Source organism: Cutibacterium sp. KBN10P07758 (assembly GCF_050286205.1).
In the GTDB taxonomy this organism is placed as follows: domain Bacteria; phylum Actinomycetota; class Actinomycetes; order Propionibacteriales; family Propionibacteriaceae; genus Cutibacterium; species Cutibacterium acnes.
The window spans coordinates 2,404,279-2,495,333 of sequence record NZ_JBNNQV010000001.1 but is presented as its reverse complement, the minus strand read 5'-3'; the positions used below and the strand labels follow the sequence as shown (position 1 = coordinate 2,495,333).

The following is a 91,055-nucleotide window of genomic DNA, read 5'->3' as shown; positions in this document are numbered from 1 at the left end:
CAGCTGCGCCCGATGGGGCGTGCGACTTCGGGCGTTACCGGCATGAAGTTCCGTGGTGATGACGAGTTGCTGTCAATGTCGATCATCCACTCCGACATGCCTGAGGATGATCGGTTCGTTTTCACAGCAACCGGTGGCGGCTACGCCAAGCGCACTGCTGTGTCGGAGTACCGTCAGCAGGGGCGTGGGGGAGTCGGCATCAAAGCGATGGCCCTCAGTGAGGAGCGCGGCTCCCTGGTTGGTGGCCTGGTGGTCAGCGAGGCTGACGAAATCATCGCGATTAAGACGTCAGGTCAGATCACCCGATCGGCCGTGTCTGAGGTGCCCGCCAAGGGACGCTCCACGATGGGGGTCAAGTTCGTCTCCGTACGAGGTGGCGACGCTGTCTCAATCATCGCTGTCAACCCCGAACATACCGTCGAGGAGGAAGTCGCTGACGAATCAGTGGAAACTGTTGAAGGCGATGCCACGCAGGCCCAATCGGGAGGTGTGGTTCGGCGAAGCGATACTGTGGACGACGACCGTGCCGTCGATACGGCGGGAAACGACATGAAGCCGGAGGACAACGGTGAGTGACGAGAAGAAGGTGACGCATCCCGGTCCCGACGACCCGGAGGCAATCCACTGGACCGCCGGTGATGCCCGCCGTACCTTCCACGAGAAGGGCGAGGAGCGCCCTGATCCGCGTCAGGAGTCTGATCGCAAACGGACGACGGCGTCTACCCCGTTGAGGCGTACTGATTCGCGTGGCGCCCAGGGGGAGAAAGCCCCGAACCAGCAGGAGCCGCATCGTTCGCCTCAGGCGCATCAGCCGGCACGCGCTCCGAGGCGCACACGTAAGGCTCGGTTGCGCTTGACTCGCGTCGATCCGTGGTCGGTCATGAAGACCTCTCTATTATTCGGTGTGGCTGGCGCGGTGATTTTCTTTATCGCGACCTGGATCATTTGGGGCATCATCGGTGCTTCGGGTGCCTTTGATTCCATGAATAAGGTCGTCAACGACCTCATCAGTTCACCGAGTTCGACGTCGAAGTTTGAGCTGTCTGACTACGTCAATACTGGGCGTGTATTGGGTTTGACTGCCCTTATCGGCGCCATTAATGCGGTGTTGTTTACGGCGATCTCGACCTTGTTTAGCTTCCTCTACAACTTGGCTGCCCAGATTATGGGTGGCTTGGAGGTCACTCTCGCCGAAGACTGAGTTCGGTGCCCGGAACTGCGCACCGAACTCGTCATCGAGGCCGACGTCACCCTGCTGTATGGGTGGGATGTAACGGGAAATGCCAGGAGTCGCGGCGCTCAGGCTGGACGCACCGACTCATAGACCTCTCGTACCGCCTTGGCCGAGACCAACAGTTTCTCTTGCTCCCACTCGTCCAAGACGATGTTGAGGTGATGTTCGACCCCGTGGCCACTGACCACCGTTGGCAGCGACAGGGATACCTCACTGTGGAATCCCAGCACCCCGTCGGCTAGCGTGCATACCGGATGGATGGACCGTTGGTCGAGCAGCATGGCCCGTGCCAAGCTCACCGCCGCCTTCGAGATACCCGAGGACGTCCAGCCCTTGCCCTCAAGGATATCGAAGGCCGACTGTACGACGCTGTTGCCCACCTGGTCGGGGGACAACGGTTGCAGCCCCAGGGCGGTCGTCGCCTCGGCGAGGGTCAGACCACCGATAGAGGCATGCGAGAGGTAGGGAAATGCTGTCGCCCCGTGCTCTCCCAACATGAAGGCTTGCACCGAGTCGGGACTGACGCCGGCCCAGTCGGCTAGGTGACGGCGCAGTCGGGCTGAGTCGAGGGCGGTTCCGGTGCCAACGACGAGGTTCGTCGGATAGTCGAACTCGGTTGCCGCGATATGGACGTTAACGTCTAGTGGGTTAGTAATGAGGATGATGGGTGCGCTGTGGGTGTATTGGCAGATGTTGCCCATCACCTCGCGGATGACCTTCGAGTTGACTTGGGCCAGCGAGTTACGTGAGTCATGGCCGCCGCCGTAGCTGTCAGGCAGGACGGAGGGACCAGCGGAGACGATGATGACGTCGGCGCTGCGACATGCGTCATAGTTGGCTGCCGTGATGGTGGTCGTCATGGCGGGGGCGACGGCGGTGGCCTGGTGGTTGTCGAGAGCTTGGCCGTCACGGACCTTTTTGTCGACATCAATGAGCGATATACGCGAGAAGAGTCCCAAGGCTGCGGCATTGGTGACGACGTCCGAGCCGACGTGGCCGATCCCGATAACGACGAGGTGCGGTGCAATTGACATGGGTGTGATCCTTCCGTTGACGTTCATCGTCTCACGTGGTACACCACCGTCTCTGACAGTGAGACGTGGTGGCGAGCTTGTCTGCTCCTGCTTAGCACGTACTGCAACGAACTGGAACAGAGTTGCAGTAGCTGGTAATGCGGCGAGTTTAGTGCTTCACGACAGTGTCTGACACGAAGCCGTGACAGTACGTTCCAGTGTGTTTGAGTGCGCATGACGTTGAGGCGGCCGAGAGCTGCGGTCTCGGTGTGGCAAATGTGTTCGTCGTTGGGTTAGTTGCCACTCCTCATGGCACGACCCTGTGTTGTGTGCAGGATTGCCACAGCTTTGATGAGGACATAGTTGATGAGGGACTGGCAGGGATAGCCGGGGACGTGGGGCGGATTCTGTAGTACCCCCTTGACACTCAATGCTGAATGTGGTTCCGTGTAAATCACACACTCATGGAAACGTTTCCATAAGGTGGACATGGGAAAACTCTTCGACACCTCACACTCGACGACGAGAGGAGGGAAAGATGACTCACAAACCGACGATCAAGGATGTCGCTCGGTTGGCAGGAGTGTCGCTGGGGACGGCATCGCGAGTTCTTAACGGCAGCTCCGCGACCTCCGAGGCGTCCCGCAGCGCGGTGCACAACGCAGCCCATGAGTTGGGATATCTGTCGAATGCTCACGCTAGGTCCTTGCGTTCATCCCACAGTGGCGTCATCGGGTTGGTCGTCCCAGATATCCGTAACCCGTATTTTGCTGAGTTGGCGTCGGTCGTTGAAAATGCGTGCCTCGCTTATGGTTGGGCAACTTTGCTGTGCAATGCCGACGAGTCTCCCGACCAGTTCAACCGGTACGTCAACACTCTGCGTCGTCAGAGAGTTGACGGGGCGATCGTGACGCCCACTGGCAGCGGCGGGCAGGCCGTCAAAGACTTAGTTGACGACGGCGTTCAGGTGGTGTGCGTGGACCGTGAAATCACGGGGTCGCCTCTGCCAGCCGTCACCTCTGATCCCTGGAATGGAATGAGACAGGCCGTCCACCACCTGGTGGATCACGGGCATCGCAGGATCGGTTTCATTACCGGACCACAACAAACTTCAACCGGTCTGGAGCGTTATCAGGCCTATCGTCAACTGTTGGCTGAACATGGACTGGAGGTTGACGAGGACCTCGTTGTCGAAGGCGACTTTCAGGAGGAGTCAGGACGCATGGGTGCCCGACGACTACTTGACGGTGGTGCAACTGCCATTTTTGCGTCCGACTCCCTCATGTCGATGGGGGCGCTGCGGACATGCATTGACCAGGGGGTTCGCATCGGTGACGAGATCGACCTGGTCGGTTTCGACGACCTGCCGGTATTCAGCCTCACCAATCCCGCCCTCACCGTCGTCGCCCAGGATATTGACGCCATGGGGAAGGTCGCCGTCGATCTACTTAACCGTGCCATGTCTGGGGAGCCCACCAGCTCCGCCCGCTTGGACACCCACCTCATCGTCAGGGCATCAACTCGAATGGTCAAGGAGAACCAGTGACAACAGTACTTCGACTCGACCACGTCACTAAGGCTTTCGGACCCGTCAAGGTCATCCAAGACGTATCGGTGGACGTCATTCCTGGCAGGGTGCGCGTCCTGCTCGGTGAAAACGGAGCCGGAAAGACCACCCTCATCAAGATGATGAGCGGCATTTATCACCCCGACTCTGGTTCGGTTGTCATTGACGACACACCCGTTGAACTGCCTACTGTTAAGGCTGCCGAAGCTCGGGGTATCGCGACGATCCACCAGGAACTTAATCTCGTTCCGCAGATGTCGGTGGCTGAGAACATCATGCTTGGACGCACCCCCAGCCGGGGCGGGCTGGTGAATTGGGGCTTGATGCGGGCTCAGGCCCGTGCTGCGCTGGAGCGGATTGGTTTAGACGTCTCCCCGGACCGCCTCGTCGGTTCGCTGAGTACTGCCCACCAACAGCTCGTGGAGATCGCGCGAGCTCTGTCGATGGATGCCAGGGTGCTCATCCTTGACGAGCCCACCGCTGCTCTGACGCGCAAGGAGTCTGGCCAGCTCTTCGAGGTGATGGATGACCTCAAGACTAAGGGCGTGGCGATGGTGTTCATCTCCCATCACCTCGACGAGATTCCCCGCGTCGGTGACGACGTTTCGGTGTTGCGCGACGGCACTCTCGTAGGGGAGGTACCGGCCCGTACCTCGGAACGTGAGCTGGTCACGATGATGGTCGGCCGCGACATTGACGACCAGTTCCCGCGCCATCGCGGTGAGGTCGGAGAGGTGTTGCTATCGGTTACGGGACTCAGCCGCGAAAGGGCATTTCAAGATGTCGGGTTCGACTTGCACGCCGGCGAAGTGTTGGGTCTGGCGGGTCTGGTGGGAGCCGGACGCACCGAGGTGCTGCGCGCCATCGCCGGAGCCGATAAATACGACTCAGGCACCGTGCGTGTGCGTGGTAAGGAGCTCCCGAAAGGAAAGATTTCGCGCGCAATCGTCGACGGTATCGGCCATGTGCCGGAGGAACGCAAATCGCAGGGATTAGTTCTCGATGCTTCGGTTAACGAGAATCTCGGTTACGCGACCATGAAATCGACCTCGCACGCGGGATTAGTTGATCGCTCTGGGCAACGTCGACGCGCTCAGAATGTTGCTGAGAAGCTGAGGGTCAGAATGGCTAGCTTGGATCAGCCGGTGCGCAATTTGTCTGGTGGTAATCAGCAGAAGGTTGTTATTGGACGCTGGATTCTCGCGGACTCGTCAATTCTGTTGCTTGATGAGCTAACCAGGGGTGTCGACGTCGGCGCCAAGGTCGAGATCTACCAGCTTATTAATGCTGTTACCGATGCCGGGGGCGCCGTCCTCATGGTTTCCAGCGAGCTTCCCGAGGTCATCGGGATGAGTGACCGGATCCTCGTCATGTCCCATGGCCGAGCGATGGGGATCCTCGACGCCAAGGCGGCCACTGAAGACGCTGTCATGGAGCTAGCGGTGGCTTCCGTCGATCCTGTTGATGAAAAAACAGGATGAATCCCGTATTCATTCTTAATGCCGAAAAGTACTGAATGTCGTCTTCTCTCGATCGGTGATGATCTGGAAAGGAAAAATCATCGTGACTACTACATCAACCGCTACTACGCAAAGACCGTCAGTTGGCAGGAAAGTTGGTTCCTGGTCCCTTAATCATGGTGCTCTCGTAGGCCTTATTATTCTCTGTATTGCTCTGTTTATTGCGACTCCAGTATTCCTCACTGTGCCGAATATCATTAATATCGGAATCCAAGCCGCGGTGGTGGCGATTATGGCCTTCGGTATGACCTTCGTCATCGTTACCTCCGGCATTGATTTGTCTGTGGGTTCGGTCGCAGCTCTTTCAGCCATGGTCTCAGCATGGATGTTCTCTAACGCTGGTCTGCCAGGCTGGCTCACCCTTATCATCGGCCTGCTAATCGGACTGCTTGCTGGAGCTGTTTCCGGTCTGGCCATCGCCTATGGCAAGTTGCCTGCCTTTATCGCCACGCTGGCCATGATGAGCGTCGCACGCGGACTAACTCTTGTTATCTCTGGCGGCACCCCCGTCGCCACCTCTGACGCAGTGAACCAGCTGGGTGCTGATGTTGGGCCAATTCCGGTGCCTGTCATCATGCTCGCCCTAGCCGGTGTGGTGTGCTGGTTCATGCTGTCGCGTACGGTGCTGGGGCGTTCTCTCTATGCCATTGGTGGTAACGAAGAGGCTGCTCGTCTCTCCGGTATTCCGGTGCGTCGCATCCTCGTCACTGTCTACGCTCTGGCCGGTGTTTTTGCTGGCCTAGCTGGTCTGGTGTTGGCTGGTCGGCTCTCCTCAGCCCAGCCTCAGGCGGGGTTCGGGTATGAGCTTGATGCCATTGCAGCTGTCGTTATTGGTGGAGCCTCATTGTCAGGAGGTTCTGGAAAGGCAAGCGGCACTTTTATTGGTGCTGTTTTACTAGCCGTTATTCGTAACGGTCTTAATATTCTTAACGTTACCTCGTTCTGGCAGCAGGTTGTTATCGGCTGCGTTATCGCGCTGGCTGTCGGATTCGATGTCTTCAGGTCTAAGAAAGAATCCTGAATAAGCGCTCATGCACGAACTATTGTGTAACAAGAGAAAGGTAGAACAATGAAGTTCAAGTCTACTAAGGTGCTCGCGACGGCAGTTGCCGTGACGATAATAGCGACTGGTGTGGCCGGTTGTAACCGTGACGGTGGAGCTGGTTCATCTGCATCGGGCACGGTGGTGTTTGCCGTCTCCACGCAAACTAACCCGTTCTTCGTTCAGCTTGTGGATGGGGCAAAGAAGGAGGCTAAGGCCAAGGGAGTTAACCTTCAGGTGCAGGACGCGTCAGACGACGCCGCCACCCAGGCCAACCAGCTTGCTAACGCGGTATCTACCTCAGCCAAAGTAGTTATCGTCAATCCGACTGATTCTGACGCCGTTGCGCCGTCTGTGAAGGCCCTCAATAAGGCGAAAATCCCGGTGATTACGGTCGACCGCAGCTCCAGCAGCGGTGATGTTGCTTCCTTCATTGCATCTGACAACATTGCTGGTGGTATCGATGCCGCCAAGAAACTCGCTGAGATCATGGGAGACAAGGGTGAAGTCATCCACCTACAGGGAACCCCGGGTGCCTCGGCTTCCCGTGACCGTGGTAAGGGATTCAGCGAGGAAATCGCCAAACATCCAGGCATCAAAGTGGTCGCCAAGCAGACTGCCAATTTTGATCGCTCTAAGGCTCTCGACGTGACGACTAATCTCATGCAGGCTCACTCCAAAGCCACGGGTATTTTCGCCGAAAACGACGAGATGGCTATTGGTGCTATTTCCGCCCTGGGCTCGAAGGCTGGCCAAAGCGCCAAGGTTGTAGGTTTCGACGGTACTGCTGACGGTATCAAGGCCGTTAAGGCTGGAACCATGGGAGCGACGATTGCTCAGCAGCCTGCCTTGCTGGGCAAGACCGCGGTGGACCAGGCGGCCGACATATTGGCTGGCAAGCAGGTTTCTAAGACCACCCCAATCAAGGTTGTGCTGGTGACCAAGGACAACGCGAAGGACTACGAATGAGCGGCGCGACAGCGAAAGTCACCGTCGTCGGATCGATCAATGCCGACATGAGGGTCGGCGTGGAGAGATTTCCGGGCCCAGGGGAGACCCTGGCCGGAGGTGAGGCGACACTGACCCCCGGCGGTAAGGGAGCTAACCAGGCTCTTGCGGCGGCGCGATGTGGCGTTCAGGTGGCGATGGTCGGAGCTGTGGGGAAGGACCCGACGGCTGAAACCGCCCTATCCCTACTATCGGAAGGCGTTGGCCTTGATGGCGTGGTCCGTCGTGACGTATTGACGGGGACGGCCGTCGTCATGGTCGCGGATTCCGGAGAGAACTCAATTATCGTCATCGCGGCCGCTAATGGGACCGTTGATGCACAGACCGTCCGGGCTCAGGCCGAGCGCATCCAGGACGCTGACGTGGTGGTGTGTCAAGGTGAGATTCCGCCTGACGGGATTGCCGAAGCTGCTCGCGGCGCCAAACGATTCGTGTTCAATCTGGCACCGGTTGTTGACGTTGATCCAGAGGTCATTCGCATGGCCGACCCGCTGGTAGTTAACGAACATGAGGCGGCCTTGGTGGCTCTTGCTTTGGGATCGACGACTTCTCGTCTTGAGGATGATCCTGACGCAGCTTTGCGCGAGCTGTTGAACCTTGGGTGCCGCAGTGTTGTCATCACCTTGGGATCGGCAGGATGCATCGTCGGCGGGCCGGAAGGGTTCGACGCCGTGGCTGCGGCGACCGTGAAGGCTGTCGATACCGTCGGTGCGGGAGATGCTTTCGTTGGTGCGTTGGCTGCAGAACTGGCTCGTGGCCGTACTCTTGTCGAGGGTTGCCGTTTTGCTACCGCGGTGGCGACTTTGACGGTGACCAAGCCGGGGGCACAAGCCTCCTACCCCAGTGCTGACGAGGTGGAGAGCATTCGTCGAGGAGAACACGCATGAAGAAGAGCGGACTGCTTAATCCCCAATTGTGTGCGGCGGTGGCCAGGTTGGGGCACACCCAGACCTTCGTCGTTGCTGATGCTGGGTTGCCGATTCCTCATGAGGTCCCGGTGATTGACCTCGCTGTGGTGCTGGGAACCCCGAGGTTCCAGGAGGTTTTCGACGCCATCCTCGACGAAGTGGTCGTGGACGGAGCCACGATTGCTCACGAGGCTCTCGGGCATGAACCGGAATCTTGGGTGAGAGAACGGATTGAAGAGGTTCGCACGGTCAGTCATGAGGACCTCAAAAAGGCGCTGCCCAACGTCTCTTTCGTCGTGCGGACGGGAGAGACGACGCCGTATTCCAACGTCATCGTGCGTTGTGGAGTACCGTTTTGATGGACGTGCGACACCTCGATCAGATCCCGATTTGGTTCTTCGGAGCGTGATCCAGTAGAGTTTTTACTCGCGGTCGGGAAGCCGGTCGAGGTTTGGGCCTATAGCTCAGTCGGTTAGAGCGCCGCCCTGATAAGGCGGAGGTCACTGGTTCAAGTCCAGTTAGGCCCACAGTGCGAACCCTCTTGGTGACAAGGGGGATTGTTACATTTAGGGGCGTCGCATCGGCAATGTGCTCCCGTTTGTGTGCCATGTCTGTCTGGGGGCCTTTGGAGTTCGGGCGTGGTTGGCAAAGGATTCGTACCGCGGTAGAGGCCGCGATGAAGGCGGACTACACCGACCAAGTGGTACGACCGGCTTTGGGAGAGTGGGTCGACGAATCGATGGCGACGACGAGGGGTTCGTCAGTGCTCTTGTTGTTCATTTTTCAGCCTTTCCAAAAACAACTTCTATGACGAAGCCGTCTTTGTAATCACCCTTGTATCTTGAAAAATCAAGACCAAGTGTTATTTATACAGCGCGACATCATAACCGGCACAAGCGCATTCTTTGCCGTAGTATGATGTCGCGCTGAGCAATCTTGAATTCAATTCAGTTCCGCTGTAGTCAGGAATCCTCTGTATCAGCGGGTATCAGCGGCCTGACGATAGAAACGACCTCTTCAGGTTTGGTAGCGCTTCTGATCGTTTGCATAAGATTGTCATCCTGAATGGATTTCACAATGTTTTGGAGCATATTCAGATGATCGTCCGCGTTCGATAAAGCCATGAGAATGACGACGGACACTGGAACCTCATCTTCTTCCGATCCTCCCATCTGACCGAAGAGGACCGGTGTATGCAGGGTTGTGACAGCCAAGGCATCCCTCGTGACATACTGCGGATCGGTATGAGGGATGGCGACACCGCAACTGATTGGCAGGCCGGTCGGATAGATCTCCTCCCGTTTCAACAAAGCATCCAGAAATCCCTCCTTGGCCACTCTGACTCCATTAAGTTTGTCAGCCATGACCGTCAGGACCTGATTGCGGTCGGGGGCCTCGATATTCACACTTATCAGATCGGTGTTCAGAAGTACGCTCATGTTGTTACTGCTTTCACGGGATCAGAAATGGCCATAAAATACTGCGCTGTTCCGGATCAGAACATCCGATGGATCGCCGAGATGATGATGTTGGGAAGGTTGTACCCGAAGAACGCATCAGTCACAGACCCGGAGACATGAACGCCGGTGGCATGCATCATCGCAGTAGCCTCCGGTGCGAAGAAGCTGGCACCCCACTCGACGAAGAACATGTAGATCGCCCCAATGATGAGAGAGCGAAACATGTTTCCGTTACAAGCCAGGCAGATCATCGGCATCATGTAGACGATCACGGTAAGCATGCCGACTGGGAAGTAGTTCATTCCGGGGATAATGAATGCGAAGGCAATGCACAGCGGGATCATGAGAACGGTGATGGTGATGGCCGCCGGGTCACCGAGTGCCAGAGCGACATCCATGCCGATGCTGAGCTCGCGTTCGCTGCCGTCCTTGTTCTTTCCGAGGTGACGCTTCATGAAGGTCTTCGCACCTTCACCGACCGTCGACAGGCCCTCCATCATGACCGAGACCATTCGAGGTAGGAGTACCAGAACGGTGGCGATTCCCATACCCATGACGAGGACACCCTGCCAAGGTTGACGGGTCATGAGTCCCAGGAAGATACCAACGATGAGGCCGATGAAGGCGGTGTCGCCGAAGAATCCGAGCCTGTCGCCGAATTTCTCCATGGAGATGTCGATCTTACGAACTCCGGGGATTTTGTCGATGACCCAGTTCAATCCGATCGCAATGGGCCATGCTGACGTGATGTAGGAAAGAGTCGAACATGTTGTCCCTGTGAGGCCGTAGTATTCTTGCCATTTTGGTGCGATATGCTGAGCGACGATGAGGTCAATGACCGAAAGCACCAAGACGACACCTAATCCGATCCATGCGTTGTTCGTTAGTGCATAGGCCAGCGTTCCTGGGACCAAGAAATGGATGAAGTTCCAGATGTCGACGTTGAGTACGTTCGTCATTTTCGCGAGGATCATGACAACATTTATGAGGACGACAAGGAGGATGGCAGGAGCGGCAAAGGGTACTCCGAATGAAGCCGCGCCGACTGCTGCCCAGCCGACATCAACAGTCGTGAATCCTCCGCCCATGTGCCGGTAGTAATCCACTGCCGACTGCACAGACGTCATCAGGAATCCGATGACGAGGGAAAGTCCGGAGAATCCGATACCGATCATCAGACCGGCCTTGAGGGACTTACCGAAAGGTATCCTGAAGATCAGGCAAAGAATCAGCATCACGATCGGCAGGATAACCACGGCGCCGACGTCAAGAATGCCTTTGATAATTGACATTATTGAGTGTTCCTAGAATATCATGACTGGTTCAAGATATCTCGACACGTGGAGATGATTTCTTCTGCCACCGCGTCTTCGTTGATGCCCGAAATGAGACCGAACACCTGGATGACGGGCTTGTTCAACGGCTTGCCGTAGCGGGTCGTCAGCATGATGACATCGACACCGTTCTGGAGAACTGGCAGCTGTCCCACAGTCCCTTTGGTGATCTTTGCGGGAATTTTGGCATCCCGCAGGATCTCCTTGACCTTTTCCTGAGCGACCGTGGATGTTGCGATTCCTGAGCCACATGCGACGAGAACCTTGACTTCACTTGCCATGGTGTTCACTTTCCTTTCCATCGGGTACGAGGACCACCCTCAGTGCCTCGCCGGTACGGGTGAATTCGATAGCGTCGTTGATCCGACTCAGTGGCAAAACTTTGCTGATGACCTGCTCGGCGGGGAACTTGTCGTTAATGACTAGTTCGAATGCCTTTTGGACCTGAACACTTGTTGCGCCATAGTGGCCGTAGATGAAGGGGTAGTCGCCCTTCCGGGAGTCCGTCGTGAGATTGCGAATGTCTGAACCACACAGTCCCACGGCATCGACCCTCAGAACGAACCTTCCGGGAGGGCACGTGGGCTTCGGCATCTGCTCGACGCGAATGTCGCCAGGTCCATACATCAGTGCAGCGTTCATCATCTCGGCCATTAAGTAGCCTCCTGTCTTCGCCGCGGTGCGATGTGTTGGTGCCGGTTTCATCGTCGGTACGGGCCAACGAGGACCCTTCGTGGAAGACAATGATGGTTGAGGTCGATGAGCATTTCATGCCCCATCGGTTCCAGGGGTGCGGATCAGATTAGTTGCCGTCCAGCGGGAAACACGCCATTGCCAGTGTCGCGGCAAAACTCGAATTTCGCCGCACAAGAATCTGTGACATGATGTGTCGCTCCAGTGATGGTACGTCGATGTCAGGTGTTCTCTATTGATTCGTTTTTCACAGCGGCAGGCCCTGTTGCTACAGCTGCTCAGCGAGGTCGATCACCCTATCAAAGGGACCGACCTCGCAAAACTCCTTGGTGTCAGCACGAGGACGCTCAGATACGATATTGCGCGGATCAATGGGATTAGCCGAGATAATATTATTGAGTCAACGACGAACGGATACTCGGTGGAGCAGTCCGTGTACACCGGGGTCGTTGCAAGGAATTCAGAATTTTCAACTCAGCTCGAGCACCACGAACGGATACTTCTGTATCTGCTCGACACTCCCGACACCACGATCTATGACGTCATGCGTGATTGCTATCTCAGCGAGTCCGTCATAAAAGCGTCACTGAAACGTTTGAAGCCGCAGTTCGAAGACCATTCGTTGCACCTGTCGTTGAAGGGGTCATCGATTCATCTTGATGGAAACGAGATTTACTTCCGCAATTTCTTGAGAAGCCTCGTAAATACGGCCATGGATGCCGTTGTTGGCCAGAATGATAAAATAAATAGGTACCTGCCAGATGTCAGACTGAGTGATATCGAGAACTTGGTCGTCGAAACGCTACGTGATTACTACCTGGAAATTGACGACATACGACTCAGCAATATGGTCGTGAACATCGCAATATGCGTACAGCGGTACAGCTTTCCGATCGAGGACAACGCGGCGACAGATCTGATGATGGGCAACCAATCTGAGATGTTGTGCGATCAGTTGCTGGTTGGATTGCGGAAGTTGTACCCCGAACGCCCACTGTCATCTGCTGATGACGTCTACTTGAGGTCCATCGTTGGTGCGACCCTCGGATTTGGGCATGGCGAATTTGATCATCACTCTGATTCCTGTGACATTTACTCGACGGTGAGCAGGTGTCTGGATGACACGGTTGAACACTTCGGTTTGGTCATCGCGAAGGAAGAGCTGTACGGCAGTGTTTCGAAACACGTTGGGCGACTCATGGCCCACGCTCCTTCAATGCTCTATTTTCGCAATACTCTGCGTGAGTCATTGAGATCACGGTCACCATTCCTCTATGACGCCGCTGTATATTTGGCTGACAAGCTTTCAAGGCTGTTGGGAATTTTCTTCACGGATGACGAGATTGGGCTGTTGGCCATCTATATTGGCCTGTATTCCGAGCCTGCGCCGAATCCGAATTTGGTCACGGCAGTGGTTGTCTGTCCTCGTTACCAGGCACTCCGTGATGTTCTGCTAGCCGGACTGGTCGACCATTTCGCGGATCGAATGAGGATTGTGGACATCGTTTCATCTGTCGCGGAAGCGGATACGTGCGATGGCGACATCGTGATATCGACGACAGAAGAACCGTCGCACCGTCATACCTGTGTTCCCATCAGCGCGTTGATGTTGGATCTCGATCTGTCGGCGATCGATTCTGCGCTCCTGAGGGCCAGTGAGAAGAAGTCGCGGATTGCCACTGCCAGCGCGATGAAACGTTTTCTCGATCCCACACTGTTCTTCACCGGAAGATCCTTCGACTCGTGGCGTGAAACTCTCGACTTCATGTGTGGATCGATGGAGAGGAATGGCATTGTTCCCGACGCCTTTAGAGAAAGTGTTTTTCTGAGGGAAGGGTACTCATCCACGGTCTTCTTCCGAACGTTCGCAGTGCCACACGCAATGAATTTTTTGGCGTATGAAACAAAAATTGCTGTCCTCATACCTTCAACTCCAATCAACTGGGAAACGTCGGATGTGAGCTTGGTTCTCCTGCTTGCCATCAATGAGGGGGACTACGATGATTTCGTGAGGTTCTATCAGCCGCTTATCAGCGTTCTTTACGATCGGGAATTGTTCACAGAACTGCGGTCAATGTCATCGTATCATGAATTCATGAAATTTCTCGATAAGCAAATATCCATGTGATGCTGTCGAGTGGGTAGACAATGGTTAAGGGCGTGCCACTGAGGAAGAGCCAGCATCCGGAGTCTTGCCAGAAGGGTTGAGGAAAGGGCGTCCTGGTTATGTAACCGCTCTCATTGCCCTGGTGGCTGCTGGTCTGGCTACATTCTACAGGAACGGCGCTTCGTCCCGAAAGCGGTTCACCTTCGCACCGAGACGCAAGCCGTCCTCGATCATTGGTGCGATTCACGTAAGGCACCATTGTTTTGGTGGCCTTTTTAGTTATGGGGACGTTCGTTTCCGTTTATGACTTCCTTGGCTACCGTCTAACTACTGCTCCGTTCCATTGTTCCCAATCGGGAGTCGGTGGCATCTTCCTTCTGTACTTTTTGGGACGGTTGCTTCGGCTTGTACGGGCACGGTCGTCACGCGTTAGGGCCGCTCTCGGACGATCCTCAGCGGCGCGGTGTTCATCTCGGACTCTTTATCGCTTACTCCGTTGTCTCCGGGTGGGTGCCTCGGTGAACGCTGATCGTGCTGAAGCTTCAGGCACGTATCTGGCCTGTTATTACTTGAGATCGTCCATTGTCGGCTATCTAATAGGCTTTGTCTTCCACTATTTGTGATAGTTTATCGTGACATTGTAGATAGAGCGAAGTTCTCCTGGCGATGACTTGATCGCTATAATCGCTACACTGCTGGACCCATAGCATTTTGGCATCATGTGAGTTGTCCACTACGACCATTGACCTCTCGTCAAAAATTCGTAGAGATAGCGGCACTTTGTCTCTGCGTGTCCAATAAGTGAACACGCATTCACCCTGCGGTCATGTTTAGGCAAGGTGAGAGACCTAACAGGGGGTGAGGAGGTGTGAGCCACATAGTCTTAGACCACCTTGGGAGATAGCCTTGTCGCATTGCGGCATGAGCTCCATGGCATGTCGGAGCCTGGTCTCAAGTGCCAGCTGCAGCTGAGTTTGTGCTGGCTCCCCAAACGATGGTCGCTCGACGGTTCGATGTCTTCGACCCCGTTGTCGTCGCCTCTGGACATGCCACTGTTGCGTCGACTCTGCGTGCTTGCCCTTCACAGGGCCGTTACCGACTTCTCAAACTCCTCTCGGAGGTCGCTGTGGGAGTAGCTTGCGCCCACGGCGTCACTGCCGAGTACATCTAGGTCACGGACTGCTTTCTGTGGGGCATCATGCGTGACCTGGAACAGGGCGACTTGATCTATCGCTCCCGGGTGCTGCACCAGAGACCAGCGAGTTCTAGCTGTTTGAACGAGGAACCACCTTCTATTGCTGACAGCACAACCCCTCAGGTGATCGCTAGAGTTCTCTCCCAGAAGAAGGGAGGTCCTCTTTCCCGTCACCTTGACGGACCCGCTTTTATCAGGACACGACGGCCTCTCGTGAGCAATGCGGTCGGGGCTACTGACTCTGCTTGTCACCCACCCCACTGGTTGCATCAAAGTAGTGCGGTCAGATCGCCCGCCCGAACGCGGCCGTGTGGCGGATGCGGGGGCGCATCGCCGTGGTAGTGGTTTCGTAGGTACACAGCGCTGCATCGGGGAAGGTCCATGTGGTCGGAGCGAGTTGTTGGTGGCTCCAGGCCACGAGATCTTTGGGGTGCTCGATGGGGCCGCGGAAGTGGAGCAGGGACACGTACCAGAGATCTCGGGGGCTGAGGATGCCTTCTCGGTAGGCGTTGGGTCCGAGCTCGTGGCCGAGCGTGTAGGTGCGGAACTCATCGGCGTCCGGGCTGGTGGGATGCAGGAGCGCAAGAACGCCGCCGGGGGTTATTAGGAGGCGCTCAAGTTTCATGAACAAGGGCGCGTGGTGAGCACAAGCTCGGTCAAGCGCGCTCGCGCAACTGACCGCGAATGGATCTTGTGGTGGTACTGGTCGCCGGTTCTCTAGCGCCCGGACGGTGACATGTGCACAGCCCACAGCCCCACTGTGCAAGTGGTCTGTCCCGGCGAGGTAGATAGCTTCCTGTGTTAGGCGGCCAGAACGCTCTCTGCAGGTGGTGGAGGCATCAGGACGATACTCAGCGGCCAGCGTCCCGCCCCGTCATGGACTGGCGGTTCGATGGTGTGGGCGCTGGTGGCTACCGCTCGCTCGCCCTGAGTTTGCAAAGTTGTGACGTCCACGGTCTTCTGCTCTCTCGATCAGGCTACTTGGAACGTATCTGGACGAGTAGGCGGTGCAGGTCGACAAGGTCGTGACATACGACGTCGGCATCCCTGCGTCCTCCGACAGCCACGACTACGGTGCCGGCGCTGCGTGCTGCCGCGAGGCCGGACGCAGAGTCCTCCACGACCAACGCTCGGGTTGGCGCGACACCGCAGGAGCGGGCTCCATGGAGGTAACCGTCGGGTGCCGGCTTGCCATGCTCGACGTCCTCGAGGGTGACCAGGAGTGGTGGGTCGATGGTGGCTGCGCCGAGTCGGGCGAGCGCGAGTCGCCGCGGCGCGTTGGTGACGACGCCCCACGGGATGCGGTGGGCGTCGAGCCAGATGAGGAGTTCCCAGCCGCCGACCGCAGGCTTTACGCTGTCGAGCTGTGTGCACTCCTGGTCTAGCTGGGCACTCACCATGCTCTGGAGGGTTTCCGGGGTGATATGGGGCAGGAAATGGGTGATGGTCGCGGCCACGTTCCGGCCATGGCACCAGGCCAGGACATCAGCGGTGGGGATGCTGTTCCGTTCAGCCCAGGCCGACCAGACGGATTCGACGGCTACGGTGGAGTCCACCAGCGTCCCGTCCATGTCGAAGAGGACCGCCTGGAAGTCGGCCAGTCGTGGATCAGTGCGTGTCATTGTTATCTCCGTCCTGCCCGGCTAACTGGCGGCACACGCTTGCGGTGATGGCCAGGCCCTTGGTGCTGAGGACGGCCCAGATTCGCTGCCATATATGAGCCACGCCACTAGCGTGCATGATTAAATTATTTCGCCAGAAAATGATCATCAACTCTCTCGGGACCTCACCGACCTCGGTGGATACACTCGTGGAGCTCACCGGCGCCTCGCCGGCGACGATCCGCCGCGACCTCACCGACCTTGAAGGCCACGGACAGTTGCGCAAGGTACATGGCGGGGCAGTGGCGGTGAACCTGCGCGGCACGCCGATGCCTTACTCCCTGCGGTCGGCCGAGAATGCTGAAAGCAAGACTGCCATAGCTCAGCTGGTCTCCCGCCTCGTGACTGACGACATGTCCGTGATCATCGACAACGGCTCGACCATGGTTGCCGTGGCGCAGGCCCTTCAGGAACGCCCCATCACGGCTTTGTGTCTCTCGTTGCGCGCCGCGCTGCCCCTGGGCGGAGGCGGCGTGGCTACCGTGAGCACGCCGGATGGAACGCTTATGCCCGAGAGCCTGCGCTACGAGGCTGCTTCATGTTTGCGTGCACTGGGTGAGTTCCGGGCTGATGTCGCCATCGTCGGCACATGTTCTGCCTCTCCTGCCATGGGTCTGACGGTCACGACGCATCAAGATGCCCAGGTGAAACGCGCCATCCTCGCGTCCTCGGCCCGGGTCGTTTTGGCTGCCACGGGTGTCAAGCTCTCACGAACCTCAAGTTTTCGCTTCGGCGACATCGAGGACATCGACGATTTGGTCACCACGCGAGATGCGCCTCAGGTAACGCTTGACGCTTTCCGGGTTGCGGGAAGCAGGGTTTACGTCGCTGACTGACTAGCTCCGAGGAACGCACGACTCTCGGCTACCTAGAGAATCTCTTGCAGGATCCGGCGGCCATGTTGAGTCTTAGGTGCCCAAGACCGTCGCCTCCTATTCGGCTGCCCACTTCGGGGGGGTGAGGCTTTCATTTTGTTTGCGCGATCCTGGGCACTTCCGGATCGGTAGAGGCTCAAGAGAGGAATGTGCCACCCGAAGTAGCTATGCCTTCCTATGCTCACCATCAACGCCGAACGCAGGAGGGCAAGGATCAGTACCACTCTAGGTCCGGTCATGATCGGGATGGATCCCCACACACGCAGCATCACGATCGATGTCATGGATGGTCAGGAGACCGCAATCGCGGGCGGCCGGGTTACTACCGTCGCGCCCAGACCACCTTCGTGATTGAGGGGGTATCGATTGTTCAATCGTGTCCTGTTGGGGCGGGGAAACTTTTGTGGAGGCCGGGGGCACCTTTTCGTTCTCGAGTAGGTCATGCTGCTAGAAGGTTAATAGAGAGTATGACTCTCAAAGAGAGTGTTCCTATTCACCGTGTGAGGAGATGTGAGGTACTTGTGATCGTGCAGGTGATATTCGAGTTCCCTGATTTATATCTGTGTTTGTGATGGGTTCACCAGGGTCGGATTTTTTGTTCGTTTGGGGTGGCGTGGATGTGTTGTGGTGGTTGGCCTTGGAGGAGGGTGATGAGGTCGAATAGCCAGCCTAGCGCTGTGATGTCGTCGGGCATGTGCCAGGTGAGGGTTTCTTGGTGGGCTTGGGGTGTGTGTCCTAGCCAGGGGTATTCGAAGTCTGGTGGGAACCAGCGGTTGATGGTGTTTTGTGCTAGGTGAGGGTCGAGGTCGGGGTTGGTGGTGGCGGTGGTGTGCCAGGTGTGGGTGAGGTGAGGAGACATCCATCGGCAGACCTCGCGGCTGAGAGTACCGATCATATGTATGTGGTCCTCGGGGTCTGGGTTGAGGAGATCCCAGTCGCGGGGGTCGAAATAGACGCATTCGACGTCGATGCTTTGGGGGGTGGATAACCCTATGAGTCGGAGGGCGTCGGCGAGGACGAGCATGATTTTCATGCCGGGTCGTCCGAGGATGTGGCGTTCAGGATTGCAGTCTAGGCGTAGGGTGAGGTATTCGGGTTGGCTGGTGTCGGATACGACTACTCCGATGGGTCTTTCTATGAGGTATTCCCGGTTTTCTAGTGGGGGTGGGTCGAAGTAGCCGTGGGATTCGGCTGATTCCATGAGGATGCGTAGTTCATCGGTGTCGGTGAATGCTCCGATGTCGTTGGGTGCGAGGTGGAGCGTTGTGCTGATGGCTACGGTGCCGATGATGCATGGGCGTTGTTCTTTTACCATGGTTGACAGTTTAACTTTCTGTCTTGCGAGTTGGGTCGATTGGATGTGTCGATGGCGTCAATGATGTCTACATCAACTTGTCCGTGATACCAAGTAGGTTTGTGGCTACGACAGGATACTGATCCTGAGGCTCGTTTGCCGCCGCCTCCCCCGGCATAGACAGTCACCGGATTCTTCTTGGTAGGAATCTTGTTCACTTGGACCCACTGCGACCCTTTTTTGGCCCACAGATAAACCGTAACTCGGGCCTTCATTCCGCTGAAGTTGTTATAATTATCTAGCCACCATCCATGGACATTGACACTTCCAGCATGACTGGATGAATAGTGAGGATCGTCTATTTTAGATATGAAGGGAGCGGCTTTGGATGCGACTTTGGCGGAACCCTGTTCGGGTCTTAAGTCGCTATTGCCGCTAGCAGTGGGGGATGGAGATGTGGTTGGGGAGGCGGATGCGGTAGCAGGCACTGCTAAGGCAAGTGTCAGGGCCAGCAGGGCTACAGCGGGTTTTTGATACATAAATAACTCGTATCACCCGAGGGGGTCAGCCGAAGGATCGGAGTCAAGTACAGCGTGGCTGGTCCGTGCCAGATGTAGTAGAGCATCGCGACGACGACTGTCGGGGGAGTGTGAAAGAGTTCTAGCGAACGTTGAATGGGAGGATGACGTGAGTCAGGACCGACGCGATGTTGTTCGAGGACTACCGCTCTACAAGCAAGGGGCAAGTCACGGCGAGAACGCTGTGAAGCTGTCATCCAACGAGAACCCTTTCGAACCACTGCCGAGTGTGATTGAAGCCGTCACGCGCACCCTGCCGAGGTTCAACCGTTACCCGTCGATGAGTGCCGAGGAAGTACGCTCCAGTATCGCCGGTCACTTCGGCGTCGACGTGAGCCAGGTGGCGGTGGGGGCTGGATCGACGGAGGTAGCCAGCCAGCTCATGCATGCCTTCGCCGGCGCTGGTGACGAGATTATCTTTCCGTGGCGGTCCTTCGAGGCCTACCCAATCCTGACCCAGGTCGCCGGGGCCACCCCTGTCCCGGCGCCGTTGACGAAGGATCTGCGTCACGACCTCGACGCGATGTCCGCCGCGATCACCGACCGCACCCGACTTATCTTCCTGTGTACCCCCAACAACCCGACCGGAACAGTCCTGCACACCGACGAGGTGGTGGAGTTCTTAGCGAGGGTGCCGCAGAACGTGGTCGTCGTCATGGACGAGGCTTACTACCACTTCAACCGGGACGATGCCGCTGTGGACGGTCTCACTCTTCTCAATGATCACCCCAACGTCGTCGTGCTGCGCACCTTCTCCAAGGCCTACGGGCTGGCCGGGCTGCGTATCGGTTTCGCTATCTCCGCCCCCGAGATCAGCGACGACCTGCGACGTGTCGCCACCCCGTTCACGGTGACCACCCTGGCCCAGCAGGCCGCGATCGCCTCCTTGGCAGCCGAGGACGAGCTCAACGAGAGGGTTAACCGGATCGTCGCCGAGCGCACCCGGGTCTTTGACGAACTGACCCGCCAAGGCTGGAAGATCGTGCCGTCCCAGGCGAACTTCCTCTGGCTGGTCACGGGCGACGACACCGATCGGATCGACGAAGTGATGGTTTCCCACGGCGTTTTCGCACGCTGCTGGAGCGGGGAAGGGATTCGGCTGTCGATCGGGTTGGACGCAGAGAACGACCGAGCAATCGAGGCACTATCCCAGGCCGTCAAGGGCTGAGGCTCAGACTCCCAGGAAGTCCCGCCACTGCGGCAGCTCGGCGTTGACTTGGGCCATCCCAAGAGCGTAGGCCTGACGCAACTTTGTGACGTTCTTTTCCTTATTGGTCACGGGCATCACGCGTGGATAGAAGACGTAGGCCTTCCCGTCTGCCTCAAGGTCGCGCAGCATCTCACGGGTAGCGTTGTACTTGGCCGGTCGGGCAATGGCTGCTTCGGCGACGCTAGGGCGGCGTCGGAACAACTGTCGAAGCACCTGAGGACGTTTGATCTCATTCTTGACGTAGTCGCGGGGCTGTGTACAGACGACGAAGAACCGGTCGTAGCCGTCGAGTTGGGCGCCGTCGATGGGAATGCCACCCGAGTCGCCTAAGGCTCCGTCGACGTACTCGACACCCTCGATCGTTACCGGTGGCATGAATCCCGGCATAGTTGATGAGGCCCGTACCCGCACCATGAGGTCATTCATTGTTTTCATGTCCTCGCGAGTGAACCACTCCTGCCCGCCGTCGCTGGTACGGGTCGCGCCGATGCGGAAAGCCTGACTTGACGCGCAGAAGGTGAGGAAATCAAAGGGGAGGGCTTGATGGGGCTCGGCGGTTCGCTGGTAGATGTACTCGCCGTCAAAATATCCGCGCCCTGCCAGCCAGGTACCGAGGTTGCCGAATCGGGGGTCCGCAACGAAGTCAGTGAAGCTGAGACGGGTACGTTCGGGATCGCGGGAGATGTAGTTTGCGGTGAGGCTGGACCCAGCGGAGATACCGGAAACGTGCGGGAACTTCCAGCCTAGCCCGAGCATCTTGACGATGACGGCGCTGGTGTAGGCGGCACGCATGCCACCTCCCTCGAGGACCAGAGCTGTACCGTCTATAGAAGTCGTCATAGGTCCAGCCTGCCACGTGGTGAGTTGTCTTGGGCAGGCAATAATAGGGGCATGACTCGACCGCGCGACGTTCCCCCTTGTGACGGCCCTGCACAGGTCGGGAAGGTTGAGGTCTGTCCCCTCGTCGAGGAAGACCTGGAATGGTTGTGGCACTGGAACGTCGAGGTCGTCGACCCGCAGTGGAAACAGTGGGATGGTCCCTATTTTGGGCCCGACGACGATCGTAGTTTTGCGGAGTTTGCCGAGGAGTGGCGTTCGGGGCTGATGAGCGGTCACCGTGCCGTCGTCACTGTGGACGGGCGCCGGGCTGGGTTCGTCTCCCGGTTCGAGGAGCCGCCAGCTGGAGGAGGTTGGTGGGAGGTCGGGATTGTCGTGTTTCGGCCGACCTTATGGGGACGCGGTGTAGGGTGTCGAGCGCTGCGGCTGTGGACCGAAGCGACCTTTGCTACCACCGACGCTCAGGTGGTGACTCTGACTACGTGGAGCGGCAATGGCAGAATGATCCATTGTGCTGGTGCTGTGGGATACCGAGAATGTGGCAGAATTCCGCAGGCACGATCGTGGCAGGGGCGTCGCTGGGATTTGGTGACAATGGCTCTGCTGCGTGACGACTTGTGACGGAGGTGAGGATATGCGCCGCGGCGTGGTCACGAGTGTCTTACTGGCCTGCACCCTGGTATCGGGGTGCAGCACTCTCAAACCTCTGACTGAGCCACAGCCAACACCGACGGTTTCGGCAAGTAAAGTCCCGCAGGGCATTGACGCGCACCCGGCCTGGGCTGTTCCAGTGGCGCGATCCGGAAAGAAGCTGGGGCACTTTGGTGATGACCGTATTCGCATTGAAGTGGACCAAGCGGCAATAGCGAAGGCTCCCGAAGATTCCATCATGGTGAATCCGCAAGATGGCACTCCGGTGGTGAGCAAGGGCTCGTCAATTGTGTTGGTGCGCTACATCGTCACAAATGTGTCACAGGAACCAATCAATCTGGGTTTGGGGACGGTGACGATCACCGCACGCTACCCGGACTGGACTTGGCGTCAACCGTTGGTGTCAGTGCTGGCCCCCCGGGCTGATGCGGCTCACAAAATCGTGACGACCCCATTCGCCCCCGGGACCGCGCGGCCGCCGTACGTGCTGGGGCTGGGGGAATCCTTCATGGTCGGGGCGAACTATCCCTACGAGACCGCTGAGCAGCTCGATGTGACGGCCACCGTTGTGGTGTGTGACACTGCCGGGGCGGTGGATCCCGGGTTGGGGTGGACGATTACTGGCAAGGTTCATCTGGCGTAGCGGGGTCGAGATTCGGGCGGCCATATCGTGCGAGGAGCGATGGCCCCGAATATCATCCGCCTGATGCCTATCACGGGCGGGTCCTGAGCATGTCGAGATACCGCCATTATCCCCAGCGTTGTCCACAGGATTTGCGGGTAGCTGTGGACAGCATGCTGTGTGCGCGTGGCACCTGACACCCCGATTTCGGTGTCCACAGATCTTCTGTGCGTCTCTTGCCGCTGATTTCAGCTGACGCATAGTTTCGCGGCCATGTCCGTGACGACTACTCCGATATCTGCTCGCGCAACGACGCCATCTCCCCGGCTTCGACGCTCGCCGCGCCTCATCGTCATAGGGGTGCTATGTGCATGCCTAGGCGGCCTGGGGGGAGCTGTTGCCTGGCACCGCGCCTCTCATGCCGACCAAGTTCTTGTCATGACGCGAGCTGTAGGGCAGGGAGATATCGTCCGCAATGCCGATATTGGGCTGACTTCAGTGGCCGTCGATCGGGCCGTCGCAACGATCCCAGCTTCCCAACTCGACAAAATCGTTGGTCGTCATGCTCTGGTCGACCTATCACCAGGACAACTTCTCGGGTCTCACTCGGTGGGAGAACTACGGGTGGCACCAGGGCGCGCACGGATAGGTCTCAAACTTGCTGCTGGACGCCTACCCACCGTCTCCCTACCCGCTGGCGCCCGCGTCACCGTGATAGAAACCAGCCCCGACAAGGACACGGGGACTGTTTCTAATCTGTCAACGGCCGACGCTGTGGTCGTCGCGGCACCCAAGGCGACGAATGATCATGGAAGCTGGTTGGTCGATGTCGAGGTCGATTCCGGCAATGCTGCCCGACTAGCCGACCTCGCTTCCCTGGACCGCATCGCTCTGGTCGAAAGGGGTCAGTGATGTCGATCATCCTGTTGACCAGCCCTGGGGGAGCCCCGGGCCTGACAACTACCGCTCTCGGCCTGGCTCTTACCTGGCCGCGAGACGTCGTTCTTGTCGACGCCGACCCGTGCCCGGGACACGTGATCGAATCGGGATACCTGACGGGACGCATCCCACCGCGCCCCGGACTCATTGGCTTGGCTACAGCATTCCGTGACGGTGCTGACCCAGTTCAGACGATGTGGGAGGAGACTATCCCGCTTCCCCACGACTCCGGAGACCGGATGGTGAGGTTACTCAGCGGGTACGGGCACCTCGGACAGGCCTCTCTCATGGGAGCAGCGTGGTCGAGCCTCGCCAGCGCCATGATCGATCTTGGTCAGGCAGGGGTTGACGTCATTGTTGACGCAGGCCGGTTGGGGCCGGAAACCCTGCCTGGCAGTCTCGTCTCCCGCGCATCCCTCATCGGAATCGTGACGGGATCTCGGCTGCGTCAGCTGGCCGGACTGTCTATGAGAGCTGAGGAAGTGGAGGCAATGTCCTCGGCGACCACCGGGACCGTGGGGCTCGTCATTGTTGGTCCCGGTCGCCCTTATAACTCGCGTGAGATCGGTCATCAGTTTGGTCTCCCAGTGTTCGGTGACGTCGTTTTTAACGCCCATGCCGCTGCAGTGCTGTCTGACGGGGAACCAGCGGGAAAGCGTTGGTCGCGAGGACGTTATGTCACGAGTATGCAAAGTATGGCGGAGTCGATGCGAGAGCGGATCCGTCGAGCAGATCAAGCCATCACCGGACCTGAAATTCTCAGCACGTCGGCAATGGGAGTGGCGTCATGACGATCGACCATGCAGTAAGCCGATATGCACAGGACGCTCCGGTAGTCCCGCTCGATGATGGGAAGGACCTTGCCGGTGTGCTTTCCCGCATCTCCCCATCGCCACACGTATCGCCGGCAGCTGTGTCTCCTCGTCCCAACCCACGACGATTCGAGGCGAAGGACATTGATTGGCGTACCGTCGTTTCATTGCGTCGGAAGGCATCTGAACGTATCTCGTCGGAACGGGCGTCCCATCGGGAACGTACCGGCGTCGACCTGAGCGGCGATGATGTGCGAATGCTTGGCCGGTCGATCGTGCGGCAGGCTGTCGAGTCCCACGCGGAGAAATTGACGGCTGAGGGGCAAGCCCTGTGGAGCGCGCAGACTAAAGACGCGTACGTCCGCGCGGTCATGGATGCCATCTTTGGGTACGGGCGGCTACAGCCTCTTTTCGAAATCCAAGACGCGGAGAATATTGAAATCAATGGCTGCGACCGGGTCTTTGTGCAGTACGGGGATGGACGACGCGAACCTGGCCCCGTAGTGGCCGACGATGACGCTGAGCTCGTCGAGGCGATTCGGTTCCTCGGGGAGTCGGCTAACCCGCCTCGGCCTTTTGACGACGCTCACCCTACTATGACAGTGGCGTTGGGATCCCAATATCGACTGCACGCTATCGGGTTTGGGCTGTCCTACCGGCCCTCGGTCGTCATTCGCCACCACACCCTGACGAGGGTGACGATCGACGACCTCGTCAATACCGCGATGATGCCCCACCACGTCGGGGTGTTGCTACGTGCGGCCGTCCTGGCGCGTCGGTCCATCGTCATCGCCGGAGACCAGGGTGCGGGCAAGACGACGCTGCTACGGGCTTTGGTTGACGCTATCCCACCTACCGAGCGGTTCGGAACCCTTGAAACTGACTATGAACTGCTCACTCACCTCAATCCAGATCGCGACAATATGGTCGCCTTCCAGGCCACCGTGGGGCTAGGAGAGAAAGTGAACGGGCATTGCGTGGGCGAGCTCACCGTCGCTGACCTTGTCCCGGAGGCACTGCGTCAAAACCTCTCGCGCTTAGTGGTGGGCGAGGTTCGTGGCGCCGAGGCGGCTGCCATGTTCGAGGCGATGCAGGCCGGTGCCGGAACGATGAGCACCACCCACTCCCACTCGGCCACCTCGACCATGGATCGGTTGGCTGGACGAGTCGCCATGGGAGGGGTCATGACGATTGAGGAGGCCTATCGGCAGATCGCGCACAACATCACGTTCCTCGTGCACGTCACCCTCGTCGATGACACCTGGCGAGGAGGTACCCGAACTCGTTACATCACCGAGGTCCGCCAACTCACCGGGGCGTTAGAGAATGGACGACCGGTCACCCACCTCACCTATGCTGCGCCAACGCCAACCAGTCCAGGCGTGTTTCACCCGGATTCCGCTCTCGTCGCTGAGTTGTCCCGCTACGAGCCGGAAGTGACGAGATGGGTATGAACACCGCGATTGCCGCACTGCTCGGCGGACTTCTCGTCGGGGGAGTGGTCATGGTAGGCATCGGCATCGCCCCGATTCACCAGTTATCCACAGGGCAATCCACAAGCTTGTGGACAAGAGTGGACAATTGGTTCTCGCGGCTACCCCGCCGTAGTCGCGTTCATGGCCTCACTGGTCTGGGAATCGGTGTCGTGGGTTATGTGGTGACGGGGTGGGCGGTCTTACTGGTCATCGTGCCAGTCTTGGCGGTCGTCGTCCCCGCTTTGCTAGCTGATCCACCACGTCATGACCTCGACGTCATGCGTGCCCTGGAACGATGGGTGCGTCTCGTCAGCGGATCAGCATCGACAGGTAAGTCCGTCATCGATGCCATCCGGGCGACCCGTCGTCAAGCCCCCGAACCCCTTATAGAACCACTCACCCGGGTGGTAGCCCGCCTGGATTCGCGGTGGGACACCCGATCTGCCCTGCAAGGCCTTGCCGATGACCTTGACAGCGCCGACACTGACCAGGTCATTGCCGCGATCATGATGGCTACCGAACGCGGCGGGACGGGGGCCACCGGTACCCTTGACGCTCTCGCGGCGTCCCTCCAGGAACGCATCCGGGCAGCTCGAGAAATACGAGTTGAGCGTGCTAAGCCGCGGGTCGTTGTGCGTCAGGTCAGCATCATCATCGGCGTCGTGTTGGCAGGTGCCCTCATTCTTGGCCGGGAATACCTGGTTCCCTATCGCACCGGCGTCGGCCAGCTGCTGTTGTGCTGCTACGCAGGTCTTTACCTCGCCGGCTTGATCGCTCTATCCCGGCGTAGCAAACCGCGACGTCGTGCCCGGATCCTCCTTCGGCGTGCAGGGGAGGCCAACTATGGCTGAGTCCACCGTCATCCTCGCTGCTATCTGTGGGTCTTTGCTGGCATGCGCTCCAGTCTTTGTCGTTTCCGGACGACGCAATGCGCCTTTGAGATTGTCCGACGCCTTGGCGGGACTGTCCGATTATGGACGTCAGGACGCCGTCGTCGGTCCCGTCGCGGAGGGCGGACGGTTGGAGCGGTGGGGAACGCGAGCAGCAATCCGCTGGCCGCGGATGGTGAGCGAGCGATCTCGTCGCACCCTCATATTGCAGGGGAGAACTCCTGGTGATCTGGTGATCGAGAAGGCCGTCATGGCTATGGGAGGGATGCTCGTCCCAGCCTTGGCACGGGCTGTGGCTGCTGCCTGCGGGGACACCCTGCCGGTGACCCCAGTTGGTTTGGCGGTGGTTCTTGCTGTCGTCGGATGGTTTATTCCCGACACCCGGATCAGGTCACGGTCTAAAGCAGTGCGTCAGGATGCCGCCGAGGTCGTCTTGGTCTATGTCGATCTTGTCACCCTTGCTCGATTGGCTAACCAGTCAGCTCCGCGGGCCCTCGTCGAGGCGGCGCAGATGAGTGATCACCCTGTCTTGACACGCATTCGCATGACGCTGGAGCGCTCCCGGTTGGAGCAGCAGTCCCCATGGGCTGGTCTCGACGGGTTGTCAGATGAACTTGATCTGCCAGAACTTGCCGAACTCGTTGAGGTATTGCGACTCGACGACCAGGGAGCATCCCTCGCCGGAGCACTGCGCGCCCGAGTCCATGAGATGAGGGACGCTCACCTCAATCAGGAGAAAGCCGAGGCCCAGACGGCCTCGGAATCCTTGACGATATGGATGGTCATCCCCGTCCTTGTTTTGGGCTTGGTGCTTATCACCCCACCGCTATTGATCATGGCGGGGGTCGCCTCATGACTACGTTTCGCACCCTCGAATCCCCGACCCGTTGCGGGGTACACGACGTCACCGGAAAGGCCGGTGCGAATGACCAAGGAGGTCGCCATGAAACACGTCAATACCGTTGCTTCGGTCGTTCTGCCGATGATCGCGGGGATACCCCCTCTCGTCGAGAAACGCGACGAGAGAGGACTCAGCCAGTCAACCGAAAACGCCATCTTGTTAGTGGGGGCGGTCTCGATAGCGACGGTGGTTGTCACCGTGATCAAGGGCTATGTGTCGTCAAACTTGCCGAAATGAGTCGGGGTCGATCGGAGCATCGACGGTGCCGGGAGCGTGGAGTTTCCGAATCCCTTCAGTGGTCGCTGGTGTGGCCCGTCGTCCTGCTGGTAGTTGTTGCGGTCATTCAGACCGCGGTCGTCCTTCAGGCACGGGCTACCGTCACCGAAGCGGCTCGAGCAGCAGTTCGCGTCCAAGCTTTACGAGGTTCGCACGCTGGTGAAGCCGAGGCTACCGCGCGCGATGTCGCCCAGACCTCGAAGGTGACCGACGTCACCGTCACGGTGAGTACGACTGATTCTCTCGTCAGAGTCGATGTTGAAGGACGAGCCGCAGCGCTCTTTGGTGCTGTTGTCGCGGTGAGAGGGCATGCTGTCGCCGTCGAGGAGGGGACATGATCCGGCCTGTCCATGGGCGAGCGCTGTTGCCTCAAGACCGCATCGATCAGATACGGTGTCGACGCTGCAACGCCTGCCAGAACAGACGCCATTGGTGCTGCCGGGGAGCGGTCGCGGTCGAAGCCGCACTGATCTTGCCCGCTCTGCTCATGATTGCCGCGGTGGCCACGGGAAGCTGGCGAATTTCTGAAGTAAAGGCCGACGCTCAATCGGCTGCCCAAGTCGCTGCACGGGCTGGGTCAGTAGCCTCGTCGGTTGGCGAGGGCATTGCGGTTGGGCAGCGCGTTGGTCTGGCTGAGTTGGCTGGCACCAGGTGCAGTAACCCCGCAATTGCTGTGGATTCATCTGACCTTACGCTTCCTGTCGGGTCCGCTGGCACCACATCAGCACGAGTAAGTTGCACCATCAAGCTGTCTGACCTTCTCGTCCCGGGAATGCCGGGGTCCTTCCACATCGAGTCGGTGGCCCACTCCACCCTCGACAGCCATCGGGAGCGATACTCATGAAGATCTCACCTGTCCGTGCCCGAATACACGGCGCCCTGGCCGTGGTCGCCCTCCTCCTTCTGGTGGTGGGCTCCCCAGCCGCTCTCGTAGCATGGGGACACCTCGATGCCACCACCGTGTTGCGCCCAGCAGGATGGCTAGCCCCTGATGACGGGTCGATTTTCCTCACCGTTGTGACTGTGATCGGCTGGGCGGCTTGGACCGTATTCTGTGTCTGCGTCGTTGCCGAGGCCGTCGGAATGGCCACCAGCCAGCGTCATCACGTGAAGCTTCCTGGTCTGGGCGCGATCCAGGAGATTGCGGCAGGACTGCTGGTGGCAAGTCTGACCGTCCTGTCCCCGTTGACGCGATCAGCTGTCCCACCCGCTCCGGTGTCGCTAGTGGCTACTGCGGCGGCTGCCCCGCAGCCTGCGCCTGAGGCTCAGATGGACAGCGACTCCGGGCACGACGAGGACGTCATGACTGTCACAGTTGGCCCGCATGACGACCTGTGGACACTCGCCGAGACCTGGTATGGGGATGGCACTTCGTGGCGACGCATCGTCGCTGCCAACCCCGATGTCGACGTTGATCATCTCGTCGTCGGTCAGCGACTCGCTCTTCCGGGAGCCACAGTGACCGTGCCCGCTGGGCACACTGGCGCCGGTCGCCCGATCGATACTGAGCAACTCAACCAGATCGCTCCCCCGTCGGAGATGTCGAAAGTTCGGACCATCACGGTCGAGCAAGGAGACACCCTTAGCGGGATTGCTCAAACACAGTTGGGGGATGCATCGTCCTGGCCAGCAATCTGGCATCTCAACGAGGGGATCATCGCGGACCCCGACCACATCGAGCCAGGTTGGGAACTGGTCTTGCCGGACTCCCCAACTGTGGACAAGCGGGCATCTGACCAGCACACCGATGAGCAAGGCGGCAAGCGGGAAAAATCGACCCCTGCCGAGACTCCGACCACCGAGAGCACTCCGCCCGTGCTACCTGAAGGGGGTGGCGACAGCACGGCTACCGTCAATGAGACGAAAGTTGAACCTCACACGGCTGCCGGGGCGGACCAGGCAGTGAGTATGGCTGAGGTCGGGCAAAGCCCGGCCGAGATACTTCGGACCGCATTAGCTGGCCTGAGCTTGTTCCTGGCAGGTGGGGTCGCTGGAACAGTCACAACTCGACGCCGACAGCAGCTTTTCACCCGGCCTCTCGGCAGACGCATACCGCCAGTATCTGGAGAGCCCCGGCGGGCCAAGCGTGTTCTTGACGCCGCCGCAGATCAGCTCGACGAGTCCGCGTCATCGCGGGACACCGCTGCTCTTGCCATGACGCCGACCACCGTCGTGTTGGGAACATGTGACCCTCAGACGCCGGTCGTGGTGGACCTAGCCGATGTTGGCGGGGTACTAGCGGTTAATGCCGCCAGAGACCTGGCTACGGCGATGGTTGCCTCGATCAGCCTGTCCCTTGTTGCGGCGCCGTGGAGCGGCGGAATTGACATCGTAGCGGTGGGTGAGGATCTTGCCTGGCTGGCACATACCGGCAGTGACGATGTCCAACTCGCTGATGAGGACGAGGTTGTCGAGGGGTTAGCTGGTCTTTCCAACGAAGCCAGCGAGTATCCCGCGACGATTACCAGGGTTGTCCTCTCCTTAAGCCCCCTCAACCTTCCGAGCCCGGCCTCCCTTGCTGCAGCGGGCATCGTCATCGTCATGCCCGGGGTAGGCGGCCAAAAGATTACCGTCACCGACTGCGATCATGCGGAGTTCCACGGCCAGTCGTTTACCCCACAGATCGTCACCTCTCCGATGCGTCGTGCTGTTGTGGAATTGCTTGAGACTACCGCTCGGTCTGATACGGAGCCCGCTCCGTGGTGGGAGCCGCGGCGAGGCGATGAGGAGGGATCCGATCCTCCGCCGGTGATGGACAAGCCCTGCGCTGTGCTGCCACCCAGTGATGCCCATCTGACCGTCGAGGAGGAAACCGTGCTGACGTCGACTATGACGAGTGATGTTGCCCACCTGCCTGCCACCGGTGGACAGGTGCCGTCGCCCATATTGCGGCTTCTCGGCCCGGTTGACCTGTTGGGGGCTCGGGGAAATCCGCCGACGAAGGCTCGACGTCAATGCTTGGAGTACTGCGCCTGGCTGCTGTGCCATCCAGGAGCTCGCTCGGTGCAGATGGCTGACGCACTCATGGTTGCCGAGCCGACCCGGCGCTCCAATGTCTCCCGGCTACGCCGTTGGCTCGGCACCGATGACGCCGGTCGCGCCTATCTTCCGGAGGGATACGACGGTTCATTGCGCCTCGCAGACGCAGTGACAAGTGACTGGGAAAGGCTCGAGCTGTTGGTTTCTGGGGGAGTATCGACGGCTCCGCTAGCCAATCTTGTGAGCGCCCTTGACTTCGTTCGTGGGGCTCCTTTGGCCGATGCCGCTCCCGGCCAATGGCACTGGGCCGAGGAATGGCGGATCGACATGATCCAGATGGTTCGCGACATCGGGGTCGAGGTAGCCCGACGAGCTATGGAGATAAGAGACGTTGAGCTGGCATCTCGGGCCCTTGCCAGAGCCACCGTCGCCTGTCCCGAGGACGAGGTGTTGTTAGTGGCCCGCATCAAACTGGCTGACGAGCTCGACGACCGTGGCGAAGTCGAGAGGCTGGTCTACGTGCTGTCTCGTCAGGCCCGACGGCTTGGCGTGGATTTGTCAGAGGAAACCATCACCGTTTTGCAGGAGGTGATGGAAGGTCACGCTCGAGCCAGGGTGGTCTGAGGGCATCTACTAACCACTAGTCGAGGAGCGACGCCCGTACATGAATTGAGGCGTCATTCTTCGGGGTTAGCGGCGGGCAACCCACCGAGGGCACTGCCCTTGTCAAAGACATCGTTACCATGAGCCCGGGTCGCTAGCGCGAAGACCACAGCCACCACGGCGTAGGCGATGGCCAGACCGACTATGTGTGGGCCGGACAGTCCCTGGATGGGCAGCACCAATGCAGCCAAAGCTGAACCTGCCACGAACATCGCGTTGTACACCATGTCGTAAGCGATGAACACACGGCCCTTGTAACCGTCAGTGATGTGTGCCTGGCAAATGGTGTCGACACCGGCCTTGAGAGACTGGGCGAATAGCCCGACGAAAAAGCCAGCCACGAGCAGACCCCAACGGTTCGGGGTGGCGCCTGGGAAAGCCTGGATGACTGCGGTCGCGGTGAGGAGGGCCATAAGGGCACGACGCATTCCTAGCCGATGCACCAACACGGGCATGAAGCCTGCCGAGAGCACGAAGCCGGCCCCCATAGCTACGGCCCATACGGTCATGTCTGCCATGGCTCCGTTGATGTCAGACTGCACGTGGAATCGGTTACGGTACCCCAAGATCATCGCCACCGAATACACCCCGAACAGCACCCGCTGGGCGCCAATCAGCGTGAGGGAGTGCCCCACCAGTGGCACTTTCCCTAGGTAGCGGAACCCATCCACCACATCCCCAGCCACCGCTCTCATCGTCCGAGAACGATCCACCGGTGGCGGCCCAAGCTCCCGACGTGAAAACTGCAGCCCCAAGGCGACCGAAACTGCGAAGAGGGCTGCGGAAATACAGAAAATGATCGTATCGGCGTGGTGTACAGGGATATGGCGTCCGGCAATCATGCGCACTGCTGCTGCAACAACGGCACCAATCATGAGCCCGAGCGGGCCAATCGTCGGCATGATCGACGACGCCGTCAGGTAGTCGCGCTTGTCGATGGTGTACTCCAACCCAGCGACCAAGGCGGTGAGCAAGAACCGGTTCAGGCTCATCGCGATGAGTAACCCGATGAGCAAGGCCAGGTGGGAGGGTTTATCGCGCGCACCATTCCAGACCAAGATCCCCAGCCCGACCGCAATGAGGCAGCGCAGACCATCGGTATAGACGAGGATGCGCTGACGCGACCAACGGTCGAGTACAACGGAGACGAAGGGGCCAATGATGCTGAAGGGCAGCAAGGTGATAGCCAGCACCATGGCGATCGACCACGCGTCAGGCTGCTGCTCGGGGGAGAGCAAAACGTAGGAAGCCATCCCGACCTGAAGGGTGCCGTCAGCCGCCTGGGTAGCTACACGAACCCCGAGAATCTTCCGGAAGTCGCGGCGTCGCCACAGGTGGCGCAGGTTCTGCCAGAACACATGGTCTCCTTCGGGCTGGCCTCTATCGATCCTAAAGGGTGAACCGAAGAACACTCGCGGGGGATCCACCTTAGCGGCCCTGCAAGGTTGGCCTCATCAATGAGGCTGCAAGGACGACGCAGCAGGACCGGAAATACCCCTACCTGCGGGCGAAGTACCACGTGGACGGTTGCCATAGCTCGGGGCTCTCGGCGCTTTTGTTACGGAAGTTTGCTCGGCTCCTATGTCCGCGACCTCGAGGAGAAATCAGAATCTCGGTGACATGTGATGGCAGCGGAACGCTACGCTGCTGTGGCGTCAGGTGAGCGTTGGTAACGGTCCGGGCCGGCCATGATGCGCACAGGTATGCAAAGAGGTGTCCAACACGTCATGATTGGAGCTATGACAATGAAGTCGGATCTTGAAATTGCCCGCGAGGCCCACCTTGACCCCATCGAGAAGGTTGCAGCCCGGGCAGGCATTGATGAGAAATACCTGGAGCCCTATGGGCGCGGCGTCGCGAAGGTGGACCTCGATGTCGTCACACACAACAGGGATCATTCTTGCGGTAAATACGTCGTCGTCACGGCCATGACTCCCACGCCTCTTGGTGAGGGCAAAACGACCACCGCTGTTGGTCTAGCCCAGGGCCTAGAGAAGATCGGCAAACATAGCGTGCTGGCCCTACGCCAGCCGTCGATGGGCCCAACTTTCGGAATCAAGGGCGGTGCCGCTGGCGCTGGATACTCCCAGGTGCTGCCGATGGAGAAGCTCAATTTGCACCTGACTGGTGACTTCCATGCCATTGGAGCGGCCCACAACCTGCTTGCCGCCATGATCGACAACCATCTGCACCAGGGCAACGAGCTCGACATTGAACCTCACTCGATCTCGTGGCGTCGCGTCGTCGATATCAATGACCGTGCCCTGCGCAACACCATTGTTGGTCTTGGATCGAGGGTCGACGGCGTCCCCCGCGAGACCGGATTCGATATCACCGCGGCTAGCGAGGTTGGCGTCATCCTGTCCTTGGCCACCTCCTTGTCCGACCTGCGTGCTCGCCTGGGGCGTATCGTCATCGGCTATAACCGCTCCAAAGAGCCAGTCAGCGCCGAGGATCTGCACGCCGCCGGATCGATGGCCGTCATTCTTAAAGACGCCCTCAAGCCAAACCTATTACAAACTACCGAGAACAGCCCGGTGCTCGTTCACGCCGGCCCCTTTGGCAATATCGCCACCGGTAACTCCTCGGTCATCGCAGACCGCGTCGGTATCGGTTGCGGCGATTACTTGCTCACCGAGGCCGGATTCGGTGCTGACATGGGAGCTGAGCGGTTCTTCAACATCAAATGCCGCATCGGTGGGATGCGCCCCGACGCTGCCGTCCTCGTCGCCACCGTGCGTGCCCTCAAAACCCACGCCGGTCGCTACAAAGTCATCCCCGGAAAGCCCCTGCCCCCGGCAATGCTGGAGGACAACCCTGACGACGTGCTCGCTGGTGCTGCCAATCTGCGCAAACACATCGAGATTGTGCGTGAGTTCGGCGTCTCCCCGATTGTGGCTCTCAACGTTTTCCCGACCGATCACCCCGATGAGATCGATGCCGTCCGTAAAGTCGCTGAGGCCGCCGGAGCCCATTTCGCCTCTTCGACCCATGTCGTCGATGGCGGTGACGGTGCCGTCGACCTGGCTCACGCGGTCGTGGCAGCCTGTGACCACAAGGCCGACTTCCGCTACACCTACGACCTTGAGGACTCTCTAGTCGAGAAACTGACCAAGGTTGCTACCAAGGTTTATGGGGCTGACGGAATCGACATCGCCCCAGCGGCAGCCAAGGAGCTGGCCCACTTCGAGGATCTCGGCTACGGCACATTCCCGGTTGTCATCGCGAAGACCCACCTATCCCTGTCCCATGACCCATCCCTCAAGGGCGCCCCGACCGGATGGCGGTTGCCTGTGCGCGAGGTGAGGGCCGCCGTCGGAGCTGGATACATCTACGCGATCTGCGGCGACATGCGCACCATGCCGGGCTTGGGCCGTCACCCGGCCGCCGAGAGGATAGATATCGACGATAACGGCGAAACCATCGGACTGTTCTGACGTCAACGGTTCGGGGGCGCGCAGTGGTGCCGCGTCCCCAAGCTGGTTCCAACCATCGGCGTTGTGTAACGCCTCCGGACAACACAGTTCAGGCTTGTTGCGGGGATGCCGTACCCTCAACTCGTGACCAGCAAACGTGCCGAGGATGCCCGCCTCCGTATCGAGTTTGAGGAGAGAGCGCGCCGTCAGGAGGCTGTTCAGGCCCAGCGACTCATCGATGACTTCCTCGTCATGGCTCGCGCTCAGGGGATGACACCAGTGCCGCTGCGCGCTCAACTTATGGACGGCCACGAGGCGCGCACTGACAAACGAGGCTGGTACCTTAACGCCAAGCATTCCCTCGCCATCGGAGAAAACGGGGAGTACTACCACCTCGTCGTCACCGGTGGCTTCGCTGAGCGACTGCGCGGGGTCAAGCTTCACCCTTCCCTGCCCCCGATGCATATTGGCAGAGGCGGTCGCGACGGTGAGACTGGAGAACTTAAAGAGTTCCTGACGTGGCTGATTGACTCTCGTTAGGCTTCGACGGCGGCCGGGGCGTGACGCTGACCACCTAGTCGACGGCGTCTCTTGGACCTCAAGTAGTCACGTCCGAACCATGCCGTCATAATGACGGCGCTGGCGAGGAATCCCCAAGGAATGAGACGCAAGCCCAGGATGGTGTGGTCACGCACCGTCACGATGGCGTCATCCGGATGGTTCGGTGTGGCTCGGATCACTAGATCGACCTTCTGACCCACGTGGTATTTCTTGATGTCACGGTAGGGGTTCGACCAGACCGTATCCGTCGCCCCGTCGTAGGTGTACGAAATGAGCGCAACATTGCCGCCCTCGGCATGCATGAGGTACTTGGTAGCACCGGTACTGACGGAGCGGTGCGAGTAGACAGCTGTCACGGTTCCCTGGATGATCTGGCCATCATGGATGAAATTGTCGCTGCGGTCAGCTAGCACGAAGTACAAGCCTCCCACAGTCACGAGATAGATCACCCCGAGCAGAGCCATGACACGCTTGAACTTCGTCACAGCGAACAGCATACGTCGCACGCATCGCAACCTCATTCACGACGCGGCGAGCAACTCGTCACGATGCTGCCTCATGGCCCGGCTCGCCCGAGAGCATCGAGCTCGCACCGCTGTAGGGCTGGTGTTATGACGTTGTGCGGCGGTAGTGCAATCCAATGCCTCCACCCACACACTACGCAATACTGGCGCGCTTGTCGGAGTGATGATTCCGAGCTCCTCAGCTGCACTGAGCAAGTCCGACGCCACCTGCCCTGGTTCTTGCATCTCTGGTGCGCTGATGTCGATTGATTCGGCAGGGGTTTCTGGGCTGCTGTGCTGGCGTCGAGATGAAATGGCATGTAGACAGTCCAAGGCCACATTTGTGCACACCTTGTTAGTACGGGACAACGGGAAAGTGACGATAACTACCCAGGCCTCGCCGATGTAGTCATCGAGACAGGCCTGATGATCACGATTGGCGATCGTGACCAGGGTAGGAAGAATCGCCTGAATCAGCGCCATCCCGGCGAATTCGGATGTCTGACCGGCCCCGCTGCGGGCGGCGATAAGGGCGCGAAGTGCGGCAGCGTCGTCTTGACGCAGCCGTTGGGGAAGATCCTCTGGGTAGCACCCGCGGCAGATTAAGTCGGTGCGCCACGGGGCGCGGGGGTGGGAGCACAACTCTTGCCAGAGGGAACGGAGGCGGCGGGGTGTAGTGGACGTGAAGGTCATGGCAGCACCTTTCGGATGGGCGATGCCCTAAGCCCATCGAAGTGGTGTTGTCTGCGGTGTTGTCCGCATCCGTGTAGGTGTTGCCCTTTCCTACACCGGTGTTGCCTCTATCTCGTCTGGTGTTGTCCGATGAATCGCTGCGAAAACCGGCCGTGCCCCGAAGGACACGGCCGGTTCACGGCTTCCCGCACAAGGTCTCACTCGTTGGCGAGCGCCTCGGTTGGAATCGCTTTGGCGGCTCGTCTGCCCGGCAACACCGAGGCCAGGCATGCCGCCACCAGGCAGATCGCGATGAGACTGAGGGTCCATGGCCAATCGATCGAGAAGTGCACAGGGATGGTGTCCGAGGCGACGCGGAACACCGACCGAATGCCCAGCCAGGCGAAGTAGAACCCAGCAACTATTCCCACGATGACGCCGGCCATTCCGACCTGGATCGATTCGTACAGCAGCATCAACCTCAATCCACGCCGCTGCATGCCCATAGCCCGCAACAGCGCAGATTCCCGACGCCGCTCCAGCACGGACAGGCTCAAGGTATTGGCCACGCCGATGAGGGCGATGAGCACCGCCACACCGAGCAGGGCCGTCATCACCATCAGCAGGACCTTGAGGATCAGCTCGACGATTCCGCCGATGAGGGCGCCTCCACCGATGTCCATATGCTGCGAACTACTGCTCGACATGGACATCATCACCGTCAGAGTGGAGGCCAAATTGCTGCGGTCGTCCAGGTGGACCCAGATGGACTGGTCAGTCACGGAAGGCACGATCCTCTTCAAGTCCTCTTGATTGACCACGACGTCGCCTTCAGAAAGCCCGTGGACCTTCGTGACCTTGAGAGTCACTTTGCCTTTGGAAGAGGTGAAGGTCATAGTCTGCGGCGGGTTGTCTATGGAAGTTATCAGTGCGACCCCCGGCTTCATCTCCTTGGCGATGGAGGGTGCCACCTTGGCGATCTCGTCAGGGTTTCCGGACAACATATGGGCGTGAGGGGACAGATCACTCTCGGCGAACCCACCTTTGAGGACGATGGAGTCCTTGACGTTCGGCAGGTCCTGCACCGTCTTTAGGGCTGACGTGTCGAGCGTGCTCGCCGTCTCCTGGCCGGTATTTGGGTCGTAAGAGGGGCGGTTCGTGAGGGTGAGGTCGATCGGGAAGTGCTCGTTGATTTGGTCCATGACCGTCGTGCGCGTCGTCGAGATGCCCACCTGTAAGGTCACCGACAAACCGATAGCCAACATAAGGGCCACCGCAGTCAGAGAAGTGCGAGTCGGGTTGCGGTTGGCGTTTGAGGTTGATAGCCGTGCTGTGGGCCCGAGAGGTCGCAGCAGGAATCCCATGGCACGGATCAACCACGGCACGTACAGCGGGGTCGCGATGAGCAAAGTTAGAGACAGACACATTGCTGACAGAATTGCCATCGTGATGATTGATGTACCGGTTCCGACGATGGCCCCCACAGATAGCGCAATTCCAGCCACTGCAAGCAGGGAGCAGACGACGATCCTCGCAATACCGATGCGACGTTTCTGTTCCACGGTCGGTACTGGGCGCAGTGCCTCCAATGGTGCCACTCGAGTTGCCCGCAGTGCCGGCAGGAAGGCCGCCAACACAGTGATGACGATGCCGATGAGGAACTCGACGATAATGTCACCCCACGGCCAGGCTAACCCGAAGGCTAAAGCCCCGGTATAAGCCGTGCCGGCAACGGTCAACAGGATGCCAAGCACGACCCCCAGCATCGATCCAAGGACGCCGAGCACGATCGCCTCGGCGAGGACTCGTCGTCTCACTTGGCCGCTCGACGCTCCAACAGCCCTCATGAGGCCGATCTGGCGACGTCGCTGAGCCAACAGAATGAGAAAGGTCGTCGTGATAATAATCGCTCCCACTAACAGGGCGATAGCACCAAAGACCATAAGCATGTACTTGGTGACATCGAAGTCCTCAGTCAGACTATTGATGGTTTTCTTCTGGAAAGAGTCAGCCGTCGAGATCGTGGCGCCGGCGTCGTCTTTATTGAACTGCGGTGCGTCCTTAATCTTCGGCAGGGTCTTCTCGAGGTTGGTGACGAGTTGTCCCGGCGCCGTCCCATCCTTGGCCTTGACGACCCAGGTATCGGGGGTTTGGCCGGGAAGTTGGCCCACATAAGCCGGAGCAGTTTGCAGAGCCGAGGGGTCGTCGGTGATGCCGACCACCTTGAGGTCATGACCGCTGAACGCAACGGTATCGCCGATGCTGGCCTGGAGTCGCTTGGCAGCATCTTCGGACAGAGCGACCTCGTCGGCCTTCGACGGCCAGGACCCGTCCTTGACCGTCGACCAGCGGAAGGGCTCTGCCGGAACCTGGTGGAGGTCGATCATCACCGAATCATGTCCGTGGGCTGCCGGCATGGACGTCGACAGCACGGTGTCAACAGCCGCGACCCCCTGGGTTTCTTTGATAGTTCGGGTGACCTCATCGGGGTCGGCAACCGCTCCGCCGGTGTCGACGACAACGTCGGCCTTCGAGGTGGCAACGGCCTGTTCCTTGCCCAGCGCCACACCCTGGGTACGTACGAACATCGAGATACCAACGAGGAACCCAACCGACACTGCAATGGCAATGAGGGTTGCGACCAACCGACCGGGATGGTGACGCAGCTCTCTGAGAGCCTCAGTGAACATCAGCCCTCCAATCCGGCCATTGCCTCGCTCACCGATTCGGCGGTGGGGGAGGCAATGTCGTCGACGATGCGGCCGTCTAACAACATGAGGGTGCGGTCGGCATAGGATGCGGCCTTTGCGTCGTGAGTGACCATGATGATCGTCTGCCCTAGATCGTCGACGCAGTGGCGCAGATAACCCAGGAGGTTTGCGCCTGACTTTGAGTCCAACGCACCGGTAGGTTCGTCAGCAAAGACGACGTGCGGTTTGGTGATCATGGCTCGGGCGCAAGCGACACGCTGCTGCTGGCCGCCCGACAGCTCCGAGGGACGATGCTTAAGCCGGTCGCTAATGCCCAGGCCGGTGATCAACTGGTCCCACAGCGCCCTGTCAGGCTTGCGTCCGGCCAAGTCCAGAGGAAGCAGAATGTTTTCCTCAGCGGTGAGCATCGGCAGCAGGTTGAACGACTGGAAGATGAACCCGACATTGTCGCGGCGCAGAGTCGTCAGCTTGGCATCAGGAAGATTCGAAATCTCCATACCAGCCAGGAATACCTGCCCTGAGGTTATGCGATCCAAGCCAGCCAGGCAGTGCATGAGAGTTGACTTGCCAGATCCCGACGGTCCCATGATCGCGGTGAAGGTGCCGCGGGTGAAGCGAACGCTAATTGAATTCAGGGCGGTGACGCGGGTTTCCCCTTCTCCGAAGATCTTGGTGAGCTGCATGCCGGCTGCGGCGTCGGTCTCTATGGGAGTATTGAGGAGCCCAGGAGCGAGGCCACCGCGTTGGGCCGGGGTGGCGGTGTTAAAGGGGTGGGCAGGGAAAGGCTTGGCAGTGTGGGGCGGCTGAGGAGCCGGTGCCTGTAGTCCCCAGGGCTGACCTAGTTCCCGATCCTGCTCACCGATAGGTCGCAACGAGTCACCGCTCCACTCCGATGAGGTGCCATATCGGGGTGGCTCGAAAGATCCTGGCTCGCTCGGGATCGCATGGTCCAGCGAGTGCTGGGGTTCGTCAGATTCGTAAGGTCGGTCGTGGTCGCTCATGATGCCTTTCATGGTTCCCGAAGAGGGTATCGACTAGTAGCCGACACCCCCTCACGCCTTAGGTGACGTGAAAAAGACGGACGTTTATGATGCCCAGTATTGAGTACGGATTAGGTATCTCAAAGAAGGCCGACCTCATGGGCAAACAGCACGAGGCCAACCCGGTCGCGGCACTCTAATTTCGATAGTAGTCGGCCGATGTGAGTTTTCACAGTTCCTTCTGCCATGTAGAGGGTCTGCGCGATTTCGGCGTTCGTCGCTCCCTTTGCAATCTCTACCAGCACTTCCTTCTCGCGATCTGTCAAGACCGACAGTCTCTTATCTGCGGCCTTGGGATCGTTAGGCAGGGTGGGGACGACGTGGTCGAGCAAGCGGCGGGTGGCCGATGGTGCGACGACAGCGTCGCCGTCAGCAACATTGCGGATAGCGCTCAGCAGTTCCGTGGGGCGGGCATCCTTGAGCAGGAACCCCGAGGCGCCGGCCTTGAGAGCGGCGTACACATACTCGTCGAGGTCAAAGGTGGTCAGAATCAGCACCTTGGTATCCAGTGGGGACGCCGTGATGCGTCGAGTGGCCTCGACACCGTCCATCTGCGGCATCCGGATGTCCATGAGGGCGACGTCGACAGGCATTCGACGTAGCACGTCAAGGGCCTCGAGGCCGTTTGACGCCTCCGAGACGACCTCCATGTCATCCTCGGATTCGATGAGCATACGAAACCCCGAACGGACCAGGGACTGGTCGTCGACGAGGATGACGCGAATCGGATCGGGCATGGCACCTCCAGTTGCTCGTCAGTCGAAGCTTACCGATCGCGTGCCGTGCAGGAATGTGTCGATCTCTGGATTCGCTGGGTCGTAATGGTCGCCGCACCAGGTCTCGGCGAATTGCTCTAGACGCTGATCGGTCGAGTGAAGAAGGAGGAACAGCGTCGCGCCGTGGGCAATCATGGCGAGCAAGACGAATGAGCGTGGTAGGTATAGCAAGAACGCGAGAACGAACAGGATGAGCGCAGGCCAGGTCATTCCACAGAACGCCATGATCGTCTTCTTGGCGATGGCAGCCTCCATCGCGTTGGCGTCAACCTTGCCGGTTAGTTTGGTGGGAAACGGACGCAATATCAGGCCGAGGATCAATGCCACAAGCCACGATGCAGCAGGGATGCCTAATGACTTGACGAGCGGTGTGTGGGATTCCGGGAGGATTACCCACGCATCCAGTCCGAAAAACCCAAGTGCCACAGCCACGGTGAGGAGCAGGATGTCCAGTTTTCTCGTGATGCCATGAGTTAACACAGCGTAATAGTATTTCATATCTCGATCATCCAGCGTCACACCGCACATGAATCGTAGTTCTTGCTGCGAGGCTGTGAATGACCACAGGCACGTTCTGGCGAACCTCAGCAACGAGAACCCCTGGGCGCGATGCGGTTTCGATCGACAGCGCTGCCGCCGTGGTTGGCCTCTCCTCGATGCGGCTTAACTCTTGACTGCTCCCTCCGAGATACCGGCGATGAGTTGCTTGGCACCGATGACAAACACGACGAGCAGTGGGACGACAGCAATGAGCGAAGAAGCCATGAGCATGCCGTAGTCGGTGCCGTGTGCCGTCTTGAGTTGGCTCAAGGCTACCTGCAGGGTCAGTTTGCTGGGATCGTTGAGGACGATAAGGGGCCACATGAAGTCATTCCACGAGCCGATGAAGGTGAAGATCCCCAAGAATGCCATGGCAGGACGAATAATCGGTAGGCACACGTGCACGTACTGGTGCCAGAACCCGCACCCATCTAGCGTGGCAGCCTCCAGCAGTTCCTTCGGGATGGCATTCGTAGCGTACTGTCGCAGCCAAAACACCCCGAACGAGCTGGCTAGGGAGGGCACGATGACGGCCTTGAGGTCGCCTACCCACCCGATCTTGCTCATGAGGACGAACTGCGGGATCGTCGCGAGTTGGGTGGGAAGCAAGAATGTCGCCAGGACAATCACGAAGAGCACGTTCCTGCCGGGAAAATCGAACTTGGCGAAGGCGAAAGCTGCCAGCGACGAGATGAGTAACACAAGTACCGACACCGTGGTCGCCACGAGAGCCGTGTTGGCCATAGCCGCCCAAATGTTGACCTTATCGGTGATGGTATGAACGTTCTCGCCCAGACGGTTGCCGGGGGTAAGGACCGGAGGATACTTGTAGATCACTGAGGATGGCCGGCTGGCTAGCACGAACATCCAGTAGAACGGGAATAGCGAGATCAGCCCGCCCAGAATGAGGAACAGGTGTCGGAAGAACGCCCCGATGTGCACCCGCCGTCTCATCGTGCCACCTTGCGATCATGCTCGCGGGTAACGAGCCAGTTAATGATCGAGAAGAACAGCACAACGACGAATACTCCCCAGGCGATCGTCGCTCCATAGCCGTATCGGTTCTCCTGAAAGGCCACTGAGTAGAAGTAGAGCACCATCGTCAAACCGGAATTGTTCACCCCGCCTGCCGAGGCCGCCCCGGCGGACTGAGAACTCGTGAGCACCTGCGCCTCGGTGAAGCTCTGCAACGAACCGATCGTCGACATGAGGGTGATGAACAAGACGATGGCACGAAGTTGGGGCAAGGTGACATGGAAGAACGTCTGCCACCCGTTGGCCCCGTCAATGGCAGCCGCCTCATACTGCGTCTTGTCGATGGCTTGCAGACCGGCGAGGATGAGCAGTGCGTTATAGCCGACGAATGACCACACTGTCAGGGACGAGATGGCGATCTTGATGCCCCACTCGTTTTGCAACCAGGCGATATTTTCCTGACCTAGCAAGTTGCGCACGGCGTTGGCCAGGCCGAACTGGCTGGAGAAAATCGAGCTGAACAAGATTCCCATAGCCACCATGGACGTGATATTCGGGACCAAGTAAATGACCCGATAGGTCGTAGAGAACCGCATCGTCTTGTTCAGCATGAGGGCGACGATCGTGGCAATGATGAGTGTCGGGATCGTGCCCATCGCCCACAGAATAAGCGTGTTGCCCAGCGACTTGTAGAACAGGTGGTCGCTGATGAGATAGGTGAAATTCTCTAAACCGACGAAATGGCCACTCCCCAAGCCTGACCAGTCAGTGAAGGCTAGTAGCAGGGTAAAGATCATCGGTATAGCGGCGAAGACAAGGAAAAAGAAGAAATACGGACTCAAAGCGGCATAGATCGGCAAAGCCTTGCGCATTCGCCGACCCACGGACGGGTGATGCAGCTCGTCCGTGGGCGTGGCGGTGACGGTATGTGGTGAACTCATCTCGGTACAGACGCCTCACCTGACGGTGAGATGCAGTTGCCTGGCGATGCGCTTAGCCTCGGAGACGGCATCGTGCCAGGCAGTTTCCGGATTCTTTCCCGAGGATTCGACCCGCTCGAGCTGGGCCGCAAACGGGGCGGAGACGGCGCCGGAGTTCGAGTCCTCGAAGAGCGGACGTACCGACTCGGCAGCCTTGCCGAAGACCTTCGCCGCATGCTGACCGCCAAGGAAGTCCACTGGACCCGAGACTTTCGGATCGTCGTAGGCTTTCGGGGAGACGGGGAAGTTGCCATTGTGGACGTACTCGCGTATCTGGGACTTTACGCTGAGCAGCTCGCGGATCGCGGCAAAGGATGCCTTGGGATCCGAGGCGCCGGCCGGGATAGACAGGAATGAGCCTCCCTGGTTGATAGCCGGGCCAGGGTGGGCGCACACCCGCCACTTTCCTTTCGTTTGGGGGGCATCAACCATGAGGTCAGCCAGGTGCCAGGAGGCACCGAAATCGGCAGGCAAACGTCCCTCGTTGACAGCGGCTGCGGCGTCGGAGGTGTCGGACTGGATCGTAGCGATGATGCCGGCCTTGAGTGCCTTGACGGTGATGTCCCACGCGTTGCGAATGTGGTCCTGGTCACCGATGAAGGTCTTCTTCTCGTCAATGAATCCCTTGCCCGACTGCGGCCAGATCGTGCCGAACAAACCAGCGGCGTTGCGCACTAGGTAGGTCTTCTTCTTGGCGGCTAACAACTTGGTACCGAACTCGATGAAGGCATCCCAGGTGGTCATCTGGGCGGCAACCTGGTCAGGATCGCTGGGAAGTTTGGCCTGCTCGAAGATGTCAGCCCGGTAGAACAGGGCTGTGGGACCGATGTCGGAGGGGATGCCCAGCTGCTTGCCGTCAGTGGTGGTCGCCTGGGCCCACTTCCAGCCCAGGTAGTCGGACTCGATGTCTTTGGCGCCGAGAGTATTGAGGTCAACAAAGTACCCAGCGTGGTCACGGAAGAACGCGATGTCCTCACCCTTGACGCCGGTAAGGTCGGGTAGCCCGGAGCCCGCAGTGAAGGTCGTTGTGAGCTTCTGCTTGAAATCGCCGCCGATGATGTCCTGACGCACGTTATAAGACGGCTGCGCTTTGGCGACGGTAGCTAACGTCTGCTTGTCGAAGCCTTCTGGCCACATCCATAGGACGAGCTTCTTAGCGTCACCGGCGCCCGTATCGGACTTGGGCTCGGTGGAGGTGGAGCATCCGGTCAACGCCGACACTCCCAACACGCCCAGCCCGGCGAAACCGCCGGAGAGCAGATGACGACGCGACAGATTCATGAGGTCCCTCCTTGGGTTGAACGGGAATCGTCACTGACAAAATCGCTCAATAATGTTCAGATGTCGGCGGGACGTGGGCCTGTCCCTTCGTGGTGCGAACGCCTTCTCGGGGAATATTTGGGGCTTGTGTACCCGCCAAGGATTCAGGGTGTCACGACTGTGTGCAACTGAGGTTAACTGTAGGTGATCTCCAGGCAACAACCTTGTCAATGCTTGATTCGAGTATGGTCAAACCAACCGACAAAGGTTGGTTTGTGAGATCACTGTAGCGGTCGGTGGGCGATGAGTTGCTGAAAAATGATTGAAATGACGAAATTGTGTAGACGGATGGTCATGGATCGGTACCATGGGGCACATGCTCAAGGCCGCTCGTCACGACGCGATCGTCGAACTGCTCCGGGACCGGCCTGCCATGCGAACCGTCGACGTCGCTCGGAATCTGAACGTGAGTATGGCCACGGCCCGACGCGATTGCATCGCCCTGGAAAATAAGGGCATCATCGAGCGTTCCTGGGGAGGTATCCAACTCGTTACGAGCGTGGACGACCACTTCGGCGACGTCATGAACCATCACACTCAGGCCAAAGCTGCGATCGCCCGCAAGGCCACCGAGCTTATCCACGACGGCGACACGATCATCATGGACATCGGCACCACCGTCCACCACCTGTCCGGGCTGCTCACCGGGCGCTCCATCACCGTGCTTACTGCATCCCTGCCCGTCTTTGAGACTCTCAGAACCGCCCCGGACGTCACCGTTGTCGTGCTCGGGGGAGTGTGGTCGGAGCGGTACCAGTGCTTTGACGGTCAGTTCGTCGCTGACGCGCTGACCCGCCACCAAGCTGATCTGGCCTTCCTAGGCTGCTCAGGGGTGAGTGCTAACGGGCGAGTTCGAGATACGAGTCGTTCCCAGGCTTACATCAAGCAGGCGATCATCGCTGCCGCGAGTCGGAGCTACTTGCTCGTCGACTCCGAGAAATTCCCGGGCGTCGGAGCGCATTCCCCGTTCACCCTCGAGGAGGTCAGTGGCGTCATTACCACCGGGCCGCTGCCACCGGACTTCGACGCACACTGCGAATCAACAGTGGAGGTCATTACCGCATGAAGCTCACCATCCTCGGTGGCGGAGGATTCCGCGTTCCGCTGGTATTTAAGGCCCTTGCTCACGACACCTCGCCGCAACGAGTCACCGAACTGCGGCTCTACGACACCGACCCGCTCCGGCTAGGCGTCATCGAGACGGTGGTAGCCCAGCTGGCCCGCGCCCTGCCTCACGCGCCGTCAGTGGTAGCTACCACCGACCTGCCCACCGCTTTGGCGGGAACCGACTTCATCTTTTCGGCCATCCGCGTCGCCGGCACCCATGGACGTGCCCTCGATGAGTCGATGTGCCTGGCTCGCGGGGTCATCGGTCAAGAGACCGTAGGAGCTGGCGGTATTTCGTATGCTTTGCGGGGGATCCCGGTGGTACTCGACCTCGTCGAGCAGATCACGCGGTATGCCCCCGACGCCAAGGTCATCAACTTCACTAACCCGGCGGGGGTGATGACTGAGGTCATGCAGCGTCGCCTGGGAGACCAGGTAGTGGGCATCTGCGACTCTCCAGTGGGTCTGGCCCGTCGCATCCTCACCACCCTGCAGCGTGCCGGGCTGGCACCGGCCGACCTGGGGTCCCTATTCGACGGCGACGGGCGCATTCACATCGGCTACAGCGGACTCAACCACTTAGGTTGGCTTACCAGCCTAAACGTTGATGGGGTCGACGTCCTGCCGCGTCTGCTTGAGCGACCCGACCTCATTGAGAGCTTCGAGGAAGGTCGTCTCTTCGGTGCCGACCTGGTGCAAGCCTTGGGCGCCGTGCCTAACGAATACCTGCATTACTACTACTATTCCCGAGACGACCTCGCCGCCGATCGGAAGGCTGAAGCCCCGCGCGGAGCCTTCCTGGAGGCCCAGCAGAACCAGTTCTACACCCAGGCCCAACACACTGACGATGTCGCTGGCCTATGGGAAGCCACCCGTCTGGAGCGAGAGGAGACCTACATGGCCACCAATCGCGAGGTCTCGGGTGAATTCGAGCGCGATGAAGCCGACTTAGAGACCGGCGGATACGACAAGGTTGCGCTGGCGATCATGCACGCCATCGCCAACGACGTACCCGCCGAGCTCATCCTCAACGTCGCCAACCACGGGGCCCTTCCCGACCTGCCCGACGAGGCCGTCGTGGAGGTCCCGTGCCGGGTAGACGGTGCCGGGATTCACCGGCTGCCCACTCCCGCGCTGCCCGACCATGCCCGAGGACTTGTCGTTAACGCCAAGTACGTAGAACAACGCACCATCGACGCTGCTGTTAACCACAGCCGTACCGCCGCCCTGCTGGCCCTGAGCCACCACCCGCTTGTTGACTCCGTTCACGTCGCCGAACAGCTGCTTGACGACTTCGCTGACGCCTTCGACGGCCTGGAGTACCTCAAGGACGCCCATGCATGATCACACCGAACTCATCCAGGACCGGATTGGCCATCTCAAGGAACGTCTCGAACGAGAAATCACCGAGAAGATCTGTCCATTGCAGGTGACGGCCTGGCAGGTCCCCGGCGAGCCAGTGAGCTTCAAGGAGGCCGCTGCCGCCAATTACCAGCCATTTCCGCCCGGGACGTGGTGGGGTGCTCCATGGAGCACCTGGTGGCTGCACGTTACCGGCACCCTGCCTGCTAGCCACGCTGGTGAAGAGGTCGATCTCTCGATGGACCTTGGATTCGTTGGTGATTGGGCTGGTAACCAGTCCGAAGCGATGGTCTACACCGCGAACGGACGCCCTCTCAAGGCCCTCAACCCACGCAACCACCGGATCGGGCTTAACCATGGGGCGCTCGCTGCCCGATTCACCAAAGAGGGCGAGCCGCTCATTGGGGCCGACGGGGACGTCGAGTTGTGGGTAGAGGCCGCCGGCAACCCCGACATGACCCAGCACTTGGGAGGACCCACCGAGCTGGGGGATCGTCGCACTGCGGGACATGAGCCGCTGTGGCAGTTCAAAGGAGCGGAGCTTTCGGTGCGCCGCAATGAGGTGTGGGGCTTGTGGCTTGACATCGACGTTCTTGACGGGCTCATGCGCCAGCTACCAGCCGAGTCCACCCATCGCGCCAGACTTCTCCGCGGCTTGGAACAAGCTGCTGACGAGGTCGATCACCAGGGGATCGTCGCCGGTGCCGGACCGGCCCGGCAAATCCTTGCCGGGTACCTGGATTCGGGGGCAAACTCATCAGCCCAACAGATGACGGCCATCGGACATGCGCATATCGACTCGGCCTGGCTATGGCCGTTGCGTGAGACCCGCCGCAAGGTGGTGCGCACCTTCTCCAATGTTGTCGCCCTGGCGCAGGAGTACCCCGACTTCCACTTCGCTTGCACCAGTGCCCAGCACTATGCCTGGCTCCAAGAATCCTCACCAGAGCTCTTCGAACGCGTTCAGGAGGCCATCGAGCGTGGCCAGTGGCATCCGGTGGGTGGTATGTGGGTGGAGTCCGACGCTAACCTGCCCTCCGGGGAATCGCTGGTGAGACAGTTCACCAGCGGTCTGCGCTGGATGCGCGAACACCTCGGGGTGCGTCCGGACTGTTTATGGCTGCCGGATTCTTTTGGCTACACCGGTGCGCTGCCTCAGATTGCTCGACTTGCTGGCATGCGCTGGTTCTTTACTCAGAAACTCAGCTGGAACACGGCGAACACGCTTCCCCACCACACCTTCTGGTGGGAGGGCATCGACGGGACCCGGATCTGGACGCACTTCCCGCCAGTGGACTGCTACGACTGTGTTGTCAGCGCCCAAGAGGTCAAGAAAGCTGAGGCAAACTTCAAAGAGAAGGGCGTGGCCAGACGCTCAATCCTGCCATTCGGATACGGCGACGGCGGCGGTGGACCTACCGCCGAACAAGTGGAACGCGCCCGCAGGTTCGCCGACCTGGAGGACGCGCCGCAGGTGCGGCTGGGCTCTCCGGACGACTATTTCGACCAGGCGCAGGAGGACCATCCACAGGCGTCAGTGTGGCGCGGTGAGATGTACCTGGAGTTCCACCGGGGCGTCTACACCTCCGCCCACCCCCTCAAGAACGGCAACCGACGCGCCGAGGTTGGGCTCGCGGCTGCCGAGTGGCTCGCCGTTATGGCCGCCCGTACCGGCCACCCCTACCCCTACCAGCAGCTGGAACAACTGTGGCAGCGCACCCTGCTGCTGCAGTTCCACGACATCCTTCCTGGATCGTCGATCGCGTGGGTGAACCAAGAGGCCATCGCCGAGTTCACCGCCATTCGTGCCGAGTTGAATCAGCTCATGGACGACGCCTGGCAGGCACTATTGCAGGCGAGTGGCGGCGAGACTGTGGGGGTGAGCCTAGTTAATCCGTCCCAGGCGGACCGGCGCGAGGTCCTCACTGTCAGTGACCGACCCGTACTCGTGCAGGTGCCAGCAATGGCGGCGAAATCGCTGACCGATGCCGTGGTTGACCCCGAGCACCCGGTGCATGTGCAGCGAGGTCGCGACGCGATCCGGATGACGAACGGACTCGTCGACGTGTGTATTGACACTCGCGACGGGCTGGTGAACTCGATTGTTGACCTGGTATCTGACCGCGAACTCCTGCTGTCTGGACAGCGCGCCAACCGGCTCGTCCTGCACCCAGACTATCCCGACTGCTTCGATGCTTGGGAGCTGCAGCAGCAGTACCGTCACAGCGGCGATCCGGTGGACCGGGTCACTGATTTGCGCGTCACCGAAAGCCTGCTGCGCGCCCAGGTGCGCGTGGAGCGCCACGCCGATCAGTCCAGCTTCGTCCAGACCATCACCCTGGACGCCGACAGTCGGGCGGTGGAGTTCAGCGTCGACGTCGACTGGGCCGAACGGGCTCGCGTGCTCAAGGTGGACTTTCCTCTCGACGTGGCCGCCCGCTCCAGCCGTGACGAGATCCAGTTTGGCCACATCGGACGGCCAATCGAGGCCAATACCTCCTGGGACGATGCCCACTTCGAGAGCTGCGGGCAGCAGTGGATGTTGCTGGCTGAGCCAAGGTACGCGGTGGCGCTGGTTAACCAGTCCAGCTATGGTCACGACGTGAGCCCGGCCGGTGGGGACGAGCACACCCCCACTATGGGGGTCATGGCCCGACTCACCCTGTTGCGCTCACCGCAGAGCCCAGACCCTCACCCCGACCAGGGATGTCACCACCTTGTCTACAGCCTGCTTACCGACGCCCGGGTCGAGTCCGCGCACGTCGAGGCGGCACGGCTTAACCAGCCGCTCCAGGTGCGAAGCGGGACGGTGGAACTGCCCAGTACGGCCCGGATCGAGCCGGTGCACGGCACGGCTGTCATCGACGCCGTCAAGCAGGCCTTTGACGGGTCTGGGGATCTTGTCATACGCATACATGAAGCCGAGGGTGCTCGCAGTCGGGTGCGTCTACTGCTGGACCGGGACGGTTGTGTGAGCGAGGTGGATCTGCTTGAGGACCCGATTGACGAGCCGACCCAACAACTGCCGGCCAGCACCTGCAGCAGGGTGGAACTCACCCTGCGTCCCTTCCAGATTCTGACACTGAGAGTGAGCCAGCGATGAAACTTCTCCTGGTGTGCATCGACGGGTTGCGCCTCGACATCGCATTGCCTGAGGCATTGCAACGCGATCCGGGATTCACCCACCCCGATCACCCCGCCGATCCCCGATTCGTGCGGGGCGTGGGGCAGGGCGAGCCGGTCCCCGAGCATCCGGCGCCGGCCCTGGACCACACCCTGCCCGTCGATCGAGCCCCGAAGAACCTGGCTCCGACCCTCGCTCGCCTGGTGCGAGGGGATGACCGCTCCCAGGGCACGATCATCCCCATGTGGATGACCCCGCCCACCGACTCTGCCCCCGGCTGGACGACGATCCTCACCGGCGCCACCCACGAGCAGTGCAATGTGTGGTGGAACGAGTTCGTCGGCCACGATCTGGCACGTCACCCTGACATCCTCTCCCAGGTGTTCTTCGCCAACCCATCGGCGCGCACCCTCGCCGCAGCTACCTGGGACGCCTTCGTGAGCCCCTACGGGCCCGGCCCGATCATTCACCAGCGGGTGGACCAACAGCGCACCGGACAGCACCAGCTCTTCGGCCCCGACCTTTCCCAAGGCATCGACCGGGCTGATGAGCAAGTGTCGTCGTGGGCCGCCTGGCATCTGCTGCACGAGGGCCCGGACGCCGCCGTCGTCTACTTCGAGGGGGTCGACCACGCCGGACACAGTTTCGGGGCGGACTCCGAGCAGTACCAGCAGGCAGTGGGGCATGTCGACGAGCTCACCCGTCACCTTGTCAAGGCCGTCGCCGAGCGCCACGAGCAGCTCGGGGAGCAGTGGCTTGTCGCCGTCACCACCGATCACGGTCACAAACCCGAAGGGGGTCACGGGGAAGACGAGGTGGAGGTACGTCGCAGCTTCCTGGCAGCCCACCACATCGGTGGGACGCTTCCCGAGCCGTTGCTGCGTACCGCTGCCCTTCGCAGCCACGAGGTGACGCCGCTGCTACTGCAGGCAATGGGAGTGCACCCTGGCCATATGGACGCCAGCGACGTCGGCGTCTTGCGTGACGTGGAACCGATCGGCCCAAGTAGAGAGATGGATTTTGAATGGTGACGATGTACCCGCCGCAGCAAGTGGATGCCGTCCTCTTTGACATGGACGGAACCCTGCTCAACACCCTGTCGGCCTGGTGCGTGGCATCCGAGCATCTGTGGGGCACTTCTCTGGCTGACGCTGACAGCGCCAAGGTTGACGGGGGCACCGTCGACGACGTCGTTGAGCTGTATCTGCGAGACCACCCTCAGGCAGATCCCCAGGCCACCGTCGAGCGTTTCATGGACATCCTTGACGCCAACCTGGCTGGCAACACCGAGCCGATGCCCGGAGCTGACCGCCTCGTGAAGAGGCTGTCGGGTCATGTACCCATCGCTGTGGTGTCGAATTCCCCGACGCGTTTGGTGCGTGACGGATTGGCCTCACAAGGCTGGCTGGAACTGTTCGACACCGTCCTTGGGGTGGACGAGGTCGCTGCCGGCAAACCGGCCCCCGACCCCTACCTCACCGCAGCGAGGCGTCTAGGGGCCGACCCGAGCAGATGTGTCGTTATCGAGGATTCCGCTTTCGGATTGCGTGCCGGACGGGCTGCCGGAGCGTGGGTTCTCACGGTCGGACGCAGACTCAAGGGCCAGGGGGACATGTGGGTTTCCGGGCTGGACGATGAGCGGGTGACCTCCTGGGAACCCCATCGATGAGGGCGTGCGAGCTGACACCTGCCCTACGGCAGCGTCTAGACGAGATCGGTGCCAAGATCAGCCAGGGCGTAGGCAAGGGCCTTGACGAGGCGATGGGCCGGCAGGCTGCAAGCCGATTCGTGGCCTGGATGACGGACACGTGGACGCGCACTATGTCCCGCGACGAGCACGGCGTCTTCGTCGTCACTGGCGATATTCCGGCTATGTGGCTGCGCGACTCCTCGGCGCAGTTGTGGCCGTTCCTGATTATGTGCGACCTCCCCGAGGTGACTCGTCAGATCGGCGACGTTATCGCCCGCCAGTGGCACTGCATCGACGTTGACCCCTACGCCAACGCCTTCAATTCCGGCCCAACCGGGGCGCACTTCGACGCCGATGACCTCGATGTGGCCGACGAGCTATGGGAGCGCAAATACGAGGTGGACTCGCTGGCGTTCCCCGTCGACCTGGCATGGCGGTACTGGCAGGCCACCGGCAGCCCGGAGCATCTGAACGGTGCGGTCCACCAGGGGTGCATACGCATTATCGACGTCTGGAGCCTGGAGCAGGATCATGCGCGGTCTACCTACCGCCATGTGCGCCCCGCCGAGCCGTCCGACACCCTCGGCCGCGACGGTTCGGGCACTCCGGTGGGACACACCGGGATGACCTGGAGCGGGTTCCGCCCTTCCGACGACGCCTGCCGCTACGGCTACAACATTCCGGCTCAGTTCATGGCGATGCGTGCCCTGCGTCAAATTCGCGAGTTCTGTCGCGTCTGGGATGACGAGGATCTTGTCGAACGCGCCACGAAGCTGGCCGATGAGATCGATGCCGGGGTGAGGCAATTCGGCATCGTCGAGGACCACCTTGCCTACGAGGTGGACGGGCTTGGATCAGTGCTGGAAATGGACGACGCGAACATGCCTTCCCTGTTGTCTTTGCCTCTCACCAGTGACCTCGGTCGTGACGATCCGCTCTACCAGAGCACCCGCCGCTGGGTGCTCAGCGCGGCTAACCCGTACCTGTTCAGTGGCCCGGCAGCCCGGGGAATTGGTAGCCCGCACAGTCCAAAGGGCTATATCTGGCACATTGGTTTGGCGGTGCAGGGACTCACTGGGGACGATGCGGAGGCCCGCGACTGCCTGGAGACGATCCTCGCCACCGATGGTGGTACTGGCTGGACCCACGAGAGCTTCGATCCAACCGACCCTACTCGGTTCACCCGAGGGTGGTTCAGTTGGTCGAACTCGATGGCCTGCCTGCTCATGATGAACGTGGCCGGTATCGATGCCATTATCGGTGCCAATTGACCCCCATCGCGGTGAGACGGCGAGTTTGGGCCTCTAATTCCGACAGCGGTCGAGCCGGGTTGCCAGTCCACAACTGTTCGGCGATCGACGTGCCGCGCGGGAAGGCGGCATCCTCGACCTGAGCAGGGGTGCACAGATATTCGGTCCACAACTGGAACTGTCCACCCAGCAGGTGGGGTGAGTTCACCGCGGCCAGCACGTCGTGCAGCCCGGCGACATCGTTCATAGTCATCGGGGCGTCGATTGTCACCGGTGCCTGCGGGCCCGTCTCCATGCCGTGATCTAAGTAGGTATGCCGGGCGGGTGCGGCAATGACATCGTGACCTGCGGCAGCAGCGCGGGCGATGTCGTCGGCATCCCGCCACACCATCACGGTGACCTCCTCGGGCGCACCGGCTTCCAACACCTCGTCCCAGGCGATGACCTGACGCCCAGCAGCGACGACGTGGCCACAGATCTGGCGCTCGAACCACGCCTGAGCCTGGTGTGGGGTCGTGATGCCCAGCTCGGCTAGCCGGGTGCGGGTGGGCTTATGTCCAAACCACTCCTTGCCGGGGCACTCGTCGCCGCCGATGTGGATCGGCGAGTTCGGGAAGATCTCCATCACGGCATCCAGGACGTCGCGGCAAAAACCCAGCGCAGCATCGGTGAGGTTGATGTGGTGCTCCGACACCCCGAAGGCGGTGCGCGGATGGCTGATCGGTGCTCCACAGCCCAACTCGGGGTAGGCGGCCACCACCGACTCGGTGTGTCCCGGAAGATCGACTTCCGGGACGACCGTGATGCCCAACAGCTGAGCTCGCTCGTCGATGGCGCGCAGCTGGTCGACGGTGTAGGCACCACCGTGGGGTATGTGGTCGTGCTCAGCGACGTCGTCACAGCCGTTGTCGTCGGGTGGCGGTTGGTGCCCTCGTACCGTTCCTGGACGCCACGCGCCCACCGTGGTCAGCCGCGGCCAGCCCGGTACCGGCAGACGCCACCCCTGATCGTCAGTGAGATGTAGGTGCAGCCGATTGAGCTTGTGTACGGCCAGCACGTCCAAAAAGTTCATGATGAACGAGGTGGGCATGAAATGCCGCGAAACGTCTAGATGGGCCCCGCGCCAACTGTGGTGTGGCGCATCGACGATGACGCCTTTCGGAAGGCATAGGTGCTTCAGCGCTAGCGGTCCGGGCCCGTAAACCCACGGGGTGAGCAGCTGGAGCAGGGTTTGCACTGCCCAACGCGCTCCAGATGGACTGCCGACAGTGATGCGGACCTGCGCGTCGATGTCAATGCGATAGCCCTCCGCTTCTAAAGCGGGATCCACTATGACGGTGAGGGAGGCATCGTCGGTGTGTGATGTTGCTCGCACGACGTCGAGTGCTGGAGCCAGTCGCTCGGTGAGGATCGTAACGGCGTTGATGACCTCGTCGGGGCCAGTCCAGGTGAGCACCGACGGCAGGGGGAATTGTCCTTCGGTGAGTTGTACCTGGCGGGGCTGGGGGCACAAGCCCCGGATGAGGGTGTCGTTGGTGGGCATCTCTACTCCTCGGGGCATCGCCTGCCAATGGGGTGTTTCACAGGTTACCGGGGTTAGTAGCTGTCTATGCTGAAGGGCGACCAATCGCGCACAGGAGCCATGCCCATGTCCGTCAACCGTCATCCTCGGCTGCTTACCGCCGGTATCACCTTCCGCGACCTCGTCATCTCTGGAATCGACGAGTTGCCCGGTCTGGGTGAGGAGCGTTACGGCACCGACTTCGTCACCACCTGGGGTGGGGTCGCCAACACGGCACGGATCGGGGCAAGCCTGGGTGCTCGGGTCCAGTTACTGACAGGTCTAGGCGACGACCCCAACTCCGAGATGTGTCGTCGGGAATTGACCGAGTGGGGCATTGACCTGACCCCAAGCCCGATCAACCCTGGCTGGACTCTCCCGGTGACGATGAGCCAGGCGTGTGGCACCGAGCGGGCCATGACGACGGTGGAAACTGCGTTACCAGCCCCACTTCCCGCACCGAATCTTGACGGAGTTGACGTCATCGTCACCCATGTGTCGGTTCCCGCTGACGCCTGGCTACATGACGCCGCCGACGCAGGGATTCCGGTGATCGCAGACCACGGATTCGAGGAAGGATACGAACCCGGATTGCTTGACGCGGTGTCAGGATGCACCTGCTATACGCCCAACGCCGCTGAGGCGATGCACCTTACAGGCGTCGACGACCCTGTACGGGCAGCTCGAGCCCTCGCCGAGCGCGTTCCAGTGGTTGTCGTCACCTGTGGTGGTGACGGGATCGTCGGCGTGGATTCTCGTACCGGCGAGGAGGTTCACGTTCCGGCGGTGAACATAAACCCGGTCAACACCACGGGTGCCGGAGATGCCGCCTTGGCCGGTCTGGCTTGGTGCTGGGGGTGGCAGGTGCCGTTGGCCCGCAAGCTCGACGTCGCCGCCCTGGTGGGGGCTATTGTCACCTCGCGAGTGCACGGAACTGCCGGACCACTCACACCTGAGGATGTGCTCGCCTGGGTACCGCGGGCCCCGGAGCGGCTAGGGTTCCTCCCCGAACTGTTGGGGTAAGTGACGTCGGAGCCGAGGTCATCTCTGACGGGAGTCGGCTTGGACCGGCAGTTTCGCCATGACGCGGAACCCGCCCTCTTTGCGAGGCCCCGCCGACAATTGCCCACCCATTGACGTAACGCGCTCTCGCATCCCCTGGAGACCGTGTCCCCGACCGTCCCCTTGGACGGCAGCCCCGTACCCGTCGTCGAGAATCTCCACGTAGATCGCGGTAGGTGAATAGGCCAGGGTCACAGTGGCGTGGGCGCTCGGGCCAGCGTGTTTGAGGACGTTGGTGAGGGCCTCCTGAACGACTCGGTAGATCACAAGCCCAAGAGCCTGGGAGACCACCGGCTCCTCCCCAGTCACCTTGAGTTCAACTTTCACCCCGGACTTGTCCACCAGGTCGGGAATTTCAGCCAGGCTAGGGGAGGGGGAGAACTCGGCGTCGGTGTCCTGACGCAACACCCCGACGATTCGCCTCATTTCAAGGAGGGCCTCACGTCCGGTCTCGGCGATCGTCTCAAGCACCTCGGGGGCCTTCTCCGGCTTCTTCGTCGCCAGTGCTTTGCCGCCTTCGGCCTGCACAATCATGACCGACAGCGAGTGGGCGACGATGTCGTGGAGCTCTCTGGCGATCTCGTTACGGGTGCGCTCCTCGGCCACCCTGGCCTGCTGTTCACGTTCGGCGAGGATCGCCCGGTACCGCTGGGCTTTGACGATGCGTTGCTGGGAGTCGATGAGGGCGGACTCCCGCAGTCGTCGACCTACCGCGTATGGGGTGAGGACGAGGCCCGCACACACCGTCATGGCCAGCACCAGTAGCACCCAGGGCGTTCCCGATGAGGGATCGTAACCGGCGGCAATGGTGGGGATCCACCTCATCGGTCCAATGACTGACCCCACGGCTCCCACCCACAGCACCCAGCGGGATTGGTGGCCGTCGACCCACCTCGCCACCGAGTAGGAGGCGATCGGGACGACGAAGATGCTCAACACCGGGAAAGGCACGAAGAAGAACTGGATCGCAGCCCCGATAGCGACCAAGGTCATCATGAGAAGAGGATGCTCGCGACGCATCGGCAGAGAGGCCACCATGACCATCGATGACAAGAGGGCGGCGATGTACTCCGGGCGCGGCCACTCCACCAGACTGACGAGGTAGGGGGCGATCGTCACTACGGCCATGATGAGGGTCAGGGTGACGTCTCCCCACCATGCCCGTTCGGTGTCAGCCGGGCGGCCGTCATCGAGCTTGGGGTCCAGCACCTCCTCCATACCGGGGATGTTGATTTGGGGAACGTTATTGCGGCTCGGATTGAACCGATTGAGACGGGCGCGTACCCCCGCCCCGCGGGAGCCGGTGGAACGGTTCTCCGTGGGCAAGGTCTGCGATCCGGTGTCCTCCATAACAGCAATTCTAGAAACCAGCTGTGGAAGATTGGTTGGGCACGCCAGTTAGCGACGCGTGGGCTGGCAACGCGCACCGTTCGTGACCAATTCACCACACGCAGCCCGTGCCCGCCATCGAGGCTGGCGAGCCGCACCTAGACTTGACGGCGACGAGATCGACGTTACGGAAGGTTCCCATGAAGATTCTCATCACCGGCGGGGCCGGTTACATCGGATCAACGGTTGGTTCGGCATGTGAGGAGGCCGGCCATGAGGTCGTCGTGCTGGACGACCTATCCGCGGGACGCCGCGAATTCGTTCGCGACCGCACGTTCTACGAGGGCGACATCGCTGATCAGGACCTGCTCGATCGCGTCTTCTCCGAGAACCAGATCGACGCCGTCGTCCACTGCGCAGCCAAGATCATCGTCCCCGAATCGGTTGATGAGCCGCTGACCTATTACGGCAACAATGTCGGCAAGACCGTTGCTCTGCTCAAGGGAATGGAGCGCAACGGCGTACACCGCATCTTGTTTTCGTCCTCGGCGTCGATCTATGCCACTGACGAGGAGTCCAAGGTCACTGAGGAATCCGCTCTGGACCCCGGTTCCCCCTATGCCACCACCAAGTTCATGGTGGAGTTCATCTTGCGTGACGCCGCGCACGCCTCTGATCTCAAGGCATTGAGCCTGCGGTACTTTAACCCGATCGGTTCAGACCCGAAGCTGCGTACTGGTCAGCAGATTGAGCATCCCACCCACGTGCTCGGCAAGATGATTGACGCCTGGATGGAGGGTTCCACTTTCACCGTCACTGGAGTGGACTGGCCGACTCGTGATGGGTCAGGTATTCGCGACTACATCCACGTTTGGGATCTGGCTCGCGCTCATGTTGCTGCTTTGGAGCATCTCGATGAGGTTACGACCGACGACCCGTACCAGGTATTCAATATCGGTACCGGAAGCGGCGTTACCGTTAAGGAGCTCGTTAAGGCCTTCGAAGAGGGTACGGGTAAATCCCTCAATGTCGTCTACGGCCCGCCGCGTCCCGGCGATGTCGCAGGTGCCTACACGGTGTCCCGCCGGGCCAAAGACCTGCTCGGTTGGAGCGCGGAGCTGACCCAGGCGGATGGAATCCGTGACGCCATTGCATGGTTGCCCGAGCGCAAGAAGATCCTGGGTTACTGATTCTTCCCTGTTGCCACACCACCGGCCCTGCACTTGTGCGGGGCCGGTGCTATGTCGGGGCCTGTCGCGGGATCACATGGGGTGGACGAAGGTCAGCACCATCATTGTCAGCTGGTTGGTCATGCGGTCGATGTCGGCCTGGCGTCCTGACGCCATTGCCGCCAGCACCCGAAAATCGAAGACGGCTTGGGTGACCTCGACGAGGTCGGAAACCGCGATGGTGGCGGTGGCGGCGTGTTCACGCAGAGCCTGCTCGACCATGTGGCACAAGGCAGGAGTGATAGCGTCCCCGACCTGCCGGTAGGCCTGACGCAATCGTGGATTCCGTGCTGCCTCGATGGTGATCTCCAGGATCGCCATGGCCGTCAAGGGATCGGAGCCGACGGTTGAGGCGAACAGGGCGATGATGCCGTGGATGCGGTCACGCAACGCTTCGTGACCGTCGTTGGGGAAGTCCAGAGAGGACCCCAGGGTCGCAAGATTCTTCTCGGCATAACGACGTAGCACCGTGGTGCACAGGTCGTCTTTCGAGGTGAAGTTGGAGTAAAAGGCGCCGCGGGTGAACCCAGCCTCCTCGCAAATCTCCTCGACGGTCGATCCCGGGACCCCCTTGCGGGCAAAAACAGCAACGGCGGCATCGGCCAGCCGAGCTTGGGTGGCGGCGCGGCGCGCCGAGATCGGAGGGGTGTCGCTGGTTGTAGTCATGAGGATCCCGAGGCAGTGGACGTGCAACCACTCATGGGGTGGATGTATCGGATACGATGCTACCTCGGATACATAAGTGTATCGAGTGGTGTTCGTGTGATTCCAACCGAGGGGTGATGATGTCCTCCTTGCTCCACGATCTCGGGGTGTGGTGTTTCCGGCGGGCCAAGACCGTTGTAGCACTGTGGCTGGTCCTGCTGGCTCTGCTTGGTGTGGGAGTTGCCGCTCTGCACGGTGACTACGACGATTTCTTCACCATCCCCGGGGCGCCTTCGCAGGTGGCCTACGACAAACTCCAGGTGGCCTTCCCGCAGGCCTCTGCGCTCAGCGCCAACGTCGTCGTCACCGTCCCTGACGGCACCAACATCTCGTCGAAGCTCATCCGCTCCCGGATCGAAAAGGGGGTGGACGAGCTCAAAGACCTCCCCCTCGTCACCGGGGCGACATCACCGTGGAACAAGTACGTTACCGGGATGGTCAACAAGGACCACACCGCGGCCGTCATCCAGGTAGAGCTGGGGCAGAACAACGCGGTGACCTTTCCTGATTCCGGACGTCACGACCTGATCAGGGTTGGCAACGAGATTCAATCGGACCTGCCATCAGGGTCCCATGTGTACGTAGGGGGACAAGCCTTCGAGGCGACGCTACCCTCCCTGTCGATCACCGAGGTCATCGGAGTCGGGGTGGCCCTCGTTGTCCTCTCCGTCACCCTGGGATCCCTGGTAGCAGCTGGAATGCCCATCGTTACAGCCGTGCTCGGGGTCGGGGTCACCTATTCAGGCATGGCGATTCTCACCAGATTCACCACGGTCAACTCCGTCACACCGATGCTGGCGGTCATGCTTGGGCTGGCCGTCGGGATCGACTACGCCCTGTTCATCCTGTCGCGCCACCGTGACCAGCTGCGTGACGGTGCCGAGGTGCAGGAATCGGCTGCCCGAGCCGTCGCGACCTCGGGTTCGGCGGTGGTCTTTGCCGGGGCGACGGTCGTCATCGCCCTCATCGGCCTGTCCATTGCCAGGATCCCCTTCCTCACCGTCATGGGTATCTTCGCAGCCATTGGTGTGGCCCTGGCCGTCGTCATCGCCCTGACGATGCTCCCTGCCTTCATGGGGCTCATGGGGGAGAGGTTGCGTCCGAGGAGATCCCGCGCGGACACGAAGGCCAGGACTGCCGGGGAAAAGGAACGTTCCGGGGGCATCTTCGGATGGTGGGTGCGCACTGTCACGCGGGTGCCGCTGGTAACCATTCTTGTCGTCGTAGTGGGGCTGGGGGCCTTGGCTGTCCCCATGAAGGACCTGCACCTTTCCCTGCCCACCGCTGCAGAACTGCCGGCCAGCAACACCGCTCGGCAGACCTATGACGTCCTGGAGCAGAAATTCGGGCCGGGGTTCAACGGGCCGGTCATCGTCACCGCCGACGTCGTCTCCTCGCACGACCCGATGAGAATAGTCAACGGGCTGAAGGCCGACATCGAGAAGATTCCGGGGGTTGACACCGTTGCCCTGGCGGTGCCGAACCGAAATGCCGACTCCGCGATGATCCAGGTGCTGCCGACCACCGGCCCGGCCGACGAGGCCACTAATAACCTGGTGCGTACCCTGCGTGACCACGAGACTCAGTGGCGCGATACGTACGGTGTCGACACCGCCGTCACCGGCTTGACAGCCATCAAGCTCGATGTCTCGCAACGTCTAGGTGCCGCCCTGTTACCCTTCGGGATCTTCGTCGTCGGGCTGTGCCTAGTGCTGCTGACCTTGGTGTTTCGCTCCATCGCAGTGCCCATCAAAGCCACCGTCGGGTACTTGTTATCGGTGTTGGCCGCTTTCGGGGTCTCCCAACTCGTCTTCAACCGGGGTATCGGGTTGCAGGTGGTGAACCTGGATCGTCTGGTGCCCATCATCTCCTTCATGCCTATCGTCGTCATGGGCATACTGTTCGGATTGGCGATGGACTACGAGGTGTTCCTGGTCTCGCGGATGCGTGAGGAATATGTACACACCGGTGATGCCAAAGGTGCTGTGACAAGGGGATTCATCGGTTCGGGCAAGGTCGTGACGGCAGCTGCCGTCATCATGATTTCGGTGTTCGTCTTCTTCATCCCCGAGGGCATGAACGCCATCAAGGAAATCGCCCTGGCCCTGGCCGTCGGGATCCTCACGGATGCCTTCTTGGTGCGGATGACCCTCGTTCCGGCCGTGATGGCTCTGCTAGGTGACAAGGCCTGGTGGCTGCCCGGGTGGCTGGATCGACGCCTACCCCGCCTCGACATCGAGGGAGAAGGGATCGCCCACGAGGAAAAGCTGGCCGCCTGGCCCACAGCGGATCACACCGAGGCCCTGCACGCCGAGGGGATCGGGGTGGAGGGGCTCTTCGAAGGCCTCGACCTGCACGTCGAACCGCGTCAGGTGCAAGCCGTCGTCGGATCGCAGAACAGTGTCTCGGCCGTCCTGCTGGCGATCGGGGGACGGCTGCCCTTGGATCACGGCCGGATGAGGTCGGGAGGATTGCTGCTACCCGAGCGGGCTTCCAGAGTGCGTCGGGTGACGTGGTTCCTCGACGCGTCCGCTCCGGATTTCGTTGACGAGCTGCGCTCAGCGATGACGGTACTCACCCATCTGCCCCGACGACCCAGTAAACGTCCCCGGCTGTTCCTCATTGACCACGCCGACCGGATCGTCGATCCCATTACTCGGGATCTGCTGGAATCCCTGGTTCGCGAAGCCGGCGAGGCTGCGGTGATCTTGGGTGCCCAGCGTCGCGGTCGCATCGATTGGCTCTCCCCACAGATCATCCACAACCTGGCCGAACACCATTTTGAGTCGTCCTCTGGAGGTACTCGATGATGACTGAACGTTCCCATTCCACGATCAGGTTAAGGTGGCCGGCGGTGGTGGTTCTCGTCCTCGTTCCGCTGCTGGTGGTCGCCGGATTGGTCGGGACGACCTGGCATACCACCGACCGGTTGGGCCGGGTGAAAGCGGCCGTCGTCAACGAGGACAAGGCCGTCAAGGTGCGTGGACAACTGGTTCCGATGGGCCGCCAACTCACCGCCGCCTTGATGGACTCTGGCTCGCACACCACTGATGGCCACACCGTCGACTGGACTCTCACCGACGCCCAGGGGGCTGCCGAGGGGCTGCGGGACGGCACTTACTCGGTGGTGGTGACGATTCCGGAGTCCTTCTCGGCTGATGCCACCTCCTTCTCCGCCAACGACGTCAACAAGGCCAAACAGGCCCTCATCGACGTGACGGCCTCCCAGAACTCCCCGGTCACCGACACCACGATCGCTGAGCTCACCGCCCAGGTGGCGCGCCGGTCCCTCAACACCACCCTGACTTCGAAATATCTGGAGAATGTCTACGTTGGTTTCAATCGGTTTGCCGAACAGATGGCCAGGATGGCCGGCGCTGCGGCGAAACTGGACGACGGGGCCACGAAACTCGCTGACGGCACTAAACGTTCTTCCGCCGGCGCAGCCACCCTTGCCTCCGGCATGACGAAGCTCAGCGGGGGAGCTCAGCGGTTGTCAGCTAACGGCGGCAAGCTCACCGACGGTGTCTCCCAGCTCTCCGGAGGGCTCACAACCTTGTCTCACAAGGGCCAGCAGCTCAGCCAAGGGGCCGATGGGCTGGCCAGCGGGGTGGCGACCTACACCGATGGCACGGGGAAGGTCGTCGACGGCATCGGGCAGCTGTCGGCTGGTTTGACGACGATGGATGAGAAGATCGCTGCGGCTACCGGGAAAATCGATCCCTCCCAGCTCGACAAACTCGCCGGTGGGGCCGGACAGCTTGCTGATGGCATCGACCAGTTCACCGGCAATCTGGTGGGTTACCGCACTGAGATCCGCCAGTACGCGTCGGGAAAGAAAACCGCGGAACTTAGTAAGGAAGCCCTGTCCCGGGGCGAGGCTGACTTCCTGCGTCGATGCATGCGAAGCCACACCGCGCAGGAATGCCACGACCTGGTACCCATCGTCCGCGACGCGATGACCGATGGGTACGCCCTGGGCGTGCGGGCTGGGTCGGGGGTGGCCGTCAAGGCGATGGCGATCAAGGATCCGAACTCTGGCAAGAGCATCGACGACGGCATCGACGAACTTGCTGACGGTTCCTCACGACTGTCTCGAGGGGTCAATGAGTTCACCACACAACTGCGCACTGGTTTGCCGAAGATGGTCAGGCAGGTCACCCGGCTACATGAGGGTATCCACCAGGCCGCTACCGGTGCCCAGGCCTTAGCCAGCCGGTCCCAACAGCTCAAGGCCGGCGGGGTGAAGTTATCGTCAGGGGCCGCGACTCTTGCCCACGGGGTCGACGCCTACACCGCTGGGGTGAGTAAGGCTGCTGGCTCGACGCCGAAACTTCAAAACGGCGTTAACCAGTACGTCGATGGGGTAGATCGTCTCTCCGACGGCCTGGCGAAAGCCGCCACGGGGGCTGGAACCTTCGCGTCGGGGATGACCAAGCTCGACTCAGGAGCCCGGAAACTCACCAAGGGCACCGGCGTGTTCTCCAGCCAGCTGGCAGCCGGAGCCAAGAAGGTGCCGACATACTCCCAGAACGACCGCACCAAGCTTGCCGACGTCGTCTCTGCACCTGTCAACGGGGACGGACCAGCTATCGCGACCTCGGTGGCTGTCGTCGCTGTGCTGCTCGTCCTGGGCGCCTGGATCGCTGCTCTGGCGACCTGGTTGGTGGCCCGGACGGTGCCCTCGGGGGCACTCACCTCCTCACGCTCAACCCTGGGGTTATTGGCCCGGACAATGTCGGTTGGGGCAGTGGTAAGCGTTGCGGTGAGCGGTGGCCTGGCCGTCATTGGTGGTACGGCTCTGGGGCTTTCGGTGCCGAGGTCAATCGGTTTGGGTAGCTTGTTGCTGCTTGTCGGGGTGATGTTCGGGCTGGTCAACCACTCCCTGGCGGCATGGCTGCACGGGCTGGGGCGTCTTATCAGTGTCGTGCTGGTCACCGCCACAGTGGCTGCTGGATTAGCCAGCACAGTTCCCGCTCCGGTGCGCTGGGCCGACGCCGTCTCCCCCCTCAACCCGGCCCTGCGGGCGGTGCAGGCCGTGGTGGCCGGCCAGAATCCCGCGTTTGGGTCCTTAGTGGCCGTCGTGGCTTGGGCCGTGGTGGCTCTGGTGGCCAGCATGGGGGCGGTGGGGCGGCGTCGCCAGACCAGCGCGAAGGCGCTGCTGGGCTCGGGGTAGCCGTCGACCTACAGTGGTGCCGTGAACAAACCTTTCCTTGTGGGCCTTGCCGTCGTGGCCAGTACCATTGCAGTGGTCAGCCGGATCAGCTCAGTGAGGAGGGGCTGGATCGACGAGGTTTGGCGATTCGGTATGGATGGGATCGACGAGCGCCCCGACGATGAGCAGCGACGCTGACCCTTTTCCTATTCAGTCCGGGCTAGCCCATCGTCGATGACCCGGCGCAGAGTCGGGCGGGTAGCCCACAGACCCAGCCGAACCATGCCCGCTCCCGCCACAATGGTGGCGACCGTTACGAGGACCGTTGCTGGCCGGGTGATGAGAGCAATTCCGGTCGCCGGGACGAGCAGCAGCCCGGTGGCAATAATGCCGGTGACCATGGCGAACCGCATCGGTGAGATGACAGTGATGCGTCGCACCTTGTCCTGGGTTTGCAGATCCATCCCGACGACGTCCAACCCCACTTCGACAGATCGACGGTCGAGGATCGCGGAAGCTTGATTGACTCCCACCGAGCAGGCAACGGTGGCGAACGCGAAGATGATGAGGAGGATCACCCCGGTCTGTAGGTCTCCTCCGACGATGCGGGCGGATTTCGTGGCCGGGGGATCGTTGTTGATGGTTTGCATCATTGCGGCTCCGGTGCCTCCCAGCATTCCGACCACGCACACCGCTCCTAGCGAGGCTACCTGGGTCCAGGCGGCGCGCGGGTTCTCCAGCACCTGGCGGGCTGCCACGAGATCGGTGGCATCTTTGGCCCGTTGTAGACGGTGCTGGAAGTACATAGCCAGTAGCTTCGGCCCAATGATGTTGGCGAGCTCGACGACGGCAGCCAGAATGACGGCGATAAACACGTACACGCCGACCATGCCTGTTTGGTGACCGAGAAATCCCAACACGGCCTTAGAAAAGACGATGAGCAGGACTATGGCACCACCGATTGCCAGCCGAACCCACGAGACTGACCGAGGTTGGCTGCGCATTCGCACTCCAAGCGGGGAGACGTCGACCGTACGCAGGCCGATCGCAGAGCTGACAAGGGCTAGTAGCACGAGAGTGAGGATGACTCCGGCCACGGGGATAGGCCTGAGCAGGATTGAATCTGCGCCGACCTTTCCGCCGTTGAAGGAGAGCTGTCCTAGCAGAGGCAGGCACAGTACGTATCCGGTGATGCCCAGGATGGAACCTACAAGGGCTTGTAGCCCGGCCTCGGTCAGGGCCACTACCCGCAACAGGTGGGACGAAGCGCCCACAAGTCGTAGAGAGGACAACCGGTCGTCCCGGCGTCGCGCCGATAATCGTGCCGCCGAAGCTGCCAGGGTCATCAAGGGCAGCACCAGCAGGATGACGGCAATTGTCGAGGTCAGCTTGTAGAAGCCAGAGTTGTCTCCCGGTAGATGCCACATCATGACGGCACCGCCAGTGACGTCGAGGATGATGGTTGCAATGACAGCGAAAGCAACTACCGGCAGCCGCCAGGTGGAGTGGTCAGCGGCTGAGGCACGGAGGGTCATGCTGAGGATCGCAGCAGTGGTAAGACGTCCGGGCGTAGCTCCCAGTGGCTCGGGGACGGTGAGGGACGGGATCCTTTGATCGGCGGTTCCCGGTTCGATAGGTGGCGTCATAGTCATGATCACCACCTCCCATCGGAATGACGTACGTCGTCAGAGACGATCCGACCGTCGTGCAGATGAAGGATGCGCTGGCAGCGGCGGGCGACGTCCTCATCATGGGTGACGACGACGAGGGTGCGTCCCCGCCCGGTCGTCGCCGAAAGCAGAATGGCCATCACTTCGATGGCGGTGGCCGAGTCGAGGGCTCCGGTGGGTTCGTCAGCGAAGACAATCGACGGATCGATTACCTGGGACCGGGCAATAGCGACGCGTTGAGCTTGGCCCCCGGAGAGCTGACCAATCCGACGATCCTCCATGCCGCCTAACCCCATCGATTCAAGCCATTGGGTGGCATACCTGACCGCATCGGTTCGGGATACGCCGTTAAGCATGAGGGGTAGGGCGGTGTTCTCGACAGCAGTGAGCTCGGGTACGAGCATTCCTTGTTGGAAGACGAAACCAAGGGATTGACGGCGTAGCTTTGCTCGGCCTTCGTTAGAGAGGTTTTCGACGTTGACGGTGCGGTCCGGCAGAGCCAGTTCGATACTGCCAGAGTCAGGCGAGAGGATCCCCGACAAGCAGTGCAGCAGGGTGGTCTTGCCTGACCCGGACGGCCCCATGACGGCGACCGACTGGCCAGCTGGGATGGCGATGTCGATGTGATCGAGGGCACGTGTCATCCCGTAGGTTTTCGTCAGTCCGAGGGCGCGCAGGTGAGCACCACGGATGGTTGTGTCAGCGGCGCGGGGATGTGGGCGAGTTGTCGTCAACATGGCATCCACTGTGTTGCTGGAACCCCTCGTCACGCATCGTGCTGGCGAGCGAATTAGCTGGTCCTTCTGTGGTATGAGCGTGTTTGCGGCCGGTTATGCGCAAACCAGATCGGGTCCGGGCAGTCGGGCTCAGCGGGTGCTGTGTCAATCTTGTTCGTGATGAGGGTCAACACCACCCACAGTGGCAGCACCCCGGGTTACGAACGTGATTGCCATGGGTGCGGGTGGGTACATCGGTCATAGGGGCCGGTACCGTTTACGGGGCCAGGCCATGCAGGGAGGCGGGATGGAGATCATTGATTACTTCGGGCTGTGGGAGCATGACAGGAGCTGTGATCCCCAACGCAGGACTCTGGAAGAGGAACGGGAATTCTGGCGTTGTTATGCCCGGGTCTATGACCAGCACGCCGGGGAGACGGGTGGCTCGTTGGCGCAGATCGCAGCCGTAACCGAGATCGTGGAGCCGGGATCTTCGGTCCTCGACGTTGGTGGAGGAACGGGAAGGTTTGCGATTCCGCTGGCACAGCGCGGGTGCCGGGTGACCGTGCTGGATCGATCCGAGGACATGCTAAGTGTCTTGGAAAGTTCTGCCGAGGAGAAAGACGTCGAGATCGATGTCGTTCATCAGGAATGGCCAGCGGACCTCGGTTGCCAGTTTGACAGCGTTATGGCAGCGTGGTCGTTGTACTGGAACCTCGACCTACAGGCATCGCTCCAGGCCATGGTGCGGCAGACAAAGAAGCATCTCATCATCATTGACACCACTGGGTCGCCGACCGTGTGGGATCACGCGCTTGCGGTGGCTAGAGGGGGAGGAATCGTAGCGTCTCAAGCCAGGCATCTGTTGTTTGCCGGGGGTTTGGCACAACTTGGCATACCCGCGGAAATTCGGGTGCTAGAAGAGTATCGAGTTATCGGTGAGACCGAACTGGAGCGCGAGATCGATGCCCACGGTGGCAGCAAGGTAGCTGCAATGGAGTACCTGGACACTCACGCTGTGAGGATTCGAAGCGGTTGGCGTTACAAGCGGACCGTTGGTCTGATCCATGCGCAGGGAAAGAACATTCCAGCACGGAATTTGTGACATATTGCATATAGAGATGCCACTGACTGGCGCGATTGGAAGCTGAAGATGGAGTGGCACGTCCTGCCATGAGTGCACGCTGGTGATCGCGAATTCTATTAATTGGACCATTGCTATGCTTTCCCTGTTGGCGCATTCAAGCGAGCGCGAAGAAACTCTTGTTGGACGTGTGTCCTGTGGGCAAGGTCGTCGATGGGCGCGCGGTTGAAAGGATAATTTGATGGTGCGAAAACGCGTGCGAATGACCGCGCTTATTGCCGCGATGGCGATGCCTATATTCAGTCTTGTTGGTTGTGGAAGTGCTGTCACTGATCCCAGTATTTCGAAAGCATCGACTGCAACGTTGCCGGTGATGCAGGGGCACACTTCGTATCCTCTGACTGTCACCAGTTGTGGTGTCAGTCAGGTATTCGAATCTGCTCCTAAGCGTGCCGTAACCTTGACCTCCACCGCGACCGAGACGATGCTCGAACTGGGTCTCGAAAAGCGGATGGTTGGAACGGCATATCAACGTAATCGTCCTATTGGATCGCAGTACAAGAAGGCATACGATTCCATTCCGATTCTCGCCTCCGGGCAACCGTCTATGGAAAAGCTCCTCTCTGTTAACCCAGATTTCGTTTATTCGGGATATCCGGATGGATTCTCGAAGAGTAATGGACACACTAGAGAGGATCTCAAAAAGCTTGGAATTAAGACCCATCTGAGTCCGGTGGGGTGCTCTGACCAGGTGAAGACCCTTGAAGATGAAACCAAAGAGATTAGGACGATTGGTCAAATCTTCGATGTCAACGATAAGGCGGAAAAGGCTGTTCGCAGGTTCAATTCCAAGGTTAGTAGTGTCAAGAACTCTGTAAAGGGTAAGGATCGCCCCAAAGTATTCCTGTATAATTCAGGCATAGAAGCTCCGATCACTGTAGGTGGATGGGCCTACGCATCAGTGATGATCGATGCGGCAGGGGGAGAGAATATTTTTGCCCATGAGCCGCTGAGATGGGGAAAGATGTCGTGGGAGCAAGTAGCCAAAGCTGATCCAGACATGATTCTCATCTACGACTATAAGACGCCCAGTGTGGATCAGAAGATTAAGACGCTAAAGTCCATTCCTGCTCTTAAGGATACTAAGGCTGTTAAGAACAACGCCTTCCCTGTCATTAGCCTGTCTTTAGCCCAGCCAGGTCCCCGGTCCGCCGAGAGTATTGAACAACTTCTAAACAGTTCCATAGCTGATGCTAGGTGCGCACAGTGAGGGTGACGATACGTCCGTCAGGTCCGTGAGCGACCAGGGTGATCTCGTTGCTATCTTAAATCGCGTTCCGGCTCGGTCCTTGGAGGACGTGACGAGTTACCAATCCGATTTACGTCGGGGGCGTTCGGTGGTTCTCATTCTGGTCTTCGTGACGGTTCTACTTTTCGTTTTGGGTACCGCGCTGTCCATTGGATCGGTCCAGGTTCCATTCACTATGGTGTGGAAGGTTGTGGCTCACCGGGTGTTTCCAGAAGGCGTTATATCGGTCGAATGGACCCCAGCTATCGATCGAATCGTCGCTGATACGCGTCTACCACGGGTGCTCCTGGCTGCTGTGGCAGGTATGGCATTGACCACTGTTGGTACGGTTGTGCAGGCGCTTTTGCGTAATCCTCTGGCCAACCCGACTATCCTGGGTGTTTCATCGGGAGCGGCAACGGGAGCCATTGCGGTAATGCGGTTCGGGTTACTCATCGGAGGCACGGTGTCGCTGGGGTTGGCGGCATTCGGTGGCGCATTTTTGACGCTTCTTCTCGTAATCATGGTTGCACGCCAACGACAGACCATGACCGCAGGAACTTTGATACTCACTGGAACGGCTGTCTCGGCTCTGCTGTCGGCGGTTAACAACTTTATGGTGCTGACATCACCCGACCCACAATTGGCCTCACAGGTGTTGTTCTGGAGTCTAGGCGGTTTTGGGGCGGCCAAATGGGAGAATCTTTTGTTTCCTTCCGGCGTCCTGGCGATCGGGATAATTCTGTGCCTGGCGCAAGCCTCGAACCTCAATATCCTGCTCGCTGGTGAAGAAAGTGCGGGTTCCCTCGGTCTGAACGTAAATCGATTTCGAACATGGATGTTTGCCGTCGCCGCCGCTATCGTCGGCGTGACTGTTGCAGTATGCGGAGTTGTTGGTTTCATAGGGCTGGTCATGCCGCACATTACGAGGTTGTGTGTGGGGGCGGATCACCGTAGAACTCTTCCCATCGGGCTATTGCTGGGTGCGATCTTCACTGTACTAGCAGACCTTGGCGCCCGAATGGTTATCAGGCCACAGGAATTGCCGGTTGGTATAGTCACCGCCTTAGTCGGCGCCCCATTCTTTCTTTTTCTCTTGCGTCGCAACGGCGGGAGGCGGAAAGATGATTAAAGGTGCAAAGCTTGTTGTCGATAACTTGGGTGTAGACATCGATGGACATTGCATTGTCGACGGCGTCAATTTTTGTGCCCGACCAGGCGATGTTGTGGGAATTCTTGGTCCGAATGGGAGTGATAAATCGACGATATTGCGGTCGATCTTTCACTCGAGGAAACCCGCGAGGGGATCTGTAACCTTAGATGGAGTAGACGTCTGGTCACGGGACGCAAAGTGGTCGGCGCAACATATCTGTGTGGTCCTGCAGGAAACACCTGCGGAGTTTCCGCTAACCTGTGGTGAAATTGTTCGGATGGGGAGAGCTCCTCACAAAAGGTCGTGGCAGTCGCTGGGAGCTGGTGATCTCGAACTGTGCCACGCGGCGATGGAGGTTATGGAAGTCGACAATCTTGCAGGATCGTCTTTTTCGAGGATTTCTGGGGGTGAGAGACAGCGAGTGACGATCGCGAGGGCGCTTGCTCAGCAAACCGGCATGATCGTCATGGATGAGCCGACTAATCATCTCGACATCCATCATCAACTCAAGCTGATGCACCTACTCCGTCGTCTCAATGCGACGACGGTAATCGCACTCCACGACATCAACTTGGCGGGTCGCTTTTGTGACACGTTGGTTTTGATGTCAGGGGGAAGCTGCGTTGCCTGCGGTGCTCCGTCGACTGTGCTGTCTCCGAACGTCCTCGACGATGTTTACCACGTGAAGACTGATGTCGTTCGGCAGCCTAACGGAACGGTCCATGTGACCATCCTGTGAGTGATTCGATTATGGGAAGTGTTCTCCCCACGTGAACGTCGAACCCTGCCATAGCGTCGACACCCCGTCGTAGGGTTGTTTCATGATGACCAACGACCGTTCGCTCCCCTCCGATCTTCCCACCCAGTTGCTCATTGACGGAGAATGGGTGGACGCCGAGGCGTCCCGCACCTTCGACGTCATCAATCCCGCCACCGAGAAGCCCCTCGTCGCCATCGCCGATGCCTCTGTTGACCAGGGCACCGATGCCCTTGACGCTGCTGTTCGCGCCCAGCACTCTTGGGCCGACACCGCCCCGCGGGAGCGTGCCGAAATCCTGCGCAAGACTTTTAACCTCGTCACCGAGCGCAAGGATGACTTCGCCCGCCTCATGACCCTCGAGATGGGCAAGCCGCTCGCGGAGTCCTACGGCGAGGTCACGTATGGCTCCGAATTCCTGCGCTGGTTCTCGGAGGAGGCGGTACGCATCCGCGGTGACTACGGCTTGCTGCCGGAGGGCAACATCCGTCAGTTGGTCACCAAGCGTCCCGTCGGTCCGTGCCTATTCATCACCCCATGGAACTTCCCGTTGGCGATGGCTACCCGCAAGATCGCCCCGGCTCTGGCTGCTGGGTGCACTGTGGTGATTCGCCCGGCCTCGGCTACCCCGTTGACCACCTTGCTGCTTGCCAAGACGTTCCTCGAAGCTGGTCTGCCAGCCGGTGTTCTCAATGTCATCACTGGTCTGGATCACGCTGTCACTGACGCCATCCTGGAGGATCCGCGACTGCGCAAATTGTCCTTCACCGGGTCTACCGGGGTGGGTGCAAATCTGCTGGGCAAGGCTGCCAAGCACGTATTGCGCACCTCGATGGAACTTGGTGGCAACGCTCCCTTCATCGTCTTCGACGACGCCGACCTGGACCAGGCCATCATCGGGGCCAAGGGCGCCAAGATGCGCAATATGGGCGAGGTATGCATCGCTGCGAACCGCTTTATCGTCCACGAGTCGGTGGCCGAGGAATTCACCGACAAGATGATCGAGATGATGTCCGGTTTGGTCGTCGGGGACGGGTTGGACGAAAAATCCGAGGTCGGGCCCATGATCACCGAGCGTGACCGCGAAAAAGTTGACGGCCTGGTGCGTTCAGCTATCGAGGCCGGTGCCACCCTGCGTTGCGGTGGTGAGATTCCCGAGGATAAGGGCTGGTTCTATCCACCGACGGTGCTCTCTGGCGTTCCCGCTGACGCTGAGATCATGCAAACCGAGATTTTCGGGCCAGTCGCCCCGATAACGACCTTCCGCACCGAAGAGGAAGCGTTAGCCCTCGCCAACTCGGTTCCGGTGGGACTGGCCGGGTACGTGTTCACCAGTGACACAGCTCGCATCCTACGGATGGGACAGAAGCTGGAGACCGGCATGATCGGTGCGAACCTAGGGGTGTTCTCTAACGCGGCTGCCCCATTTGGTGGCGTCAAGGAATCCGGGCTGGGACGCGAGGGTTCCTACCAGGGTATTGAAGAATTCCTGGAGACGATCTACGTCGCCCTTCCAGCGTGATTCATAGGCCGTGCTCTTAAGGTTGTGGCGGTAGCGTCTGACTCGTGGTCACCTCACGGATCCGATTCGTTGCCGCCGTCGTACTGACGGGGTTGGCGTCGGGACTCATCGGTGGCCTTACAAGCGAACTGTCCCACCTCATTGAGGTCTGCGCCTTCGGTGTGCCCTTCTCCTCGTCGACGACGGGTGTTGGGGAAGTCGTTATGTGGCGACGCCTCGTCGCGCCGATTATGGGTGCTCTCATTGCGGGCTTGACGTGGCGGTGGCTGCGTCCGTTCCCATCGGGGTCGATTACCTCGGTGCGACAGGCCATCGACTCTCCGACGCGGCTACGCCCAGTCGAGACCATCGTTGACGCCCTCGCCCAGCTCGTCGTCGTCGGGTCAGGAAGCTCCCTAGGCCGAGAGGCGGCACCGCGTCAGATGGCTGCCCTGGCTGCCCAAGGGCTATCCGACACTTTCCGAGTCGACGTCGCCACCCGGCGGGTTGTGCTGGCCAGCGCCGCCGGTGCCGGCCTGGCATCGGTCTATAACGTGCCCGTCGCTGGAGCGCTGTACGCCCTAGAACTGACGGTGCGCCCTGATCTTCGCACCAAACGTGGCTGGGGACAGGTGGGAATAGCCGGCGTCATCTCCGTCCTATCAACGGTGACGGCATGGTTGTTGAACCATGACCGCCCCATCTATCGTTCACCAGCCGCCACAGTGACAGGTCCCGGCCTTGGCTGGATGGTTCTTGTCGTTGCGGTTTCCACCGTTGTAGGAGCCGGGATGGGAGTGCTCTTTGGGGAGATGAAACGGCGAGTCCCGGTTACCTCCAGGCTGTGGTGGACGGTTCCGTTGGGATCGGCCGGAGTGACCGCCATCGCTCTGGCGGCACCTCAAGTGGTCGGAAATGGCCAGGTCATCGTCAATCTGGTGCTGGCCCATCCTGTGGCTCCAGCTAGTTTGGTGATCCTGCTCGTCGGCAAGATTCTCGCCACGACGGTGGCATTACGCTCCGGTGCTGCCGGCGGTCTACTCACCCCGTCCCTATCCGCAGGCGCCCTGGTCGGAGCTCTGGTAGCCGTGGTGGCAGGGATCGACGCACCCTCCCAGATCGCCATGATGGTGATCGTCGGTGCTGGATGCGTGTTGTCTATGACCCAGCGTGCCCCGCTCTTCGCCGCCGCCTTCGCGCTAGAACTGACTCGTGCTGGAGCGCTAGGGATCCCGGTCGTTGTCGCAGCGGTGATGCTCGGTTGGACAGGGTTCGTTCTCGTTAGTAGGCGTGGTCTGGGACTCCACGGACGGATTGGTCGGGCTCCGGGCCATACGTCTGATCCGCGGTAGTGTGAACGCAATGTACCAGCCGCGGTGCGGCGCACCCATATCCAAGGAAGGCACATGACTCAGGACCTGGCTTCAGCAATCGCATTCCAGGTGCGATCGACCTCAGGACGTTCCGTTACTGCGTCGACCCCCATGGAGGTGTGGCAGGGATTATCGGCCTGTGTCGTGGGCCGTATCGCAGATGACTGGCAGGCCACCGACGCTGCGTACAAAGCCGAGCGCCAGGAGCACTACTTCTCCGCTGAATTCCTCATGGGACGAGCCCTGCTCAATAACTTGTCGAACCTCGGACTCGTCAACGAGACCCGCGAGGCCCTCGCCAGTTTCGGTATCGATCTGTCCGAGGTGCTCGAACAAGAACCCGACGCTGCTCTAGGTAACGGTGGCCTAGGTCGTCTGGCCGCCTGCTTCCTCGATTCCTGCGCCACCCTGGAACTGCCTGTTACTGGTTACGGAATCCTCTACCGTTACGGCCTGTTCAAGCAGCTCTTCGACAACGGCTTCCAGACCGAACACCCAGACCCATGGATGGAGGAGGGCTACCCCTTCGTCATCCGTCGTGAAGAGCAACAGCGTATCGTTCGCTACGCCGACATGTGGGTGCGCGCCATCCCTCACGACATGCCGATCACCGGTTATGGGACCCGCAACGTCGGGACGCTGCGGCTGTGGAAAGCCGAGCCGATGGAACAGTTCGACTACCAGGCTTTCAACTCCCAGCGCTTCACTGACGCTATCGTCGAACGGGAGCGCACCTCCGACATTTCGCGCGTGCTCTACCCCAACGACACCACCTTCGAGGGCAAGGTGCTGCGGGTCCGTCAACAGTATTTCTTCTGCTCAGCCTCCCTGCAGGAGATCGTCGACAACTACATCGAGCACCACGGCGAGGACCTTACTGGCTTCGCTAAATACAACTCGATCCAGCTCAACGACACCCATCCGGTGCTGTCCATCCCTGAGCTCATGCGCATCCTCCTCGATGAGCACGGTATGGGTTGGGACGAGGCGTGGGAGGTCGTTACCCATACCTTCGCCTACACCAATCACACCGTGCTGGCCGAAGCTCTCGAGAAGTGGGAAATGCAGATCTTCGATCGCCTGTTCCCGCGCATTTCCGAGATCGTTCGCGAGATTGACCGTCGTTTTCGCGAGGACATGAACAAGCGCGGTGTGGACGGTCAGACCATCGAGTACATGGCCCCGGTGAGCGGCAACCAGGTACGGATGGCGTGGATCGCCTGTTACGCCTCCTACTCCATCAACGGTGTCGCCGCCTTGCACACCGAGATCATTAAGCGCGAGACCCTCAAAGAGTGGCACGCAATCTGGCCGCAGCGGTTCAACAACAAGACCAACGGCGTCACTCCGCGTCGCTGGCTTAACCAGTGCAATCCGCGTCTGGCGAGTTTGCTGTCCGAGGTCACCGGCTCTGACACCTGGGTCAAGGACCTTTCAGTGCTCGCTAACTACACTGATTCCGTGGACGAGTCGGTCTACGACCGCATCAACGAGATCAAACACGCTAACAAGGTCGACTTCGCGGCTTGGGTAGCCGAGCGTGAGGGCGTCAAGATTGATCCGGACGCTATTTTTGACGTCCAAATCAAGCGACTGCACGAGTACAAGCGTCAATTGCTCAACGCCTTCTACGTGCTTGACCTCTACTTCCGCATCAAAGACGACCCGAGCCTCAACGTTCCGAAGCGGGTTTTCGTCTTTGGCGCTAAGGCCGCTCCCGGCTACATCCGTGCTAAGGCGATCATCAAATTCATCAACGAGGTGGCTCGTCTGGTCAATAACGACGAGGACATCAACGGTCGGATCAAGGTCGTCTTTATTCACAACTACAACGTCTCCCCGGCCGAGCACATCATTCCGGCCGCTGACGTCTCCGAGCAGATTTCGATGGCCGGCAAGGAGGCCTCAGGTACTTCGAATATGAAGTTCATGATGAACGGCGCTCTCACCCTGGGCACCTTGGATGGGGCCAACGTCGAGATCCTCGACGCGGTAGGTGACGACAACGCCTACATTTTTGGTGCCACTGAGGAGCAGCTGCCTTCCCTCAAGCGGGACTACGATCCGCGTTGGCATTACGAAAATGTACCGGGCCTCAAGCGGGTTATTGATACGCTGACCGACGGCACCCTCGACGACAATGGTTCTGGCTGGTTCCACGATCTGCGTCAAAGCCTCATGGAGCCCGGCTGGGAGGTTCCCGACGTCTACTATGTGTTGGGCGACTTCGCGTCCTACCGGGATGTCAAGGACAAGATGGCCGCTGATCATGCTGACGCCCGTGGTTGGGCGCGCAAGGCATGGGTGAACGTCACCAAGTCTGGTCGGTTCTCCTCTGACCGCACCATTCGCGACTACGCCGAGCAAGTGTGGAAGCTGGAGCCGGTTAGGGCTGAGTGAGCTCCGGGGGCTGATAGCGCATCGTGGGGTCCGGGCTGGTCGCGGACCGCGTGTGTAGCTGTGGTCAGCCCCACAGGGCTTTAGCTGTCACCGTGAGCAGTACCGACCATAGAGCCGATGCCATCGTTCCGATGATGAATTGCTCGATAGCTGCGCTCGACTCCTTGTTGGCTTGCGCCGCGTCCGATCCCGGAGTCGGTTGCGACTTCAGCTCGGCGTAGCGGGCCAGAGTCTTGACGCCGAGGATGACAGCGATCCCGGCTGGGTAGCTGGTGAGGATGGCGATGACGATCCCGAGTCGCTCCAGGTAGCCGATCCACAGACCTCCGCGCAGCAGACCGGTATCCCCGCCGGCCCGGACCCCGGCGGCGCGAAAGATGAGGGAGACGACGTACTTGCCGCCCCACACTGCGGCGATTACGAGGAGGGCGGCCACGATCCTCATGGTGACGGCCATTGCGCCTCCTGAGCCAGGTCGACGGCGAGTTGCCGAATCCCGACGAGGTACTCCCAGCGAGCGCGGGTAAGTCGCTGACTGACGGCCGAGGTGCTGATTCCGAGGGCCCGTGCAGTCTCGTCGCTGCTCATAGACAGATCGTAGAACTTGGCGACATCGCGGGCGGCTGGGCGCAGCCGTCGGGCGAGATCGACGACGACCTGGGCCACTTGGGAGAACCGGCGCATTCCATCGGTGCCGTCGGCAAAGACGTGGATTGCTGCGCGACGTCGTCGGCACTCGTCGATTGCTTCTCGTGCCGATATATAAGCGGGTCCTCGTGCTGCGCGCGTGGAATCGGGCAGCGGAGTGTCGACCTCGCCATGGGAGACTCCGATACGCCATGGTCCCGAACCGGATGTCCACACAGCGTGGATGAGGCTGGCGGGGTCGGTGGTGAGCGCCTGGACTTCGTCACCAGAGGTCCGCTCTGGGGGGAGGACCCATTGTGGGGTGCCGACCGTGTAACCCGTGGGGCTCACCAGCAACCCGGGGGAGGTCAGGGCAGTGAGGAGATGGGGGACCTCGTCGTTGTGGCGTCGACTGTCGACTTGGTCGGCAAGAATGACCCAGGCGAGCATGGAGCGCTCCTTCCCGTGGTGCTTTGGTCTGCCGTCGTTGGTTTAGAGAATAACCTAAATTGTGCGCCGGTAAAGGGTAGAGCCTTATGTGGCTGCCTCGGGGCGAGCGTGTGGTGGCTGTCGAACGGACTTGCCCTGTTGTTGTCCGACCGTGAGGATTCCAAGGCTAAATTGAGCCTTGGAGGGTTCAGCCTGGGATGTCCAGGGGGTGAAGTTCGAGGTCGAACCACAGGTGCCCTGCGGCTTCCATGTGCACTTCGCGGACCGTCGTAGGGGTCGACACGGTGGTGGTCACCTGGTCCAAGGAGTTGTTGATCACCAGCAGTCGGTCACTGTGCGGATAGACGGCGACTTCTGCACGCACGTCGCTGCTGGTCCACGTGGTGAAGGCGTCCTCACGGTGTCCGGCCCAGGCGAGGGCTCGGTGCAGCAACCGGGCATTCTGCGACGAGTATGGGAGTCCGGCCAGGTAAACGGCACGGCCGCAGCCGAACTGGTTGACTGCGAGGTCTACTTGCTCGTGGTGAGCTGCCAGGACAGTGGTGGTGGCGCTGGCGCAGAACACGTCGGGAGTGCCTTCTCCCACGTCCAAGCGGCTCGACAAATCGAGGGTGACGAAGTGATGATCGCTGGTGTGCATGGGGCGGTGCGTGCTCAGGCCCCACCCGAGTTCGCGGTCGACACCAAGGACATCGCTGAGCTGGTAGACCGCTCCGCGGGCGGGGTGGGCGGTGGGGTCACCGACGCCGACCAGACCGCCTCCGGCTGCGACAAATCTGCGCACTGCCGAGGTGACACGCTCGTCGGCCCATTCGGATCCACCACTGAACGCAGTGCCGGCGGCACCGACGTTGATCAGCACCTCAACTCCCTCGGGCACGCCGTTGCGGATGTCGTCGAAGCTGAGAAAGTCCACCTGTAGCGGCAGCCCACTGAGCGACTCAAGGACGCCGAGGTACGAGTAGGCCTGTCGGTAGTGCAGGGCATGGGCGACCATGTGGGTCTGCCAGCTGCGCAGCGCCCCCCAGCAGTTCACGATGGCAACCCGGGGGCCGGTAGCGATGGGTCGCTGACCGGCAGCAGCCGCATGGATAGCGCGGAACTCGTTGACGATCTCTTCCATGCGGTCTACGAATTCGGGGTGCTGGACGGCCAGGCTCAGGTATCCGCCGTAGCCGATCCGGTCCAGGGGAGAGCGCACGATGGCGCGACGTGCAGCTAGCCACGAGGCATTGGCCTCGGTCACCGGATCTCCACCTGGATAGAAGACGTCGGGGAAGAAGTATGGCAGTAGGCGTCCCTCCGTGTAGCGGACGCCGGGGATGTTGGAGATCATTCGGCAGGTAGCCCCACTGCCCACGGATCCGACTACCGCGTCTATTCCAGTGTGCGCGAAATGGGGCCCATAGGGTTCAGTGCCGATCCAGTTGTCGCCTAGGAACATCATGGCCTCGCGGCCGGCGGCATGGACCTGTTCCACCAGCTCGGCCATGCGGGATGTCACGAACTCGTGTTGGAAAGAGACCCAGTCCCGGAAGGACTTGCGGGGTACCCGGAAAGGCGAGTTGTACCAGCCCTCGTCGATGAAGTCCTCGGCCTGCAATGGGTAGCCGAAGCGTTTCTCAAAAGCTTCCATTGCAGGTACCGAGACGGAGGCGGAGTAGCCGAACCAGTCGACGAAGCGCTCGGTTCCATCGGAGCCGTAGACGAGGGTGAAGTGGTAGAAGAAGGTCGTGAAGCGTACTACGTCGACCTGGGGGTTATCGGCCAGCCACTGGTCCAAGGCGTGGCGTACGTGCTGCCAGGTCTGGGGATAGCGGATGTCGTAGGGCGATTCTTTGATCCGTTGTGGATCGTCGGCCCAACCGTTGGTGAGATAGTTATACATCTGGGTGGGGTCCCAGCGCTGCACAGCCAGGAAACCGACGGTGTAGACGTGTCCGGCCTGGGCCTGGTCCATCGTCACGCTCAAGTCGGCTGGGTCAACATGCCATGCGCCGGGGGCGATGACATCTCCGGTGGTGCGATCGATCACCTGCCACCACCGCTCGACATCGCAGTCGGTGTCGGGATACACCTGGTCAACGAACCAATTCGTCATCAGGTCGATCGATAGCTCACCGTCTGCTAGCGCTGGGGTCCGTTCGCTCATCAGGTAGATCCGGGTCAGCTCCCGGGGGTGGGTTTGGGCCCAGTCCTGGTCTCCGCGCCCTACGAAGTAGGTTTGGTAGATCTTCGTGGCGAGCTTATTAACGATCTCCGGTAGTTCGGTGCCGTCGCTGTTGCGCACAGCATCGGCTTGGAGTCGCTCGAGCAGCTCTGCGACCTGCGCATCCATGCCCTTCTCCACGGGCAGGGTCAACCGCCCGGCCCGGCTGGTGGTCTGAGACGTGCTGCTAGACATCGGGCTCCCTCAGCTTAAATGTTCATGTTCTGCCGAAAATATGACATGCGGCCGCGCGACTGTCAATGCTCTCCGGGCCGTCGGTCCCGGATTGGGTGCCTGGTGCTTGAGGAAGAGGAGGTGATGGCGTCAACATTGAGGAACTGATAAAGGGTTGACGAATACACTGTCCAGGGCCGTCAGGGCAGCCCCATGAGCGGAAGAGACCATGCCGAGTTGTGCACCGGCGAGCAGCGCACCCGCGCCTGGATCCAGTCGGCGGGCGGTCAGATCGGCCGCTATCGGCGGAATGAGGAAGTCAGTGAACCAGCTGAAGTAGCCGCCCAGGACGACCACACGGGGATTGAGCATGTCGATGACCACGCTGAGGCCCTCGGCCAGGCTGGTAGCCAGGTCATCGAGGGCATTGAGGACCTGCTGGTCCCCACGGGTTGCACGATCCTGAATTTGGGTGAGTAACCGGTCGATAGGTTGGGCGCCCAGTCGGTCCCCGGTATGCGCCAGGAACTCGGGTAGGCCGACGCGCGCCTCCCAACAGCCTGTGCGGCCACAGTGGCAGGGTAGGTTGCGGGGGTCGAGGTGCAGGTGCCCGACTTCTCCAGAAAATCCCGACCAGCCGCGCATCAGCTGGCCAGCCGCGATGATACCAGCGCCGACACCGATGTCCCCGGATAGGTAGACCAGGTCCCGCACGTCGGAGTCCTCATATCTGCGGTACTCGGCGACCGCTGCGAGTTTCGCATCGTTCTCCACCTGCAAGCTGATGTCGGCGTCCAGTCGCTGGAGCAGCTGAGAACGCAAAGGGACGTCGCGCCAACCGAGGTTCGAAGCCAGGTGGACGGTACCTGCGGGTTGCTTGATCACACCCGGGGCGGACACCATGACCTGGGCCACGTGCCGTCGTGCGCTATGGAGTTGTTCCAAGGTATCCCGCATGATCCCGGCAACTTCGTCGAGGACATCGGAGATGGGTAGCGAAGCCACGTCGAATGGCTGAGCCCGGTCGTATAGCACTGTCCCGCACAGGTCTACAACGCACACGGCGAGGTACTCGGCGTTGATCTCCAGCCCGACACCGCACACACGCGCACCTTCCAGCGTAAGCATGGTGCCGGGGCGCCCCACCGTGCCGTTGCGGTCCGGGCTTCCCTCGCGCACGAGCCCCCTCGCCGCCAGCTCGGCGGCCAGGCTGGTGATGCTGGCTTTGGATAGATGGGTCCGTCGGGATAACTCCGCGCGGGAGATCGGTCCTGATCGCAGGGCTCCAAGCAGGAGGGCAAGATTAATCGTCCTCATCGTGCCATGATCGATGCGTTCCGCACCCACTACTGCTGAATGCATGTCCCCCTCCCTCTGCCGTCCTATCTCGATAGGGTACCTGCCGGAGTGACTGACAAAACGCTTAGCTCGACTGGCGCTTCCTGTCGGACGTGGCACGTTGATAGATCGTTGAGGTGATGCCATCACTGCCACGCACAATCTTGCGGTCCGGAATGGTCTCAAAGCTTTCACCGATGGCGGCCGCGTCACCTCTCACCGGAGAGGGGGCAGCGTAAATGCCATAATCTCGGCAATCTCTGAGAACTCATGACATCGATAACATTTCGTGCCAAACTACTGATGACAGGGAGCACAGGGTCACAGCGGGGTGACCCCGAGCACTCGTTACGCCCTCTGTCCGCGCAAGAGGACTTCCCATGCAACTCACTAGACGAGCCCTTATGGTCGGCCTGGCTGCCTCCGCGGCTACTGTCCCCCTAGCCGCCTGCTCTCCGGGCTCGAGAACCACGGCGTCTACCTCGGGTGGTGCGGGGAAGGCCAGCGGGGTTATCAAGGTCGCCGCTTTCGAGAATGCTTACGGCGCAGCCATCTACAAGCAGGTCGCCGAAGCCTTCGAGAAGGCCACTGGTGCCAAAGTCGAGTTCACCGTCAGTAAGACCATCGATCAGGAGTTGACGCCGCAGGTGGCGGCAGGCAATTTCCCGGATGTCGTGTTTATGGGGGTGGGTGGCAAAACTGGTTTCACTGACAAATTTGTGCAGAACAAGTCGCTGGAACCACTCAACGACATTCTCAAGATCACTAACAAAGGCGAGACCACGACTGTCGGCGACAAACTCCTGCCGGGTATGGTAGGAAATCTCACCACCAATCCCTATGATGACGACCGGCTGATGCTGGCGCCGACGTTCATGGCCCCGGCTGGACTGGTTTACAACAAGACCCTCTTCAAAAAGAATGGTTGGACGTTACCGGCTACCTGGGACGAGTTCTTCGCTCTGGGTGACGAATTTAAGGCGAAGGGTGTATCGCTGTTCACTTACCCGACGGCCGGATATTTTGACACCTTCTTCTTTGCGCTGCTGTCGAGCATCGGCGGTGATGATTACTTCAAGAAGGTGATGAGCTACGAGAAGAACATCTGGACAGGCAGTGAGGCCACCCAAGCGCTCAACCTCGTCGGCAAGCTCCTGACGCAGTACACCCTGCCGCAGATGGTCGGTTACGCGAACAACCAGGATTACACCAAGAACCAGGCAGCCCTCATGGCGGACAAGGCTCTCTTCTGCCCTGACGGTTCCTGGGTGGCGGGGGAGATGAAAGACGCTCCGCGCAGCGCCGGCTTCGCGTGGGGGCTCACGACAGTGCCGGCCATGAAGAAGGAAGACCGGCACCTCACCAGCTTCATCGAGAGCGTGTGGATCCCCAGTGGCGCGAAGAATAAGGCCTCGGCGAAAACCTTCATCGCCTGGCTCTACTCCGACAAGGCCACTGGCTTATTCGCCAAGGCTGGTGCAGCAATGCCTACCAAGACCGGAACAAAGGGCCTGCCGGCCGAAGTGGCACCCTTCTATACCGTCTACGACGAGCCAGGCCTCAAGTCGACTATCGGTGGATTCAAGTCCGCCAAGGCCGTACCCGGCATCGACATGAAAACCGCGCTGCTCGACTCGGTGGACTCCGTGGCTAGCGGAAAACTGTCGGTCAAGGACTGGCAGGCCAAAGTCAACGAGGCCAGCAACAAGCTGGGCGGTCACTGACCCCTGATCCCTCTGTGCTGATCATGGATGAATCGAGACTGTCTTGACCCTTCCCATAGCAACTTTTCCAGCCGGCCGCCGGGCCCGCCGCCGCACGCCTATGGGTGGTGGTGGCCCCTTTGCTGCATTGTGCATTCTGCCGGCGCTGGTCCTTTATGTACTTTTCCTCGTCTATCCGACGCTCAACGTATTCCGTATGTCGTTGTTCGACTGGAATGGGCTGGGAAATGCCCCTAGCTTCATCGGGCTAGACAACTTCGCCGCCCTCATCCACGATCCCGCTTTCGTCCGGGCGTTTGAGAACACATTGTTTATCCTCGTCGTAGTGACGATTGTGACCATTTGCAGTTCCATCTTTATCGCGGCGGTCCTCACTCGGGAGACCTTGGTGGGAGCTGGCTGGTACCGGTTTGTGCTTTACCTGCCGTCGGTGCTGTCCATCGTCGTCGTGGCAGCCATCTTCTCGGCAGTTTTCGATCAAAACAACGGACTGGTGAACGGCCTCCTGCAAGCGCTGGGACTGGGACACGGGCCAGTCTGGCTCGGCGATCAGAACGTGGTTATGTACTCCGTTGCCATCGCCATGGTCTGGCAATCGCTCGGCTACTACGTGGTGCTCTACATGGCCGGCATGTCGTCGGTGCCAGTCGAGATCTACGAATCGGCCTCGCTGGATGGTGCCGGGCGGATGACTCAGTTGGGATCGATCACCATTCCCCTAATTTGGAGCAACATCCGTACCACCCTCACCTTCTTCGTGCTGAGTTCGGTGAATCTCGCCTTCGTGCTGGTTAAGGCTCTGACTGATGGTGGGCCTAATGGTAGCTCGGAGGTGCTGCTCAATTACATGTATAAGCAGGCGTTCACTAACTCAGCTTATGGTTACGGTATGGCGATTGGCGTGGTGACCTTCCTGTTCTCGTTCCTCGTCGCGATGCTGATCAGCCACGTGACTCGCAGAGAAGTTCTTCAGTACTAATGAGCGCCGTCCCGACCCCCTCGCGTGCCGACCGGCGCTACCGACTGGCCGCCCACGCCCTTCTAGTGATCATCAGCATTCTCATCATCGTCCCGGTGGCCTGGGTCGTCATGGCCGCCTTCAAGACGAAGCCCGAATTCTTCGGCAGTCCGTGGCGGCTGCCCGACGGACTGCACTGGCAGAACTTCGTCGACGCCTTCGTCACCGCCAAGATGGGCATCTACTTCACGGATTCACTATTCGTGACCGTGCTTGGTCTGGTCTTCTCACTGAGCGTCGCAATCCCTGCAGCCTATGCCATCGCTCGTGTCCCCTTCCGAGGACGGGCGCTGGTAGAGGGCTTCCTCATGGCCGGCCTGTTCATCAACGTCAACTACATCGTCGTCCCGATCTTCCTCATGTTGTTGGGCTGGGATCAGGCGCTGGCATCCTGGCTACCGAACGGTTTCTTCATCGACAACCTCGCGGTGCTGGCTCTGGTCTACGCTGCCACCAGCCTGCCGTTCACTGTTTACCTGCTAGTCTCGTTTTTCCGCACCATCCCTGCGATCTACGAGGAGGCCGCAGCACTGGATGGGTCGAGCAGACTGCGCACAATGCTGTCGATCATGGTGCCGATAGCACGCCCAGCCATCTCCACGGTGATCCTGTTCAACTTCCTGAGCTTCTGGAACGACTTCATCATCTCTCTCACCCTCATCCCCGGAGAGCATAAGACCTTGCAAGTGGGTCTGCTGAACCTGTTCCAGGCTCAGCGGGCGGCCGCCGACTATGGTCGCCTCTACGCCGGCATGGTCATCGTGATGGTTCCAGTGCTTTTGCTCTATGCCACCATCCAAAAGCGGCTAGTCACTGGCATCGGTGGCGGCGGACTCAAGTGAGAGGAATTGGTAATCCGTGTCTGACAAGATGTCTCAAGTGTTCGGGTGGCTGGCGTTTGCGCTGGTACTGGGCGCATGCGTCGTCGTCATGGTGGCGATGCGCACTACGGGATGGGTCCAGGCAGGAATCATGGCTCTTGCCCTGGGCGTCGTCATCGCCGTGCTCGGTGTCTACAACCGCCGGTACGTGTGACATGTCTGCGAGCGGCTTCTCCCCGCCTCTGACCGGTCGGGCGCCGACAATGGCTGACGTGGCCAAGAGGGCTGACGTGTCGCCCCAGACGGTGTCGCGGGTGGTCCGAGGCCAAACGAACGTATCCGAGGTAACCCGCCTCAAGGTGGAATTGGCGATCGACGAACTGGGCTACCGGCGCACTGGCATCGCTCGAGCGCTGGTGACCGGGCACACGATGACGCTAGGAGTCCTGACCCAGAGCTCGGTCGCCTACTCCCGTGCTGCCTACGTGGCCGCTATGACGTCGGCCGCCCGCCGTCACGGATATTACGTGGCTGCAGCATCGGTTACCTCGACTGTCTCCGAAGCGGTGTGTCAGAGCATCGAACACCTGCGTCAGCAGGGAGTCGACGGTATCGTCGTGGCAGTCCCGGTCTATGACGTCGAAGCTCTCGCGCAAGCGGCAAGGGGACTACCTGCTGTCGTATTTGGTGGCTCGTCGAGCGAGGCGGTGCCGGATGGCTTCTCGGACGGCACTGGGCACCACGCGGTGTGCATCGACCAGGAGCGGATAGGCGTACTGGCCACGGAGCACCTGCTGGAACTTGGGCACGACACCGTATGGCATGTTGCCGGACCCAGCACTTGGGCCGACGCGTCGGGCCGTCAGGCGGGCTGGGCGGCGACGCTGGCCAAACACGGGCGTCCCGAGCCGCCGGTGCTCATCGGTGACTGGAGTGCCGAGTCCGGCTGGAGGCTCGGGACCCTGCTGGCTCGGATGGAGGAGGTAACGGCTATCTTCGCGGCGAGCGACGACATGGCTTTCGGGATTCTGCGCGCTCTGGTTGACCGAGGCCGACGTGTACCCGAAGATGTGTCGGTGGTCGGCGCCGACGATGTGCCGCTGGCTGCCTTCGCTCCGGTTGCACTGACCACGGTGCGCCAGTCCTTCCAGGATCTCGGAACCGCCGCTATCGATCTGCTTGTCGACATGGTCGAACGACCCGACCGAGAGCACCACGGCGTGCTGATGGAGCCGGAACTGGTGCTGAGATCATCGACTGCGCCGCGTCATGCTGGCTGAGTCATGGCGCCTGCACTACCGCTCACCTGCAGCGAAGTGGGAGGCTTACGGGCTGCCGATCGGCAACGGCCGTCTCGGGGCCGTCCTACGGGGGGACATCGCACGTGACGTGGTGCAGTTCAACGAGAACAGTTTGTGGGCGGGGTCCAACAACTACGATAACGGCCTGTGCGGTGTCGCTGACGACGTTTTCGACACTTCGATGCACGGTTTCGGGCGTTACCTCGACTTCGGTCGAGTGACGATCAGCTTCGCCGATCTCGATGAGTCGACCGTTAGTGGCTACGAGCGCGCACTGGACCTGCGCCATGCCGTGGCATATGCCTGTTTCGATGCTGGTGGCGTGCGGCACCAGCGTTCGGCCTTCGCGAGTCGTGAGGCAGACGTCATCGTTTTGCGGTATTCGGCATCGGCACCTTTCGGGTGCACGGTGAGACTCGAATCGGCGCAGGGGGTGCCTTCGCGCGTAGCTGGCGACACATCCGTTGTCTTCGATGGCGTACTGGGCAACGGGCTGCGCTACTGCGCGAGCTTGGTCCTCCTGGAGTGCGATGGCCGGTCGATAGCCTATGGCGATCGAATCGTCGTCGAGGCGCGACGACATTGGCGCTCGTCCTTGACGCCGGTACCGACTACGCGTTGAGTGCCGTAGCCGGGTGGCGTGGCGTTAACCCACGGCCGGTCGTCGACGAACGAATCTGCTCGGCCACGGCCCTGGGATGGGAGCGGCTGCACGACGCTCATGTCACTAAGTTCTCAGCGGTGATGGACCGGTGTCGCCTGCGCTGGGGTCGTCCCGTCCCAGAACTCGACGCGCAGCCCACTGACGTACGGCTGCGGCGCTATCGTGACGGGGCCGCCGACGTGGGCTTGGAGCAGCTCGCTGTCGTGCTGGGTCGCTACCTGCTCGTGTCCTCGTCGCGGGCGGAGGGGTTGCCGGCCAATCTGCAAGGCCTGTGGAATGACAGCAACGATCCTGCGTGGGGCAGTGACTACCACACGAACATCAATGTTCAGATGAACTACTGGGGCGCGGAGGTAACCGGCCTGGGCGAAGAGCACATGGCCTTGCTGAACTTCGTGGGGGAGGTGGCTGTCCCTAGCCGTTCCGCTACCCGGGCGATGTGTGGCCCCGATGTCCCCGGCTGGACGGCGCGCACGTCCCAGAGCCCGCTGGGGGGCAATGGGTGGCAACCTAATACCGTGGCGAGCGCCTGGTACGCCCACCACGTCTACGAGCACTGGGCCTTTACTCGCGATGACGAGTGGCTACGCACTCGGGGTCTGCCGATGCTAGCTGAGATCTGTCGTTTCTGGGAGCACCAGTTAGTGGAACGTGACGACGGGATGATCGTCACGCCGGCAGGATGGTCGCCCGAGCACGGCCCACGCGAGGACGGGGTAGCCTACGACCAGCAGATCGTATGGGATCTGTTCACCAACCTGCTGGAGTGTTCGCGGGCCTTGGGCGTCGAGGACGACCTCTACTATCGGGTGGAGCGCCTGCGAGACCGGCTGGCGCCCAACCAGGTGGGCTGCTGGGGCCAACTGCAGGAGTGGCAGGACGACCGGGATGATCCCACCGAGCTGCATCGCCACACCTCGCATCTCTTCGCCGTCTATCCCGGGCGCCAGATAACCACAGACACACCCGAGCTGCAGGCGGCTGCGCTGGTGTCCCTGAAGGCGCGCTGTGGGGAACCTCCGCCGGTGGCGGGTGCACCTACCGTGGCACCATTTCGCGCTGAGATGGTAGTAGGCGACAGCCGACGCTCATGGACGTGGCCCTGGCGTGCCGCGCTCTTTGCCCGCCTCGGGGACGGATACCGGGCCGGTGAGATGGTGCGCGGGTTGCTGACCTACAACATGCTGCCGAACCTGTGGACCACCCATCCGCCTTTCCAAGTGGACGGCAACCTAGGGCTGGTAGGGGCCGTCGCGGAGATGCTGTTGCAGAGCCACGACGGTCGGATTCGCTTGCTTCCCGCTCTGCCACCGGCATGGGAGGCGGAGGGCGAGGCGATCGGTCTGCGGGCTCGCGGCGGCTATCGCGTCTCAATGCAGTGGTGCGACGGCCAGGTTATCTGGTTCGAGATCCTGGCAGACCGCGGCCATGCCGAAGACGTCATCGTCGTGGTCAACGGGCGCGAACACCGGATCCGCCCTGATAAACGCTGATAGAGGTGTCTATAACTGTGCGGTCGCAGCGACGGAACTATCCATCAATGGCCTATGCAGCAGGGTATGTCACGCGGGAGTGAGGCTCCCATCAGTGACCATCAGATCGAGGCCGCCACTCATGCGCTCCACCTTATCGGTACTCCGTAAGCCGACGACGAGTGGCTCCTCCACCCAGCGGGTTATCTGACCGAGGCCCCGTCTCTCCGGCGCTGTGGCAATCCTGCCGGGGAGGACGCCAGCTGCCACGACGAATGGCAGTCGTCACAGTGACGCACATGATTGCCACAGTGGACCGCAGTGTTGTCGGCGCCATCCATGGAAGGATGGGTACCACCCGACACAGATCAGGAGTCGTCATGTCCAAAAAGAAGAAGGTCGGCATCCTCACCGCAGGCGGTGATTGCCCCGGGCTCAACGCCGCTATCCGCGGATTTGGCAAGGCTGCCATCCGCCAGCACGACATGGAGCTCATCGGTATTCAGGACGGCTTTCTTGGATTGGCAGGGAACCGCACCATCTCCCTTGACCCGCGTGCCCTCTCAGGCATCTTGACGGTCGGCGGGACCATCCTGGGAACTAGCCGTGACAAGGTCAATCACATGATTATCGACGGCGAGGAACGGGATATGGTCCCCACCATCGTCGAGAATTACGAGAAGCTGGGACTTGACGCTTTGGTGACTTTGGGTGGCGGTGGCACCGCCAAGAACGCGTACAAGCTCGCTAAGGCCGGGCTGAACGTCCTGCATCTGCCCAAGACGATTGACAACGACATCGTCGGAACCGACGACTCCTTCGGGTTCTCGACAGCACTGGAGATTGCCACGGAGGCCATCGACCGGCTGCACTCCACCGCCCATTCCCACCACCGCATCATCCTCGCTGAGATCATGGGCCACCGTGCCGGCTGGCTGGCCCTCGGCTCGGGCATCGCTGGTGGCGCTGACGTCATCCTGCTGCCCGAGGTGCCCTACAAGCTGGACTCCATCGTCCAGGCGGTGGAAAACCGGCAAAAGCAGGGGTTGAATTTCTCGGTCATCGCGGTGGCTGAGGGAGCTCGCGATGAGGCTGATTCGGCCGCGATGGCTGGAGCTCAGGCCCTCGTTGACGCTTCCAAGACCTCCGAGACAAAGGCGGCTGCCAAGAAGGCCAAGAAGGACCTTGAGCATTCCATGCGTGACAACACCCTCAAATTGGCTACTCAGCTTGAGGAGGCCACCGGGCTGGAATCGCGAGTCTCGATCCTCGGCTATGTGCAGCGCGGTGGTATCCCGTGCGCCCACGACCGTCTGCTCGCGACCCGGCTGGGAACCGTGGGTGCCAAGCTCGTTGACGACGGCGAGTTCGGCATCATGGTCGCCGCTCAGGGCGGAGACGCCACGACCGTTCCGTTGAAAGACGTCGCTGGCAAGGTTAAATACGTACCTGCCGACCACCCATGGGTTAAGGCGGCCCGACAGGTCGGAACCGGTCTAGGCGACTGAGGTTCTGTCCCCTGGCCCCCTCAAGGGCATCCGTCACTCAGGTGTGCACCACACACCGGACTCCGGGGTTAGCGTCGATGGTCGCGGCCTGCCCCGTCACACCCTCGACGACTCCGCAGTGTAGGGAACACACCACCTGGGGGTGATCGCGGGCCAGGTCGAGAAAGGGACAGTGGCGCAGCACGATGCCGCCCTCTTCTGCGGCCGGGGAGAAGCCCATGTCATCGAGCACTGCGATGAGGTCGCCGCGGCGATGCCGACCCCAACGCTGACCAATGCGCATGGCCATAGCTGTCGGGTTGTTACTGATGGCGACCTCGTCGACGAGCATCTGAGCTAGCAACCGATAGGCCCGCGGCCCTTCATCGCTGACGAGGGTAAAGACGGTGTGCGGGCGCCCCCGGGTCGCCCGATGTCGACGTGTTGCCTCCACTCGTCTCTGCTCGACGAGACGGTCGAGGTGAAATCGCGCCGTCGAGGGATGAATCCCCAGGTCGGAGGCCAGTTCGGCGCTCGTCGCTGAACCGCCACGTCGTCTCAGGGCGTCGGCGACCTCGTCGATACGCTTCTGTGACCCCGGATCAACCAGGCTCGCGGTGTCATCGTGCCGAGTGCTCATGTCGTCACCTCAATGAATCCTTTAGCGCCACGCTCCATCTCCACGAAGGAATGGTTAACAAAGGTGTAGCGTCCTGGCTCCTCAAAGACCATCTCGACAAAACCGCCCTGGGCGCTGGCCAGGTCGAGGGCTTGGCAGCCGCCACCTTCCGGATTGCCACGTTTAAGGGTGTAGGCGCCCTCCTTAAAAACAGTGTCGAACTGGGTTCCGACGACGTGGAAGGAACACCCCCGGCTTGGACCAGCCGCGAGCACCCAGATGCGCACTCGCTCACCGACCCGGGCTTTGAGGGGCTCAAAGACGTACTGGTTGGCGTGACCGTTGAACATCGTCAGATCAGGGGTCTCGTTGGCAATCTTGGCAGTATTAACTTCCG

Annotated in this window: 86 protein-coding genes and 1 tRNA gene (1 of these 87 running past the window's edge); 54 read left to right on the top strand and 33 right to left on the bottom strand. The window is 60.4% G+C overall.

Annotated features, from left to right (window positions below):
* The coding region (locus tag ACOYO3_RS12230; protein WP_427305908.1) for a DNA gyrase C-terminal beta-propeller domain-containing protein at positions 1-576 on the top strand (576 nt) is incomplete at its 5' end.
* Complete coding sequence (locus tag ACOYO3_RS12225) at positions 569-1,201, top strand: DUF3566 domain-containing protein (protein ID WP_002517390.1); 633 nt, start codon at positions 569-571, stop codon at positions 1,199-1,201. The genes ACOYO3_RS12230 and ACOYO3_RS12225, both read left to right, overlap by 8 nt.
* A 98-nt stretch (positions 1,202-1,299) precedes the next feature.
* Here the strand turns inward: ACOYO3_RS12225 and ACOYO3_RS12220 are convergent, their stop codons facing one another.
* Positions 1,300-2,295, bottom strand: coding sequence for an L-lactate dehydrogenase (locus tag ACOYO3_RS12220; protein WP_002518560.1), 996 nt, complete (start codon positions 2,293-2,295; stop codon positions 1,300-1,302).
* 490 nt (positions 2,296-2,785) lie between these two features.
* On the opposite strand from ACOYO3_RS12220, the gene ACOYO3_RS12215 reads away from it, so the two are divergent.
* The 8 genes from ACOYO3_RS12215 (at position 2,786) to ACOYO3_RS12180 (ending at position 9,103) form a co-directional block, all read left to right on the top strand.
* The gene (locus ACOYO3_RS12215; protein WP_002515911.1) at positions 2,786-3,793 is read left to right on the top strand and encodes a LacI family DNA-binding transcriptional regulator; all 1,008 of its coding nucleotides are present in this window, start codon (positions 2,786-2,788) and stop codon (positions 3,791-3,793) included.
* Positions 3,790-5,295 carry a sugar ABC transporter ATP-binding protein gene (locus ACOYO3_RS12210; protein WP_002524572.1) on the top strand — a complete coding sequence of 502 codons (1,506 nt, stop codon included), beginning with the start codon at positions 3,790-3,792 and terminating at the stop codon, positions 5,293-5,295. Before ACOYO3_RS12215 ends, ACOYO3_RS12210 begins: the two co-directional genes overlap by 4 nt.
* Before the next feature lie 58 nt (positions 5,296-5,353).
* Entirely contained in the window at positions 5,354-6,355 is a 1,002-nt protein-coding gene (locus ACOYO3_RS12205; RefSeq protein WP_002518564.1) for an ABC transporter permease, read from the top strand.
* A gap of 48 nt (positions 6,356-6,403) precedes the next feature.
* Positions 6,404-7,345 (top strand): substrate-binding domain-containing protein, encoded by a 942-nt coding sequence (locus ACOYO3_RS12200; RefSeq protein ID WP_002515915.1) that lies wholly within the window; start codon positions 6,404-6,406, stop codon positions 7,343-7,345.
* Positions 7,342-8,271: a ribokinase gene (locus tag ACOYO3_RS12195; protein ID WP_002515739.1), complete on the top strand. Its 930-nt coding sequence runs from the start codon at positions 7,342-7,344 to the stop codon at positions 8,269-8,271. The genes ACOYO3_RS12200 and ACOYO3_RS12195 overlap by 4 nt, the downstream gene beginning before the upstream one ends.
* Positions 8,268-8,651, top strand: coding sequence for a D-ribose pyranase (gene rbsD / locus ACOYO3_RS12190; protein WP_002524573.1), 384 nt, complete (start codon positions 8,268-8,270; stop codon positions 8,649-8,651). The genes ACOYO3_RS12195 and rbsD overlap by 4 nt, the downstream gene beginning before the upstream one ends.
* 94 nt (positions 8,652-8,745) lie before the next feature.
* Positions 8,746-8,819, top strand: a tRNA-Ile gene (locus ACOYO3_RS12185).
* An 80-nt stretch (positions 8,820-8,899) separates the two neighbouring features.
* Positions 8,900-9,103: a hypothetical protein gene (locus ACOYO3_RS12180; RefSeq protein ID WP_002518565.1), complete on the top strand. Its 204-nt coding sequence runs from the start codon at positions 8,900-8,902 to the stop codon at positions 9,101-9,103.
* A 151-nt stretch (positions 9,104-9,254) separates the two neighbouring features.
* On the opposite strand, the gene ACOYO3_RS12175 is transcribed toward ACOYO3_RS12180, so the two are convergent.
* The 4 genes from ACOYO3_RS12175 to ACOYO3_RS12160 are packed head-to-tail and all read right to left on the bottom strand — an operon-like array spanning position 9,255 to position 11,740.
* Positions 9,255-9,731 carry a PTS sugar transporter subunit IIA gene (locus tag ACOYO3_RS12175; RefSeq protein ID WP_002515763.1) on the bottom strand — a complete coding sequence of 159 codons (477 nt, stop codon included), beginning with the start codon at positions 9,729-9,731 and terminating at the stop codon, positions 9,255-9,257.
* Positions 9,732-9,787: 56 nt separating this feature from the next.
* Entirely contained in the window at positions 9,788-11,044 is a 1,257-nt protein-coding gene (locus ACOYO3_RS12170) for a PTS transporter subunit IIC (protein WP_002515696.1), read from the bottom strand.
* Positions 11,045-11,064: 20 nt separating this feature from the next.
* The gene (locus tag ACOYO3_RS12165; RefSeq protein ID WP_002515905.1) at positions 11,065-11,367 is read right to left on the bottom strand and encodes a PTS sugar transporter subunit IIB; all 303 of its coding nucleotides are present in this window, start codon (positions 11,365-11,367) and stop codon (positions 11,065-11,067) included.
* Entirely contained in the window at positions 11,357-11,740 is a 384-nt protein-coding gene (locus ACOYO3_RS12160) for a hypothetical protein (RefSeq protein ID WP_002515880.1), read from the bottom strand. Before ACOYO3_RS12160 ends, ACOYO3_RS12165 begins: the two co-directional genes overlap by 11 nt.
* A 274-nt stretch (positions 11,741-12,014) precedes the next feature.
* Here ACOYO3_RS12160 and ACOYO3_RS12155 point away from each other — a divergent pair, with 274 nt between their 5' ends.
* Complete coding sequence (locus ACOYO3_RS12155) at positions 12,015-13,907, top strand: BglG family transcription antiterminator (protein ID WP_002524574.1); 1,893 nt, start codon at positions 12,015-12,017, stop codon at positions 13,905-13,907.
* 572 nt (positions 13,908-14,479) lie between these two features.
* Here ACOYO3_RS12155 and ACOYO3_RS12150 read toward each other — a convergent pair.
* Positions 14,480-14,665: a hypothetical protein gene (locus tag ACOYO3_RS12150; protein ID WP_002525548.1), complete on the bottom strand. Its 186-nt coding sequence runs from the start codon at positions 14,663-14,665 to the stop codon at positions 14,480-14,482.
* A 176-nt stretch (positions 14,666-14,841) separates the two neighbouring features.
* Here ACOYO3_RS12150 and ACOYO3_RS12145 point away from each other — a divergent pair, with 176 nt between their 5' ends.
* Positions 14,842-15,057 (top strand): metal-dependent amidase/aminoacylase/carboxypeptidase, encoded by a 216-nt coding sequence (locus ACOYO3_RS12145; RefSeq protein ID WP_002517534.1) that lies wholly within the window; start codon positions 14,842-14,844, stop codon positions 15,055-15,057.
* Between the two features lie 307 nt (positions 15,058-15,364).
* On the opposite strand, the gene ACOYO3_RS12140 is transcribed toward ACOYO3_RS12145, so the two are convergent.
* Positions 15,365-15,706 (bottom strand): hypothetical protein, encoded by a 342-nt coding sequence (locus ACOYO3_RS12140; protein ID WP_002519801.1) that lies wholly within the window; start codon positions 15,704-15,706, stop codon positions 15,365-15,367.
* Between the two features lie 352 nt (positions 15,707-16,058).
* Complete coding sequence (locus ACOYO3_RS12135) at positions 16,059-16,703, bottom strand: HAD family hydrolase (protein ID WP_002517465.1); 645 nt, start codon at positions 16,701-16,703, stop codon at positions 16,059-16,061.
* Between the two features lie 116 nt (positions 16,704-16,819).
* On the opposite strand from ACOYO3_RS12135, the gene ACOYO3_RS12130 reads away from it, so the two are divergent.
* Together ACOYO3_RS12130 and ACOYO3_RS12125 are read left to right on the top strand one after the other, a co-directional pair.
* Entirely contained in the window at positions 16,820-17,578 is a 759-nt protein-coding gene (locus ACOYO3_RS12130; RefSeq protein ID WP_002524575.1) for a DeoR/GlpR family DNA-binding transcription regulator, read from the top strand.
* Positions 17,579-17,766: 188 nt separating this feature from the next.
* The gene (locus ACOYO3_RS12125; RefSeq protein WP_002518571.1) at positions 17,767-18,189 is read left to right on the top strand and encodes a hypothetical protein; all 423 of its coding nucleotides are present in this window, start codon (positions 17,767-17,769) and stop codon (positions 18,187-18,189) included.
* A gap of 5 nt (positions 18,190-18,194) precedes the next feature.
* Here the strand turns inward: ACOYO3_RS12125 and ACOYO3_RS12120 are convergent, their stop codons facing one another.
* Both ACOYO3_RS12120 and ACOYO3_RS12115 read right to left on the bottom strand, forming a co-directional pair.
* Positions 18,195-18,932, bottom strand: coding sequence for a hypothetical protein (locus ACOYO3_RS12120; protein ID WP_002515775.1), 738 nt, complete (start codon positions 18,930-18,932; stop codon positions 18,195-18,197).
* Positions 18,926-19,399, bottom strand: coding sequence for a hypothetical protein (locus tag ACOYO3_RS12115; RefSeq protein ID WP_002525547.1), 474 nt, complete (start codon positions 19,397-19,399; stop codon positions 18,926-18,928). Before ACOYO3_RS12115 ends, ACOYO3_RS12120 begins: the two co-directional genes overlap by 7 nt.
* 199 nt (positions 19,400-19,598) lie before the next feature.
* Here ACOYO3_RS12115 and hisC point away from each other — a divergent pair, with 199 nt between their 5' ends.
* Positions 19,599-20,657: a histidinol-phosphate transaminase gene (hisC, locus tag ACOYO3_RS12110; RefSeq protein WP_002548047.1), complete on the top strand. Its 1,059-nt coding sequence runs from the start codon at positions 19,599-19,601 to the stop codon at positions 20,655-20,657.
* A 3-nt stretch (positions 20,658-20,660) separates the two neighbouring features.
* Here the strand turns inward: hisC and ACOYO3_RS12105 are convergent, their stop codons facing one another.
* The gene (locus ACOYO3_RS12105) at positions 20,661-21,539 is read right to left on the bottom strand and encodes a patatin-like phospholipase family protein (protein WP_002519803.1); all 879 of its coding nucleotides are present in this window, start codon (positions 21,537-21,539) and stop codon (positions 20,661-20,663) included.
* Between the two features lie 51 nt (positions 21,540-21,590).
* Between ACOYO3_RS12105 and ACOYO3_RS12100 the strand changes: the two genes are divergently transcribed.
* From ACOYO3_RS12100 to ACOYO3_RS12050, 11 genes are all read left to right on the top strand, one after another.
* On the top strand, positions 21,591-22,157 hold the full coding sequence (locus tag ACOYO3_RS12100; protein WP_002519804.1) for a GNAT family N-acetyltransferase: 567 nt from the start codon (positions 21,591-21,593) through the stop codon (positions 22,155-22,157).
* Between the two features lie 13 nt (positions 22,158-22,170).
* Positions 22,171-22,830, top strand: a complete 660-nt coding sequence (locus tag ACOYO3_RS12095; protein WP_002519805.1) for a hypothetical protein — start codon at positions 22,171-22,173, stop codon at positions 22,828-22,830.
* A 417-nt stretch (positions 22,831-23,247) separates the two neighbouring features.
* Entirely contained in the window at positions 23,248-23,721 is a 474-nt protein-coding gene (locus ACOYO3_RS12090) for an SAF domain-containing protein (RefSeq protein WP_002518576.1), read from the top strand.
* On the top strand, positions 23,721-24,539 hold the full coding sequence (locus ACOYO3_RS12085; RefSeq protein WP_002524577.1) for a hypothetical protein: 819 nt from the start codon (positions 23,721-23,723) through the stop codon (positions 24,537-24,539). Before ACOYO3_RS12090 ends, ACOYO3_RS12085 begins: the two co-directional genes overlap by 1 nt.
* A 278-nt stretch (positions 24,540-24,817) precedes the next feature.
* Positions 24,818-26,014, top strand: a complete 1,197-nt coding sequence (locus tag ACOYO3_RS12080) for a CpaF family protein (RefSeq protein ID WP_427305933.1) — start codon at positions 24,818-24,820, stop codon at positions 26,012-26,014.
* Positions 26,005-26,886, top strand: coding sequence for a type II secretion system F family protein (locus tag ACOYO3_RS12075; RefSeq protein WP_427305906.1), 882 nt, complete (start codon positions 26,005-26,007; stop codon positions 26,884-26,886). The genes ACOYO3_RS12080 and ACOYO3_RS12075 overlap by 10 nt, the downstream gene beginning before the upstream one ends.
* Positions 26,879-27,781, top strand: a complete 903-nt coding sequence (locus tag ACOYO3_RS12070) for a hypothetical protein (RefSeq protein ID WP_002522840.1) — start codon at positions 26,879-26,881, stop codon at positions 27,779-27,781. The genes ACOYO3_RS12075 and ACOYO3_RS12070 overlap by 8 nt, the downstream gene beginning before the upstream one ends.
* Before the next feature lie 69 nt (positions 27,782-27,850).
* Complete coding sequence (locus ACOYO3_RS12065) at positions 27,851-28,063, top strand: hypothetical protein (RefSeq protein ID WP_002515840.1); 213 nt, start codon at positions 27,851-27,853, stop codon at positions 28,061-28,063.
* Positions 28,060-28,440 (top strand): TadE/TadG family type IV pilus assembly protein, encoded by a 381-nt coding sequence (locus ACOYO3_RS12060; protein WP_002550525.1) that lies wholly within the window; start codon positions 28,060-28,062, stop codon positions 28,438-28,440. The genes ACOYO3_RS12065 and ACOYO3_RS12060 overlap by 4 nt, the downstream gene beginning before the upstream one ends.
* The gene (locus ACOYO3_RS12055; RefSeq protein ID WP_002522842.1) at positions 28,437-28,946 is read left to right on the top strand and encodes a TadE/TadG family type IV pilus assembly protein; all 510 of its coding nucleotides are present in this window, start codon (positions 28,437-28,439) and stop codon (positions 28,944-28,946) included. Before ACOYO3_RS12060 ends, ACOYO3_RS12055 begins: the two co-directional genes overlap by 4 nt.
* A complete protein-coding gene (locus ACOYO3_RS12050) occupies positions 28,943-31,705 on the top strand; it encodes a LysM peptidoglycan-binding domain-containing protein (RefSeq protein ID WP_002524580.1) in 2,763 nt (920 codons plus the stop codon). The genes ACOYO3_RS12055 and ACOYO3_RS12050 overlap by 4 nt, the downstream gene beginning before the upstream one ends.
* Positions 31,706-31,758: 53 nt before the next feature.
* Here ACOYO3_RS12050 and ACOYO3_RS12045 read toward each other — a convergent pair whose 3' ends face one another.
* Entirely contained in the window at positions 31,759-33,156 is a 1,398-nt protein-coding gene (locus ACOYO3_RS12045) for an MFS transporter (protein WP_002524581.1), read from the bottom strand.
* 276 nt (positions 33,157-33,432) lie between these two features.
* Here ACOYO3_RS12045 and ACOYO3_RS12040 point away from each other — a divergent pair, with 276 nt between their 5' ends.
* Positions 33,433-35,181, top strand: a complete 1,749-nt coding sequence (locus ACOYO3_RS12040) for a formate--tetrahydrofolate ligase (RefSeq protein WP_002519813.1) — start codon at positions 33,433-33,435, stop codon at positions 35,179-35,181.
* Between the two features lie 105 nt (positions 35,182-35,286).
* The gene (locus ACOYO3_RS12035; RefSeq protein ID WP_002515819.1) at positions 35,287-35,700 is read left to right on the top strand and encodes a hypothetical protein; all 414 of its coding nucleotides are present in this window, start codon (positions 35,287-35,289) and stop codon (positions 35,698-35,700) included.
* On the opposite strand, the gene ACOYO3_RS12030 is transcribed toward ACOYO3_RS12035, so the two are convergent.
* From ACOYO3_RS12030 to ACOYO3_RS11990, 9 genes are all read right to left on the bottom strand, one after another.
* The gene (locus ACOYO3_RS12030) at positions 35,697-36,218 is read right to left on the bottom strand and encodes a hypothetical protein (protein WP_002519814.1); all 522 of its coding nucleotides are present in this window, start codon (positions 36,216-36,218) and stop codon (positions 35,697-35,699) included. The two genes, ACOYO3_RS12035 and ACOYO3_RS12030, sit on opposite strands and share 4 nt — an antisense overlap.
* A 24-nt stretch (positions 36,219-36,242) precedes the next feature.
* Entirely contained in the window at positions 36,243-36,917 is a 675-nt protein-coding gene (locus tag ACOYO3_RS12025; protein ID WP_002517276.1) for a hypothetical protein, read from the bottom strand.
* Positions 36,918-37,114: 197 nt separating this feature from the next.
* Positions 37,115-39,586: an ABC transporter permease gene (locus ACOYO3_RS12020; protein ID WP_002524583.1), complete on the bottom strand. Its 2,472-nt coding sequence runs from the start codon at positions 39,584-39,586 to the stop codon at positions 37,115-37,117.
* Positions 39,586-40,620 (bottom strand): ABC transporter ATP-binding protein, encoded by a 1,035-nt coding sequence (locus ACOYO3_RS12015; protein WP_002524584.1) that lies wholly within the window; start codon positions 40,618-40,620, stop codon positions 39,586-39,588. Before ACOYO3_RS12015 ends, ACOYO3_RS12020 begins: the two co-directional genes overlap by 1 nt.
* Positions 40,621-40,727: 107 nt before the next feature.
* Entirely contained in the window at positions 40,728-41,384 is a 657-nt protein-coding gene (locus ACOYO3_RS12010) for a response regulator (protein WP_002515807.1), read from the bottom strand.
* Between the two features lie 18 nt (positions 41,385-41,402).
* The gene (locus ACOYO3_RS12005; RefSeq protein ID WP_002519817.1) at positions 41,403-41,951 is read right to left on the bottom strand and encodes a hypothetical protein; all 549 of its coding nucleotides are present in this window, start codon (positions 41,949-41,951) and stop codon (positions 41,403-41,405) included.
* Positions 41,952-42,086: 135 nt separating this feature from the next.
* Entirely contained in the window at positions 42,087-42,917 is an 831-nt protein-coding gene (locus tag ACOYO3_RS12000; protein ID WP_002518585.1) for a carbohydrate ABC transporter permease, read from the bottom strand.
* On the bottom strand, positions 42,914-43,810 hold the full coding sequence (locus ACOYO3_RS11995) for a carbohydrate ABC transporter permease (RefSeq protein WP_002524585.1): 897 nt from the start codon (positions 43,808-43,810) through the stop codon (positions 42,914-42,916). Before ACOYO3_RS11995 ends, ACOYO3_RS12000 begins: the two co-directional genes overlap by 4 nt.
* Before the next feature lie 84 nt (positions 43,811-43,894).
* Complete coding sequence (locus tag ACOYO3_RS11990) at positions 43,895-45,199, bottom strand: ABC transporter substrate-binding protein (RefSeq protein WP_002517297.1); 1,305 nt, start codon at positions 45,197-45,199, stop codon at positions 43,895-43,897.
* A 346-nt stretch (positions 45,200-45,545) separates the two neighbouring features.
* On the opposite strand from ACOYO3_RS11990, the gene ACOYO3_RS11985 reads away from it, so the two are divergent.
* Genes ACOYO3_RS11985 through ACOYO3_RS11960 form a run of 6 tightly spaced genes read left to right on the top strand, consistent with a single transcriptional unit; the run spans position 45,546 to position 53,792 of the window.
* Complete coding sequence (locus ACOYO3_RS11985) at positions 45,546-46,304, top strand: DeoR/GlpR family DNA-binding transcription regulator (protein WP_002515785.1); 759 nt, start codon at positions 45,546-45,548, stop codon at positions 46,302-46,304.
* Positions 46,301-47,689, top strand: a complete 1,389-nt coding sequence (locus ACOYO3_RS11980; RefSeq protein ID WP_002515923.1) for a 6-phospho-beta-glucosidase — start codon at positions 46,301-46,303, stop codon at positions 47,687-47,689. The genes ACOYO3_RS11985 and ACOYO3_RS11980 overlap by 4 nt, the downstream gene beginning before the upstream one ends.
* Positions 47,682-50,810 carry an alpha-mannosidase gene (locus ACOYO3_RS11975; protein ID WP_002524586.1) on the top strand — a complete coding sequence of 1,043 codons (3,129 nt, stop codon included), beginning with the start codon at positions 47,682-47,684 and terminating at the stop codon, positions 50,808-50,810. The genes ACOYO3_RS11980 and ACOYO3_RS11975 overlap by 8 nt, the downstream gene beginning before the upstream one ends.
* Positions 50,807-51,862, top strand: coding sequence for an alkaline phosphatase family protein (locus ACOYO3_RS11970; protein WP_002519822.1), 1,056 nt, complete (start codon positions 50,807-50,809; stop codon positions 51,860-51,862). The genes ACOYO3_RS11975 and ACOYO3_RS11970 overlap by 4 nt, the downstream gene beginning before the upstream one ends.
* Complete coding sequence (locus ACOYO3_RS11965; RefSeq protein ID WP_002525541.1) at positions 51,856-52,500, top strand: HAD family hydrolase; 645 nt, start codon at positions 51,856-51,858, stop codon at positions 52,498-52,500. Before ACOYO3_RS11970 ends, ACOYO3_RS11965 begins: the two co-directional genes overlap by 7 nt.
* A complete protein-coding gene (locus tag ACOYO3_RS11960) occupies positions 52,497-53,792 on the top strand; it encodes a glycoside hydrolase family 125 protein (protein ID WP_002524588.1) in 1,296 nt (431 codons plus the stop codon). Before ACOYO3_RS11965 ends, ACOYO3_RS11960 begins: the two co-directional genes overlap by 4 nt.
* Here ACOYO3_RS11960 and ACOYO3_RS11955 read toward each other — a convergent pair.
* Complete coding sequence (locus ACOYO3_RS11955) at positions 53,776-55,314, bottom strand: beta-N-acetylhexosaminidase (RefSeq protein ID WP_002515908.1); 1,539 nt, start codon at positions 55,312-55,314, stop codon at positions 53,776-53,778. The genes ACOYO3_RS11960 and ACOYO3_RS11955 overlap by 17 nt on opposite strands.
* A gap of 66 nt (positions 55,315-55,380) precedes the next feature.
* On the opposite strand from ACOYO3_RS11955, the gene ACOYO3_RS11950 reads away from it, so the two are divergent.
* Entirely contained in the window at positions 55,381-56,355 is a 975-nt protein-coding gene (locus ACOYO3_RS11950) for a carbohydrate kinase family protein (protein ID WP_002519826.1), read from the top strand.
* A gap of 18 nt (positions 56,356-56,373) precedes the next feature.
* On the opposite strand, the gene ACOYO3_RS11945 is transcribed toward ACOYO3_RS11950, so the two are convergent.
* A complete protein-coding gene (locus tag ACOYO3_RS11945; RefSeq protein WP_002519827.1) occupies positions 56,374-57,744 on the bottom strand; it encodes a sensor histidine kinase in 1,371 nt (456 codons plus the stop codon).
* A gap of 107 nt (positions 57,745-57,851) precedes the next feature.
* On the opposite strand from ACOYO3_RS11945, the gene galE reads away from it, so the two are divergent.
* Positions 57,852-58,913, top strand: a complete 1,062-nt coding sequence (galE, locus tag ACOYO3_RS11940) for a UDP-glucose 4-epimerase GalE (protein ID WP_002524589.1) — start codon at positions 57,852-57,854, stop codon at positions 58,911-58,913.
* A 72-nt stretch (positions 58,914-58,985) separates the two neighbouring features.
* Here galE and ACOYO3_RS11935 read toward each other — a convergent pair whose 3' ends face one another.
* Positions 58,986-59,618 (bottom strand): TetR/AcrR family transcriptional regulator, encoded by a 633-nt coding sequence (locus ACOYO3_RS11935; protein ID WP_002519828.1) that lies wholly within the window; start codon positions 59,616-59,618, stop codon positions 58,986-58,988.
* Positions 59,619-59,734: 116 nt separating this feature from the next.
* Here ACOYO3_RS11935 and ACOYO3_RS11930 point away from each other — a divergent pair, with 116 nt between their 5' ends.
* The 3 genes from ACOYO3_RS11930 to ACOYO3_RS11920 are packed head-to-tail and all read left to right on the top strand — an operon-like array spanning position 59,735 to position 65,010.
* Positions 59,735-62,467 (top strand): MMPL family transporter, encoded by a 2,733-nt coding sequence (locus ACOYO3_RS11930; RefSeq protein ID WP_002524590.1) that lies wholly within the window; start codon positions 59,735-59,737, stop codon positions 62,465-62,467.
* On the top strand, positions 62,464-64,833 hold the full coding sequence (locus ACOYO3_RS11925) for a YhgE/Pip domain-containing protein (RefSeq protein WP_002525540.1): 2,370 nt from the start codon (positions 62,464-62,466) through the stop codon (positions 64,831-64,833). Before ACOYO3_RS11930 ends, ACOYO3_RS11925 begins: the two co-directional genes overlap by 4 nt.
* A 21-nt stretch (positions 64,834-64,854) precedes the next feature.
* On the top strand, positions 64,855-65,010 hold the full coding sequence (locus ACOYO3_RS11920) for a hypothetical protein (protein ID WP_002512781.1): 156 nt from the start codon (positions 64,855-64,857) through the stop codon (positions 65,008-65,010).
* A gap of 8 nt (positions 65,011-65,018) precedes the next feature.
* Here ACOYO3_RS11920 and ACOYO3_RS11915 read toward each other — a convergent pair whose 3' ends face one another.
* Positions 65,019-66,473 (bottom strand): FtsX-like permease family protein, encoded by a 1,455-nt coding sequence (locus ACOYO3_RS11915; protein ID WP_002524592.1) that lies wholly within the window; start codon positions 66,471-66,473, stop codon positions 65,019-65,021.
* Positions 66,467-67,219, bottom strand: coding sequence for an ABC transporter ATP-binding protein (locus ACOYO3_RS11910; RefSeq protein ID WP_002515702.1), 753 nt, complete (start codon positions 67,217-67,219; stop codon positions 66,467-66,469). The genes ACOYO3_RS11915 and ACOYO3_RS11910 overlap by 7 nt, the downstream gene beginning before the upstream one ends.
* Before the next feature lie 214 nt (positions 67,220-67,433).
* Here ACOYO3_RS11910 and ACOYO3_RS11905 point away from each other — a divergent pair, with 214 nt between their 5' ends.
* The 7 genes from ACOYO3_RS11905 to ACOYO3_RS11875 all read left to right on the top strand — a co-directional run bounded on the left by ACOYO3_RS11905 (position 67,434) and on the right by ACOYO3_RS11875 (position 76,754).
* Positions 67,434-68,303, top strand: a complete 870-nt coding sequence (locus tag ACOYO3_RS11905) for a class I SAM-dependent methyltransferase (RefSeq protein ID WP_002518592.1) — start codon at positions 67,434-67,436, stop codon at positions 68,301-68,303.
* A gap of 241 nt (positions 68,304-68,544) precedes the next feature.
* A complete protein-coding gene (locus ACOYO3_RS11900; protein WP_002524593.1) occupies positions 68,545-69,552 on the top strand; it encodes an ABC transporter substrate-binding protein in 1,008 nt (335 codons plus the stop codon).
* A complete protein-coding gene (locus tag ACOYO3_RS11895) occupies positions 69,533-70,702 on the top strand; it encodes a FecCD family ABC transporter permease (protein WP_002515839.1) in 1,170 nt (389 codons plus the stop codon). The genes ACOYO3_RS11900 and ACOYO3_RS11895 overlap by 20 nt, the downstream gene beginning before the upstream one ends.
* Complete coding sequence (locus tag ACOYO3_RS11890) at positions 70,695-71,462, top strand: ABC transporter ATP-binding protein (protein WP_074323589.1); 768 nt, start codon at positions 70,695-70,697, stop codon at positions 71,460-71,462. Before ACOYO3_RS11895 ends, ACOYO3_RS11890 begins: the two co-directional genes overlap by 8 nt.
* An 82-nt stretch (positions 71,463-71,544) precedes the next feature.
* Positions 71,545-73,002 carry an NAD-dependent succinate-semialdehyde dehydrogenase gene (locus tag ACOYO3_RS11885; RefSeq protein ID WP_002515931.1) on the top strand — a complete coding sequence of 486 codons (1,458 nt, stop codon included), beginning with the start codon at positions 71,545-71,547 and terminating at the stop codon, positions 73,000-73,002.
* 44 nt (positions 73,003-73,046) lie between these two features.
* Complete coding sequence (locus tag ACOYO3_RS11880; RefSeq protein WP_002515888.1) at positions 73,047-74,333, top strand: chloride channel protein; 1,287 nt, start codon at positions 73,047-73,049, stop codon at positions 74,331-74,333.
* Positions 74,334-74,387: 54 nt separating this feature from the next.
* Positions 74,388-76,754 carry a glycogen/starch/alpha-glucan phosphorylase gene (locus ACOYO3_RS11875; protein ID WP_002517298.1) on the top strand — a complete coding sequence of 789 codons (2,367 nt, stop codon included), beginning with the start codon at positions 74,388-74,390 and terminating at the stop codon, positions 76,752-76,754.
* A 64-nt stretch (positions 76,755-76,818) separates the two neighbouring features.
* Here ACOYO3_RS11875 and ACOYO3_RS11870 read toward each other — a convergent pair whose 3' ends face one another.
* The 4 genes from ACOYO3_RS11870 to ACOYO3_RS11855 all read right to left on the bottom strand — a co-directional run bounded on the left by ACOYO3_RS11870 (position 76,819) and on the right by ACOYO3_RS11855 (position 81,531).
* Positions 76,819-77,211 carry a hypothetical protein gene (locus ACOYO3_RS11870; RefSeq protein ID WP_002515781.1) on the bottom strand — a complete coding sequence of 131 codons (393 nt, stop codon included), beginning with the start codon at positions 77,209-77,211 and terminating at the stop codon, positions 76,819-76,821.
* A complete protein-coding gene (locus ACOYO3_RS11865) occupies positions 77,196-77,831 on the bottom strand; it encodes a membrane protein (protein WP_002515718.1) in 636 nt (211 codons plus the stop codon). The genes ACOYO3_RS11870 and ACOYO3_RS11865 overlap by 16 nt, the downstream gene beginning before the upstream one ends.
* Positions 77,832-78,018: 187 nt before the next feature.
* Positions 78,019-80,235 (bottom strand): 1,3-beta-galactosyl-N-acetylhexosamine phosphorylase, encoded by a 2,217-nt coding sequence (gnpA, locus tag ACOYO3_RS11860; protein WP_002524595.1) that lies wholly within the window; start codon positions 80,233-80,235, stop codon positions 78,019-78,021.
* 129 nt (positions 80,236-80,364) lie between these two features.
* The gene (locus ACOYO3_RS11855) at positions 80,365-81,531 is read right to left on the bottom strand and encodes an ROK family transcriptional regulator (protein ID WP_002524596.1); all 1,167 of its coding nucleotides are present in this window, start codon (positions 81,529-81,531) and stop codon (positions 80,365-80,367) included.
* A 425-nt stretch (positions 81,532-81,956) separates the two neighbouring features.
* Between ACOYO3_RS11855 and ACOYO3_RS11850 the strand changes: the two genes are divergently transcribed.
* The 7 genes from ACOYO3_RS11850 to ACOYO3_RS11820 all read left to right on the top strand — a co-directional run bounded on the left by ACOYO3_RS11850 (position 81,957) and on the right by ACOYO3_RS11820 (position 88,573).
* A complete protein-coding gene (locus tag ACOYO3_RS11850) occupies positions 81,957-83,276 on the top strand; it encodes a carbohydrate ABC transporter substrate-binding protein (protein ID WP_002524597.1) in 1,320 nt (439 codons plus the stop codon).
* 100 nt (positions 83,277-83,376) lie between these two features.
* Positions 83,377-84,255, top strand: a complete 879-nt coding sequence (locus tag ACOYO3_RS11845) for a carbohydrate ABC transporter permease (RefSeq protein WP_002522869.1) — start codon at positions 83,377-83,379, stop codon at positions 84,253-84,255.
* Positions 84,255-85,136, top strand: coding sequence for a carbohydrate ABC transporter permease (locus tag ACOYO3_RS11840; protein ID WP_002517535.1), 882 nt, complete (start codon positions 84,255-84,257; stop codon positions 85,134-85,136). Before ACOYO3_RS11845 ends, ACOYO3_RS11840 begins: the two co-directional genes overlap by 1 nt.
* 28 nt (positions 85,137-85,164) lie before the next feature.
* Positions 85,165-85,329, top strand: a complete 165-nt coding sequence (locus ACOYO3_RS11835; RefSeq protein WP_002518601.1) for a DUF6903 family protein — start codon at positions 85,165-85,167, stop codon at positions 85,327-85,329.
* Between the two features lie 49 nt (positions 85,330-85,378).
* Positions 85,379-86,395, top strand: coding sequence for a LacI family DNA-binding transcriptional regulator (locus ACOYO3_RS11830; RefSeq protein WP_002522870.1), 1,017 nt, complete (start codon positions 85,379-85,381; stop codon positions 86,393-86,395).
* Complete coding sequence (locus ACOYO3_RS11825) at positions 86,385-87,038, top strand: glycoside hydrolase N-terminal domain-containing protein (RefSeq protein WP_002524598.1); 654 nt, start codon at positions 86,385-86,387, stop codon at positions 87,036-87,038. Before ACOYO3_RS11830 ends, ACOYO3_RS11825 begins: the two co-directional genes overlap by 11 nt.
* Positions 86,999-88,573, top strand: coding sequence for a glycosyl hydrolase family 95 catalytic domain-containing protein (locus tag ACOYO3_RS11820; RefSeq protein WP_427305902.1), 1,575 nt, complete (start codon positions 86,999-87,001; stop codon positions 88,571-88,573). Before ACOYO3_RS11825 ends, ACOYO3_RS11820 begins: the two co-directional genes overlap by 40 nt.
* A gap of 69 nt (positions 88,574-88,642) precedes the next feature.
* On the opposite strand, the gene ACOYO3_RS11815 is transcribed toward ACOYO3_RS11820, so the two are convergent.
* Positions 88,643-88,822 (bottom strand): hypothetical protein, encoded by a 180-nt coding sequence (locus ACOYO3_RS11815; RefSeq protein ID WP_002518605.1) that lies wholly within the window; start codon positions 88,820-88,822, stop codon positions 88,643-88,645.
* Between the two features lie 5 nt (positions 88,823-88,827).
* Here ACOYO3_RS11815 and ACOYO3_RS11810 point away from each other — a divergent pair, with 5 nt between their 5' ends.
* Positions 88,828-90,060, top strand: a complete 1,233-nt coding sequence (locus ACOYO3_RS11810; protein WP_002522873.1) for a 6-phosphofructokinase — start codon at positions 88,828-88,830, stop codon at positions 90,058-90,060.
* Positions 90,061-90,097: 37 nt separating this feature from the next.
* Here the strand turns inward: ACOYO3_RS11810 and ACOYO3_RS11805 are convergent, their stop codons facing one another.
* The gene (locus ACOYO3_RS11805) at positions 90,098-90,679 is read right to left on the bottom strand and encodes a helix-turn-helix transcriptional regulator (protein ID WP_002519852.1); all 582 of its coding nucleotides are present in this window, start codon (positions 90,677-90,679) and stop codon (positions 90,098-90,100) included.
* A protein-coding gene (locus ACOYO3_RS11800) for a multicopper oxidase domain-containing protein (protein ID WP_002522875.1) crosses the window boundary here: on the bottom strand, positions 90,676-91,055 show its end. Its footprint extends 2,362 nt past the window's final position; 380 of the gene's 2,742 nt are visible here — the last part of the coding sequence; its start codon lies beyond the right edge, outside the window; the stop codon is at positions 90,676-90,678. Before ACOYO3_RS11800 ends, ACOYO3_RS11805 begins: the two co-directional genes overlap by 4 nt.

Bases quoted from the DNA above. Each gene is read 5' to 3' on its own strand.
- ACOYO3_RS12220 (WP_002518560.1), bottom strand. From the start codon at position 2,295: ATGAACGTCAACGGAAGGATCACACCCATGTCAATTGCACCGCACCTC.
- ACOYO3_RS12215 (WP_002515911.1), top strand. From the start codon at position 2,786: ATGACTCACAAACCGACGATCAAGGATGTCGCTCGGTTGGCAGGAGTG.
- ACOYO3_RS12205 (WP_002518564.1), top strand. From the start codon at position 5,354: ATGATCTGGAAAGGAAAAATCATCGTGACTACTACATCAACCGCTACT.
- ACOYO3_RS12200 (WP_002515915.1), top strand. From the start codon at position 6,404: ATGAAGTTCAAGTCTACTAAGGTGCTCGCGACGGCAGTTGCCGTGACG.
- ACOYO3_RS12195 (WP_002515739.1), top strand. From the start codon at position 7,342: ATGAGCGGCGCGACAGCGAAAGTCACCGTCGTCGGATCGATCAATGCC.
- rbsD (WP_002524573.1), top strand. From the start codon at position 8,268: ATGAAGAAGAGCGGACTGCTTAATCCCCAATTGTGTGCGGCGGTGGCC.
- ACOYO3_RS12180 (WP_002518565.1), top strand. From the start codon at position 8,900: ATGTCTGTCTGGGGGCCTTTGGAGTTCGGGCGTGGTTGGCAAAGGATT.
- ACOYO3_RS12175 (WP_002515763.1), bottom strand. From the start codon at position 9,731: ATGAGCGTACTTCTGAACACCGATCTGATAAGTGTGAATATCGAGGCC.
- ACOYO3_RS12170 (WP_002515696.1), bottom strand. From the start codon at position 11,044: ATGTCAATTATCAAAGGCATTCTTGACGTCGGCGCCGTGGTTATCCTG.
- ACOYO3_RS12165 (WP_002515905.1), bottom strand. From the start codon at position 11,367: ATGGCAAGTGAAGTCAAGGTTCTCGTCGCATGTGGCTCAGGAATCGCA.
- ACOYO3_RS12160 (WP_002515880.1), bottom strand. From the start codon at position 11,740: ATGGCCGAGATGATGAACGCTGCACTGATGTATGGACCTGGCGACATT.
- ACOYO3_RS12140 (WP_002519801.1), bottom strand. From the start codon at position 15,706: ATGAAACTTGAGCGCCTCCTAATAACCCCCGGCGGCGTTCTTGCGCTC.
- ACOYO3_RS12135 (WP_002517465.1), bottom strand. From the start codon at position 16,703: ATGACACGCACTGATCCACGACTGGCCGACTTCCAGGCGGTCCTCTTC.
- ACOYO3_RS12130 (WP_002524575.1), top strand. From the start codon at position 16,820: ATGATTAAATTATTTCGCCAGAAAATGATCATCAACTCTCTCGGGACC.
- ACOYO3_RS12120 (WP_002515775.1), bottom strand. From the start codon at position 18,932: ATGGTAAAAGAACAACGCCCATGCATCATCGGCACCGTAGCCATCAGC.
- ACOYO3_RS12105 (WP_002519803.1), bottom strand. From the start codon at position 21,539: ATGACGACTTCTATAGACGGTACAGCTCTGGTCCTCGAGGGAGGTGGC.
- ACOYO3_RS12100 (WP_002519804.1), top strand. From the start codon at position 21,591: ATGACTCGACCGCGCGACGTTCCCCCTTGTGACGGCCCTGCACAGGTC.
- ACOYO3_RS12095 (WP_002519805.1), top strand. From the start codon at position 22,171: ATGCGCCGCGGCGTGGTCACGAGTGTCTTACTGGCCTGCACCCTGGTA.
- ACOYO3_RS12090 (WP_002518576.1), top strand. From the start codon at position 23,248: ATGACGCGAGCTGTAGGGCAGGGAGATATCGTCCGCAATGCCGATATT.
- ACOYO3_RS12085 (WP_002524577.1), top strand. From the start codon at position 23,721: ATGTCGATCATCCTGTTGACCAGCCCTGGGGGAGCCCCGGGCCTGACA.
- ACOYO3_RS12080 (WP_427305933.1), top strand. From the start codon at position 24,818: ATGCTTGGCCGGTCGATCGTGCGGCAGGCTGTCGAGTCCCACGCGGAG.
- ACOYO3_RS12075 (WP_427305906.1), top strand. From the start codon at position 26,005: ATGGGTATGAACACCGCGATTGCCGCACTGCTCGGCGGACTTCTCGTC.
- ACOYO3_RS12070 (WP_002522840.1), top strand. From the start codon at position 26,879: ATGGCTGAGTCCACCGTCATCCTCGCTGCTATCTGTGGGTCTTTGCTG.
- ACOYO3_RS12065 (WP_002515840.1), top strand. From the start codon at position 27,851: ATGACCAAGGAGGTCGCCATGAAACACGTCAATACCGTTGCTTCGGTC.
- ACOYO3_RS12060 (WP_002550525.1), top strand. From the start codon at position 28,060: ATGAGTCGGGGTCGATCGGAGCATCGACGGTGCCGGGAGCGTGGAGTT.
- ACOYO3_RS12055 (WP_002522842.1), top strand. From the start codon at position 28,437: ATGATCCGGCCTGTCCATGGGCGAGCGCTGTTGCCTCAAGACCGCATC.
- ACOYO3_RS12050 (WP_002524580.1), top strand. From the start codon at position 28,943: ATGAAGATCTCACCTGTCCGTGCCCGAATACACGGCGCCCTGGCCGTG.
- ACOYO3_RS12040 (WP_002519813.1), top strand. From the start codon at position 33,433: ATGATGCGCACAGGTATGCAAAGAGGTGTCCAACACGTCATGATTGGA.
- ACOYO3_RS12035 (WP_002515819.1), top strand. From the start codon at position 35,287: ATGCCGTACCCTCAACTCGTGACCAGCAAACGTGCCGAGGATGCCCGC.
- ACOYO3_RS12030 (WP_002519814.1), bottom strand. From the start codon at position 36,218: ATGCTGTTCGCTGTGACGAAGTTCAAGCGTGTCATGGCTCTGCTCGGG.
- ACOYO3_RS12025 (WP_002517276.1), bottom strand. From the start codon at position 36,917: ATGACCTTCACGTCCACTACACCCCGCCGCCTCCGTTCCCTCTGGCAA.
- ACOYO3_RS12020 (WP_002524583.1), bottom strand. From the start codon at position 39,586: ATGTTCACTGAGGCTCTCAGAGAGCTGCGTCACCATCCCGGTCGGTTG.
- ACOYO3_RS12015 (WP_002524584.1), bottom strand. From the start codon at position 40,620: ATGAAAGGCATCATGAGCGACCACGACCGACCTTACGAATCTGACGAA.
- ACOYO3_RS12010 (WP_002515807.1), bottom strand. From the start codon at position 41,384: ATGCCCGATCCGATTCGCGTCATCCTCGTCGACGACCAGTCCCTGGTC.
- ACOYO3_RS12005 (WP_002519817.1), bottom strand. From the start codon at position 41,951: ATGTGCGGTGTGACGCTGGATGATCGAGATATGAAATACTATTACGCT.
- ACOYO3_RS12000 (WP_002518585.1), bottom strand. From the start codon at position 42,917: ATGAGACGGCGGGTGCACATCGGGGCGTTCTTCCGACACCTGTTCCTC.
- ACOYO3_RS11995 (WP_002524585.1), bottom strand. From the start codon at position 43,810: ATGCGCAAGGCTTTGCCGATCTATGCCGCTTTGAGTCCGTATTTCTTC.
- ACOYO3_RS11990 (WP_002517297.1), bottom strand. From the start codon at position 45,199: ATGAATCTGTCGCGTCGTCATCTGCTCTCCGGCGGTTTCGCCGGGCTG.
- ACOYO3_RS11985 (WP_002515785.1), top strand. From the start codon at position 45,546: ATGGGGCACATGCTCAAGGCCGCTCGTCACGACGCGATCGTCGAACTG.
- ACOYO3_RS11980 (WP_002515923.1), top strand. From the start codon at position 46,301: ATGAAGCTCACCATCCTCGGTGGCGGAGGATTCCGCGTTCCGCTGGTA.
- ACOYO3_RS11975 (WP_002524586.1), top strand. From the start codon at position 47,682: ATGCATGATCACACCGAACTCATCCAGGACCGGATTGGCCATCTCAAG.
- ACOYO3_RS11970 (WP_002519822.1), top strand. From the start codon at position 50,807: ATGAAACTTCTCCTGGTGTGCATCGACGGGTTGCGCCTCGACATCGCA.
- ACOYO3_RS11965 (WP_002525541.1), top strand. From the start codon at position 51,856: ATGGTGACGATGTACCCGCCGCAGCAAGTGGATGCCGTCCTCTTTGAC.
- ACOYO3_RS11960 (WP_002524588.1), top strand. From the start codon at position 52,497: ATGAGGGCGTGCGAGCTGACACCTGCCCTACGGCAGCGTCTAGACGAG.
- ACOYO3_RS11955 (WP_002515908.1), bottom strand. From the start codon at position 55,314: ATGCCCACCAACGACACCCTCATCCGGGGCTTGTGCCCCCAGCCCCGC.
- ACOYO3_RS11950 (WP_002519826.1), top strand. From the start codon at position 55,381: ATGCTGAAGGGCGACCAATCGCGCACAGGAGCCATGCCCATGTCCGTC.
- ACOYO3_RS11945 (WP_002519827.1), bottom strand. From the start codon at position 57,744: ATGGAGGACACCGGATCGCAGACCTTGCCCACGGAGAACCGTTCCACC.
- ACOYO3_RS11935 (WP_002519828.1), bottom strand. From the start codon at position 59,618: ATGACTACAACCAGCGACACCCCTCCGATCTCGGCGCGCCGCGCCGCC.
- ACOYO3_RS11930 (WP_002524590.1), top strand. From the start codon at position 59,735: ATGATGTCCTCCTTGCTCCACGATCTCGGGGTGTGGTGTTTCCGGCGG.
- ACOYO3_RS11925 (WP_002525540.1), top strand. From the start codon at position 62,464: ATGATGACTGAACGTTCCCATTCCACGATCAGGTTAAGGTGGCCGGCG.
- ACOYO3_RS11910 (WP_002515702.1), bottom strand. From the start codon at position 67,219: ATGTTGACGACAACTCGCCCACATCCCCGCGCCGCTGACACAACCATC.
- ACOYO3_RS11905 (WP_002518592.1), top strand. From the start codon at position 67,434: ATGGGTGCGGGTGGGTACATCGGTCATAGGGGCCGGTACCGTTTACGG.
- ACOYO3_RS11900 (WP_002524593.1), top strand. From the start codon at position 68,545: ATGACCGCGCTTATTGCCGCGATGGCGATGCCTATATTCAGTCTTGTT.
- ACOYO3_RS11895 (WP_002515839.1), top strand. From the start codon at position 69,533: ATGCTAGGTGCGCACAGTGAGGGTGACGATACGTCCGTCAGGTCCGTG.
- ACOYO3_RS11890 (WP_074323589.1), top strand. From the start codon at position 70,695: ATGATTAAAGGTGCAAAGCTTGTTGTCGATAACTTGGGTGTAGACATC.
- ACOYO3_RS11885 (WP_002515931.1), top strand. From the start codon at position 71,545: ATGATGACCAACGACCGTTCGCTCCCCTCCGATCTTCCCACCCAGTTG.
- ACOYO3_RS11875 (WP_002517298.1), top strand. From the start codon at position 74,388: ATGACTCAGGACCTGGCTTCAGCAATCGCATTCCAGGTGCGATCGACC.
- ACOYO3_RS11870 (WP_002515781.1), bottom strand. From the start codon at position 77,211: ATGGCCGTCACCATGAGGATCGTGGCCGCCCTCCTCGTAATCGCCGCA.
- ACOYO3_RS11865 (WP_002515718.1), bottom strand. From the start codon at position 77,831: ATGCTCGCCTGGGTCATTCTTGCCGACCAAGTCGACAGTCGACGCCAC.
- gnpA (WP_002524595.1), bottom strand. From the start codon at position 80,235: ATGTCTAGCAGCACGTCTCAGACCACCAGCCGGGCCGGGCGGTTGACC.
- ACOYO3_RS11855 (WP_002524596.1), bottom strand. From the start codon at position 81,531: ATGAGGACGATTAATCTTGCCCTCCTGCTTGGAGCCCTGCGATCAGGA.
- ACOYO3_RS11850 (WP_002524597.1), top strand. From the start codon at position 81,957: ATGGTCGGCCTGGCTGCCTCCGCGGCTACTGTCCCCCTAGCCGCCTGC.
- ACOYO3_RS11845 (WP_002522869.1), top strand. From the start codon at position 83,377: ATGGGTGGTGGTGGCCCCTTTGCTGCATTGTGCATTCTGCCGGCGCTG.
- ACOYO3_RS11840 (WP_002517535.1), top strand. From the start codon at position 84,255: ATGAGCGCCGTCCCGACCCCCTCGCGTGCCGACCGGCGCTACCGACTG.
- ACOYO3_RS11835 (WP_002518601.1), top strand. From the start codon at position 85,165: ATGTCTCAAGTGTTCGGGTGGCTGGCGTTTGCGCTGGTACTGGGCGCA.
- ACOYO3_RS11830 (WP_002522870.1), top strand. From the start codon at position 85,379: ATGGCTGACGTGGCCAAGAGGGCTGACGTGTCGCCCCAGACGGTGTCG.
- ACOYO3_RS11825 (WP_002524598.1), top strand. From the start codon at position 86,385: ATGCTGGCTGAGTCATGGCGCCTGCACTACCGCTCACCTGCAGCGAAG.
- ACOYO3_RS11810 (WP_002522873.1), top strand. From the start codon at position 88,828: ATGGCAGTCGTCACAGTGACGCACATGATTGCCACAGTGGACCGCAGT.
- ACOYO3_RS11805 (WP_002519852.1), bottom strand. From the start codon at position 90,679: ATGAGCACTCGGCACGATGACACCGCGAGCCTGGTTGATCCGGGGTCA.